Below are 115,343 nucleotides of genomic sequence, written 5' to 3'. Positions count from 1 at the left end.
TTCGACATGAGCCGGGCGACAACGGAATACGAGCTAACCGAGGGCGAGACCCTTGCCGGCTGGCTCGAGGCCTACGACCGCAACGCGGCAGCGCTCGACCGCGTCATCGCCGACGCGGAAAGCCTGGACGAACTCATCCCCCAGCCCACCGCGCCGTGGGCACCGGAGCGCGAGTGGTCCACGATCCGCACCATGCTGCTGCACCTGCTCCGGGAGACCTCCCACCACTGCGGGCACGCCGACATCATCCGCGAGGCGCTCGACGGCCAGACCACCATGGGAGCCATCTCCGAGGGCCAGGACTGGGCCGCGGAGTGGACCCAGTAACTCACTCGATGGTCACCACGCGACTGTGCCAACCGGTGGCACCCTCCGGAATGGGCGGCACCCGCTCTTCCGGTTGGATCGCGCCGGTGGCGTCGGTCGCACGGCAGTACAGCGTGTGTCGGCCGGGCGTGGCGTCCCATGTCCAGGACCACTGCCGCCAGGTGTCGGTCGAGTATTCGGTGGCGAGTTCGGCGCGGTTCCACGGTCCGTCGTCGACGCGGACCTCCACGGACTCGATACCCCGATGCTGCGCCCACGCGGTGCCCGCGACGACCACCGGTCCCGCGGGCGTCGCCGACAGCGGTGCCGGCCGATCGATTCGCGACGCGGTCTTGATCGGTCCCCGCACGCCCCAGCCCCGCTGGGTCCAGTAGGCCTCGGCGCGATCGAAGCGGGTGATCTCCCAGTCGACGACCCACTTGCACGCCGACACATACCCGTAGAGGCCGGGGATCACCTGCCGCACCGGGTATCCGTGCTCGATGGGTAGCGGTTCGCCGTTCATGCCGACGGCGAGGAGAGCATCGCGGCCGTCCCGGATCGCCTCGAGCGGGCTTCCCGAGGTCCAACCGTCGACGCTGGTGGCCAGCAACATGTCCGCGTCCGCGTGAACCCCGACCTCGGCGAGGATGTCGCGCATGGAGTACCCCAGCCAGCGTGCGGTCCCGGCGAGGTCGCCACCCACCTCGTTGGACACGCACGAGAGCGTGATGATCCGCTCGATCGCGGGCATCGACTGGAGGTCGTCCCACCGCAGCGTCATCTCGCGGTCCACCATCCCGTGTATCCGCAACCGCCAGTCTGCAGTGGTCAGCTGCGGGACCTGGAGCGCGGTGTCGATGCGGTAGAAGTCGCGGTTTCCGGTGATGAACGGAGTCGCATCGTCGATACCCAGATCGGTACCCGACGGAACCGGCGCGCTCGCAGAAGTCGTGCGCGGCAATCGAAGCCGCATGCGTTCGGCGATGGCCCCACCGGTGTCCGCGGCGCGTCGGGCCACGCCGGCGCACACCGCCCCCGTCACCACGACGATCCCGACCGCACCGACGAACCGGCGGCGCGACCATCCCCCTGCGCGGGGCGCGTCCTCTTCGGACACGTCTCCGACGGCACTCCCGCGCCCCAGCACCACCAACACACCGACGGCAACCAGACCGGCGGCAACCGGCGGAACGACGTAGGACGCCTCCATCGTGGGGCGGGTCAACGCGGCAACCACACCGACAGCCGCGAAGGCCACGACGACCAGCACCCCGAGGGGCGGCCGCTTGACCTGCAACACCCCGGCAGTCACTGCGATCAACAGAATCGCCAGCGCCATACCGGCCAGCAGCGCCGGCTTGTCCGCGGTTCCGAATCGGTCTATCGCGAACTCGCGTGCAAACGCAGGCGCATGGTCGACGAGGAAGGCCGCGACCGCGCGATACGGGGACGCGAACTGCGAGATACCGACTGCGACGAGTTCGCCGACTGCCAGACCTCCTGCCACGGCGACGACCCCCGACACCGCCGCCCGCACAGTGGACTCTCTGAACACTCGCACCGTTGAACTCCGTTTCTGTTGAGGGGAGTTCGCTCGTCGACAGCGCCCGGATTGGATTGATCCGACACCGGACCCATCCGCGACCACTCGAGCCGCGAATGACGTTCTGAGTTCGGCCGGATGGTCGGACCACGACCTTCAGATTGGATGGGCCATGGCCATCAAACGAATTCAGCGACTCATGGTCGCAGCGTCCGGGCTGGCGCTGGCCGTCGGCGTCGTCGCCGGTTGTTCCAGCGACGAATCCGACTCGGGCAGCAGCACTTCCACCGGCGCTGCGATGTCGTCGATGAACAACGAGTCCGCCGACACCGCCAGCGGCCCGGTCGGTCCCGGTTGCGGGGACTACGCTGCGGCCAACCCCTCCGGCGCCGGCTCGGTTTCCGGGATGGCAATGGATCCGGTTGCCACCGCGGCGTCGAACAACCCCGAGCTGAAGACACTGACGCAGGCGCTGTCCGGCCAGTTGAATCCGGATGTGAACCTGGTCGATACGCTCAACAGCGGTGAGTACACCGTCTTCGCCCCCACCGACGCGGCCTTCGCCAAGCTGCCGGCCGAAACCGTCGAGCAGCTCAAGACCGACTCGGATCTGTTGACCAAGATCCTTACCTACCACGTGGTTTCGGGTCAGGCGACGCCGGACAAGATCGTCGGTGAGCACAAGACCCTGGAGGGTCAGACCGTGACCGTGACCGGATCGCCGGACATGCTCAAGGTCAACGAGGCGAGCGTTGCCTGTGGTGGCGTCTCCACCGCCAACGCGCAGGTCTATATGATCGACGCGGTCCTGACGCCGCCTGCCGCCGAGTGATTCTTGATCACAACGGCTCGCGGACAACGGGTTACGCATCGCTGAACCCGTAACTCACGAGCGAGAAACATGCCGGTTCCCTGGATGAGGACACCCCTCGTCCAGAGAATCGGCATGAGCGCGTTCAGTACTCGGCCATCCCGCGCCAGCCGGGTCTCCCTGGCGCCGGAACAAACGGGCACATCTGACCCATCCGAATGTCACACGGTGTCGAATGCGCTTGTGAGGCTGCTGTTCGCAGCAGCCGAAACGTTGTCAGAGAGATTGGATCAACGATGATCAAGCGTGTTCCCCGTATCGCAGGAGCGGTGACCGGACTGGTCCTCGCCGTCGGTGTGATCGCCGGCTGTTCGAGCGACGATTCCGATTCGTCCAACGAAACCACCAGCGCAGCAACCGGTATGAGCTCGATGAGTGCGAGCGCCGCCGCCGATCCGGCCGCGAACCTCGTCGGCCCCGGCTGTGCCGCTTACGCCGAGGCCAACCCCTCGGGCCCCGCGTCCATCGCCGGCATGGCAACTGTCCCGGTCGCCACCGCCGCGTCGAACAACCCCGAACTCACCACGCTCACCGCCGCGCTGTCCGGCCAGCTGAACCCCGACGTCAACCTCGTCGAGACGCTGAACGACGGTGAGTACACCGTCTTCGCGCCGACCGACGACGCCTTCGCGAAGCTTCCGCCGGAGACCGTCGAGCGGCTGAAGACCGACAAGGACCTGCTGACCAGCATCCTGACCTACCACGTCGTCGAGGGTCAGGCGACCCCCGACAAGGCTGTGGGTGAACACACCACCCTCGAGGGCAAGAAGCTCACCGTGAGTGGCGAGGGCGACAACCTCAAGGTCAACGACGCCGGCATCGTCTGCGGTGGCGTCACCACCTCGAACGCCCAGGTGTACCTGATCGACGCCGTGCTGACCCCGCCGGCCTCCTAGGAACATTCACGCAGATGTCGCGTAACGTGCTGTGCTCCACCACGTTGCGCGACATCTGCGTTTCGGTGCGTAAGCCTCCGGCCCGGTGGCCGACCCCAGTCGCGTGATTCCGTTCACAGGCGCTGCCAAGTGTTGCATGATGACACCACCCAGGCATCCCACGGAGGAGGTCCATGTGACCGAGATCGACGCCACCGACGCCGTCCGTTCAGCCACTGATCCCGAGCCCAGCTCGTCGTCGACAACCGAGTCCCCGCTACGGGACGTCATCATCATCGGAGCCGGCCTGTCCGGTATCGACTGCGCCTATCGCCTGCGCGAGCAGAACCCGGACGCCGACTATCTCATCCTCGAACGCCGCCCCCGGATGGGCGGCACCTGGGATCTGTTCCGGTATCCCGGTGTCCGCTCGGACAGCGACATCTTCTCGCTGAGTTATCCGTTCGAGCCGTGGCGCAAGCCGGGTGCACTGGCCGAGGGCGAAGACATCCGGAAGTACATCGAGTACACCGCGCACAAGTACGGCATCGCCGATCAGATCCGCTTCGAGCGGCACGTCCTGACCGCGGACTGGGATTCCTCGACCGACACCTGGACGCTGGGCGTCGAGGTCGGCGACGGTGCGGAAAAGCGCACCGAGACCTACCGCTGCCGGTTCCTGCTCTTCGCGACCGGTTACTACGACTACGACCAGCCCTACACGCCGCGGTTCGCCGGCGCCGACGACTTCACCGGGCAGATCATCCACCCCCAGCACTGGCCGGAGGACCTCGACTACCGCGGCAAGCGCGTCGTCGTCATCGGCAGCGGCGCGACCGCCGTGAGCCTCATCCCCAACATCGCCGACGACGCCGCGCATGTGACGATGCTGCAGCGCTCGCCGTCGTACATCTTCTCGTCGAAGCAGAAGGCCTACCTGGCACCGGCCCTCAAGAAGTTGCTGCCGCCGGCCGCCGCCCATCGGGCGATCCGCCTCCGCTATGCGACGCAGACCGCGGCGATCGTGCATCTCACCCATCGCTTCCCGAAGCTGGGGCGCAAGCTGATCCGCGCCAACGTAGCCGCGAACCTGCCCGACGACTATCCCGTCGACGTCCACTTCAACCCGACGTACAACCCGTGGGATCAGCGCATGTGCATGGTCCCCGACGCCGACCTGTTCCTCGGCATCACCGAGGGATCGATCGAGATGGTCACCGACCACATCGACCGTTTCGACGAGACCGGGGTGCGCCTGACGTCGGGTCGGCATCTGGACGCCGACATCATCGTCACCGCGACCGGGCTGCAGCTGCTCGGGTTCGGCGGGACACGCCTGCGCGTCGACGGCGACGAAGTGAAGCCGCACGACCGGTTCGTCTTCAAGAGCCACCTGCTCGAGGACGTGCCCAACCTCGCGTGGTCGGTGGGTTACACGAATGCGTCGTGGACGCTGCGCGCCGACATGACCGCACGATCCGTCGCGACGCTGGTGAAGTACATGCGCGAGAACGGTTACACGCATGCCTACCCGCACCTCGGGTCCGAACCGATGACCGCGCAACCGCTGTGGGATCTCAAGGCCGGATACGTCGAACGGTCTCCCGATGCGCTGCCCAAGTCGGGCACCCACGGGCACTGGAAGGTGCGCCACAACTACTACCGTGACGCGCTCGATCACCGGATCAGCAAGATCGACGACTCGATGGTGTTCGGGCGGATCTGAGGACGCCTCCCCGGCCCGAACCGGTTTGTCGGGACCGTCGGCGGTCGCGTTACGCCGTGTGGTCCAAACGGTCGAGATTTGGCGGCAGATGTCCGATCTGTGCTGGTCAGGCCTTGCCGGGCGTCTGATGGGGCGCTGATACTCGAACTCGGCGAGCGCCTCCGCCCGCCACGACCGCGCCGGTGTGGCCGGTGCGGTCGGCGCACGAGGAGTTCGCCCCGATGACCTACCCGCCCGGTCCCCCGACCCATCCCTCGACGCCCTTCGGTGCGATCCCTCCTCGGCCCCGCAACCGGCAGGCACTCACCCTCGTCCTCGGCGCGATCGTCGTCGTCCTGGCCCTCGTGCTCGCGGCGGGGATCGTCTTCGTGGTGAAGGCCCGCAAAGGGGACATCTACGTACCCGGTCTCACGCTCACCGCGGTCAACGATCCCGGCATCGACCCGTTCACCGATCCGGTCCTCGTCGCCGGGGCGGGGAACCTGCCCGCGAACGTCGCCCTCACGGCGAGTGCCGGGGCACCGGACATGGGCGGCCGGGCGGTCAACGGGACCGAGGCCGGCCTGTACGCGACCGGCGACACCATGGCCTGCGACACCGCGGCACTGAGCAACCGCCTGATGGCCGATCCGGCGACGGCCGCCGCTTGGGCGAGCGTCTTCGGGATCAGCACGGCCGCCATCCCGCACTATCTCAACACCCTCACCCCCGTGGTCCTCACCGCAGACACCTGGGTCACGAACCACACGTTCACGACGGGCCGGGCGGAGCCGTTCCAGTCGGTGCTGCAGCGCGGCACCTCGGTCTACGTCGACGCCGCCGGAGTCCCGCGCGCGATGTGCTCCTGCGGGAACCCGCTGGCGCCGCCTGCCGCGGCACCGCTCGGCGGTTATCGGCTCGAAGGGCAGCCGTGGCCCGGCTACCAGACCCGAGAGGTGACCCGCATCGCCTACAACAACCAGAACGTCACCGCGGTGAACCGCACGACGACGATCGTCCCGGGCACACCTACGCCCGTCGCGAACGCCAACGGCGGGTCGGTCCTGCAGCTGCTGAACTTCCTCACCGGCGAGATCATCCCGCAGACGCTGGGGGGAATCCTCGACCTGTCGGGTCTGCCACCACTCTCCGAACCGCTGCCCACACCGGCATCACTGAACACCCCCTTCACGGCGGCCACCGACGACGACGCCGAACGCAACGGTCTGCTCGAGGCCGGCAACCCGGTCGCCGCCCCGGCCGTCGAGGAACGTGCCGCCGAGGACCACGGGCTGCCGGTGGGCGCACCCGCCTCCGACTCTCCTGCCGACTCGCCCTCGGAAGAGCCGGGCTCGGGCCTTCCGGGTTCCGCGGAGGTACCGGCCCCCGGTTCGGCCGAGAACCCCGCGTCCGAGAACCCCGCCGCACAGAGCCCACCGGAGGCAGCATCCGTCCCGACCTCCTTCAGCGGTGCCGGTGACCTGATCGGCAGCTTCGTCTTCGACGACGCGGGCCTGGCCGTCAGCTGCTCGGTCCCGGCTGGCGCGGCCTCTGGCACCATTGCCCTGACCTGCAGCGACGGCGTGCCGCGATCGGTGAGTGCCGCAGCGCTGCAGCGGGCCGCTGTCCTCGGTGCGACCGACGCGACGGGCGTCTGGACGCTGGCGCTGTCGTCCCGGGCCGTCGTGGTCCGGTCCGCCTCCTGGACCGTCGCGCAGCCGGAGATCCCCCGGTCGGCACCACCGGCGGAGACGTCGACCGAGACGTACGAGGCGCCGCCGCCGGAGGAGACCCACACCGAGACACCCACCACCACAGAGCCGACCACCGAGTACGTCCCGCCACCCGAGGAGCCCTCCCAGGCGCCCGAGTCGCCGGCGGAGGTGCCCTACTCGTCACCGGCCGCATGACAAGGTTCCGCCTCTGACCTGGTACTATGCTTCCGGTCCTGGGAAATCCGTCTGCGTGATCAGCCGGGTGTCCCAGAGCGGGGTACGGTTCGAGCAATCGTTCAGCAATAGGTCTGATCAACCGACCAACAATGTCGCCCCGGTCACCTAACCTGAACCCCGAGACGGGTTCGCGGTCGTTCATGTCTGAGCCGGCTCATCCGGGCTGTCCGTTGACGAACCGACACCGCAGCCACCCGAAAGCACGCTTCACACCCTTGCACTGGGCACTCTCGATCTCAGCGCACGAGAAAGGAAGTCGACATGACGCCCGACTTCACCGTGGACTCGAACATCGATGACGCCTGGCGCACATTCCAGTTGCACGTCGGCGACCGTCTGGCCAACCTCACCCCCGGCTCGACGCTCACCATCCAGCAGGACCCCCTGATCCCCGAAGGCCCGCACGGCAAACTGCGATTCACCCTCACCGGGTCGAACCGTCTGCGCTGCACCATCGACGACACCGATCTGCATCCCACCGAGGAGTACTTCCTCGAGCATCTCGAGATGCTCGCCGACCTCGGCTGGCGTCGGCTGCGCAACAACACCCACATCTACGAGGTGGGCCGACGACGCGTCGACGAACTCGCCCACACCACGGTGGCCACGCTGCGTCGGGTCTGGGAGGTCGTGCACCCGGCCTTCCTCGACCACACCCCGGCCGCGCGCGCCGAACCGCAGATCGAGGTCGCGGTCCAGCCCTTCGACGACGACCACCTCCGGGCGCTGCTCGTCGGCTCGCTCGAGGACCTGACCGGTTGCCGGATCCAGACCGACGCCGACGGCGACATCGCCTTGCCGACCAAACCCGTGTCGTCATGGCTGAGCCCGCGGTCCGACGCCCCCCGGCTCGAGTTCTTCGCCCGCCTGGCCGGCGACATCCCCGATCGCAGGCGCGCCGCCGACATCGTGGCGGCCCAGCCGACGATGGGTTCGGCGGTGCGTGTCCATCTCCTGCAGGACGAGGTCTTCGCAACCCTGACCCTCGAGTGCGCGGTCTTCCACCCCCACAACCTGAGCTCCGCGCTCGCCGAGTGGTTCAGCTTCCTCGCCGACTGCGCACCGAACGTCATCGAGCAGATCACGCAGACTGCGGCGCCGACCCGGCCGGAGACCGACGAGCGCCTTCCGGATGCGCTGCAGACCCTGCTGGAACTCGACCCCGACGGTCGGTCGCTGTCCGCCCACGAGGTCGCCAAGATCTGCCGCTACAACCAGGCCGACATCCTCTCGTTCATCCACACCTGCGAGGAGCAGTACCTCACCTGGCGGCGTTCGGCGGCCGACGCGGTCGCGTCCGCGGACTCGACCGAGGCCGACGCATGCCGGCACGAGGCCGACGCCTGGCGGGCCACGACCCACAATCTGCGCGCCGCGCTCCGGGTCGTCGTACTCTCCGACGACGACGTGCCCGACCGTCGTCCGACGGCCAAGTAGCCGCGAACCGGACACGACTCGTCCACCTGGTGTTCTTCCGGTAGTCCACCCGGAGGATTACGGTCCCGTACACGAGCGCCGTGGTGGTCCGTGCGCTATATCGGTAGTGGGTCTCCTGCGGGCGGCCCCGCCCGGCCTCCCATCGGAGCACTGCATGACCCTCACCACCGACCGCAGCACGCTGACGTTCGCCTTCCCCGAACTGGGACCCGACGCCCGCCTGCATGTCGTCTTCCCGAGGACCCTGCGCGCCATCGATCTTCGCGACCGCACCGGGCTGACCGCCGACACCACGTTGCGGCTCGCGCACGGCTCACCGACCGGAGACGCCGACGCCGTGATCCCGATGTGGCAATCGGAAGCGACCTGGATCGACTTCTCCTCTCCGCATCAGCACCCGTTCCTGGTGATGGTCGGCGTGGACGGGATCAACGCGATCAGCGGGGAGCCGTTCACCGGGACGCCCGACTTCGCCGCCGACGACTACCTCGAGGTGCCGACGCAGCAGACCCTGGCCTCGTACCGAACGCTCTCGGGTGATCACCGGCAGTTCGTCGCCCCGTCGATTCACACCGGTGCGAGACCGGACCCGGGCGGGATTCTGGTGCAGCTGACGGTCATACCGATGCGGGCCGAGGCCTGGGCACGACGCCGCCGCCACACCTCTGCGAGCACCTGCGTCCTCTGCGACATCTCGCGGGCCGAACAGGCACGCGCACAGCCGCGGACCGCGGCGCCTCGGGTCATCGGCCCGCTGGAGTCCGCCGACACCTGGCATCCGACCCGCATGGGTTCGGCGGCCGTCCGGATCGTCAACTCGGTGATGTGGGAGTCGCTGACCGGCGGCTCACCATCCCACTCCCCGCTGACGTGTGCGGACTACATCGACCACCGACTTCCCTGGCACACGAGCTTCGGTGAGACCACCCGGCATTCGACTCCGCTCTAGATCTCACCCGGGTGTCAGGAAGGCGTCGTAATATTCGTGTTCCGCAGGTTCGCCGGCGGCCGCCAGCACGAGGACCCCAGCCCTAAGGAGTGCGAATGTCCCCCGATTTCGATGCCGTCGTCGAGGCGGCATGGCGGGACTTCACCGACACCCTCGCGGGCCGCGTGCCGCAGCTCGTTCCCGGACAGTCGCTGGCGATCGTGGAGGCCGCGGCCGGTGGCTGGCGCAGGCGGATGACGTTCGCCGTCGCCGACGAGGACCGGTTGCGCTGCACCATCTCCGCGGGAGACCTGACGTGGACCGACAAAGACCGGTGGATGCGGCAGGCCACCTACATCGTCGACCGCGGCTGGTGCCGCCTGGAGGGCCGCAGCGCCTTCTGTTACGAGGTGGCCGACGACCGTTTCGGTGACCTCGCCCGCGCCGCCGTGCGAGCGCTGCGCGAGGTGTGGGGAGTCATCCACCCGTCGTTCGTCAGCATCGGCGACCCGTCGTACGCACGGCACCATCTGGCCTCGGGGTCAGCCGACGTGGAGAACACCGACGACGCACCCGGGACCGACGGACACGGCCGCGAGTTCGGGACCCACGCGCTCGACCCCGAGACAACCAACGCCGACACCATCCGCTTCGCCTCGCTGGCACATCCGCTCGACGCCCCGGCCGAGAGCGGCGTCGTGCCGCAGTCCAAAGATCATCTCGTCGAACTGGTCCGCGCGGCGATGGCCGCGGCCGGCCGGCCGGTGGTGATCAGTCCACGCAAGGCCATCTTCCTGCGATCGTCGGGTACGTCATTGCTGCGGCCCACGCGCGATGCCCGCGCGCTGGAGATCGTGACGATCCTCAGTTCCGCGGTGCCGCCACCATCGGTCCTGGGGATGCTGATCTCCGAGTTCTCCCCGCGCTGGCCGGAGATCGCGGTGGTGGTCCGCAACGGTCTCGTCTATGCCCAGCGCCGACTCGACGTGGCGGTGTTCAGTCCCGCCAACCTCGACGCCGCGCTGCGTCGCTGGGACCAGTTCGCCGCCACCGCCCGCGCCGAGATGATCGCCCGGCTCGACGGTGGCAAGAAGTCCACGCACCGGTGCCGTGGCGAACGACTCCCCGGGGTTCTGCTGGCACTGCTGCGCCTCAGCCAGAAGCCGGACAGCACGCTGTCGCCGACCACCGTTCTGATCGCCTGCCGCCGCGATCCCGAGCGCGTGCATGAGTTCTTCGACATCTGCGCCGCCGAGATGCGCGAGTGGATGGACAATCTCGCCTCGGCTCGCAAGGCCGAACTGGGCGAGGAGGAGATCGCCTTCTGCGAAGCGGAGCACCGCGCCTACGCCGAGGTGGCGCAGTTGCTCCTCAGCGCGATGGAGCTGGCCTGACGCTCAGGCGGTCGACGCGTACGACAGGTGCACCACGCCGTTGTCGAAGGACTCCGTCCCCACCAGGGTGAGCGGCAGGTCGGCGAGACCGTCGAAGAGGCGCGCGCCGCTACCGAGAACCACCGGATAGACGAGTAGGTGCAACTCGTCCACCAGCCTGTCGCGCAACAGGGCTCGGACCAGCGTGCCACTGCCGCTGACGTACAGGTCGTGGGAGCTCTTGAGTTCGCGGATCTTATCGGGGTCGTAGCCACCGACGACCTCGGAGTTCTGCCAGCCGGTCGCTTCGTCGAGCGTCGAGGAGACGACGTATTTGGTGGTGTCGTTGAAGAACGGAGCGCCCGGGTCGTCGTCGACGCTCCGTTCCGACCACGCCGGACCGAACATCTCGAACGTGTTGCGACCCAGCAGGATGCCGTCACATGAGCCGGTGATACCGCCCAGCACCTCGCCCATCCGGTCGGTGAACCCGTACGGCATCGTGAAGGCGGGGTTCTCGAAACTACCGTCGAGGGTGATGAATTCGTGGACGTGGATCTTTCCCATCGGGATGCTCCTGTGCTCGCGGTCTGCGTTGTTGTCACGATGTCAGACCCGAGGTCCCACCGGAACTCATCGGCCGCCGGCGGCGGCCGGCGAAACCACCCCGCGCCGGAGGAGGGTCGATTAGGGTTCGGCGCAGCGGGTCCGCGACGAGGCGGGCCCCGGAGGAGGTTCGCGTGGCCACCGTCCACACTGCAGCAGGTCCGATCGATTCCGCCGATCTCGGCAAAGTGCTTGTGCACGAACACGTCTTCATCGTCGGCGAAGAGTTCCGGCAGAACTACCAGGACGACTGGGACGAGGACGCGAAGGTCGCCGAAGCCGTCCGCGATCTGTCCGAGCTGAAGGACCTCGGGATCGACACCATTCTCGATCCCACGGTACTGGGGCTCGGCCGGTACATCCCCCGCATCCAGCGGATCGCCGAGCAGATCGACCTCAACATCGTCGTCGCGACGGGCCTCTACACCTACAACGACATCCCGTTCCAGTTCCACTACGCCGGACCCGGCCTGCTGTTCGACGTCCCCGAACCGCTGGTGGAGATGTTCACCAAGGACCTCACGGAGGGCATCGCCGACACCGGCGTCCGCGCCGCATTCCTCAAGTGCGCCATCGAGGCCGAGGGACTGACACCGGGCGTCGAGCGGGTGATGCGTGCCGTCGGACAAACCAGTGCGCAGACCGGTGCACCCATCACCGTGCACACCAATCCGCACACCCAGTCGGGTCTGGTGGCGCAGAAGGTGCTGGCCGAGGAGGGCGCCGACCTCACCAAGGTGGTCATCGGTCACTCCGGCGACAGCGTCGACCTCGACTATCTGATGCAGATCGCCGACGCCGGCTCGATCCTGGGCATGGACCGCTTCGGTCTCGATCTGCTGTTGCCGTTCGAGGAGCGGGTGAACACGGTCGCCGAACTGTGCAAGCGCGGCTACGCCGACCGCATGGCACTGGCCCACGACGCGTCGTGCTTCATCGACTGGTTCGACCAGGAGGCGAAGAAGCAGGCGGTGCCCAAGTGGAACTATCGCCACATCAGCGAGGACGTGCTGCCTGCGCTGCGTGAACGCGGGGTCGGCGACGCGGACATCACGACGATGCTCGTCGACGTCCCGCGTCGGTACTTCGAGTAGTCGCTGCTAGCGCCGTAGCGAGCGCTGGTAGCGGCGCATCCCGCGCAGCCAGCGGTCGTAGTCGGCGCCCTTCTGCCGGTACATGTCCAGCACCTCGGCGTGCGGGAGGATCAGGAACCGTTCGTCGGCAACGGCTTCCAGCACGATCGCGGCCACCGCACCCGGGGTCAGGACCTCACCGGCGGTCTCGACGGCCTTCTGCATCAGCTTCTGGTCCGTGGTCGCCGAATCGTCTTCGGGTCGCAGCAGCTTGGTGTCGACACCCATCGGGCACAGGCAGCTGACGCGCACACCGTCGTCGCCGTGGGTGATGTTGAGCCACTCGGAGAAGCCGACCGCCGCGTGCTTGGTGACCGAGTACGGTGCGTTGCCGATCTGGGTGAGCAGGCCCGCGGCCGACGCCGTGCTGACGAAGTAACCGCTGCCCCGCTCGACCCACTCGGGCACGAGTCGACGCGCCGCCCGGATGTGGCTGCGCAGGTTGACGTCGAACGCCAGATCCCACATCGCCTCGTCGGTGTCGAGGCCGCCGCCGCGGCCGATGCCCGCGTTCGCGAAGTACATGTCCACGGGCCCGAAGGTGGACTCGGCCAGGCGGACCGCCGCATCGATGTGCTCGTCGCTCGAGGCGTCGCCGGCGAGTGCGACCGCGGACTCGCCGAGGTCGTCGGCAACGCTGTTCGCCGACGCAGCGTCGAGGTCGGTGACCACGACCTTCGCACCCGCCTCCACCAGAGCGTGCGCGAGCGCACCACCGATCCCGCCTCCGCCGCCGGTGACGATTGCAACCTTGCCTGCGACGTCCATGGGATCTCCTTCGATCGGTGAGTCTGGTTAAAGACCTACCAGACCCGCGCGGAAGGCAGGACTCCGCGCTCACCATTTCCGCTACCGCTCACCAGTTGTCGGTGAGCGGGAACGGAACGAGTGAGCGAAACGTGCGGGCCTAGCCGGTCACCTCATCGACGTCGTCCAGGTCTGCCGACGAGGCGCCGGTGATGATGTCGAGGACCCTGGGGTACTCGGGCGCGGTCGAGGTCACCACCGAGCCGTGGTTGCCGCCCGGGAGCAGCACCGCGGTGGCCTCGCCCCCCTGCTTGACGACGGCGTCGACGTATCGGCTCGAGTTTGCCGACGAGACCATGCGGTCGCCGGTGTTGTGCACGGCGACCACCGGCGTCGTGGGATCGATGTTCTGGATGGGGTCGACCATCGCGTACCGCTCCGGGACCTGACGCGGGGTGCCACCCAGGGCGGTGACGATCCGGTCGTCGCCATGCGTTGCGGCATAGACCATGTCGAGAGGCCCGGCGAGCGACACCACGCGCGTGGGTCGGAACACGGGCCGCGCACCGACCTCGTCGTCATCGAGCTTGTGCCGGGTCCCGCCCCACACGGCGAGCTGGGCGCCGGCACTGTGCCCGACGACCAGTTCGTCGTCGGTGGTGATCTGCGGGAACTGCTTGTCCACCACTGCGACATGGTCGAGGGCGCTCGCGACGTCGCGGAACGTCGTCGGCCAGCCGCCGCCGGAGCCCACCCGTCGGTACTCGACGTTGTAGACCGCCATGCCGCGTTCGGCGAGATCACGCGCGAGCGGCTCGAAGATGTCCGCGCCCAACGCGCTCTGCCAGGCACCGCCGTGGATCAGGACGACGAGCGGGATCGAGTCGACCCGCTGCTCCCCCGCCGGGAGGTACAACTCAGCCCAGTTCTGTTCGCTGTCGGCATCGCCGGGCGTCGGGTACTCGAAACGATGGATGGTGACCTCGTCGAGGTATTCGGGCTCCTCGGTCGTGGCCGACGTCCGGGTGTCCACCGGCCCCGAGGCCAACGGGTCGTCGGCAGTACACGCCGACAATCCCAGGCCTGCGGCGAGGGCGATACCCAGAAAGCGAAGTGGGACAGGCGACCAGCGGGATCGCCCGCGCACTGCCGAGGTCAACGAAGGCAACAATTCTGTGCCTGCCTTTCTGGCCACGAGGCCACTACGCATTCTGCCGAATAGAGTAAAGCGACAGTAAAGGTGGGGTATTCAATTGGGGTTCCGACGCGGAAAGCGAACGGCCACGGTGCCGATCGTCATCTCCGTTCTTTCCGTTTTGATCGCCGGTTGCGCCACTTCGGCGAATTCGGCCGTCCCTCAGCCGATACCGAGCGTCAGCACCACGTTGTCGCCGGCTCCGCCCCCACCACCGACGCGCCTGGCGTCGAATGTCCCGATGAAGCGGCTCGCACCGGGCGAGAAGCCGCCGCAGTTCATCCTGTTCTCGTTCGACGGGGTCGGGGTGTCGGAGAACTGGGATCTGTTCTTGCGCACCGCAGCCGAATCCGACGCGAGATTCACCGCGATGATGACCGGGCTCTACTTCCTCACCGACGCCAGGAGACGTCACTACCGCGGTCCCGGTTACCAACCCGGCGAGGCGGCGATCGCGTTCGGTGGATCCAAGGAGGACGTGATCGAGGAGATCACCTATCTCAACCGGACCTGGTACAACGGCCATGAGATGGCCACCCATTTCGTCGGCCATTTCTGCGCGGGCACAAGGAATCCGGGGAAGTCGTGGACCAGTGCCGAATGGCGCCATGAACTGGCGCAGTTCTTCCGGCTCATGACCCAGTGGCGTCAACTCAACGGAATCCGCACCGGACCCGATCTCGCTTTCGGCCCGGAGGCGGTGAAAGGCACTCGGACACAGTGTCTCGAGGGGTCGATGAAGGCACTCTTCCCCGCGTTGCGCGCCTTCGACATGATATGGGACTCCTCGATGCCGGCGTCGCGGCCGGGCATCTACTGGCCGACGAAGATCAACGGCATCTGGGAGTTCCCGGTCCCCTACGTGTGGTCGCCGGCGCTCCAGCAACGGCAGACCGCGCTCGACTACAACTTCTGGTACAGCGTCAACAAGGCGACCGACCGCCCCGCGGACCGGAAGCGCATCGCCAAGGTCGTCACGAGCACTTACGACTACATGCTGCGCCGTGCCTACGAGGGCAACCGTGCGCCCCTGGTCATCGCCAATCACCTGAACACCTGGAACGCCAACGCCTTCAACCCGGCGACCGCCGCCTTCATGCGTCGCGCGTGCACCAGGCCGGACGTCATCTGCGCCACCCATCAGGACGTCATCGCCTGGATGGAGTTGCAGGACCCCGCCGTCTTGAAGAAGTGGCGGTCGATGGCCCCCGTCGCCGTCGACGCACATCGCTAGAACTCTTCCCCCGCCAGCTCACCCGACGATGGGATCACCTGATCGACAGCGGCACCGACGTCGTCGACCCGCCGGCGCGCACCGTGGCGGACAACGGGTTCCAGCCGGTCCAGATGCTGACCGGGATGTCGGCCTTCGCACCCGGACGCAGGGTGATCGGCATGCTGGTGACCGCGTTGCGGTCGATGAAGGTGTCGCTGCGCTCGACGGCGACCTGGAACTTCTGCGCACGCCCCTCGCTGTGCACGCTCACCCCGGTCGGCGTCGCACCGACGGAGACCGACGACCCCGGCCCGATCACGAGCTGGGAGGTGTCGGTGGACACCGACCGCAGCGAGTCCTCGGTCGCCACTTCGAACTCCGCGGACGTCGGAGCAGACGAGGTCACCCGTACCGCATGACGCGCCGGGTCGATGTCCAGGGCAGCGACAGCACCGGACGGCACCTCGAGATCACCGACCGCGACCGCGCCACCCGCGCTCAGGACGGTCGTGTTGATGTCGGCGGTCCGGCCTGCCTCGACACCGTCGACGACGATGCGGAACCGCTTGCCGGCCGGCACGGTGAATCGTGCGGTGTTGTCGTTGTTGAGCAGAAGTTGCTGGTCGACACCAGGAATCGGCTTGCCGGACAGATCGGTGACCCGGACGTCCCAGTCGACGTCGCCCACACCTCGCGCGGTGCCGTTGGTGTCGCTGACCAGGACAACGGTGTCATCGGAGCGCAGGTCCGGATCCTGGTGACGCGCCAGCGCCTCGGCCAGCGGGACGAGCACCATCTTGTTCGTCGGCGAGCCCTGGTACAGCATGGTCGGCTCCGACGGGTTGGTCGCCGTCGAGTAGTACCAGGTGTCCGCGGCGGGATCGACCACCACCATCTTCTCGACACCTGGGAAGTTGTTGTCATACACCACGATTCCATGTTTTCCGCCGCCGAGATCGCGTAGGGCGACGGGGGTGATCGCATGCCCGGCCGTCGGCTCCTCGCTGTCGAAGATGGCGAGGATGTAGTTGTCGTCGCGCGCCCACGCGGTGCGCAGCTTCGACAAGGCCTGCGGCGCTGTGACCGCGGAGGCCGCGAGGTCCGTGGGCGGGAAGCCCTGGGTGATGAACAACCGGGCGATCAGTTCGTCGAGCGGCCCCGACGCCGGCATGCTGTAGACGCTCTGTCCTGGCAGCGCCAGCGGGAACTGGCTCAGCCGCTTCGTGTTGTACAGGCCGGCCAGCGCCGCCATGCCGTAGCAATGACCGCCCCTCATCGACGCGTTGAATTCCGCCATCACGAGTTCGGCGACGGTGGTCGGCGAACAGATGCCGAGCACGATCCGGGCGCACACCTCGTCGCCGAAGACCGCGCGCATGCCCTCGGTGGTGAGGCCGCGCCGATGCAGCGCGTCGTTCGGTCCCCAGTTCTCGAACGAGAAACCGTCCCGCTTGACGTCGAAGCCGGAGTGCGCGACGACCTTGCCGGCCTTCGGGTTCACGACGGGTGCGGCACCGGCGGTGTCCGCTCCCGCAGTGAGGAATGCTGCAGCTGCTGCGGCGGCGAGACCCGCAGCCGAAAAACGGACTGACCAGCGAGAACGGGACCCGGTGTTGCGCATTGCAAAACAGTAGCGGACAAATCGGGCCCTACGATCTCTTCCGCCCGATATCGCCTGACCAGACGATCAAGATGTCACGGATTTGCCCAGCCGTACCCGAGTTCCGTCAGCAGGCCCGGCGGGCGAGCGTTCGACGAGCGACCCGCGCGACCGCTTCGTCGATCAGACGCCCGGCGCTGTCCGTGGCTGCGGCACCTCCAGCAGCATCGAACGCCGCGAGTACGTCGTGAGCCGAGCTGATCTCGGCGTCGGTCGGTGCCACCCCCGCGCGAGCGGGTTCGATCTGACGCGGGTGGATACATGCGCGACCCAGGAACCCGAGTCCGGTCAGTTGTCGGGTCTCCATTCGAAACGATTCGGGTTCGTCGATCACCGGCGACGCGGCCCCGAGCGGAGGCCGGAGACGTGCCGCGGCCGAGGCGGCGACCACTTGCGACCGCGCCCAGAGAAGTTCGTTCCCGACAACCGATGTCACTCCGAGATCCGCGGCGAGGTCGACCTCGCCGATCTGAAGGAACTCGACCCGTGGTCCGGCAGCGATCGCCGCCGCGTTGCACAGCCCGGCGCCGCTTTCGATCAACGGCGATACGGGGGTCCGTGGGCGGTCCGACTGTTCTTCGAGGTCGGCCAACAATTGATCGACGCGTTCGAGAGTCGCGACGTCCTCGCATTTGGGCAACCAGATCCCGTCCGCACCGGCCTGGACCGCCATGGCGAGGTCATCGATCAACTCGGACCCGGGATTGACCCGGACCCACACCGGCACCGCGGGGTCGCGGTCTGCGAGCCAGGACCCCACCGCGATGCGTGCGGCGTCCTTCTCCGCGACGGGAACCGCGTCCTCGAGATCCAACACGACGGCGTCGGCTCCCGAGGCGGTTGCCTTGTCGAATCGCTCCGGCCGGTCACCGGGAACGTAGAGATAGATCAGCTCGCTGCTCGCCGAACCCGCGGTCATCCGACGGTGACGCTGCCGTTGACGAGGGCCTTGGCGATGACCGTCCTCATGATGTCGTTCGTCCCTTCACCGATCGACATCAGCGGGGCATCCCGGTAATAGCGTTCGACGTTGAACTCGGTCGAGTAGCCGTATCCACCGTGGATGCGCATCGCCTCGAGACTCGCGGTGATCGCCGTCTCCGACGCGAAGTACTTGGCCATGCCGGCTTCACCGTCGACGCGTGCACCCGAATCCGCCTTGGCGGCGGCCCAATACGTCATCAGCCGGGCGGCCTGCAACTGGGTGGCGATGTCGGCGAGCTTGAGCTGGATCGCCTGGAAGTCGGAGATCGGCTTGCCGAAGGCGGTGCGCTGGCGTGAGTAGTCGAGGGCCGCGTCGTACGACGCCTGCGCGATGCCGACGCTGCGGCCGGCGATGTTGAGCCGCCCGATCTCCAACCCGGACAACGCCTGCTGCATGCCGCGTCCCTCCACCCCGCCGAGCAACGTCGATGCGGGCACCCGCACCTCGTCGAGGAAGATCTCGCAGGACTCGGTGCCCTTGTAACCGAGCTTGCCCAGATCGCGCTGGACCTCGAATCCGGGGGTGGTGGTGTCGACGAGCAGGATGCTCATGCCCTTGTGCGCGGGCGATGTCGACGGGTCGGTCTTGACCAGCACCGGCAGCACATTTGCGTGGCGCGCGTTGGTGATCCAGGTCTTGGTGCCGCGGATGACATAGTCGTCGCCATCGCGCGTGGCGGTCGTCTTGATGCCCTGCAGATCGGTGCCTGCACCTGGCTCGGTCAGGCCGATGCCGGTACGGCATTCACCGCTCGCCAAGCGGGGCAGCCACTGCTGCTTCTGTTCCTCGGTGCCGTGCCGGGCGATCATCCAGCATGCCAGGTTGTGGCTGCCGAGGATGCCGGCGATCCCCATCCAACCGCGCGCGAGCTCCTCGTAGACGAGGGTGAACGAGACCATGTCGAGCGCGAGCCCGCCGTACTCCTCGGGGGTGGTGATCCCGAACAAGCCCATGTCCCGGAGCCGAGCGACGATCTCGGTGGGATAGCGGCCCGTGCGTTCCCATTCGTTGGCGACCGGGATGATCTCCTTGTCGACCAACTGCCGGAGCGCCGCCCGGAAGTCGCGCTGTTCTTCGGTGAAGCTGAAATCCATTGGCTGATCCTTGTCTTGGCTGGGTCCGATCGCCAGGGCACTCTTCGGACCGGTGATCGGTGATGACGATGTGTACGTCGACGGTCAGCCGACGACGGTCACAGCGAGCGAGGTGATCGACTTGACGGACGGGGCGCCGGCCAGGCCGAGGACGGCCTCGACCAGGGCGTCCACCGCGTCGCCGGCACCGGTGTTGCCCCGGAACTTCTCCGCCACCGCCGCATCGTCCATCGGTTGGCCCGAAGTCCCTCGGCTGCAGGGAACCTCGCCGACGAGTCGGGTGGAGTCGGCGAGGGTGATGACCGCCCGACCGGCAGCGTCGGCGGCCGGACGGTCATCGGGCACGGGGACGATCTCGACGAGTGCGGCGGTGGTCGCCACCTCGGGACGGGCGATCGACTCTGCTCCGTAGGTGTCGACGGTGACCGCACCGTCGTGGACGAGAGCGGCGACGCTCCACGGCAGGTCGAACTTCGCGTCGTAGATGCTTCGGGGACTGCGGGTGCCGGTTCCCGGCCCGCACACGATGTCCACGCTGTCGGGGTGGACATCGACGGCGATGGAGGTGATCTGCGACGACACCTCGACACCATGTCGCTCAGCATCGGCCAGCGCACGGGCCACCGCGTCGAGCGAGGCATGCATGAGTTGGCAGCTCGGGTACGGCTTGATCCCGATGTTCGAGCTCTCCCAACGGGTTCCGAGGTCCGCGACGATCGATTCGGGATCGACGTCGCGGTCGGCCAGCGCGCGATACAGCCCGCGCCGACCCTCCAGCACCGATTCGGGTCCGCTCGCACCTTCGCGCGCGAGACGCGCGGCGAGAACCCCGCTGAACCCCGCGTTGCCCGGGTGCAGGATCTTGGTGTTCGCGCCGGTGTCGAGGAACTCCAGCAGTCCGCCCGACGACGATGCGGCGATGCCGATCGCATCGGTGAGGCGGTCCGCCCCTTCGCCGTAGAGCAATCCCGCAGCGACCGCCCCCGCGAGCGGGCCGACGACCGCGGTCGCGTGGAGGCCGCGGGCATGGAATCCGTGGGGTGCGGCGGCACCGAGACGACAGGCGACCTCGAGCCCGGCGACCAGAGCGGTGACGGCCTCGGCACCCGAGGCTCCGACCTCCTCGGCGACCGCGAGAACAGCCGGGGCGACGACGGTCGTGGGGTGCACGAGAGCACCGGCGTGGGTGTCGTCGAAGTCGAGCGCATGCATCAGGACGCCGTTGGCAAAGGCCGCGGCGGGAGCCGAGATGGCCTCGGAGTCACCGAGCGGGTGTGCCTGTGCCGGACCGCCGAGTCCGCGGGCCACGGCCAGCCCGGGGCCGCCCTGACCGCGGCGCCGGGCACCGATCGCATTCCCGACGCCGTCGAGCAGATGACGGAGCGCCGCCCGACGCGTCTCCTCGGGGATCGCTTCGATTGTCAGGCCGGCGGCCCACTCCGCGAGTCGGCGGGCGGTCATGGCGTCGCCTGCCCGATCGCCCCGAACGCACCGTCGTCGACCAGGCCCTTGATGTCCTCAGTGCTGTAACCGAGCAATCCCATCACCTCGTCGAAATTCTCGTTGCGGCGCGGTGCCCGACGATACTCGGCCGGTTCGTCACCGAATCGGACCGGCGAGGTGACCTGGCGTACCTCGCCCCACACCTCGTGCTCGGTGCTGGCGATCAGGCCGCGCGCCAGGGTGTGCTCTTCGGTCAGCGCCTGCTCGACGTCGTTGATCGGGCCGGTGGGAACCCCGGCCTCGGTCAGGAGCGAGACCCAGTGCTCGACCGTCGCCTCGGCGAACCGCTTCTCCAGCACGGGCAGCAGTTCGTCCTTGTTCTCTCCACGGGCGGTGAAGTCGGTGAACCGCGGGTCCTCGAGCAGCTCGGGCAACCCGATGGTCTCGGCCAATCGCACCCAGAACTTCTCCTTGGCGCAGCCGACGACGAACCAACCGTCGGAGGCTTCGAAGGCCTGGAAGGGCACCAGAGACGGGTGCGCCGAGTTCTTGGTGCGTGCCGGCCGGTATCCGGCGTTGAGGTGCCAGGCAGCCGGGTAGGTGAGCATCGAGATCGCGGTGTCGTAGAGCGACACGTCGCAGTCGCCGCCGATACCGTCACGTCGCGCGGCGTGCAGGCCGGACATCAGACTGAGTGCCGCGACGTACCCGCCGCAGAAATCGACAAGGGACAGACCGGATTTGGTGGGTGGTCCGTCGGGGTCACCGGTCAGGTCCATCCATCCGGCCAGGCCCTGCAGGATGTAGTCGTACCCGGGTTGTTTCGCACGCGGACCGGTCATGCCGAATCCGGTGAGGCTGCAGCACACGATGGCGGGATTGAGGTGTTTGAGGTCGTCGTAGGTGATCTTGATCTTCGCCGGCACGTCGCCACGCAGGTTCGAGTACACCGCGTCGCTGGTTCGCACGAGATCTTCGAAAACCCTGCGGCCGCCTGGTGTACCGAGATCGAGCGACAGGCTGCGCTTGTTGCGGTTGAAGGTCTCGAAGAACAGCGAGTCCTCACCCTTGTTGTACGGCGGGACATATCGTCCGACGTCGCCGCCGGACTTCGGTTCCTCGATCTTGATCACGTCGGCGCCCAGATCGGCGAGGTGCACGCTGCCGAACGGCCCCGCGCCGTATTGCTCGACCGCGATGATGCGGACGTCTGCGAGCGGCCTCACCGCGTGGCCTCGATCGAATCGGACTCGGCCGCTTCGAGTTCGGCGAGGGAAGGCCCCTTGACCTCCGGGAAGTAGTTCTGCCCGATTCCGCTCTCGCGGGTGGCGACCATGACCGAACGCTTCCAGGACACGACGACATCGCCGTCCTGGTTCACCCCACGGGTGGTCATCGACACGATGCCGGCGTACGGCCGCGACTTCGACTGCCGCAGACCGGTACAGATGCTCTCGGCGTAGATGGTGTCGCCGACATAGACGGGATGCTGGAGCCTGACGTCGGTGAACTGCAGGTTCGCGACCGCGTTCTGGCTCATGTCGATGACCGAGAGTCCGAGCACCAACGCAATGGTCAGACCCGAGTTCACGATCACCTTGCCGTCGGTGATCGGATTCGTCCGGGCGAGGTGTTCGTTGAAGTGGTTCTGGTTGGTGTTCATCGTCAGGCACGTGATCCACGCGTTGTCGGTGTCGGTGATCGTGCGGCCCATCGGGTGCTGGTAGACGTCGCCCACGACGTAGTCCTCGAAGAAACGTCCGAGCGTGGCGGGATGGGTGGTCAATGGTCCTCCTGAGGGGGTGCGGCGTCCCGAAGATGTAGCGCCGTGACGCGGACCACCATAAACATCTGATCTTTTGACCGTCAAGGCCGCGCCGCTCCTGGATGTTTGACGAATTTCGTCTCTAGGGTTGCCGAAACAATCGGAGGTATTGCAAGATGCACTCGAGCGGACTTATGGCTCAGATCACTTCTGTCACCGGCTGATCGCATCGATCCGGCGGCGGCGTGACGGCTTTGGAATAGGAAGCGAGTTTCGATGAAACGAATCGGCGTGGATGTGGGCGGCACGTTCACCGACCTGGTCCTGTGGGACGACGACGGGACGGTGACGGTGCACAAGACGCCGTCGACGAACCACGATCCCTCGATCGGCACAATGGACGGGATCGAGGTGCTCGCCCAGCGCGCAGGCATCGACGTCGCCGACATCGAGATGTTCTTCCACGGGACCACCGTGGCGACCAACATCGTCCTCGAGCACAACGGCAGCGACGTCGGCATGATCACCACCGACGGGTTCCGCGATCTCCTGCACATCGCGCGCAAGAAGCGTCCGCTGAACTACTCCAACTACCAGGATCTGCCGTGGCAGAAGTGGCAGCTGGTGCCGCGCCGCAATCGGCGCACGGTGCCGGAACGCATGGACGCCGCAGGCAACGTGCTGACCCCGCTCGACGAGGACGCGGTCCGGCGTGAGGTCGCTCTTCTCCGCGAGCGCGGGGTCGAGGCGATCGCCGTCGCGTTCCTGCACGCCTACCGGAATCCCACCCATGAGCAGCGGGTCCGGGAGATCATCGCCGAGGAGTACCCCGGCGTGTTCATCTCCCTCTCGAGCGACGTCGCCTCGCAGTACCGCGAGTACGAACGCTTCTCCACCACCGCCCTCAACGCCTTCGTCGGCCCCAAGACCTCCCGCTACATCGAGAACCTGGCCGGGAAGGCCAAGGCCGCACAGGTCGGCGAGGACGTCCACCTGATGACCTCGGCCGGAGGTCTCGTCACGTCGCGGAGCGCGAGCGAGGTCCCGGTATCGCTGCTGACCAGCGGTGTCGTCGCCGGACTTCTCGGCGGCTGCTTCATCGGCAAGGCCTCGGGCTACCCGAGCGTCATCACCCTCGACGTGGGCGGCACCTCGGCCGACATCGGCGTCGCACCGGACGGCAAGCTCCGGATGAAGCACCTGCTCGACACGCGGATCGGTGACTATCACGCGATGGTCCCGATGGCCGAGGTCGACACGATCGGTGCCGGCGGCGGATCGATTGCCAGCATCGACGAGGGCGGCATGTTCCGCGTCGGGCCGCGCAGCGCCGGCGCCATGCCGGGACCCGCCTGCTACAACCGCGGCGGCACCGAACCCACCTCCACCGACGCCATGGTGGTCATGGGATGGCTCGGAGCCGACAGCTTCCTGTCCGGAACCATGGAGGTCAAGCCGGAGCTGGCGACCGAGGCGGTCAAGACCCACATCGCCGACAAACTCGGTGCCGATCTCGAGCATGCCGCCATGGGCATCTTCCAGATCCTCGCCCACTCGATGACCGAGGCCATCTCCCTGCACTCCGTGCGCAAGGGCTATGACCCGCGCGAGTTCTCACTGGTCGCCGAGGGTGGCGCCGGGCCGCTGTACGCATGGCAGATCGCCGAGCATCTCGGCATTCCGCGCGTCATCGTCCCCGGCCATCCCGGTATCACCTCGGCGGTCGGCCTGCTGACCACCGACGTGCGGTACGAGGTCCCCACGACGGTCTGGACCTCCTCGGCCGAGCCCGATCTCGAACTGCTCCGACGCGAGATGGATCGACTCGCCGACCAGGCCGTCGCCCAGCTACGTGCCGACGGCATCGCCGAGGAGGACATCACCCTCGAGCGCAGCGTCGACTGCCGTTATGTCGGACAGGGTTACGAGCTGCGCGTGCCTGCCCCCGCCGGCGAGATCACCGCCGAATGGGTCGAGCAGACCGCGGCCACCTTCCACGAGGTGCACGGCCGCACCTACTCTCAGCGCTTCGACGACAAGCCGGTGCAGCTCGTCAACATCCGGGTGACCGGTGTGGGCGCGGTCGAGCACATCCGCATCTCGGAGATCGAGAAGGGCGACGCCGACGCGTCGGGTGCGATCAAGACCACCACCCAGGCGCTGTTCTGGAAGAACGACTCCGCCGATCCCGAGTGGGTCGACACCCCGATCTACGACCGCGCATTGTTCAAGGCGGGCAACACGTTCGAAGGGCCGGCGATCGTTCAGCAGTTCGATTCGACGACGATCGTCGGCATCGGACAGAAGGCCACGGTCGACGCCGTCGGTCACATCATCATCGAGAGGAGCGCCTGACATGGCGAAGACCCTGATGCCCACGGACGGCGTCTCCCTTGCGGCCGAGGCGAACAGGACCTGGGACACCGTCGAGGTGGACCCGATCACCCTGCGCGTCATCGGCGGCGCCCTCAACTCGATGGCCAAGGAGATGGCGCAGGTCCTCTACCGCATGGCCTACTCGAGCCTGATCCGCGAATCCGAGGACCTCGGCGCCGGAATCTTCGACGTCAACGGTCGCGAACTCTGCGAATCGGATTCGACCCCGATGCACTGCGGTTCCATCCCCGCCTACATCCGCGGCGTGAACCGGCGTCTCGCCGGCACCTACAAGCCGGGTGACGTGATCCTCCACAACCACCCGTACCACGGTGCGGCCCACTCCCCCGATTACGGCGTGATCATCCCGATCTTCTGGGAAGGCGAGCACATCGGGTTCGCCGGCTGCACCGGTCACGTCTCCGACATCGGCGGCAACTTCCCCGGCTTGTGCATGGACGTCGTCGACGTCTGGGCCGAGGGCAAGCTGATGGATTCGATGAAGATCTACGACGGCGGCGTCCGCAACGACATGCTGATCCAGCACATCCTGGACAACGTGCGCACCCCGGAACAGAACCGCGGCGATCTCGAGGCCCTCATCGCCTGCTCGCGCATCGGCGAGAAGCGCTTCATCGAGCTGCTCGAGAAGTACGGCCTCAACGTCGTCATGAGCGCCGCCGACCGGTGGATGGACTACTCGGAGGAGATGCTGCGCAGCCGCATCCGGGCGATCCCCAACGGAAGCTACGAGGCACCCATCGGCTATCTCGACGACGACGGCAAGAACCGCGGAGTGCCGTTGAAGGTCGCGGTGCGTGTGCAGGTCGAGGACGAGGACGTGCTCATCGACCTCACCGGTTCCAACGACCAGGTGCCCACTGCGTTCAACGTGCCCTTCGAGGGTTCGGTGCTCCCGGTCGCCGTCAGCGCCATCCGCACCATCCTCCTCGACGAGCACCTCACCGAGGAGTTCGTACCGCAGAACGACGGGTGTTTCCGTCCGGTGCGGGCGTACGCACCCGAGGGCACGATCTTCAACCCGGATTTCCCGGCGTCGTGCTTCGCGCGGTTCTCCCAGGTCAACCGCATCTTCGACTCGATCAACCTGGCCCTTGCACCGGTCCTGCCCGAACGGGCGATCGCCGGGTCGTCGGCCGCGCTGTGCGCTATCGCCTACTCCGGTCTCGCCGAGGACGGCGAATCGTACTGGGTGTACATCGAGATCAACGAGGGTTCCTATGGCGCACGTAACGGCAAGGACGGCATGGACGCCGTCGACGCCCTGATGGCCAACACCCGCAACAACCCGATCGAGGAACTCGAACTCAACCACGCCATGCGCGCGGAACGCTACGAGCTCCGCGACGAGTCCCCGGCCCCCGGGCAGTGGCGAGGCGGCATCGGAAGCGTGCGCACCTGGTACATGGAGACCGACACCTTCCTGGGCTCGGAGGCCGACAACCGCACCGATCCGCCGGCCGGCGCACTCGGTGGCGGCGACGGCGCGTCGGGATCGTTCATCCGGAACCCCGGTACGCCGGAGGAAGAGGTGCTGTTCTCCAAGGTCACCCAGGAGGTCATCCACGCCGGTGACCGGCTGGAGATCCGCATGCCCTCGGGTGGCGGTTTCGGCGACCCGTTCCTGCGTGATCCGTTCGCTGTGCTGTCCGACGTGTGGGACGAGTACCTCACCGCCGAGGAAGCACGCCAGGACTACGGTGTCGTCGTGAACACCGACACCTGGACCGTCGACGCAGAGGCAACCGAGCAGCTGCGCGGATCCCGGGTGGCATCCTGACCAGTCCGTTCGAAGGGGCCGGCCAGACCGCCGGCCCCTTCGGCACGTCTCGGACACCCTCTGACGACGTGGTTGCCGTCGCCGACCGCCTGAACACGGTCATCTCGTGGGTCCCCGTCGGGCTCGGTGTCGATCCGAGTGGTGCGCAGGGCCCACTGAACGGTGTCCGGATCGGGGTCAAGGACAACATCGAGGTCGCGGGCGTGCGGTCGACCTGCGGGTCGGCATATTTCGCCGATCGGGTGGCCGATCGGGATGCCACCTGCGTCGCGGCACTCAAGCGCGCCGGGGCAACCATCACCTCCACGCTGAACCTCGCCGAATTCGCCGTGGGTGTCACGAGCCAGAACTCGGCGTCGGGCGGTCCGGTGAACCCCTGGGACGCCGACCGGGTACCCGGCGGTTCCAGTGGTGGTTCCGGCGTCGCGGTGGCAGCCGGTGTCGTCGACGTGGCACTCGGCACCGACACCGGCGGTTCCATCAGACTCCCCGCGGCCTGCTGCGGGGTCACCGGTCTCCGACCGTCGACCGGAATCCTGGACATGTCCGGAATCTTTCCGGTCAGTGCGGATTTCGACACCGTTGGGCCGCTCGCGCGGACGGCCCGACAGGTACGTGAGACGTTCGCGGTGCTCACCGGCTCGGACATGGCAGGTGTGGGTGCCGACTCCCTGAGGGTCGCTGTCCCACGGCCGTTCGTGACCGCCGACGTCGACCCGGCCATCGTCGACGCCGTCGACAGTACCGTCGAGCTGCTCCGACGGTTGGGGCACCGGGTCGTGGAACACCCTGTGCCGCACAGCGAGTCAGCACAGGATGTGGTCTACACCCTGATCTATTCGGATCTGGCGCGGACGCACGCCGAACGACTGCGCGATGAACCGACCCGGTTCCAGCAGGCCACCCGCGAACGAATCGCCCTGGGATTGACCATCTCCGACGAGCAGCGAGCCGCTGCACTGCGGCAGCGAGACCTGTTCCGGGCGGCGATGACCGACCTGTTCGGAGAGATCGACGTCGTGCTCACCCCGGCGATGCCGGTGGATGTGCCGCGGCTCGGTGTCGGTGAAGCCGTGGTGACCCAGGCGCGCCGGATGGGGCAGCTGACCTATCCGTGGTCGCTGCACGACGGCCCGACCCTCGCTCTCCCGGTCGGGGTGCATCCATCCGGTATGCCGATCGGTGCACAACTGACCGCTGCGCGCCTACACGAGGGAGCTCTCCTCGCGTTGGCCGAACAGATCCAGGCGCACAGTGAGTGGCACCTGCGGGTCCCGCCCGTCCGCGTCAGCTCTGACGTCTGAGCAGGTCCATCTGCTTGTAGACGTCGCCGAGATGGTCGAGGTGCCGGCGCATGAGGGTCATCGCCGTCATCGAATCCCGGCGCTCCACCGCGTCGAGGAGCGCGCGGTGGTCTTCGTCCACGCATCGCCAGAACCCTTCCGGCGCAACATCGCGACTGAATCGGCTGCCGATGACGCGGAACACCGGGACAGTGATGAGGTCGAGCAGAGGGTTGTCCGCCGCGCGCAGCAGGATGCGGTGGAATTCCTGATTGCTCGCGTAGACCTCGGGACCGATTCCGGCGTCGGGATCGAAGATGGTGGCGCGCAACTCTTCCAGGTGCGCCTCGGTGTGACGGTAGGCGGCAACGCCGGCGGCGGGCACCTCGGTGAGCTGCCGGACCTCCATGAGCTGGTCGACGGTCACCCCTTCGGCCGCCGCGAGGAGCGTCACTCCCGCCTCGAGGTGCGCGCTCAGTTGACCGATGTCGGGTTTGGCGACGAACGTACCCCCGGTCACCCCGCGGGTGGTGTGGACCAGGTTCTCGCTGGCGAGGGTCCGGATGGCCTCTCGGACCGTGCTCTGTCCGACGCCGAACTCGGCGCGGAGCTCGATGTCCGGGGGCAGACGAGTACCAGGGGTCAGCTCACCGGCGAGGATGCGTACCCGAAGCGCGTCGGCCACGATCTCGTACGCCGGGCGTCGTCCGGACTTGTTCGATCCGGGCTGATTCGCTTCTGTCACAACATGATCCGATCTACATGGGTTCGCTCTAAACTACCAGATCAAGGCGAAGACCACGGCAGAGCGAGGTGATCGCGGACACTGGTCACCTGTCCTCTACCAACCCCCTGGCATGTCTGCGGTAAGAAGTATCGGTGCTCCGAATGCGTCCCCGTCCACGAAGCGGTTCCGGCTGTGCCCGCGCCGTCGGCGCCGGTGTCGGCTGATGCGCGTCATCGTGATCGGCGCGGGCGCCGCCGGGTCTCTGGTCGTGTTCCATCTGGCTCGTCTGGTGGCCGCGGATGAACAGGCAAGAGCGCTCGAGGTCGTCGTCGTGGATCCGATCGACCAGGTCGCGGGTCCCGCGTTCGGCACCAGGGATCCCGCCCATCTGCTGAACGTCCCGGCATCCGGGATGTCGGTGGACCCGGATGAGCGGTTCGACTTCGTGGACTGGTGCCGTGCCGGGGGGCTCGTTTCCGGCGACGAGGCGCACTACTTCTTCGCACCGCGCGCGCAGTGGGCGCGCTACCTGCGGACGCGACTGGCCGAGGCATGCGAACGGGCCGGCGACCGGTTGAGTGTCCGGTTCGTGCGTGACGGCGCGGTCGGCGTCGCCGCCGTCGGCGAGCGAGTTCGGGTGACAACGGCGGACGGAAGCGTCCTCGACGGCGACCGGCTGGTGCTCGCGACCGGACTCCCCGGTGTCGGGAACGGCTGGGCGCCCTGCGACCTGAGCGATCAACCCCGCTACGTCGCCAACCCGTGGCTGCCCGATGCCCTCGAACCGGTACTGGCCGACAGCGGGGACGTCCTCGTGATCGGCACCGGTCTCACGATGGTCGACGTGGCCATCAGCCTGCTCAAGTCGGGCGGCAACCGTCGCGTCGAGGCCATCTCACGCGGCGGCCGACTCCCCCGGCGGCATGCCGACACCTACCTCGGTGAAGTCGTCCCCGACATCTCGACCTGGGGTGACAGCCTCGACGAGATCCGCGCCGCTGTGACCACTCATGTCGCGAGAATCGAACGCCTACTGGGGAATTGGCGCCCCGGCGTCGACGGTGTGCGCTACCGCGTTGCCGAACTGTGGGCCCGGCTCGACGAGGCGGACCGCGGCACCTTCGTCCGCGAACTGGCCGGCGACTGGCTCGTGCGTCGGCACCGGATGCCCCCGTCGAGCGGCAAACTCGTCGACGAGGCCCGGCGATCGGGACGCCTCGTCGTGCGCTCTGGACGAATCAACCGCGTCGACGCGGTCCCCGGTGGTCTCACCGTCGCGACCGGCGACGACGAACGCACCTATGCATGGATCGTGAACTGCACCGGTCCGCAGCCGGACCTGCGTAAACTCGGCAATCCCGTCCTGGATTCGGTACTGGACGCCCGGCTCGCGACCACCGATGACCTTGGCCTGGGCCTGATCACCGACCATGGGCGCGTCCTCGACGCCGACGGTCGTCGGGGACCGATCTGGACCCTCGGATCGTTGCGTCGCGGCGAACTCTGGGAGACCACCGCCGTACCCGAGATCCGCACGCAAGCCGAGCAGTTGGCCGCATCGCTCATCGGTGACGTCGACGACCACCGATGAGCGACGCCGGCCGGGTTTGCTCGGTCAGGTCGCGCTGACCAGGACCGCGGCGCCGAGCCAGATCAGCGCGGCCACCTTGATCACCTCGAAGGCGACGTAGACGAGATGCGCTGAGCTACGCGGACCATCGTGCCCGGCCAGCACGGCGTCGGACCTCTTGGTGAGGGCCGGCCGCACTGCCACGACCTGGATCGCCAGCGCCGCGATCGCAACTCCCGCGGCGATCGGTGTGGCCACCCCGGGCCACGAACCGAGCACGACGGCGACCAGGATCGCTGTCGCCCACACAACCTCCGCGGCGTTGAGCGCACGGAAGACCAGCCGCCCGATCCCGAGACCGATCGGCAGGGTGACGCCGGGGGCGCGGAACTTCAACGGCGCCTCGAGGAACGAGATCGCGAAGACCATGCCCAGCCACACGAAGGTGAGCGCGGTGACGACCGCCGCGGAGGTGCTCATCGCGCGCTCGACCGCAGGAGTTCCGGACCGAAGGTCTCATAGTGGATCCGGCTCTCCGCGATGTCGCGACCGAGGAACTCCTCGCGCATCGAGGACAGGAATCCGGTGGGGCCGCAGAGCATGACATTGGATTCGGGGTGCACCTCGACATTGTCCAACGACATGTGGCCGACTCGGACCGAATCGGAGACGATGTGCGGCGAGGTGTTCTCGTACCATTGGATCAGATTGCCCGCCGGCAGCGAGTCCACCAGCGCCGCAAGCATTCCGCGGTGCGGCTGGCGGTCGCGGGAACGGTCGGCGTGCAGGACCGTCACCGGACGGGCATCGCCCTTCTCTGCCAGCGCGGTCAGCAGGCCGATCACCGGCGTGCACCCGATCCCGGCGGATGCCAGCAGCAGCGGGGCATCGTCGTCGGGCAGGACGAGGTCGCCGAACGGAGTGCTGACCTTCAGGGTGTCGCCTTCGAAGACGTGCTCGTGCAGGTGTGCCGAGACCTCGCCGGCGAGCTTCACACTGAAGCGCCACTCGGCGTCGTCGGGCGAGCCGGTCAGACTGTACTGACGGATCTGCTGGGCACCGTCGCTCAGCGGAACCTGCACCGAGATGTACTGTCCCGGACGGAACTTCGGGAGGGCGCCGTCGACCGCCGCGAGGGTGAGGGCGATCGTGTCGGGCGAGACCTGCACGCGATCGCTCACCGTGACCTCACGCCACACCTGACCGGGCTCGACACCCGTGGCGGCGTACAGGTCGGATTCCGATGCGATCAGAAGATCGGCCATGTCCCAGTACAGCTGATCCCAGGCATCGGCGACCTCCGGCGTGACGGCATCGCCGAGAACCTCGACGATCGCCGCGAACAGATGTTGGTGAACGACCTTGTACTGATCGGCGGTGACACCCAGCGACGCATGCTTGTGCGCGATCCGGTCCAGGATGAACCGCTGACGCCGGACGTCGGGTTCGAGCTGGAGGCGCGCGAAGGCGGCGACCGACCCGGCGAGGGCCTGCGGCTGTTCACCGGACTTCTGGTGTGTCCGGTTGAACATGTTGTCCAGCAGGGTCGGATGCGCGTCGAAGAGTCCACGGTAGAACCGCGGGGTGATCTCCGGGAGCGCTCCCTCGACTGCGGGCAGGGTCGCCGCGAGGGTGGCGCGTTGGGTGTCGGACAGCATGAGAACTCCTTTGTTCACTTGCTCATCGGGATAGAAGTTCCGGCGGGTGGCCGGAAGTCTTTGCGGCGGTGATCATTCGTTTGTCACCAGGCCTTCGTGGCTCGTCGCGAGCGCTCCCCGCACCTCGGGCGGCGAGAAGGTCAACCGGCCTGCTCACCTGGTGGGCGCGGCGACAGCGAGAGCAGCACCGCCGTGGTCGGTTCCGCGGCGAGGTCGGCGACGGTCTCGGAGTCGAGGCTGTCGTAGAAGGCGGCGGCCGCACGGGCGAGCGCTCCCCGCAGACGGCATCCGCGTCGGAGCGGGCACGGCTGCGGGCCTTCGCAATCGACGACCTCCCCGTCACCCTCGAGGGATCGCGCGAGCCAGCCCACGCGCGCTTCGCGACCGAGGTCGGTGATCGTCAGACCGCCGGTACGGCCACGGCGCGCGTGGACGACGCCCATCTCCGACAGTCTGCCGACGACTTTGGCGACATGCGTGTACGGGACGGCGAGCTCTTCCGCGAGATCCCTCGTGGTGAGAGGTGTTGCAGCCCCCTGCTGTTCACCGGCGACGGCGAGCCGCATCACGACCCGGAGGCCGATGTCGGTGAAGCGTGTCAGCTGCATGCCGAAAGTAAAACATAAATTGGCATACCGGATACCAATTAAAGGGACGTGTTCTCGCTCACTCGACGGACGCCGCGTCGAACGTCGCCACCGGCATCCCCAGGGCCCGGGCTCTGCGAATCATGGTGCGCGCGTTGTCGATCGCGGCGCACCCCGGATCGTTGTTGAAGTACACGTAGACGTCGCACTCGTCGTCGAACATGTCCCACAAACGACGCAGCCAGCTGTCGATGGCCTGTACGCCGTAACTCATCGGCCGCTTGGCGGTGCCGTCGTGCAGACGTAGGTACCCGAAGTCGGCCGTCCGCCACAGCGGGGTGAGAGATCGACTCTTGCGGTCGGCCCAGCACAAGGCGGCGTGGTGCCGTTCGAGAACGTCTCGCACCTCGTCGGTCCACCAGGATTCGTGGCGCGGCTCGACGACGACCTGGACGGTGTCCGGGAAGAGCTCGAGGGTTGCGGCCAGGGCATCGGGCTGTGCCTGCAGATTGGGCGGGAGCTGCAGGAGGACAGGCCCGAGCTTGGTGCCCAGGCCGGCGGCGCGATCGAGAAAACGCTCGACGGGCTCGGCCGGCTCCTTCAGCCGCTTCACGTGCGTCAGGTAGCGGCTCATCTTCGCCGCCATCCGGAAGTCCGCGGGTACGGTCTCGGCCCAGTTCTCGAACACCGTCTTGTCCGGCAGCCGGTAGAAGGTGTTGTTGACCTCGGCCGTCGTGAACCGCTCCGAGTAGTAGTCCAGCCACTCCCGCTGCGGGACCTGTTCCGGGTAGAACGCGCCGCGCCAGTCCTTGTACTGCCAACCCGAGGTGCCGATGTGCAGCATCGCTCCACCTATCCGCCGGTCGACGGGTGACGAATCCCGTCGACGGCTTCGCGCGGCGCGTGTGGGTGTCGCATCACCGAACACGGGTACCCGCCTACGGAAAGTCGCAACCACCGAGACAGGAGTGACATGACGAAACTGGCGATCATCTACTACTCGGCCACCGGACACGGCACGGCGATGGCTGACGAAATCAAGACCGCCGCCGAGGCGGCCGGTGCCGAGGTGCGGGTCCGCCACATCGAGGAGACCCGGGACCCGGAGACCTTCGCGGAGAACCCTGCCTGGTCGGCGAACTACGAGGCGACCAAAGATCTGCCGAGCGCGACCGGCGACGACATCGTCTGGGCCGACGGCGTCATCTTCGGCTCCCCGACCCGATTCGGCAGCACGGCGTCGCAGTTCCAGACCTTCATCGACTCCCTCGGCGGACTCTGGGCCGAGGGAAAGCTCGCCGACAAGGCCTACGCCGCCTACACCTCGAGCCAGACGGCGCATGGCGGACAGGAGACGACCCTTACCGGGCTGTACACCTCGCTGATGCACTTCGGCGGCATCCTCGTACCGCCCGGCTACACCGAGGGGCTGAAGTTCGCCGACGGTAACCCGTACGGCGTTTCGCACGTGACCGGCCCGGAGAACAAGAACGGTCTCGACGACGCGACCAAGGCCGCCCTCGCCCACCTGGCGCAGCGAGTTGTGAAGGTCGCCGGTCTGCTGGCCGGCTGACGACGCCGGTACTGCTCCCCTGGACCGCTGGCATTAATGCGTTGACAGAGCGGCGCCACGGCGCGAGCATCGGGATCATGTATTCCGTGTCGTCGCCCGCTGGGCGTGAGGGGGTCGTCGGCGTCCTGCACGCCGGCGCTTGAGTGACCTGCCCCGACCGGCGCGAGTACCGCATCCGCGGACCGCGCCGGTCGACGCGCGCCCTCACTCACCCTTCCCGACACCCGAGGTGTTTCTCACTCATGCATGCCCTGACCGAATCCGAGATCCGTCGATCCTTCGTCAATGCGACCGTCCGCGAACGAAAGTCGATCGTCCTGCCGCCCGACTTCAAGGAACTGAACTGGGAGCGCAAGGATTTCGTCGGCTGGCGGGATCCCAAGCAGCCGATGGTCGGTTACGTCGTCATCCCGACCGACGACGAGCCCGTCGGCATCATGCTCCGCCTGGGCGGACGCCAGCCGCGCAAACGGCCACTGTGTTCGTTCTGCGAGGACGTCCTGCTGCCCAACGACGTCGCCTTCTTCAGCGCGAAGCTCGCCGGTGCCGCCGGCCGCAAGGGCGACACCGTCGGCACCCTGATCTGCTCGAACTTCGAGTGTTCGAAGAACGTGCGCATGAAGCCGCCGCCGGTCTTCGGCGGTCATGATCCGGAAGCCGTGCGGCAGCAGCGGATCCAGTCGCTGCAGCTGCGACTGGACGGATTCGCGACGCGCGTCGTCGGTCGCGAGAAGTAGCCCCCGACAGATCCACCCTTTTTCGCCGGATCCACCACCCCACCGGGTGCTGGGTTTGCCGAAAAAGGGTGGGTTTGCGCATAAGAAAAGAGGCCGGACCGCGTTTCCGCGATCCGGCCTCTTTCACCGTGTGGGCGAAGGGGGACTTGAACCCCCACGTCCCGAAGGACACTGGCACCTGAAGCCAGCGCGTCTGCCATTCCGCCACTCGCCCGTGGCCGCCGGAAATCCGGCGGGCATGTCGTCGGACTGGTTACGTCCGGCGACTGGACGACGATAACAGCACGGCGCCCCTACTACAAAACTCGGGTGTTCGCGGGCATTCGGAGGGCTGGTGACCTGCGGCACCAGTGGCTGGCCAGACCCATGAGGCAGGTGTTACACACGATGCACCAGTTGTCGCGGTGGCACAGTTGTCCGTTCTTGTCGCTATCATCAAACAAGGCCATATGCACGGCGACACGCTCGAATGCCGCGAAAGGAGGTCTCGGTGGGGATCCTGCAACGAATTGAACGCAAGCTCGAAGGCGCTGTTGACGACGGTTTTGCGCGAGTTTTCGGTGGTCAGGTGGCTCCACAGGAGATCGAGAACGGCCTTCAGCGCGAAGCCGAGGAGTCGCTGGAAGACCTCGGCGACGGTACCGTCCTCGCGGCCAACAGCTACACATTGCTGTTGAGTCCGAGCGATCACGACCACATCGCTGCGGAATACGAACTGAACCGCAAGACTTTCTCGAAGCATTTGGAACACTTCATCAAGGACAACGGTTGGCAGACCTACGGCAAGGTCGTCGTAGAGTTCGAACAATCGCCATCCCTGCACACCGGGATCTTCCGTGCGCGCGGCACGGTGAACCCTGACGCGAGGCCCCGCCCGGTGCCGTCGCGTTCGGGACAACCACACGGCGCACCACCGAAGGCCCCCCGCCCACCGGCCGGTCCCCCGGCCCCGAATCCTCGCCCGGCCGCACAAGCTCTTCCCGCCGACGCACCCGACCAAGGAGCCCCCAAGATGACTCAGAACCCCGGATACGACCAGCGCAGGGGCGCCGATCCCGAGTACGACCAGCAGGCTTACGAGCAGCAGGGCTACGGCCAGCAGGCGTATGGACAGCCCGGTTACGACCAGTACGGCCAGCAGGCCGGTTACGAGCAGGGATACGACCAGCAGGCCTACGGACAGCAGCCCGCCGGCTACGAGCAGCAGGGTTACGGTCAGCAGCCCGGCTACGGCCAGGGTTACGCGCAGCCCGGCTACGACCAGCAAGGCTATGGCCAGCAGGGCTACGGACAGCCCGGTTACGAACAGCAGGGCTACAGCCAGCAGCCCGGAGGCTACGACCAGGGATACGCGCAGCCCGGCTACGACCAGCAAGGCTACGGCCAGCAGGGCTACGCACAGCCCGGCTACGAACAGCAGGGCTACAGCCAGCAGCCCGGAGGCTACGACCAGGGATACGCGCAGCAGGGCTACGGCCAGCAGCCGGCGGCCTACGACTACCAGGGTGGCTACGACCAGGGTTACGGCGCGGGACGCCCCGCCGCCGGTTACGCCCCGTCGTCGATCACCCTGCTCCTCGAGGACGGCAGCAACCGCACCTTCCAGCTGCACGAGGGTTCCAACGTGATCGGCCGCGGCCAGGACGCACAGTTCCGTCTGCCCGACACCGGTGTCTCGCGTCGCCACGTCGAGATCCGCTGGGACGGCACCACCGCGATGCTCACCGACCTCAACTCCACCAACGGCACCACGGTCAACGACCTGCAGGTCAACACCTGGGAACTCGCCGACGGAGACCGCATCCGCGTGGGTCACTCGGACATCACCGTCCGGTTCCAGTAGTCCCGGCAACCGCCGTCCTGCGCCCGTCGAACGCGGGCGACGGTGGCCGCTGATCGACGTGGTCCGGGCGACTCCGCGAGGGCGGTTGATACTGAACTGTCATATGTGAATGAACGGGTTCGGCTCAACTGCCCATAAGATGCACACGGGGTCCGCCGGTTGCCATCGGCAGTCGGGATCGACACCCGCCCGGTACGGCTTACCGAGTACGACTGGTCCGAGATGTGACGGCGCTGGAGGTGAACACACGAGATGCAGGGCTTGGTGCTGCAACTGACCCGTATCGGGTTCCTGCTGTTGTTGTGGTTGTTCGTCTTCGCCGTGATCCGGACCCTTCGGGCCGACATCGCCTCGGCCGGCGGCATGCGCATCCCGCGTTACTCGGGAGGCACGGAGAAGCGTCGACGCGGTGGCGGGGTCCGCGGCGCGGCGCGCTATCTCGTCGTCACGCACGGAGCACTGGCCAACACCCGGATCAGTTTGGGCCAGCAGCCGGTGCTGCTCGGTCGCGCCGACGACTCGACCCTCGTCCTCACCGACGACTACGCCTCGGAACGCCACGCACGCCTCTCCAGACGCGGTGACGACTGGTACGTCGAGGACCTCGGCTCCACCAACGGCACCTATCTCGACCGGTCCAAGGTGACGACCGCCGTCAAGGTCCCGCTGAACACGCCGATCCGCATCGGCAAGACCGTGATCGAGTTGCGCCCGTGACACTTGTGTTGCGCTACATCGCGCGCAGCGACCGCGGTCTCGTCCGGTCCAACAACGAGGACTCCTTCTACGCCGGCCCGCGCCTGCTCGCGCTCGCCGACGGCATGGGCGGACACGCGGCCGGCGAGGTCGCCAGCCAGCTCGTCATCCGTGCCCTGTCCGAGCTCGACGAGGACGAGCCCGGCGGCGATCTGCTGAGCCAGCTCGACCGCGCCACCCGCGCCGGCAACGAGGCCATCGCCGCACAGGTCCAGGAGTCCCCCGAACTCGACGGCATGGGCACCACGCTCACCGCCATCCTCTTCGCGGGCAGCCGAATCGGGCTGTGCCACATCGGTGATTCACGCGGCTACATGTTCCGCGACGGCGTTCTCACCCAGATCACCCGCGACGACACATTCGTGCAGACCCTCGTCGACGAGGGCCGGATCACGGCCGAACAGGCGCACACCCATCCCCAGCGGTCGCTGATCATGCGTGCCCTGACCGGCTCCGAGGTCGAGCCGACACTCACGATGCGCGAAGCACGTGCCGGTGACCGGTACATGCTCTGCAGCGACGGACTGTCCGACGTCGTGAGCGAGGAGACCCTCGCCGAGACCCTCGGATCCATCGCCGATCCGAAGCAGTGCGCCGACCGCCTCATCGAACTCGCACTGCGCGGCGGCGGCCCGGACAACGTGACCGTCGTCCTCGCCGACGTCGTCGACACCGAGTACGGCGACTCCCGGCCGATCGTCGGCGGTGCCGCCGGCGGCAACGAGGAGTCCTACACCCCCGACCCGGCCACCGCCGCCGGACGCGCCGCTGCGCTGCGTCCGCCGCCCGCCGAGCCACAGCGCCCGACGGTGCTGACCGAGGCGGAGGAGCCGGCGAAGCACAAGAGCACCTGGCGCCGGTGGCTCGCCGTCGGTGTCGTCCTCGCCGTCGTCGTCGCGCTGGTCGCCGGGTTCTTCGTGACCCGTTCGATCGTGCGGAGCAACTACTACGTGGCCGCGGATTCCGCGGGCGACGTCGTGATCCACCAGGGCTCCCCGGCCGACGTCCTCTTCGTGTCCATGAGCAAGCCCGTCACTCGCGTCTGCGTCGAGGATCTCGACCAGGAGAAGCCGACCTACACCTTCATCCCGTACGACGACACCTGCGAGGTGCCGCTCAACGTCGACGATCTGGTGTCCGGGCCGGCGCAGTCGGTGAAGAACGTGATGATCCGTGACCGCAGCGCCGAGGAGATCGAGGGCGTGGTGACCAAGGAGCTCACCTTCCGCTGCGACAACGCTCCCTCGTCGACTCCCCCGCCGCCGTCCTCGGCGACCCCGCCGCCTCCCGCGTCGAGCGCACCGCCCGCTCCCCGTGCCACCGCGGCACCGTCCGGCATCCCGCAGCGCGGCGCCACCGAGTCCGTGGCACCGCCCGCACCGTCCGACAAGCCCGCACCTCCAGAGGACGCGGGCACCAGCTGCCGGCAGCAGGTGAGATGACTCAAGCCGCGCCCGCCCCGCACGCCCCGCCTCGCGAACCCGCGACGAGCACCGGCCGGAACGCCGAGCTGCTCCTGCTGGTGTTCGCGATCGGCCTGGTGACGGTCGCCCTGCTCATCGTCCAGGCCGCGCAGGGTCAGAGCCTGACCTGGGACATCGTCAAGTACGTCGCCGCGTACACGGCGCTGTTCGGGGTCGCCCACGTCGTCGTCCGACGCTATGCGCCGCACGCCGACCCGATCCTGCTGCCCGTCGTCGCCGTGCTCAACGGGCTGGGTCTGGTGCTGATCCACCGCCTCGACCTCGGGTCGGGCAACACCGGTGAGTCGATGAACCCCACCCAGGCGACGAACAACGCCGACCAACAGCTGCTGTGGGCCGGTCTGGGCATCATCGCGTTCGCGGCGGTGCTGATCCTCATCCGCGATCATCGAACGCTGTCGCGGTATGCCTACACGCTCGGCCTCGGCGGACTGATCTTCCTGATCATCCCGGCGATCCTGCCGAGCGCGTTCTCGGAGATCAACGGCTCCAAGAACTGGATCATCACGCCGTTCTTCTCGATCCAGCCCAGCGAGTTCTCCAAGATCCTCATCATCATCTTCGCCGCGGCGGTCCTGGTGTCGAAGCGCGACCTGTTCATCACCGCGGGCCCGCACGTCCTCGGCGTCGACCTGCCCCGCGCCCGCGACCTCGGTCCGCTGCTCGCCGCCTGGGCGATCGCGATCGCGGTGATGGTCGTCCAGAAGGACCTCGGTACGTCGCTGCTGATCTTCGCGACGATCCTGACGATGCTCTACGTTGCGACCTCGCGCGTGGAATGGCTCGTCCTCGGCATCGGCCTGTTCGCGATCGGTGCGGTGATCGCGTGGTCGATCTTCTCCCACCTGCAGACCCGCGTCTCGGTGTGGCTCAACCCCTTCGAGGACTTCGACGGCTCCGGTTACCAGATCGGTCAGAGCCTTTTCGGCCTGGCCACGGGCGGCCTGTTCGGCACCGGCCTCGGATCCGGGCGGCCCAACATCGTGCCGTTCGCCAACACCGACTTCATCATCTCGACCATCGGTGAGGAGCTCGGGCTCGCCGGCCTCTTCGCGATCCTGCTGCTCTACATGGTGTTCATCCACCGCGGCCTGCGCACCGGCATCGCCGTGCGCGACAGCTTCGGCAAGCTCCTCGCGACCGGTCTGGCGTTCACCATCGCCATGCAGATCTTCGTCGTCGTCGGCGGCGTCACGAAGCTGATCCCGCTGACCGGTCTGACGACCCCGTTCCTGTCGTACGGCGGTTCGTCGCTGCTGGCCAACTACATCCTCGTCGCGCTGCTGATCCGGATCTCGAACGCCGCCCGCGAACTCGATCCGGTCAAGAAGCGTCCGACGGCCAAGCCGGTCGACGCGCTGCCCACCCAGGTGGTGAAGCGCAAGTGAACAAACCGATCCGCAACGTCTCGATCGCCGTGATCGTGATGATCGTCGCGCTGCTCGCCAACGCCACCTACGTCCAGGTGTTCAAGGCCGACGCCCTGAAGACCGACCCGCGCAACAACCGGGTCCTGCTCGACGAGTACTCGCGCCAGCGCGGCCTGATCACGACCGCCGACGGCACCGTGATCGCGCTGTCGGTGCCCATCGGCAGTCGGCTGAAGTTCCTGCGTCAGTACCCGCGGGAGGGTGCCGAGGCGTTCGCGGCGGTCACCGGTTACTACTCGTTCCAGTACCTCGCGAGCCAGATCGAGCACTACGAGAACTCGATCCTCAACGGCTCCGACGACCGGTTGTTCGGCCAGCGGTTCATGGACATGTTCTCCGGCCGCGACCCGCGGGGCGGCAACGTCGTCACCACGATCAACCCGAAGGTGCAGCAGGCCGCCTACCGCGCCATGCTCAACGGACCGTGCGACGGACCGTGCCGCGGCGCAGTGGTGGCGCTGCAGCCCAACACCGGCAAGATCCTGGCGATGGTCTCGACCCCGAGCTACGACCCGAACAAGCTGGCCAGCCACGACCAGGAGGTCCGCGAGAGCAGCTGGGAGGCGTGGAACCGGCCGGGCGACACCGCGCAGCCGATGCTCAACCGCGCGATCAGCCAGCTGTACCCGCCGGGATCGACCTTCAAGGTCGTGACGTCGGCGGCCGCCCTGCGCGACAACATCACCCCGGGCATCCGTCTCACCGCCGCCCCGAGCTTCCCGCTACCGGGCACCAACGTGTCGCTGCCGAACTACGGCGGCGAGACCTGCCCCGGTTCGTCGGGCGGGACCGTGTCGCTGGAGACGGCGTTCAAGTACTCGTGCAACACCGCGTTCGCCGAGCTGGTGACGGAGAAGATGTCGGACGCGATCCCCAAGTTCACCGAGACCGCGAGCCTGTTCGGTCTCGATCAGCCCGGCCCGGACATCCCGATGCCGGTCGTCGACTCGACCGTGGGCCCGATCCCGTCGCTCGATGTCCTTGCACAGGCATCCATCGGACAGCGGGACGTGCGGCTGACGCCGCTGCAGAACGCCATGATCGCGGCGACCGTCGCCAACGGAGGGGTCCGTATGCAGCCGTACCTGGTCGATAAGCTCCAATCGGCGGATCTGCGTACTTTGCAGACCACACCGCCGAGCACCGCGAACAAGCCGATCACGCCCGAACAGGCGGCCGAGCTGACGTCGATGATGATCGAGTCCGAGCGCTCCACCGCGGGTGCCGGCGGACCGGTCTCGATCGCGTCGAAGACCGGCACCGCCGAGAGCGGTTCGAGCACCGACACCCCGTACTCCTGGTACATCGCGTTCGGACCGTCGTCGAACGCGCAGATCGCGGTGGCCGTCGTGGTGGAGAATGGACAATTCGGTGCGGATTCGGTCGGAGGGACCGTGGCTGCACCGATCGGACGAGAAGTGATCAACTCACTGGTGGGAGGTGGCAGTCGATGACCCTGCAGAACGGCACCACCATCGGTGATCGTTACCGGCTCATCCGCCTGATCGCGACGGGCGGCATGGGCCAGGTGTGGGAAGCCCTCGACACGCGCCTGAACCGTCGTGTGGCGGTGAAGGTCCTCAAGGCCGAGTACACGAGCGACCCGGAGTTCATCGCCCGGTTCCGCGCGGAGGCGCAGACGACGGCGAAGCTCAACAACCCGGGCATCGCCAACGTCTTCGACTACGGCGAGACTCCGGACTACAACGGCGGCGACCCGCTCGCCTACCTGGTGATGGAACTGGTCGACGGCGAGCCGCTGAACTCGGTGATCTCCCGGCTCGGCCGGTTGTCGCTGACCAACACCCTCGACATGCTGGAGCAGACCGGTCGGGCGTTGCAGGCCGCACACAGCCAGGGGCTGGTGCACCGCGACGTGAAGCCGGGCAACATCCTGATCACCCCGGCCGGCCAGGTGAAGATCACCGACTTCGGCATCGCCAAGGCCGTCGACTCCGCCCCGGTCACCAAGACCGGCATGGTGATGGGCACTGCCCAGTACATCTCTCCCGAGCAGGCCACCGGCGACGAGGCGACCGCCGCGTCCGACGTGTACTCGCTCGGCGTCGTCGGTTACGAGGCCCTCACCGGCCGGCGTCCGTTCCTCGGCGACGGTGCGATCACCGTCGCGATGAAACACATCCGTGAATCTCCGCCGCCGCTGCCGCCCAACCTGCCGTCGGGTGTCCGCGAGCTCATCGAGATCACGATGGCCAAGGACCCGCGTCAGCGTTATGCGAACGGCGGCGAGTTCGCCGACGCGGTGGCCGCCGTCCGTGCAGGTCGTCGCCCCCCGCGCCCGGGAGCGATCGCCGGCGCCGCAGCAGGTGCTGCCGGTGCCGCGGCGCTGGGCAACACCGTCGCGACCCGCGCCACGACGGCACCGGGTACCGCCTCTCGTCCCGTGACACCGCGACCGACGTCACGGACCCCGGTCGCACCGCCGCCCGACAACAGCTGGACCACCGGGCAGAAGGTGCTGGCCGGTGTCGCCGCCGCGCTACTCGTCGGCGCGATCGGTCTGATCGGGTTCTACCTGGTCAGCAGTGGTGGCGACGACACCGCCCCGTCGGCGCCGTCCACCTCGTCGATCGTCACCGAGACCACCACCGTGGTCCCGACCGAGGAACCCGACGAGACCACGACCACGCAGCGACCGACCCGCACGACGACCAGCGAGGAGACGACGACCAGCGAGGAGACGACGACGGAGACCACCGCGCCCGGTCCGCCGACGACCACCGACGACACCACGGACACCGGGGCCGCCACCGGCACCCCGTGCTTCCCCGGCGTGCCGTTCCCGCTGTGTTAGGTCACCGCGCCATGCTGATACCACCCCCGACGACCCGCTGAGCTGAGATCCCAGGCTGACCCCGAGGCAGATGACGACACCACACCACCTCTCCGACCGCTACGAACTCGGCGAAACGCTGGGTTTCGGTGGCATGTCCGAGGTGCACTATGCCCGCGACCTGGTGCTGCACCGGGACGTGGCGATCAAGGTGTTGCGCGCCGACCTCGCGCGCGATCCGTCGTTCTATCTGCGTTTCCGGCGGGAGGCCCAGAACGCGGCGAAGCTGAACCACCCGACGATCGTCCAGGTCTTCGACACCGGCGAGGCCGAGACCGAGGACGGTCCGCTGCCGTTCATCGTCATGGAGTACATCGACGGGGACACCCTGCGAGACGTGTTGCGGGCCAACGGTCCGATCGCCCCGCGTCAGGCGATGACGTGGATGGCCGACGTCGCCGCCGCCATGGACTTCTCGCACCGCAACGGCATCGTGCACCGCGACATGAAGCCGGCGAACGTGATGATCGACAAGTCCGGCGCGGTGAAGGTGATGGACTTCGGCATCGCCCGCGCCATGAGCGATTCCACGTCTACCATGACGCAGACCTCCGCCGTAATGGGCACTGCCCAGTACCTGTCGCCCGAGCAGGCCCGCGGCATCAAGGTCGACCCGCGCAGCGACATCTACTCGATGGGCTGCGTGCTCTTCGAGCTGCTCACCGGGGAGCCGCCGTTCACCGGTGACTCGCCGGTCGCGGTCGCCCACCAGCACGTGCACGAGGATCCGCCGTGGCCGTCGCATGTGCGTCCGGAGATCCCGCGTGAGCTCGACTCGGTCGTGCTCAAGGCGATGAGCAAGAACAAGGACAACCGGTACCAGTCGGCCGCCGATCTGCGCGCCGACCTGATCCGGGTGCTCGCGGGCGGCAAGCCGTCGGCGCCGATGCTGCTCACCGACGAGGAGCGCACCGAGTTCATCGACACCGGCCCCCGACGCCCGGTCCGGTCGGAGACGACCACACCGCGCCGCGCGATCCCCACCCGTGCCGGTGGCAGCCACCGACGCGTCGCCGACTACCGGTCCGACTCCGACGACGACCCACCGCGTCGTCGACCTCGCTGGCTGATGGCCGGCGCGATCGCCGCGGTCGTGCTGCTCGTCGCAACACTCTTCCTGTGGTCTCCGTGGAGTTCGGGGTCCGATCCCGATGTCACCGTGCCCGCGGTCGCCGGACTCAGTTCCGACGACGCGCAGTCCTCGCTCGAACGAGCCGGGTTCGAGGTGCGTGTCCTCGAGGAACCCAGCCTCGACGTCGGGCCCGGTTTCGCGACCCGCTCGACACCCGGTGAGGGTGTCATGGCGACCGAGGGATCCGAGGTCGCGCTCTACATCTCCACCGGTCCACAACGTCACCGGATACCGTCCGACCTGGTCGGCAAGACGCCTGCCGAAGCCCTCGACGCCCTCAAGGTGCTCGGGTTCACCAACGTCAAGACCGAGCGCGTCGATTCGACCGCCGACATGAAGGACAAGGTCGTCTCGACCGCGCCGAAGATCGGCACCGAGGTGCCGGTCAACGGGCCGGTGGTCCTCAACGTGGGCAACGGCCCCAAGGAGATCACGGTCCGCGACGTCGTCGGCATGCCGGCAGATCGTGCCCGCGCGGTCCTCGAGGAGCTCGGCATGTCGGTCGACGAGGTCGCGGTCGACTCGGACCAGCCCGCGGGCGAGGTCATCTCCACCTCTCCCGGTCCCGGTTCGACGGCAGAGCAGGGCAGCACGGTGCAGTTGTCGGTGTCCCGGGGCAACCTGTTCACCGTCCCGAGCCTGCGCGGCAAGACACCCGCCGAGGCTCAGGCATCCCTCGAACAGGCCGGCTGGGAACGGTCGACGCTGACACGCCAGACCCGGAACGTGCCGCTGAACAGTCCGGACAACGGACGGGTCGTCGGGCAGGAACCGTCGGCGGGTTCGAAGGCGCGCAAGGGCGGCCCGATCACGATCATCATCGGCCAGGCGAGCCTGCTGCCGAACTAGCGCATTCGACGACGTCTCACCAGGCCTTCGTGGCTCGTCGCTTGCGCTCCTCACACCTCAGGCAGCGAGGGTTGCGTCGCACTCTTTGCACCTCAGGCAGCGAGGGTTGCGTCGCACTCTTTGCACCTCAGACAGCGAGGGTTGCGTCGCACTCTTTGCACCTCAGACAGCGAGGGTTGCGTCGCACTCTTTGCACCTCAGACAGCGAGGGTTGCGTCGCACTCTTTGCACCTCAAGCAGCGAGGGTTGCGTCGCACTCTTTGCACCTCAAGCAGCGAAGGTCGCGTCAGCCGACCGCGCTGGCCATCTCCGCCTCGAGCGCCGCGACGCGCGTCTCGTCGATCTCGATGCCGCAGGTCTTGAGCCAGTTGGCGAGCATCCTGTGCCCGCCCTGGGTCAGGACGCTCTCCGGGTGGAACTGGACGCCGTGGATCGGCAGCTCGCGGTGGGCCATCGCCATGACGATGCCCGACTCGGTGCGTCCGGTGACGACGAGTTCGTCGGGGATGGTCTCGGGCAGCACCGTGAGCGAGTGGTAGCGGGTCGCGGTGAACGGATCCGGCAGGCCCGCGAGAACGCCCTTGTCGTCGTGGAAGACCAGGGAGGTCTTGCCGTGCAGGAGTTCCGGTGCGCGGTCGACGGTTCCGCCGAACGCGGCGCCGATCGCCTGATGACCCAGGCAGACACCCAGCAGCGGGAGCTCCTCGGCGGCGGCCACCTCGACCATCGGCATCGTCGCGCCGGCGCGCTGCGGGGTGCCGGGCCCGGGGCTGAGCAGCACCCCGTCGAATCCGGAGACCGCCTCACGCAGATGTTCGGTGTCCCACGGGGTCAGCCGCGGGTCGTCGTTGCGCCACACGACGGCCTCGACACCGAGCTGGCCCAGGTACTGGACCAGGTTGTAGACGAAGCTGTCGTAGTTGTCGATGACCAGAATGCGACTCACGCAGGAAAGGCTACCGCCGAAAGCGGGTACCTCGGTCGGCGACCTGGTGAGATACCGTAGAAGTCGAGTGTTTCCGACCCCGGACCGATCGGTCTCCACGACGTTCGGGAGTCCCGGGCACGCGTACGACCGCTGCTGCGGTACAGCACAACAGAGGATGTCATGCCGAAGTCAAAAGTCCGGAAGAAGACCGACTACACGATCAACACCGCGAGCAGGACTCCGGTCAAGGTCAAGGCCGGAGCTTCCAGCACCATCTACGTGAGCGTGATGCTCGGCCTGATGCTCCTCGGGCTCGCCTGGCTCGTCGTCTACTACCTCGCCGCCACCCCCACCGCTTACGGCGCGGAGGGCCAGGTCCTGCACTGGATGGCCGAGCTCAACTCCTGGAACTTCCTCATCGGGTTCTCCCTCATGGTGGCCGGCCTGTTGATGACCATGCGGTGGCGCTGATCCGATCCACGATCCTTCCCTGCGTGTCACGCTCTGACCTGCGAAAACACATGTGTGTAAGTTATCCACACTGTGGAAATAACATGTGTGTAAGTAGTCCCCACTGTGAGTAACTCCTGTGGATAACTCTGCTGACTCATCCACACACGCGTGGTCGACGCCGGTCGGAGCGGGTGTCGCGGGCTGCATCGGCGGCGTGATCCTGCTCGCCGGCGCGATCGTGGTGTCGAACGATCCCGCGGGCTCGGTCCTCATGGGGATCGCCGGCGTGCTGCTGTTCGCGTTGGGCGTTTACACGTTGTTGGTGCGGCCACGGCTCGAACTCTCGGTCGGGCACCCGGCGACGCTGACCGTGCGCGGTCTGACCGGACGACGCAGCTACACGCCCGACCGCGTCGAACGCATCCGGTTGCTGTCGATGCGGCGCGTCGGCCGCCGGGTGGGACAGCTCGAGATCGACGTCCTCGACGACGACGCCGAAACCGGTCGTCCGGACGGATCCGACGGACCTCGCGACGACACCCGACTACTCGTCTTCAGTCGTTGGGATCTCGGTACCGACCTGTTGTCGGTGGTCGACGCACTCCGCGCAGCGGGATTCCACGTCGACGACGACCGTTGACCGACCCGGCTCCCGAGGCCCGGGCCCGTCAGCGGATGTAGGTGAGTCCGTCGTAGGTGAGCCCGCCGGCGATCCCCAGGCCGAGCGCGACGACGAACAGCACGCCCAGCGCGATCCAGCCGACCCGGCCGGCCGCCTCCGGGGTTCGACGCCCCTCCGGCAGGACCAGTCCCGGTAGATAGACGATGGCGGCGGTGGCCGCAGCGCCGAAGGCGAGACCACCGAGATGCCCGAGGACGGAGATCCCGGGCAGCGAGAACGACAACACCACGTTGAAGCCGATGATCAGCAGGACGGGCACCGGTGAGACGCGGGCCTTGAGGATGATCACCAGCATCGCGCCCATCAGGCCGTAGATGGCGCCCGAGGCGCCTGCGGTGAGGGCGCGGTCGTTCTCGAAGAGCATGACGGCGGCACTGCCGCCCAACAGAGCGATCAGATAGACCGCGAGGTAGCGGGACATTCCCAGCGCGAGCTCGAGGTCGCGGCCCAGGATGTAGAGCGAGAGCATGTTGACGGCCACGTGCATCACGCTGAAATGCAGGAAGCCGGACGTCAGCAGGCGCCAGTACTCACCGGCGGCGACGTCGCTCTTGAGGAGATCCCCAGAGCTGAAGACGGTGGCCGCCCCGGGGTCGCCGAAGCTGCCGGCCTGGACGGCACACAGCAGGAAGATCAGGATGTTGATCCCGATCAGGGTGTAGGTGACGTACGGCTTGCCCGCGGACAGGCGGGTGGTCGCCATGCGCCGCACCCCGCGGTCACCGAAAGCCGGCGTCCGTTGGACCCCATCACCTCGAAGACAGTCGAGACAATGCTGGCCGACCGACGCCGGTCGAAGGCAGTCCGGACACGCCGGCCGCCCGCACCGGCTGCAGGACAGGCCGGTGGGGCGGTCGGGATGCCGGTAACACACCGCCCGTTGCGGGGCGGTGTGTTCCGGAGAGGTCAGTTGACCTCGATCTTCTCGATGACGACGGCGTCGAGCGGGCGATCCTGACGATCGGTCGACGTGGTCGCGATGGCGTCGACGACCTGCTGCGACTCGGGGTCGGTGACCTCACCGAAGATGCTGTGACGACGGTTGAGGTGCGGGGTCGGGCCGACGGTGATGAAGAACTGCGAGCCGTTGGTGCCCGGGCCGGCGTTCGCCATGGCGAGCAGGTACGGACGGTCGAACTGCAGCTCGGGGTGGAACTCGTCGCCGAACTGGTAGCCGGGGCCGCCCATGCCGGTGCCGGTCGGGTCGCCGCCCTGGATCATGAAGCCGGCGATCACACGGTGGAAGACCGAGCCGTCGTAGAACGGGCCGGAGTTGCCGCCGGATGCGTTCGGCTTGCTGTATTCCTTGCTCCCGTCGGCCAGGCCGACGAAGTTCTCGACGGTCTTGGGCGCGTGGTTCGGGAACAGGTCGACCTTGATGGCGCCGCGGTTGGTGTGGATGACTGCGGAGGTTTTCTGAGTGGTCACCCCTCCATCCAACCACTTGTGCGGTTTTCGGTGGTCGAGACGTGGCTCTCGACCCCGCCTGCGCGCGCAGTGTCACATCGCCGGAGGTGGCATGGGCGGGGGCCGGGCTGGCACTCTGGTCGGCATGCCGAAGAACTACCTCGTCGCCGCGCTGACCGTGCTCGCAGCGGTGCTCACCGCCGGTGTCGGCGTCGTCGTCCTGCGTCGTACGCGTCAGGATCCGCCGCCGGTCTCGCCGACCGTTCCCCGCGTCGAAGAGGTCCGTGAGGCCCTCGCGAAGAGCACGGAATCACAGGCCTCGTGACGACACCGCCGACGGTCGATCCGGGCGTCGGCGGCATCCACAGGTAATTTGAACACGTGACCTCAGACGACGAGCGCCCTCCGAACACGCCCACCTCCCCCGGTGGCGCGTCCGAGCGGGCACGCGAGCTGTGGTCGATGTCCGACGACGCGAAGCCCCGCGACACCGAGACCACCCGGCCCGGCCCGACCGGCCCCGGGTCGTCGAGCACGGCTCCCACCGGCGGATCCCACGGCACCGCGCCCTGGGAGCGGGTGCCGAGCGCGCCGATCAGCGCACCTTCGCCGCCCCGCGGACGCGACCTGCCCGATTCGGGACGTCCCGGCCCTCGCGGGCCCCTGCCGCCCGCGCCCGGTGGTCCGGCGGGTCCCGGCGGTCCGGGATCGTCTCAGCGGCCCGGTCCCCCGCCCGGCGGTCCCCGTCCTCCCGGTCCCGGCGGCCCCGGTCAGCCCGGCGGCCCCCGTCCGCAACCTCCGCGCCCGAACGGTCCCGGCCCCACCGGCGACCCGGGTGCTCCCCCGCGTCCGGCCGGCGCCTACACGACCGGCCCGCGTCCGCGACCGGTTCCCGGCACTCCCCCGGGCAACCCCGGACCGCTGAACCCCGCCGGGCGTCCCCCGGCCGGACACCGCCCGCCTCCCGGCACGAACCCCGGTGCGCCACAAGGGAATCCGCCGCAGAGCAGTCCGACGCAACGGACCGGCGCAGCGCGGCCGGACGCCCTCGGCGCCCGTCCGGGACCGGCCCCCTCCCGTCCGGAACCTCCCCGGTCGCGTCCCGACGCGCTCGACGACGAGACCCGGCGCTCCGACGCGGCCGACGCCACCATGTTCGTCAAGCCGCCGGCCGCTCCGGCAGCCCCTGCCCAGCAGAACGCCGACGACACGCCCGGCGTCGACGACCGCACGGCGGTCACACCGGTGTCCCAGGCCTACTCTGCAAACACCAACCCAGCATTCGAGGACGATCCGGAGGACAACGTGGCTCCCCAGTCCGGCCCACGCCTCAATCGCTTGGCCGTGTGGGCCCTGATCCTCTCCGGGCTCGGCATCACGTTCCCGATCGGTCTCGTGCTCGGCTACCGCGCACGTGCACAGATTCGACGCACCCGGGGGGAGTCCGGACTGCCGTTCGCCAACGTCGCGATCTGGCTGGGCTGGGCCTACCTGGGCGTCCTGGTGTTCGGCCTGGTGATCTACAGCTGGATCCTCTTCGCCGCCTGATGGCCATCCGGAACGGTGCCGCCGTCCGTTATGACCCAGGTCACAGCCCTTTCGGCACGAATTCAGCGTGCGGAGATCGCCGATCGGTACCGAATCGCGATTTCTTTCGGTAGGAAGATCTGATAGCCGAAAAGGGTCTCCACCCAGCGCGTTCCCGGTCCAGGTGAGCTGCCGGGTCGCGACGACCCGATGCCGACGCGCGTGAACGTACTCGCGCGTAATGGCTTCGGTCCGCAACTATCGATCTGATGAACCACCTCGCGTGTGCCGAAAACACCCTCGGCACGACGAACCGAAGGAGTCGGTGATGTTCTCCCGAATCGCCATCGTCAACCGTGGCGAGGCCGCAATGCGCCTCATCCATGCCGTCCGTGGCCTGTCCGCCGAAACGGGGCAGGCGATCGAGGTCATCGCGCTGCACACCGATGTCGATGCCTCCGCCACGTTCGTGCGTGAGGCCGACATCGCCTACGACCTCGGTCCCGCAGCGTCGCGCCCGTACCTCAACATGAAGGTGCTCGAGCGCGCCCTCCTCGAGACCGGCGCCGACGCGGCGTGGGTCGGCTGGGGCTTCGTCGCCGAGGACCCGGTCTTCGCCGAACTCTGTGAGCGGATCGGTATCACCTTCGTCGGCCCGTCGCCGGACGCGATGCGCAAGCTCGGCGACAAGATCGGCGCCAAGCTGATCGCCGAGGAGGTCGGCGTGCCGGTCGCGCCGTGGAGCCGCGGCGCCGTCGACACCATCGACGACGCGCTCACCGCGGCCGCCGACATCAGCTACCCGCTGATGCTGAAGGCCACCGCAGGCGGTGGCGGACGCGGTATCCGCGTGGTCAACAACGACGAGGAACTGCGCGAGGCCTACGAGCGCACCCGCGACGAGGCCGCCCGTGCGTTCGGCAGCGGCGTCGTCTTCCTGGAGCGCCTGGTCACCGGTGCGCGCCACGTCGAGGTGCAGGTCATCGCCGACGGTCAGGGCACCGCATGGGCGCTCGGCGTCCGTGACTGCTCCGTGCAGCGTCGTAACCAGAAGGTCGTCGAGGAGTCGGCGTCGCCGGTCCTCGCCGAGGAGCAGGTCGCCGAGCTGAAGGCCTCCGCCGAGCGCCTCGCCGTCGCCGTCGGTTACCGCGGTGCCGCCACGGTCGAGTTCCTGTACCACCCGGGCGAGAAGCTGTTCGCGTTCCTCGAGGTCAACACCCGCCTCCAGGTCGAGCATCCGATCACCGAGATCACCAACGGCTTCGACCTCGTGCGCGCCCAGCTGCACGTCGCGGCGGGCGGCAAGCTCGAGGGCGAGCCGCCGACCGAACGCGGCCATGCCATCGAGGCCCGCCTGAACGCCGAGGATCCCGACCGCGACTTCGCTCCGGCGCCGGGACGCATCAACCTCCTCGAACTGCCGGCCGGCCCGGGAATCCGCGTCGACACCGGCGTCAGCGAGGGCGACACCATCCCCGCCGACTTCGACTCGATGATCGCCAAGATCATCGCCTACGGTCGCGATCGCGACGAGGCGCTCGGCCGCCTGCGCCGCGCGGTACGCGAGACGCGGGTGATCATCGCCGGCGGCTCGACCAACAAGTCCTTCGTGCTCGAGCTGCTCGACCAGCCGGAGGTCATCGACGGCAGCGCCGACACCGGCTGGATCGACCGGGTCCGCGCCGAGGGCGGCCTGGTCGCCAATCAGCATTCGGCGATCGCGCTCACCGCGGCGGCGATCGACGCCTACGAGGAAGAGGAGAAGGTCGAGCAGCAGCGCCTGATGTCGACCGCCTCGGGCGGCCGTCCGCAGGTCCAGCACGAGAGCGGCCGTCCCCTCGATCTCAAGCTGCGCGGCGCCAACTACCGCGTCCGCGTGGCCCGCATCGGCGCACACCGTTTCCGCGTGAGCATCGAAGCCGGTGTCGAGACCCACACCGCCGACGTCGAACTCGAACGCTTCGACGACCACGCCGCCCAGCTCGTGGTCAACCGTGAGCGGTTCCGTCTCGTCACCGACACCCACGGACCCGTCCACCTCGTCGACGTCGACGGCATCACCCACCGCGTCAGCCGGGACGAGGGCGGCGTCGTCCGCTCCCCGGCACCCGCACTCGTCGTCGCCACCCCGCTGCAGGTCGGCGACGAGGTCGAGGCGGGCGCACCCGTGCTGGTCCTCGAGTCGATGAAGATGGAGACCGTGCTGCGTGCACCGGTCCGCTCGCGGCTCAAGGAGAGCCTGGTGTCGGTCGGCACGCAGGTTGAGACCGGCGCGACACTGCTGCGTCTCGAGCCGCTGGCGGACGACGACGGCGACGAGGCCCCGGAGGAGGTCGCCGGCGTCGATCTCGACCTGCCCGCCGAGCCCGAGGTCGAGGCGCACGAGCGCACCACCCGCACGCAGGAGGACCTGCGCGCCCAGCTCCTCGGCTTCGACGTGGACGCCGACGAGGCCACCCGTCTGCTCGACGACTACCTCGCCGTGCGCCGCGCGGTCATGGCCAGCGGTCGCCGGCCCCTCGCCGACGAGCTCGAACTCATCACCGTGTTCGCCGACCTCGCCGAGCTGAGCCAGAACCGACCGTCGAGCGACGAGGTCGGTGTCGAGCACGTTCACAGTGCCCGCGAGAACTTCCACACCTACCTGCAGAGCCTCGACGTGGAGCGCGACGGTCTGCCCGCCGCCTTCCACGACCAGCTCGGCCGGGCGCTGCGGCACTACGGCGTCACCGAACTCGACCGGACCCCGGAACTCGAGGCCGCGGTCTTCCGCATCTTCCTGGCCCTGCAGAACCCGGCCGGCTCGGTCACCGTCATCACCACCCTGCTGCGTGAGTGGCTGCAGGAACCGACGCCGCGTGACGAGCTGCGCGACGACGTCGGCCCTGCCCTCGACCGCCTGATCGCCGCGACCCAGAGGCGCTACCCGGCCATCGCCGACCTCGCCCGCGGCGTCGTCTACGCCTGGTACGGCCAGCCGCTGCTGCTCCGCGACCGTGCCCGCGTCTACAGCAACGTGCGCAAGCAGCTGCGGTACCTCGACGAGAACCCGAACGCCGCGGACCGCGACGAGCGCGTCGACAACATGGTGCGCAGCACCGAGCCGCTCGTCCGTCTCCTCGGCCAGCGCATCGAGCGCGGCACCACCGACAACCAGGTGATGCTCGAGGTCCTGACCCGCCGCTACTACGGCAACAAGGGTCTCTCGGACATCCGCAACCACGAGGCCGGCGGCACGACCTTCGTCGTCGCCGATCGTGACAGCGGCAGCCTGATGTCCGCGGCTGTCGGTTTCACGGGCCTGCCCGCCGCGCTCAACGGTCTCGGCGAACTCGCCCGCGGTGCCGCCGCGGTCGACGCCGACATCTACCTCAGTTGGGAGCAGCAGCCCAGCGGCTTCGACGCCCTCGCCGAGACCCTGCACGAGATCGTCTCCAACGCCGCACTCCCACCGCAGGTCCACCGAGTCACCATCACGGTGGCCGGCCGCGGCGACGCGCGGATGCATCATCACGTCACGTTCCGTCAGTCCGCGACCGGCATGGCGGAGGAACGCCTCATCCGCGGGCTGCACCCGCACATCGCACAGCGGATGCGGATGGAGCGGCTGCGGAAGTTCGACCTCACCCGTCTGCCCTCCGCCGACGACGAAGAGGTGTACCTCTTCCGTTGTGTCGCAAGGGAGAACCCCTCCGACGAGCGACTCATCGCCTTCGCCCAGGTCCGCGACCTCACCGCGGTCCGCGAGCCGGGTGGCCGTCTGCTGACCCTGCCCACCGCGGAGGCGACGCTCGCCTCGTGTGCCGACTCGATCCGCCGCGCCCAGCGCGGGGCGGCCCGGCCGTCGAGCACCAACCGGATCGTCCTCTACGTCTGGCCGCCGATCGACGACGACGCGTCGATCCTCGACATGATCTCGGGTCACATCCGCGGTGTCACACGGGGAATCGGCCTCGAAGAGGTCCAGGTCATCGCGCGTCGGCGCAACCCCGAGACCGGGGAACTCTCCAAGGTCTCGGTTCGCTTCTCGCTCAACGCGACCGGCGATTTCGACGTCAAGGTCGGCGAGCCGTCCGACGCGCCGATCGAGCCCGTCGACGAGTACCGCCAGAAGGTCAAGCGCGCCGCGGCCCGCAACACCGTCTACCCGTACGAGCTGGCCGAGATCCTCGGTGATTTCACCGAATACGACCTCGACGCCGAGCATCGCCTGGTCCCGGTCGACCGGCCCAAGGGTCGTAACACCGCGGCGATGGTCGCCGGTGTCGTGACCACCCCGACCGAGAAGTTCCCCGAGGGCGTCACCCGCGTGGTCCTGCTCGGCGATCCGACCAAATCGCTTGGCGCACTGTCGGAACCGGAGTGCAGCCGCGTCATCGCCGCACTCGACCTCGCCGAGCAGATGCAGGTGCCCCTCGAGTGGTACGCACTGTCCTCGGGTGCCCGGATCTCGATGGACTCCGGTACCGAGAACATGGACTGGGTCGCGCGTGCACTGAAGCGCGTCGTCGAGTACACCCAGGACGGCGGCGAGATCAACATCGTCGTGGCGGGTATCAACGTCGGTGCGCAGCCGTACTGGAACGCCGAGGCGACGATGCTCATGCACACCAAGGGCATCCTGGTGATGACCCCGGATTCGGCGATGGTCCTCACCGGCAAGCAGTCGCTGGACTTCTCCGGCGGCGTCTCGGCCGAGGACAACTTCGGCATCGGCGGTTTCGACCGCGTGATGGGCCCGAACGGCCAGGCCCAGTACTGGGCACCGAATCTCGGTGCGGCTCGCGACGTCCTGATGTCCCACTACGAGCACACCTACGTGCTCCCGGGCGAGGGCACTCCGCGCCGCGCGGAGACGGTCGATCCGTCCGACCGCGACGTCTCGGACTACCCGCACGTCCTCGCGGGCAGTGACTTCACCACGGTGGGCCAGATCTTCTCGCGCGAGCACAACCCGGATCGCAAGAAGCCCTTCGACATCCGCACCGTCATGCGCGCCGTCGCCGACCAGGACCACGTCGTCCTGGAACGCTGGGCGGGCATGGCCGACGCGGAGACGGCCGTCGTGTGCGACGTCCATCTGGGCGGAATCCCGGTGTGCATGCTGGGCATCGAGTCGCGTGAGGTCGCGCGTCGTGGCTACAAGCCCACCGACGGCCCCGACACCTACACCGCGGGCACCCTGTTCCCGCAGTCGTCGAAGAAGGCCGCCCGGGCGATCAACGTGGCCAGCGGCAACCGTCCGCTCGTCGTGCTCGCGAACCTGTCGGGCTTTGACGGTTCGCCGGAGTCGATGCGCAAGCTCCAGCTCGAGTACGGCGCCGAGATCGGCCGCGCGATCGTCAACTTCCGCGGCCCGATCGTGTTCTGCGTGATCTCGCGCTACCACGGCGGTGCGTTCGTGGTGTTCTCGAAGGCGCTGAACCCGAACATGACCGTGCTGGCCATCGACGGTTCGTTCGCCTCCGTGCTCGGTGGCGCGCCTGCCGCCGCGGTGGTGTTCGCCGGCGAGGTCGCCAAGCGGGTCGCGGCCGATCCTCGGGTCCGCGAGCTGGAGACGAGCATCGCCGAGTCCTCCGGTACCGACCGCTCGAGCCTCAACGCCGAGCTCGCCGACATCCGGCAGTCCGTCCGTGCGGAGAAGATCAGCGAGATCGCCGCCGAGTTCGACAAGGTGCACAGCATCCAGCGCGCCGTCGAGGTCGGTTCGGTCGACGCGGTCATTCGCGCCGAGGAGCTGCGCCCGCGGATCATCGGCGCGATCGAGAACTCCCCGGCCTGGGGCAAGAAGGACTCCCACGCCGTGAGTTCCTGACGATCAACACAATTCGCCGCCCCCGGTTCGAGTCCGAACCGGGGGCGGCGTTGTGTTGTGGGCACCTCAGCGGGAGTTGTAGGGCAGTAAGGCCATCTCCCGGGCGTTGCGGATCGCGGTGGCAACTTGACGCTGTTGCTGTGGTGTCAGGCCGGTGAGCCGTCGACTCCGAATCCGTCCCTTGTCACTGAGGAACTGCCGGAGAAGTTGAACGTCTTTGTAATCCACCGGGTTCCGGCCGTCAGTTCGTACACCGAGCGCGAGCAACTGGTTCTTCTTACGGGCCGGACGGTCGTCGTCGCGGGGTTTTCTGCGTTTCATCACGGTCTCCTGCTCACCAACTCGACTTGTGGATGCCCGGTAGTTCACCCCGGTGGGCGAGTTCGCGGAACCGCACCCGTGACAACCCGGCCTTGCCGATGTAGCCGCGGGGCCGGCCGTCGACGGCGTCCCGGTTGCGCAGGCGCGTCGGACTGGCGTCTCGTGGCAGGGCGTGCAGGCGACGCTGGGCCTCTGCCCGCTCGGCGCCGGTGGAACCGGGGGCGACGATGGTCCGCTTGAGTTCCGCGCGGAGGTCGGCGTACCGGGCCACCACGTCTCGACGCTGTTCATTGCGGACGATCTTGGACTTCTTCGCCATCAGCGATCCTCCTTGAAGTCGACGTGGGCCCGGGCGATGGGATCGTATTTTCGGAGCACCATGCGGTCAGGATCGTTGCGGCGGTTCTTCCGGGTGACATAGGTGTAGCCGGTGCCGGCTGTGGATCGGAGCTTGACGATGGGGCGGATCTCGTTGCGCGCCATCAGATCTTCTCCCCTCGCGCCCGCATCGTGCGTAGCACCGATTCGATCCCGTGGCGGTCGATGGTCGAGATTCCCTTGGCGCTGACCCGCAGGGTGATGTACCGCCCCTCGCTGGGTACGAAGTAGCGCTTCCGTTGGATGTTCGGGTCCCAGCGACGAGATGTGCGCCGATGGGAATGCGAAACCTGCTTGCCGAAGGCCGGTTCGCGCCCGGTGACCTGGCACCGACGTGACATGACGTCCTCCTTATTGACAATGATTGGCATTAGAGTCGCCGCCACGGTACCGTCGATCCAGCCTAAATGGAAATGATTCTCAATAGTCTGGAGTGTGGACGTGGACGACCTGAGCCCCGCAGAAGGGCAGATGCGATTCCTCCCTGCCGACAACCGAACGCCGGTCATCCTGGTGACCGGCCTGGACCGACCCACATCTCGCCGGATCGGCGACGCGCTGACGTCCGATCCCGGAACGGTGCAGGTCCACCACGATCTGAGCGGCGTGGGCGACGGGCGCGTGGTCCGGACCCTGACCTGGCGGGAATCCGACGGCCGACACCGCGAAGGGGTCACGGTGATCGAGCTCGCCCACGGTTGTGTCTCGTGCACACTGAGGGAGGATCTGCTGCCCCTACTCCGACGCCTTCACCGGCGGTCGTCGGTGCGACGCGTCGTGCTCACCCTCGATCCGATCCTGGAACCGGAACGCATCGCGTGGTCGATCGAGCATGTCGTCGTGGACGAACTACCGGGCATCCCCGCGGCACCGGCCGCACTGGATGTACGGGTGGAGTCGACGATTACCGCTGTCGCAGAGCATGTCTGGCTGCATCACGCGACGAGCGACCTCGGTTTGTGCGAGGTCCTGCCCGTGCCGCCCGACGACGAGCGAACCCTCGCACAGGTCGCAGTCGGTCAGGTGACCTTCGCCGACGCGCTCGTCGTCGTCGGCAGCGATCCCGCCGCCCGGGACAGTTGGGAGTCCGCCCGCCTCATGGCCGTCCTCGAACGGTTGGCGCCGAGGGCGCCGATGATGTTCGAACTGCCGGAACGTCCGATCACTCCCCTGCTCATCCAGCAACTCGTCTCGGCGATCCCGCGCACATCGCGGCGGGGACGCATCGACGGGCCGCACGACCCGCTGTTCCTCGACCAGCCCTCCCTCGAACCCGACTGCGGTGTCACCTGGATGGAGTTCTCCACGGATCGCCCTCTGCACCCGGGTCGCCTCCACGACGCGATCGATTCGCTTCTGGAAGGCGTGGTCTGTGCTCGTGGACGCTTGTGGCTCGCCACCCAACCCGACGAGGCCCTGTGGCTGGAGTCCGCCGGTGGCGGTCTGCGCGTCGCGCCGGGTGGCCGGTGGCTGGCCGCGATGGACGACGACCAGCTCGCCCGGGTCACACCCGAACGGCAAGCACTCGGGGCATTGCGGTGGGACGACACGTTCGGGGATCGCCACTCCTCGCTGGTTGTCCTCGTCCACCGCGGCGACCCCGACGAGATCGACGAGGCGCTGCGAGCCGCCTGCGTGAACGATGTGGAACTCGCTGCCGGACAGGAGTTTTGGAACACTTTCGATGATCCTTTCGGCCGGACCCACGCGGACCCGTGTGACGACGTCGACGTAGAGGTCCCGATGGTCGACGCCCCGTCCGCCGACCGCCGACCCGACATCGGGCCTACCGAGGACCGCCCCGACGACCGGTGACGTATCGCCGATCCTCAGGCATGGTGGAGAGATGGCCGACAACGAGCAGCCCGACTGGACGACCACCGAAGACGAGCTGAAGACCGACCCCGACATGCCCGAGCAGCCCGCCGAGCGCGGTGGCCCGGACTCGGTGCTCCCCACGTCGGGCGACACCCCCATCGGTGAGACCAAGCGCATCGAGGAGGAGAAGGCCGCCTACGACGCAGCCCCGCCCGACACCGAGGCCCCGAAGGATCACGCCGTCGGCGGATCGGAGGGCACCGCAGATGGCCAGTGAGAAACGCACCATCGTCCTCACCGGTGCCAGTGACGGCATCGGAGCCATCGCCGCCCGCGCGCTGGCCGGGCCGTCGACGAACCTGATACTCGTCGGCCGGAACCCACAGAAGCTGGCGCCCGTCGCGGCCGAGACCGGCGCGCCGGCGTTCACGGCCGACTTCGCCGACCTCGCCCAGGTACGCGATCTGGCCGCGCAGATCTCCGGCAGCGTCGAGTCCATCGATGTCCTGATGAACAACGCGGGCGGCACCTTCGATCACCGGGACCGCACCGCGGACGGCCACGAGCCCAACTTCCAGATCAATCACCTCGCCCCGTTCCTCCTGACCCACCTGCTGCGCGACCGGCTGGCCGCGGCGGGTTCGTCGCTGGTCCTCAACACGGCGAGCGTCGGCAATCTGGCCGGCAACGTCGACTTCGACGATCTCGACTTCGAGAAGCGCCGAGCACTGGCGCTGCGCCCCTACGGCACGGCGAAGCTGATGAACATCCTGTTCACGCGCGGTATCTCACAGCGGTGGACCGACGACAAGATCTATTCGGCCGCAGTACATCCCGGCCCGGCCGCGACGAGCTTCGGACGGGACTCCCGGTTCGTCGGACTCGCCTATCGCTCTCCGATCACCCGCCTGGTGACCATCACGCCCGAGCAGGGCGCCGCACCGCTGATCGCCCTCGCCGAACGCGGCGCGGATCCGTCCGTCAACGGCGTGTACTTCAGCCGGCACAAGCCGAACGGGCTCGAGAACCGACAGGCACACGACCAGAAGATCATCGACGGCTTGTGGGAGAAATCGGCGGAACTCACCGGGCTCAACTGACCCGCCACAGGTCACCCCGCAATCGAAGGAGCGCAAGATGACGCACAACATTCTCTTCGTCATGACCGGCGCCGACGCCTGGACGCTGAACGACGGATCGAGTCACAAGACCGGCTTCTGGGCCGAAGAGGCCGTGGCGCCGCTCGAGGTGTTCCTGGAGGCCGGATTCGCGGTGACCGTCGCGACGCCGGGCGGCGTGCGTCCCCCGGTCGACGAGGGCAGCCTCAGCCCGGACGCCGCCGGATCCGTCGAGCGCGCCGACGAACTCCGGAACGTGATCGACTCCGCCCCCGAAATCCAGAATCCGATCCCCCTGTCCGACGTGGACGTCGCCAACTACGACGCGGTGTTCGTACCCGGCGGCCACGGGCCGATGGAGGACCTCGCGGTGGACACCGACGCCGGAGCGCTTCTCATCGCGGCCGACCGGGCCAAGAAGACCATCGGCATCGTGTGTCACGGACCCGCGATCCTGTTGGCCGCCAAGGGCGAGGACGGGGTCAATGCCTTCTCCGGTCGTACGGTGACCTGCTTCGGCAATGCCGAGGAGCAGCAAGCCGGACTCGCCGACAAGGCGCCCTGGCTCCTCGAGAACCGGCTCACGCAAGAGGGTTTCAAGGTCACGCTCGGCCTGCCGTGGACGGTCCACACCCAGGCCGACGGCAACCTGCTGACCGGACAGAACCCGGCGTCGTCGGAGAAGCTGGCCCGCGAGGTCCTGCATCGCGTGAAGAAGGCCGCGGAAGAATCCGCGTAGCGGCCGCTAGGCCGGAAGCAACCCGTCGACCAGCGCGTCGACGATGTCGGCGAGCGACTCGTCGGGCATCAGTGGCCCGGTGAGCCGGTCGAGGACCAGCCCGTCGACGGCGTAGTGGAAGAGCGCGATCTCGTGCGCGGACCCGGGCAGGCCCGCCTGCTCGTTGAACGCCACGTCGCCGGCGAAGCCTGTCCGACGCCACTCCCCGATGATCTCGGCCACCTCGGGGCGGCGGATGCCCTCGAGTCGTAACTCGATGAGGGCGATCGTCACCTCCCGGTTGGCGAGGAGCCGTTCGACGATGTTGCGCAGATACTGTGCGAACAGCGCCCGACTGGGTGGCTGGCCGGCCCGTGCGGCGATGAACTCGTCGCTGGGCGCCAGTCGCTCCCCGATGCGCTCGACGAGCCCCTGGAGCAACGCTGCGCGGTTGCGGAAGTAGTTCGTCGTCGTCCCCTGGGGAACGCCCGCCTCCCGATCCACTGCGCGGTGGGTGAGTCCGCGTGCACCCGCTGTCGCGAGCACCGTCAGTCCCGCATCGGCGAGGGCTCGGCGTCGTTCGTCGTTTCGGGCCATGGACAAGACCATAGCGGGAACCACTACATCTGTTGTACATTCCTATCCACTACACCTGAAGTGGATAGGAGTGAGCATGCGAGAACTCGTGTACTACGTGGCCGTGAGCCTCGACGGGTACATCGCGGGACCGGACGGTGAGTTCGACGCTTTCCTCGTCGAGGGCGATCACATGGCCGACATCACCGAGCGGTTCGCCGACACGATCCCGACGGACTACGCGGTGGCCCTCGGGATCGATCAGAGCGGCGGCGGCTTCGACACCGTCCTCATGGGCGCCAACACCTACGGCGTCGGGCTGCCGGAGGCACCGAGTCCCTACCGGCATCTCGACCAGTACGTGTTCACCCACCGACCGCCGGAACCGGTCGACGGCGTGACGTTCACCGACCGCGATCCCGTCGAACTCGTGCAGGAGCTGAAGTCCGTGGACGGCAAGGACATCTGGCTCTGCGGCGGCGGGTCCCTGGCGACACAGTTGATCGGCGAGATCGATCGCCTGGTCCTCAAGAGGCAGCCGCTGCTCTTCGGCGACGGCATCCCGCTGTTCTCGCCCGGGACGTACAAACCGGAACGGTTCCAACTCGTCGACAGCCGGAACTACGAGACCGGGGTGTCGTTCATGGAGTATGTCCGCGCCTGATCGCTCACCTTGTGCGTTCGCGCTCACCCGATCTTGGTGAGCGCGAACGGAAAGAGTGCGCGAAAAAGCGAAACGCACCACCGGGGTCCGGTGGTGCGTTGCGGTTCGTGCAGTGGTGGAGCCTAGGAGATTCGAACTCCTGACATCTGCCTTGCAAAGGCAGCGCTCTACCAACTGAGCTAAGGCCCCGTGCCGACCGGAATCGGTCGACGGGATGCGATTTCGGGAGTTCGAAAACTTCCGTCGCAGTGGGCCTAGGAGGACTTGAACCTCCGACCTCTTCGTTATCAGCGAAGCGCTCTAACCGCCTGAGCTATAGGCCCTTGAACCGAGAAGTGAGGTTACCCGACGGATCCCCCACCATCCAAAACGGCTGGTCAGCGGCTCGATTCAGTCGAGATCCGCAAGCGTCACCTCGGCACCGCCGACAAGGTCGGCACAGATGTTGTAGATGTAACTGCCGACCGTCGCGAGCGCTGTCAGCAGGATGGCGTTGACGGCACCCAGAAGCGCCGCCACACCGAAAACGGTGCCCGCCCCGATGACGTCCCCGGCCGAGCTCGATTCGTCGGCCACGAGCGTTCCGAAGCTGTTGTTCACCTGATCCCAGATGCCCATGCCGTCGAAGATCAGGTACAGCACGGCGACCGCGATCATCCAGATGAAGAACCCGACGAACGACAGCACCGCGGCGATCTTGAACGTCGCCCACGGATCGATCCGACGCAGTTGCACCGCGGCACGCAGAGCCGAACCTGCCCCGACCTGACGCGGCGCCGACCGCGGCGGAACCTTCGACGGTGCCGCGGCAGGCGGCGCCTCGGAAGGACGCTTCTTGAGGTCGGCCGTGTGGTGGATCTGATCCAGATCGGGCAGATCCTGACCGGGCAGGTTGTCGCGGTCGATGGTGCTCGTCGGCGACTCGACGAAACCGGGCTCCTCGGTCGCGACGGCCGACCCCGACCGACGCGGACTGTCGAGCTTGGTGACGGGAGCCTGCTGACCGCTCATGCTGGCCGCAGCCGTACCGCTGTTGGTCACGACGCCGCGCGGCGGCGGGCCGCCCCTCGACTCGGGCGGCGGACCGCCGGGGTTGCCCTGTGCGTTCGGGCGGGAGTCGTCCTCACGCCCGAACGCCTCGGTCGGCGTGGAACCGGACGATTCCTCGACCGGTCCGCGCTGCCACGGCGGCACCAGCCCACCGGTCGGTGTGCCCGTACCGGGACCGGACGGGTTCCCGGACGGGCGCCCGTTCTGCTCCTGGTTCGGCTCGTTCGGTGTGCTCACAGGCAATCCCTCACTCTGGCGTCACTGCCGATGGACATCGACGCGTCGGGTCACTTTCTACCGCCACCGACTCCTCGGCTGCACGTGATCTCAACCCTAACGCCTACTCCGAGGCGTCGGTCTCCTCCGGCTCGTCGGCGTTGCGGGCGATCGCGATGACGGTGGTGCCCTCGTCGAGGTTCATCAGACGCACACCCTTGGTCTGACGCCCTGCCTTGCGGACCTGCTTGGCCGCGGTGCGGATGACACCGCCGCCCGAGGTGATCGCGTACAGCTCCGAGTCGTCGTCGACGATGAGCGCGCCGATGAGTTCACCGCGCCGACGATCGTGGGCGATGGTGAGCACGCCCTTGCCGCCGCGACCCTGGACCGGGTAGTCGTCCATGCCGGTGCGCTTGGCGTAGCCACCCGATGTCGCGACGAGCAGGTAGGTGTCATCGCGGACCACGTTGAGCGACAACAGGGTGTCGTCGGTGTTGAATCGCATGCCCTGCACACCCGAGGTCTGCCGGCCCATCGGCCGCAGGGTCTCGTCGTCGGCGTGGAATCGGATGGACTGGCCCTTCTGCGAGACGAGCAGCAGATCATCGTCGGAGGAGCACAGCTGCGCGCCGACCAGTTCGTCCTCGCCGCGCAGGTTGATCGCGGCGATACCGCCGGAGCGGTTGGAGTCGAAGTCGACGAGCTTGGACTTCTTCACCAGGCCGTTGCGGGTGGCGAGCACCAGGTACGGCGCGTCCTCGTAGGTCTTGAGCTGGATGACCTGCGCGATGCGCTCCTCCGGCTGGAAGGCCAGGAGGTTGGCGACGTGCTGGCCGCGCGCGGTGCGGTTGGCCTCGGGCAGTTCGTAGGCCTTCGCCCGGTAGACCCGACCCTTGGTGGTGAAGAACAGGATCCAGTCGTGGGTCGAGCAGACGAAGAAGTGCTTGACGATGTCGTCCTGCTTGAGACCCGCACCCTGAACACCCTTGCCGCCGCGACGCTGGCTGCGGTAGAGGTCGGTCTTGGTCCGCTTGGCGTAGCCGGTCTCGGTGATCGTGACGACGACGTCCTCGCGGGCGATCAGATCCTCGTCGCTGACGTCGCCGTCGGCCGCGATGATCTTGGTACGACGCTCGTCGCCGTACTTCTCGACGACCTCCTTGAGCTCGTCACGCACGATGGCGCGCTGACGCTCCGGCTTGTCCAGGATGTCCTTGTAATCGGCGATCTCGAGCTCGATCTCGGCGAGTTCGTCGACGATCTTCTGGCGTTCCAACGCCGACAGGCGACGCAGCTGCATCGCCAGGATGGCGTCGGCCTGGATCTCGTCGATGTCGAGCAGCTCGATGAGGCCCGTGCGCGCGGTGTCGGTGTTGGCCGACCGGCGGATCAACGCGATCACTTCGTCAAGTGCGTCAAGGGCTTTCACCAGACCGCGCAGGATGTGCGCGCGTTCCTCGGCCTTGCGCAACCGGTACCGGGTGCGGCGCACGATGACGTCGATCTGATGCGCCACGTAGTAGCGGATCATCTGGTCGAGACGCAGGGTGCGGGGCACGCCGTCGACGATGGACAGCATGTTGGCGCCGAAGCTGGTCTGCAGCTGGCTGTGCTTGTACAGGTTGTTCAGCACGACCTTCGCCACCGCGTCACGACGCAGCGTGACGACGATGCGCATGCCGACGCGGTCCGAGGACTGGTCCTCGATCCGGCTGATGCCCTTGAGCTTTCCTTCGTTGACCTGCTCGGCGATCGACTGGATCAGGTTGTCCGGATTGACCTGGTAGGGCAACTCGGTGACCACCAGCGTGGTGGTCCCCTTGTTCTCCTCGATGTCGACGACGCTGCGCATACGGATGCTGCCGCGGCCGGTGGTGTAGGCGTCCCTGATCCCCTGGCTGCCGACGATCAGTCCGGCCGTGGGGAAGTCGGGTCCCTTGATGCACTCCATGCAGGCGGCGAGAGTGGTCTCGTCGTCGGCATCGTGGTGCTCGAGAGCCCAGAACACCGCGTCGGCAACCTCGTTGAGGTTGTGCGGCGGCATGTTGGTGGCCATACCGACGGCGATACCGCCGGATCCATTGATCAGCAGGTTCGGGATCCGCGCGGGCAAAACCGTCGGCTCCTGGGTCTTGCCGTCGTAGTTCGGCGTGAAATCGACTGTCTCCTCGCCGATGTCACGCAGCATCTCCATGGCGAGCGGTGTCAGGCGGGCCTCGGTGTAACGCATGGCGGCCGCGCCGTCGTTGCCGCGGGAACCGAAGTTGCCCTGGCCGTCGATGAGCGGGTACCGCATCGACCACGGCTGCGCCAGACGCACCAGGGCGTCGTAGATCGCGGTGTCACCGTGCGGATGGTAGTTACCCATCGTCTCCGCAACGGGTTTCGCCGACTTGACGTAGCTGCGGTCGGGGCGGAACCCGGCGTCGAAGGATGCGTACAGGAGCCGGCGGTGCACCGGCTTGAGGCCGTCGCGCACCTCGGGGAGCGCACGGCCCACGATCACGCTCATCGCGTAATCGATGTAGCTCTTCTGCATCTCCTGGCCGAGATCGACAGGTTCGATGCGGTCGCCTTCACCGCCGGCGGGCGGCAGGGTGGTGTCAGTCATTGTGGATTCTTTCTCCGATCACTGCGAAATACTTCGATCCGTGATCAGACATCAAGGAAGCGAACGTCTTTCGCGTTACGGGCGATGAAGCTTCGACGAGCGGCGACGTCCTCACCCATGAGGATGGAGAACAGTTCGTCGGCCGCCGCGGCGTCGTCGAGCGTCACCTGGCGCAGGACACGCACCGCCGGATCCATGGTGGTCTCCCACAGCTCCTTGGCGTTCATCTCACCGAGACCCTTGTAGCGCTGGATGCCGTCGTCGGTGTTGATCTTCTTGCCAGCCGCGCGACCCGCCTCGAGCAGACCGTCGCGCTCGCGGTCGGAGTAGGCGAACTCCGGAGCGGACTTCTGCCACTTCAGCTTGTACAGCGGCGGCTGCGCCAGGAACACGTGACCGTGCTCGATGAGCGGGCGCATGAAGCGGAACAACAGCGTGAGCAGCAGCGTCGAGATGTGCTGACCGTCGACATCGGCGTCGGCCATCAGCACGATCTTGTGATACCGCAGCTTGGCGATGTCGAACTCGTCGTGGATGCCGGTGCCGAAGGCGGTGATGATCGACTGGACCTCGGCGTTCTTGAGGACCCGGTCGATGCGGGCCTTCTCGACGTTGATGATCTTGCCGCGCAACGGAAGGATCGCCTGGTACATCGAGTCGCGACCGGACTTGGCGCTGCCGCCGGCCGAGTCGCCCTCCACGATGTAGACCTCACACTTGGTGGGGTCGTTGCTTCGGCAGTCGGCGAGCTTCCCAGGCAGACCACCGATGTCGGTTGCGGTCTTGCGGCGCACCATCTCTCGCGCACGACGCGCGGCCATGCGCGCCTGTGCGGAGTCCGCGGCCTTCTTGACGATGATCTTGGCCTCGGCGGGATTCGCCTCGAACCAGTGACCGAGATGCTCGTTGCAGGTGCGCTGGACGAAGCCCTTGATCTCGGTGTTGCCGAGCTTGGTCTTCGTCTGACCCTCGAACTGCGGATCGGAGACCTTGGCCGAGATCACCGCGGCGAGACCCTCACGGATGTCGTCGCCGGTGAGCTTGCCGTCCTTCTCCTTGATGAGCTTCTTCTCGAGCGCGTACTTGTTGACCGTGCTGGTCAGCGCCGCACGGAAACCCTCTTCGTGCGTTCCGCCCTCGTGGGTGTTGATCGTGTTGGCAAAGGTGTGCACCGACTCCGAGTAGCCCGCGTTCCACTGCATCGCGATCTCGACCTCGTGGCCCTCGCCCTTGGCGCTGAACCCGATGACGGTGTTGTGGATCGACTGCTTGGTGCGGTTGAGGTGCTTGATGTAGTCGACGAGCCCGTCCGGGTAGTGGTACGTCCGGGTCTTCGGCTTCGTCGCGGCCGCAGCCTTCTCGGTCTCCGTCTGGACGGCCTCGGCGACCTCGGTCACGGACGCCTCGTCGTCACCGTTGGCATCGCCCGGCGCCTCGACGGCCTGGGGACGCTGATCGGTCAGCGTGATGGTCAGACCCTTGTTGAGGAAGGCCATCTCCTGCAGACGACGCGCCACGGTCTCGGCATTGAACCGGGTGGTCTCGGTGAAGATCTCCGGGTCCGGCCAGAACCGCACCGTCGTACCGGTCTTACGCGTAGCGTCACCCTTCTCCAGGGGACCGGGCTTGGCGTAGGAGTAGGTCTGCTCCCAGTGGAAACCGTCGTTCTCGATCTCGAGCTCGACCTTGGTCGACAGCGCGTTGACGACCGAGATACCGACGCCGTGCAGACCGCCCGACACCGCGTAGGCGTCGGAGTCGAACTTGCCGCCGGCGTGCAGCTGGGTCATGACGACCTCGACGGTGGGGACGCCGGTCCGGTGCATACCGGTCGGGATGCCACGACCGTCATCGACGACCTGGACACCGCCATCCTCGAGGAGGGTCACGTCGACGCGGCTCGCGAAGCCGGCCATCGCCTCGTCGACCGAGTTGTCGACGACCTCCCAGATCAGGTGATGCAGGCCGCGTTCACCGGTGGAACCGATGTACATGCCGGGCCGTTTGCGGACGGCTTCCAGACCTTCGAGGATGTTGATCGAGTCGGCGCCGTACTCCGACGGCTTCTTCTTGCTCTTCTTGGGTCCGGTGTCGTTGGTGTCGGCCACGAGGTGCGTCCGCTCCTGTTCTGCTCATCGGCGGATCCCAGGAACCCGGGATCCGTCGTCGATCTACTCGACCAGGGGGCGGGCAGGTCGATGCGCACACAGGTATGCCCGGGACTTCCCGGGTTGCCTGAAGGCCGCGTTCGATCTGCCGTTCGGTGGTCCCCTGTCGGGACAACACCTCACAGTGTACTGCCTGACTTGCCCAGGAACGTGCATCCGGGGCCGCTAACAGGCCCTCAGATCGATTTTTTTGGGATCAGCCCGGTTCGATCGTGGATTGGGGAGGAAAATCCGCTCACAAGGCGCATCGACTAGTAATGTGCGGACGAGTCTGCTAAGCCCGGCCTAGCCGTACGTGTCCCGCGGGCCCCTCCCCCGCACATGACGTTCGCCCTTACGCCACGACGGCCCCTTGGGTCCGCTGATGCGCAGGGACTTCACCACGCCGTCACCGACGGCCGCCGCGATCTTCGCCAGGATCTGCGACTGCACGTACCGCAACTGCGTCGCCCACGCCGTGGACTCGGCCTGGATGTGAAGTACGTTGTCCCGCAACTCGATCGGCTTGGCATGCGCGGCGATGTCGGCACCGACGATGTTGTCCCACATCCCGAACAGGGTGCCTTCGCCGATCTTCTCCTGCCAGCCGCGGTCCTTCGCGAGACCGCCGACGAGACGCCCGAAGGGCTGCGGATCCCGGGCATCGGGACCCGATCCCGACCATCGCTTCCGCGTCTGCGCACCCCGCGGTGTGCGACGCACCGGTGACGCGCGACCGCGTCCCACCGACTTCCCCGCCGCCCGCGCCGCGGCGCGCGCCTCCTCGAGAGCCTTCCGGGCGCGTTCGTATCCGCCGAGTTCGCCCGGTTCGATCGGCCGGTTCGACGGTTCTCCCACCGCGTCGGGGCGCGACGGGTGTGCTTCGTCACTCATCGGAGACCCCGCTCACCGGTTCCTCGACCGATCCGGGCGGGACGTCCGATTCGTCTCCGACGACCATGGACCGACGACCGTCCGCGTCCTCGACGACGTCGACGAAGATCCGCCGGCCGCCGATCTCGCCCGGGATGTCGTCGGCGACGGCCGCGGTGATCAGCAACTGTTCGGCGCCGGCGGTGAACTCCACCAGTTTCTCCCGACGCTTGGCGTCGAGTTCGGCGAAGACGTCGTCGAGCATGATGACCGGTTCGATCCCCTCGGCGCGCGTAAGCTCGACGGATCCGAGCCGCAACGCCAACGCCAGCGACCATGATTCGCCATGCGATGCAAAGCCTTTCGCGACGTCGGAGCCGAGGACGATGTCGATGTCGTCGCGGTGCGGACCGACCAGGCACATACCGCGCTCGATCTCCTTGTCGCGCAGCTCGCGCAGGCGAGCGGCCAGGATCTCGCTGATCGACTCGGCCGTCGCCGTGTCGAATTCGACGCCGCCGGCGGGCCGGTATCGCAGGGTCGCGGGCCGGGAGTGCGGCGCGATCGACGCGTAGGACCGGGTGAAATGTGGTTCCAGTTCGGCGAGTACCTGCAGCCGCGCCGCGGTGACCTGACCGCCCAGGTCCGCGAGCTGACCGTCCCACACATCGAGCGTGCTGATCACCGACTCGGCCTGGTCGCCGCCACGTCGCAAAGCGGCGGCCGCCGTCTTGAGCAACGCCGACCGCTGACGCAGTACCCGGTCGTAGTCGGCGCGGGCCGCCACCCATCGGGGACCGCGCTGGGCGACGAGTTCGTCGATGAACCGTCGGCGATCACTGGGATCCCCACGGACGAGCGAGAGATCCTCGGGAGCGAAGAGCACGGTCCGCAGGATCCCGAGCAGGTCACGGGATCGCCGGGCGGGGCTGCGGTTGATCGACGCCTTGTTGGCACCTTCGGCGTTGATCCGCAGTTCCGCGGTCAGCTCCCGGCCCTCGTTTTCGACGGTGGCGGTGACCAGTGCCGACGCGGATCCGGAATGTACCAGCGGCGCATCGGAACTCACCCGGTGCGACCGCAGGGTCGCCAGGTAGAACAGCGCCTCGAGCAGGTTGGTCTTGCCGAAGCCGTTCCGGCCGGTGAAGACCGTCGGGCCGGGCCGCAGATCGAGGTCGACGGCCTGCCACGAGCGGAAATCCCTCAGGTGCAGCTCACGAACGAACACGGTCGGTTGCGGTGATCGGCTGGGTGCGCGGCGCGGGTCAGCCCGGCAGGCGGACCGGCATCAGCAGGTAGCTGAACGCGCTCTCGGGGGCGACGAAGGCGCCGGACTCGTCGGCGACCGGATCCTCGCCGCTGGCCGGACGCAGGACCGCCGGACGGCTCGGGGTGGTGAACCCGAAGTCGACGCTGTCGGCGTTGATCGCCGAGAGGCCGTCCTGCAGGTAGCCGGGGTTGAAGGCGATGGTCAGCGGCTCGCCGTGGAACGACACGGGCAGCTCTTCCTCGGCCTTGCCGGCCTCGTCGCCACCGGCGGTGAGGAGCACGGATCCCTCGGAGAACTCCATCCGGACCTGCGCACCGCGTTCGGCGACCAGCGCGACACGACGGATCGCCTCGATCAGCGGGGCGCTGTCGATGGTGGCGACTGCGGTGTGGCTGGCCGGCAGCAGCTGGCGGAACTTCGGGAACTCCGCGTCGAGCAGGCGGGTGGTGGTCTTCTTGGTCTCGCCGAGGATGCCCAGGATGCCGTCGGATCCGATGGCGGCACCGCTGCCGAAGGCCAGCGAGACGACGCCGGTGCCTTCCGAGCCCGCGGTCTTGGCGCTCTCGGAAAGCGTCTTGGCCGGGACCAGGACCGCCCCCTTGGTGTCGGGGTCCGAAGGCTCCCACTGCAATTCGCGCACGGCGAGGCGGAAACGGTCGGTGGCCGCGAGGACCACGGAGTTGCCCTCGATCTCCACGCGCACGCCGGTCAGCATCGGCAGGGTGTCGTCCTTGCCGGCCGCGACGGCAACCTGCGAGATCGCCTCGGCGAACAGCTGCGACGGGATCGTGCCGGTGATGGCCGGGACGTCGGGCAGCTGCGGGTAGTCCTCGACCGGCATCGTCGGCAGGGAGAACTTGGCGCTCCCGCAGGTGATCGCGACGCGGGCGCCGTCGAGGGTCACGTCGACGGGCTTGTTGGGCAGGGCCTTGGTGATGTCGGCCAGGAGTCGACCGGAGACCAGCACCTGGCCGGGCTCGGCGACCTCGGCACCCAGGTTCTCCTGGGCCGATACCTCGTAGTCGAATCCCGAGACGGTCAGACCGGTCTCGCCGACATTGAGCACCACACAGCCCAGAACCGGTACCGGCGGACGAGAGGGCAGGCTTCGAGCGACCCAGGCGACGGAATCGGCGAACTCGTCACGTGCGACACGGAACTTCATGCTGGGAGATTGCCCTTCTCTCTCGTGCGGATCGTCGGCATGCCGTAGCCGAAACGACGGCATGGTCGATCACGTCCCACATCCGGGAATCCCACTGTAGAACGCCACCGCCCATGCCGGGATGGTTGGGGCCAAGTCAGTCCATCCGGGAGGCCGGGCCCGCAGGGCCCGCGGATGGGTGTTTGTGCACAGTCCTTCTTACAAAAGATTTCTCTTTAGAGAGGGATCCATCTCAGTAATAGGAACTGTGGAATCTGTGGACAACTGTCACATCGGGCCAGTCGGACGGGGTGCGCGGGTGTGCATGATCGGTGGAGCGTCGTTGAGCGGAATCCCAAGAATTTGTGGACAAAACTTGTTGTTCGCGCGGCGTCCACCGTCGGTGCACAGGTCTTGCCCTGTTATCCCACGCCGATCCACAGCCTCCGGAGCCGAAAATTGTCATTCCAGAGAGCCGATCCGAGTGTGCGAGAACACAGAAGATCGACGCGTCAGTCTCGACCCGGGGAACAGAGTTGTGGTTCGGGCGGGTCGGATCCGAAGGGATACGAAGCCGGCCTCGTTCTCCGTTGCGAGCGGCGCGACACCCCTCGCTCTCCTACTCGGGCGGCGTGACGCCTTCCACTGTTGCCTGTTTCGGGCGGCGTGACGCCTTCCACTGTTGCCTGAGGTGCGAGGAGCGCAAGCGACGAGCCTCGAAGGCCTGGTGAGACGACGCCGCTGACGCTCGCCCCTCCAGGAGCACCCAGACCGGCCCCTGACACACGAAACGCGCCTCCCGTGCGGAGGCACGAGAGGCGCGTGGAGAGCAGAGGAGAAGGACTGTCAGCCCACCGCACGCTGCTTGATGCGGGCGGTCAGCTCCTGGACGTGGTCGTACACCTTGCGGCGTTCGGCCATCTCCTTGCGGATCTTGCGTTCGGCGTACATGACCGTGGTGTGGTCACGGTCGAATGTCTCACCGATCTTGGGCAGCGACAGGTCGGTCAGCTCACGGCACAGGTACATCGAGATCTGACGGGCCTGGGCGATGGATCGGGTCTTGCCGGGCCCGCGCAGCTCCTCGACCGAGATGTCGAAGTATTCGGCGGTGATCGCCAGGATGCTGGCGGCGCTGACCTCGAGGGTGCCCGAGTTGGGTAGCAGTGCCTGCAGCACGACGTCGGCGAGCGACTTGTCGAGCGCTGCGTCGTTGAGCGAGGCGAACGCCGTCACACGGATCAGCGCACCCTCTAGTTCGCGGATGTTGCGTTCGATCTTCGACGCGATCAGCTCGAGGACGTCGTCGGGCACCGCGATGTTGTCCATCTGCGCCTTCTTGCGCAGGATGGCGATGCGGGTTTCCAGATCGGGCGGCTGGACGTCGGTGATCAGACCCCACTCGAATCGTGTGCGGAGCCGATCTTCAAGGGTTGCAAGCTGTTTCGGCGGACGGTCGGACGAGATGACGATCTGCTTGCTCGCGTTGTGGAGGGTGTTGAAGGTGTGGAAGAACTCCTCCTGGATACCTTCTTTACCCACCAGGAACTGGATGTCGTCGACCAGCAGCACGTCGACGTCGCGGTAGCGGCGCTTGAACGCCACCCGCCGGTCGTCACGCAGCGAGTTGATGAAGTCGTTGGTGAATTCCTCGGTCGAGACGTACTTGACGCGCATCCCCGGGAACAGGCGCTGGGCGTAGTGGCCGGCCGCATGGAGCAAGTGGGTCTTGCCCAGTCCGGACTCTCCCCAGATGAAGAGCGGGTTGTATGCCCGTGCCGGAGCCTCGGACACCGCGACCGCGGAGGCATGCGCGAAACGGTTCGACGCGCCGATGACGAAAGTGTCAAAGGTGTACTTGGGGTTCAGGTTTGCGCCCGACGGCGACGGCGTACTCGTCGGTCGCTCGGCGAAGTAGGAGGCCCAGTCGCCCGACGGTCGTCCGGTGTCGCCACCCGGCACGGCTCCGGCACCCGGGGTCGCGGGGAATCCGGCACCGATCGCCGCACCCGGGACCGCGGAGTAGTCGACCGGTGCCGCGCCGTTGACCAGGCGTGGTTCGGGCGCGGCCGGCTCCGGCACCGGTTCGTCGTTGCGGGGTGTCTGGATACGAACGCCGAGATCCACCGGCTCGTTGAGGTGACGGCTCAGGACCGAGCGGATCGTCTCGCGCAGATTGCGCTCGATCTGTTCCTGGACCAGAGCGGTCGGCACGGTGAGGAGGGCGAATCCCTCGGTGAGGGTGAGGGGTCGAACCAGTGACAGCCACGCCTTCTGCTGGCGGGTCAGTGGTTCGTGGTCGCGTGCGGCTTCGTCGTCGTTGAGTTCGGCGACGACCTGTTGCCACACCTCACCGAATGTGTCGCGGTCTGAAGTCACGGGGCTGGCCTCCTGACCCGGAAAACTACCAGCGTTGACGCGGGCCGGGGCACCCCACGTCATCGACCGCATCTCTCCACAGAGTTATCCACACCTGTGTACAACGGTGATGACGAACTTGGGACTTTGGTCGGTAACCTCGGATCCCGGCGACACTTCGTTGGTGTCCGGCAGGGGTTCGCGGCCGACGCTCTGACAGAACCTAACAGAGGTGTCGGCGGGCGACAAAGCGATCGGGACAATTGACTCGTTCGAACTGATTGTCGTCGTCCGCGTGCTTCAGAACACACCTGGTGAGAGACTGTTCTGCTGCCTCGACGACCGCGTTTGATTTGAGCGCGCGCTGTCAGTAGTCTCGACTGGTCATCCAGGTAGCGGATTTGCGCGGCGTTTTGTCATGTTCGCCGAGTTCATCACCGACAAGAGTTCGGCACCGTCCTGGATCAACGACCAACGACAACATGTGGGTCACGTGCGGGTAACCGGCGTGCTCACAGGGAGCACAAGGAGTCACCGTGGCCAAGGGCAAGCGTACTTTCCAGCCGAACAACCGTCGTCGTTCGCGCGTGCACGGCTTCCGTCTGCGTATGCGGACCCGCGCCGGCCGTGCGATCGTCAGCAGCCGTCGTACCAAGGGCCGCGCGAAGCTCACCGCCTGATCGTCGGCTACCCACCGGATCCTCCGGGTCCGGTCAGCTGATCGATGACTGCGTCTTCTCATCGGATCTCTCGTGGATCCGACTTCTCACGCACCCTGAAGTCCGGTGCGCGGGTGAATGCTCGTGACTTCGTCGTACACCTGGCACCGGTCGGCCCACAGTGGCCGGATCCGTCCGGGTTGCGACGCGACGTCGCCATGACAGGTGGACCCTGGCTCGGCCTCGTCGTCAGCAAGTCCGTGGGCAACGCCGTGGTCCGCCATGCCGTCGCACGACGGCTGCGGGCCGCGTTCGCGGCGACCCGGCATCTCTGTCCGGCCGTCGAGACATACGTGGTGATCCGCGCTCGGCGCGGTGCCGCGGACAGGACCAGTGAAGAACTGGCGGATCAACTGCGGGCGGCCTTCTCCAGCCGGCGGGTCGTCGAAATGGCGTCCACCGCAGGCACACCGATCGGGGCGGGTGTCGGTCGATGATCGACTCCGAGCTGGATGACCGTGGATCGGCCCCCTCCCCCACCCCGTCATCGTCGACTCCGGACACTCGGACCGACTCGCCCGCCGACGCGGACGATCAGCTCACCGTCATCGCCCGGATGCGCCGCGGAGCCCACCTGCTCCCCCGCCGCACGGTCATCTTCCTCATCGAGCTCTACCGCACCTGGGTATCGCCGCTGCGGCTGCCGACGTGCCGGTTCGAACCGACCTGCTCGGGTTATGCAGTTGAGGCCCTCTCTCGTCACGGCTTTCTGTACGGCTCCCTGCTGGCGACGGTCCGGCTCCTCAAATGCGGTCCGTGGCACAAACCCGGATACGACCCGGTCCCCGACAAAGGTCCCCGCGAACTGTGGAGCGATCTCTGCGTCCGGGTCCGTGAACTCTCCGGTGGGCCGCAGGCCCACGATGACCGGACCCATCAGCCACCATCCCGGCGGAACGATTCCACCTAGAGAACAACAAGTAAGGGGTACCTGACCCGTGCTCGACTTCATCTACTACCCGGTCTCCGGGATCATGTGGGTGTGGCATTGGCTCTTCAGCTACGTCACGCCCAGCAGTCCCGGTGGCGACGGCATCGCCTGGGCACTGTCCGTGGTGTTCCTCGTCTTCACCCTGCGCGCGATTCTCTACAAGCCCTTCGTGAAGCAGATCCGCACCACGAAGAAGATGCAGGAGATCAACCCGCAGCTTCAGGCGATCCGGAAGAAGTACGCCAAGGACCGGGTCAAGATGACCGAGGAAATGCAGAAGCTGCAGAAGGAGCACGGGTTCAACCCGATGCTCGGCTGCCTGCCGATGCTGCTGCAGATCCCGGTGTTCATCGGTCTGTTCCACGTGCTGCGTTCGTTCAACCGCATGGGTACCGGCATGGGACAGCTCGGCATGAGCGCCGCCGAGACCCGGGCGCAGGGCAACTACGTCTTCAGCGCCGATCAAGTGCAGAACTTCCTCGACGCCCGTCTGTTCGGTGTGCCCCTGTCGTCCTACCTCGTCGAGCCGGTCACCGAGTTCCAGGCATTCGTCGAGCCCGGCGCCCCCATCGATTTCACCCGTGTGCAGATCGGCTACGTCATCGTCCCGATGATGATCATCGCCTCGATCGCGACGCACATGAACTCGCGCGCATCGGTGCAGCGTCAGCCCGAGGCCGCTCTCGAGAACCCGCAGACCCGGATGATGAACAACCTCGCGCTGTACATCTTCCCGATCGGCATCCTGATCACCGGTCCGTTCTTCCCCGTCGCGATCCTCCTCTACTGGATGAGCAACAACATCTGGACCTACGGCCAGCAGCACCTGGTCTTCGGCAAGATCGCGAAGGAAGAGGAAGAGGCCAAGCGCCTCAAGCAGGAGAAGCTGAAGGCGAACGCCCCCAAGCCGGGTGCGCGTCCGGACCGCCAGAAGAAGCGCAATGCAGCTGCTGATGCCTCCGGGGACGCGGAGACGACGGCTGTGTCGATGACCAAGGCGGGTGCGGCTGACGACGCCGATACGACGTCCGACTCCTCCCCCAGCGAGACCACCGACTCCGCGCCGAGTGCGAAGCCGAAGCCGGGACAGAAGCCGACGCGCTCAGGCGCCGGCGCCGGTCCGGGTTCCAAGAAGCAACCCCCCAACCGGGGCGGAAAGTCCACCGCCAAGAGCGGTAAGAAACGCGGCAAGCGATGACCGCACAGACTTGTTCGAAGCACACAGTTAGGTGAATGAGATGACAGCAGAGACTGCAACTCAAACCGGAACCGAGACCGAGGCGCCGGACGACGCCAAGGCCACGACCGAAGCCCAGACCGACACCACCGAGTCCACCGGAGCGGACGCCGCTGCCGACACCGACGTCACCGATGAGTCCGCCGAGGACTTCGACGACGATCAGGACGATGACGAGGACGATGAGGATCGCCTCGTCGAAGAGGGGGAGATCGCGGGCGACTACCTCGAGCAGCTGCTCGATGTTCTCGACTTCGACGGCGACATCGATCTGGATGTCGACGGTGACCGTGCCGTCGTCAGCATCGACGGCGGTGACGACCTGACGAAGCTCGTCGGCCGCAAGGGTGAGGTTCTCGACGCCCTGCAGGAGCTGACCCGCCTCGCGGTCCAGCAGGCGACCGGCGAGCGTAGCCGGCTGATGCTCGACATCGCCCGGTGGCGTGCCGACCGTCGTGACCGCCTGGCCCGTCTCGGTCGCGAGGTCGCCGAGCGTGTGCTCAAGTCGGGCGAGCGTGAAGCGCTCGATCCGATGACCCCGTTCGAGCGCAAGATCGTTCACGATGCGGTCGCCGCCGTCGACGGTGTTGTCAGCGAGAGCGAGGGTGCCGAGCCCAAGCGTCGCGTGGTGGTCCTCCCCGAGTAGGACTCACCAGAACGAGAAGTTCCACTCAGGCCCCGACCGATGGTCGGGGCCTGAGTCGTTTCGGACTCCCCTATCCCATCGGCGCCCAGGTCCCTCGGCGCCGCCGGACGAAATCACAACGGTGTTGTTTCACGTGAAACCGGACGGGCTTGGATCCTCCATCCACTCGGAACGACTGTGTCGTCGATGCATGAGGAGCGCTCGCGACGGGGACGGTTTGAGGGATGCGGTCGACTGGCGCGCGTGGCAGTCAAGTGGTCGAACTGACCGTTTCGGGCCATTAAGGACCGCGAATTTCCACGACCTCGGGCATCGGTGCTGAATCGTCACGTGTCGATTCATCTCGACCCGGGTCCCTTGATGCCGGAGAGTGCTCAACGAGCCGGGCCGGATTTCGCGCGCAGTGCACGATGCCCGCACTGATGCCGTGGGAGCGTTACGCCGATGGCGGCGTCACCGGTTTCGAACCTCACTGGGCTCGTGGCGCCCGTTGCACGTCGCGAATGCCGAACCCCGCTCCCGTCCGTCGTGACCGCGGTCGGTTGTCCGATTGTTGTTCGCGGTTGACCGCAACCTCGTCAATCGCTGCGTCCCGCTGGGCACCGGTCTGAAGCGTCACGCTCGTCGGCAAGCTGGCACTCACGCGACCAGCTGGCAACGGGTTTGGCAGACGTCGCCCATCGTGTCGGACATCGACACTCTCCGCGACATCTGCACATGGCACCGGCGGGGTTCCACGTGAAACCGCGCCGGCGATGTTGTCCGTAGGCCTCGCGGCGATAGTCCGGTCGCCACTGTTCGGTTCTTCGGGCCACCGGGACGGACTTCGATCGAGGCAGGGTCTGCCGGGACCGTTGCGTCGCTTGCGACACGTCGGCTGTACTTGCCGATCTTCCGGAGTGCGTTCGCGTCTCGGCTCTCGGTGAGGTTTCCGGTGTGGCCCGGCTTCGAACCACTCGATGGGTGGCGCATCGTTCCGCCTCGACGGGTTGATCTGCGACGCTGTCCGTTCGTCGCAGGCGAAGCGGAACGGAACGCGCACGAAAGCACGGTGGGCGGCAACCACCCCCTCCCCCACCGGGTGATCCGAGGACGCCCAGAGGTGAACGGACCGGACCACGTGAGCAGTCGAGCTGGACCATGGCTGGGGCGAGTCGATGCGTCGCTGCGGTCCATCGAAATAGGGCAGGGTGGATGTCGGTAAGGCAGTCGGACCGACCGGTCAGGGGCACCCACCCCGATCGAGGGCGGCTTCTGCAATCACCCTGGGGAATGACATCAGTGTCGTTTCACGTGAAACATCCGCCATCGGGTGTCAGCATATGGTCGGTCAGGAATACTCGGTTCCACGTGAAATCTCACGCATTCGGCGAAGCGCCCGACGATCCGGTCTGAGGTCGAACCAGGTTTGCCGGACCGTGTCGAGCTCACGATAGGACGAGGGTTCTCTCCGCAATGTCGACGTGGAGACCAGGTTGCTCGCTCCGCAATGATCATCGGTCTGAGCCGAGCTTGCCCAGCGCTTTCGACTCGAGCAATGCTCGACGCTCCCGTCGTTGGATCAGGTCATAATTGCCGAGCGGACGGCGACCGTCGCCGACAGGGTGTGCGCTCGCGGGCCTCATCGCGCTTGGCCGCGATGCTGAGTCACAGACTGTGAACGGAAACCGGGCGGATCCGGTCCCGGTCCAGGTTGCGCGTGTCCAGGTAGTCGCGTGAGTGCCAGCTCCGACGACTGTGTCGCATCAGATCTGCGCCCAGCGCGACGGAGCGATGGACGAGGTTGTCCGTAACGACCTCTGGGTGGCATCCCTGTGTAGCGGTAGAGGCTGATTGTCCAGAGCCGAGGCAGTCGCTGAAGTCGGTGGGGTGTCGCTGCTCCGCGCCGCTCCACGTCGTTGGGGTGCTCACGGATCAAACCGTGGGGTCAGCCGGGATGCGTGACTGTACGAAGACTGACAACTCCGCTCCCCTCTCTGATCGCTACCCCGGGACACGCGTGGGTGCGATGGCGGCGAGGTATGGCCGTCGTCCGACTATCGACCGGCGCGCTACCCGCCCCGCGGGTGTCCCTATGTCTCTACAGTCGGTCCTTCCTGCGGACGGTCTGTTAGTCCGCGGCCCAACCAAGGACCAGCGCTCTCAGTAGCCCGCAGGGGCGCGTCCGCACAAGAATGACAAGGCTGTGGTTTCACGTGAAACGTGCCCTTGACTGTGATGTGCACCGACCGTCGGCCGCGCCAGGTTCCACGTGAAACACTGTCATAGGACCAACTAGAAACGGAGGCCAAGTGTCGTCAGACGCTCAACCCGATGACCATCCCGACCTTGACGCATTGCAGACCCCGCCGGCTTCGGCTGACGCGGTGTTCGGCGAGCGCAAGGAGTTGGCGAAGGGGTACTGGCGAATACTTGCTACCGATGGGATCGACCACGGTCTGATGGGACCCCGAGAGGTACCTCGTTTGTGGGATCGCCACATCCTCAATTGCGCGGTGATCGGGGAACTGATCCGGGAGGACGAGACGGTGTTCGACGTCGGTAGCGGTGCGGGTCTTCCAGGCCTGCCTCTCGCGATCGCGCGCCCGGATGTGTCGATCACTCTGATCGAACCGCTCCTCCGTCGCAGCACCTTTCTGGAGCGAGCGGTGGAGACTCTCGGTCTCGAGAACGTGCGGGTCGTTCGCGGCCGTGCGGAGGAGAAAGTGGTCCGGGCCGATGTCGGCCTCGCGGACGTGGTCACCTCGCGGGCCGTTGCACCGCTCGAGCGACTTTCCAAATGGTCCGCTCCCCTGGTTCGCGGGGGCGGTCGCATGATCGCTATCAAGGGATCCTCGGCAGCCGAAGAGATCGAGCGGGATCGCGCAGTGGTCGGACGGACCGGGATCAGCGACCTCCGCGTCGCCACCTGCGGGGCGGTTCTCGACACCCCGACGACGGTCGTCGTAGGGACGAAGGCGGAGCGCGCCGCCAAGAAGCAGCGACGGCGATGAGCACCGACTCGATCATTCGGGCCGATGCGGCGGATCCCGCCGATGGTGTCACACAGAGGGAGTTCTGAATTGGTATGGAGTCCGCGTAAGGCGCAGAATAGAAAGCGTTCTGGCAGCGCGTCTCAGCGTGCTGCCGTCGACGATTCTGCATCTGTTGGAGCCGGGGCGACGTCCGCCGGAGCCGACAACTCGAACGCCTACCAGGTAGGTCAAAGGAGTGCCCGCGTGGTCGATCAAGACCCGAACGTTTCACGTGAAACGCCAACCGCTGGAGCCCCGCCCGCCGCGGGCGAACCATACGCCGACACCCCGATCGCCATGGCCGCGGAGCGCGCGAGCCAGGTCCTGACCCCGGGCGGTGCCGGCCAACTCCCCCGCCCACAGCACACCCGGATCATGACGGTCGCGAACCAGAAGGGTGGCGTCGGTAAGACCACCACAGCGGTGAACCTTGCAGCCGGTCTCGCTGTCCGTGGACTGCGTGTGCTCGTCGTGGATCTCGACCCCCAGGGCAACGCGAGCACCGCCCTGGGCATCGATCATCGCGCCGAGGACATTGCTTCTGTCTACGAACTTCTCCTCGGCGAGGTGACCCTCAAGGAGGCCATCCAGGAGTCACCGAGCCAGCAAGGTCTCTTCTGCGTGCCGGCGACACTCGATCTGGCCGGTGCCGAGATCGAACTCGTCTCTCTGGTGGCGCGCGAGAACAGGCTTCGCAACGCGCTTTCCGACGAGGTGCTGGCCGAGTACCAGATCGACTACGTGTTCATCGACTGCCCACCGTCGCTCGGCCTGCTGACCGTCAACGCGATGGTCGCCGCCCGCGAAGTCCTCATTCCGATCCAGTGCGAGTACTACGCACTCGAGGGTGTTGGGCAGCTCCTGCGGAACATTGAGCTCGTCCAAGCGCACCTCAACCGTGGGCTGCACGTGTCGACGATCGTCCTCACGATGTACGACGGTCGGACCAAGCTGGCCGATCAGGTGGCCGAGGAAGTCCGTCGCCACTTCGGCGACAAGGTGCTCGGCACGATCATCCCCCGCAGCGTGAAGGTGTCCGAGGCACCCGGGTACGGAATGACGATCATCGAATACGATCCGGGTTCACGTGGAGCGATGAGTTACCTTGACGCGGCGCGCGAGCTCGCTCTCCGCGGTGCATCGGAAAACCCTCAGGCATGACGACACAGATCCGGTTCCGAGTGGAGGTAGAGGCATGAGTCAACGGGACACTGCGCAGCGTCGCGGCGGGCTGGGTCGTGGACTGGCCGCCCTAATCCCGACCGGTCCCACCGAGGATCAGTCGAATGCTCCGCGACTGGGCAACGCCGCTGCCGACGTCGTCATCGGCAAGGGCCCGTCGCCGGTGGTCGACGGCCAGCCCTCCTCCCCTGTCGATGCTTCGACGGTCGACGTACTGAGCCGCGAGGAGGCCGGCGCCGTCTATCGGGAGATCCCGCCCAAGCAGATCCAGCCGAACCCGAACCAGCCGCGAACGGTCTTCGACGACGAGCAGATGTCCGAGCTCGTCCACTCGATCCGCGAGTTCGGATTGATGCAACCGATCGTCGTTCGACGGCTGAAAGAGCCGACGGCTGACGGTGTGGCCTACCAGATCGTCATGGGTGAGCGACGCTGGCGAGCGAGCCAGGAGGTCGGCCTCGAGGCCATTCCGGCCATCGTCCGTGAGACCGCCGACGGCGACATGTTGCGCGACGCGCTGCTCGAGAACATCCACCGCGCACAACTGAATCCGTTGGAAGAGGCGGCCGCCTACCAACAGCTTCTCGAAGAGTTCGGTGTGACCCACGAGCAACTGGCTGCCAAGCTCGGCCGCTCACGTCCGCTCATCAGCAACATGATCCGGTTGCTGAAGCTACCGATTCCGGTGCAGCGTCGGGTCGCGGCGGGTGTCCTGTCGGCCGGTCATGCCCGTGCCCTCCTCTCCCTGGAGACAGGCAGCGACGCACAGGAGGCTCTCGCCGCGCGAATCGTCGCCGAGGGACTGTCTGTTCGTGCGACCGAGGAAGCTGTCACTCTCGCCAACCGCGGCGACGGACCCGAGGCGAAGCCAGCGGCTCCGAAGCGCAAGCCAATGCAGATGCCAGGACTCCAGGACCTTGCCGAGAGACTGTCCGACAGCCTGGACACCAGGGTTACAGTCAGTCTAGGAAAGCGGAAAGGGAAGATCGTCGTGGAATTCGGATCGGTTGACGACCTGGAACGCATCGTTCAGTTCATCGACCCGAACAAGTGAATTTCACCGCGGATTTCTCGGTACCAGCGGATGCGGAAGTAATGTCACTGTGACGATTGACGGATCAGGTAACGGCCTGGACTTCGGGATGGGTTGTAGCCCAACACTTTTCGTCGGATCCCGCCTGTGGCTCGGAGTTCGGTGACATGAGCGTGTCGATCGTGCGGCTGGAACTCGGATCTTTCGAGTCCCTCCCCCATCACACCCGCCGATGTGTCTTCTGGGAAGTCGAGCCGACCACCAACGGCCAGGCCTACGAGAGCGAGTTCGACAAGGAGGCCTGGATCTCCGGGCTGCTCCTCGAGTGGGGTGCGTGCGGACAGGTCGCCATCGACTCGACGACCAGTTCCGTCATCGGTACGGCGTTCTACGCACCGCCGAACAGGGTGCCCCGTTCGCAGCACTTCCCCACTTCCCCGGTCAGTCACGACGCCGTCCTACTCACCAGCATCCGCACCGAGCCGGGACATGAGGAAGTTGCGACGATCTTGCTCGACGCGGTCCTCGGTGATCTGATCCGGCGCGGTGTCCGGGCAGTGGAGGCCTTCGGACTCGTTCGAAACGGTGCCGGCGGTGCCGAGTTCGGCGGAACGATCGGTGGAACACCGGCCAGGTCCGCGGAGACGGGTGAGGCCGTCACGGGTGTAGGTCTCCCCGACCTCGACTTCTGGACGGATGAGGCGATCATCGAAGTCGCCCGGGAAATTCTCGAGGACTCACAGGCGGATCTGTGCACCTCGTGCATGATCGACGCGTCGTTCCTCAAGAACTCCGGATTCGACGTCGTCTCGTCGCATCAACGGTTCCCGCGTTTCCGTCTGGAGCTCGACGAAGGACTCGGCTGGAAGTTCGAAGTCGAGAGCGCACTGGAAAAGCTCGTGGTGATGGCCGAGATGGATCTCACCGGACGGCAGCGGACAGCTGTTCCGGTGGGATCGGGAGCGGGTTGCGTCAGTGCGAAGCGTTCTCTGCGGCCAGAAGGTCCGCGAAAGTGTAAGTGCCCGTAGGACGATCGTCCTGGTCGAGCAGGTACAGCCGCTTCACCGCGACCAGGATGGCGTCGGCGATGACGTTGCGCCAATCGGAACTGCCCAGCACCGCAGCATCATCCGGATTCGTGATGTAACCGACGTCGATGAGGGCAACCGGCATCCTGGTGAGCCGCAAGACATCCCAGGTGCGCTCGTGGGTTCGACAATCGGCAAGCGGTGTGCGAGCGGCGATCTCGCGCTGGATGAACCCGGCGAGATTGCGGCCGATCGTCGAGAAGGAGTTCTGGTTGTTGCCGAAGTAGAACGAGGCGACACCGTTTGCCTGTGCATTGCGGTAATGACCGCAACGCAGCGAGATCATCAGGTCGGCATCCATGAGGTTCGCGACCCGGGCACGTTCATTGTCCCCCGGTCGGCCGCGACCGTCGTGGGACAGGAAGGTCTGCATCCCGGCAGCGGCCATGCGGCCCTCGAGACGTGCACCCAGATCCCAGAGCAGATCGGATTCGCGCTCGGCGAGCTCGCCGGTGGACAGCGGATGCAACCCGCCCGAACCCGGATCGATGAGGATCCGCTTGCCCGACAGCTGCGGACCGGAGCGTCGAACCTGCTCCTCCTGGCGGATGGCATAGGGCGAACCACCGGTCACACGGGTGCCGAGACGCTCGAGAGAGCGGAGAGTAGCCGGGCCGCAGATGCCGTCAGAAGCCAGACCGTATTCACTCTGGTACAGACAGACCGCGTTGTGGGTGTTGAGCCCGAAGATGCCGTCGACGAGCGAGGTGTAGTAGCCGAGATTCTGGAGGCGGTGCTGCAGAGTCGCCACGTCATCGCCGACCATGGGCGCCGACAGCTGGTACGAGAGCACTCGGGCGCCGAGACGGTACGAGGCCTCTCGGAGAACCCGGTAGGTCGCGGGGCCGACGATGCCGTCGACGATCAGACCACGCTGCTGCTGGAACGCCCGAATTGCCCGGTCACAGGCCTCGTCGAAAACAGGATTCCCACCGTCGGGTAACAGACCCAGCCCGACCAGGATGGCGCGGATCTCGGCCACCGCCGAGCCGTGATCCCCAAGTCGGAACAATGGCATGTCGTCACCCCTCGATATCTGGCGGACCGCGTGACTGCGGTACCGGTCAGCATCAGCCTGCATTCTCTCAGCTGAAGTTCACTACACCAAACTGGAACAGCTCCAGTGGCGTGGTTGCCGGCTCGTGTCCCTCATGGTCGGGGACCCGGGCCGACACTACCAACGACGAGAGCCCGCGGGCCGACGACAACGTCGTTCACCCGTCGGACTCTCGTCGCGGATCAGAAGAAACAGCAGCTCAGGCCGACTGACCGATCACCGAATCGAGTTCACGGAGCAGAGCCGCCTTGCCCTTGGCCCCAACGATCGTCTTCACCGGCTGACCCTTGTCGAACAGGATCATCGTCGGGATCGACATGATCTGGAAGTCACGCGCGGTGGCCGGGCTCTCATCGACGTCGAGCTTGGCGACGGTGAGCTTGTCACCGTTGTCGCGGGCGATCTCCTCGAGAACCGGGGCGACCATGCGGCACGGGCCACACCAGGTGGCCCAGAAGTCGACCAGGACCGGCTTGTCGGCGCCGAGAACGGTGTCCTTGAAGGTGGTGTCGTTGACGACGACCGTGTTTGCACCCATGGTGATGTCCTCCTCAGATGGACTCAAAAGAATGAGATTGGGATTGGAAAGCTCAGGTCAGGCGGGCGCCTGAACAGCTTCGACCTCTGCGACCGACTCGGCGTCGACGGTGTGTGTGGGCGCCTCACCCTGTTCGGCGAGCCAGCGCTCCGCATCGATGGCCGCCGAGCAGCCGCTGCCGGCTGCGGTGATGGCCTGCCGGTAGGTGTGGTCGACCAGGTCGCCGCAGGCGAAGACGCCGGGCAGCGAGGTGTAGGTGGTGCGACCCTGAACGAGGACGTAACCCTCGTCGTCGAGGTCGACCTGCCCGCGGACCAGTTCGCTGCGCGGGTCGTGCCCGATCGCCACGAACATGCCGGTGACATCGAGGTTGCTGACCTCACCGTTGCGGGTGTCCTCGATCTCGAGGCCGCTCACCGACCCGTCGCCGGTGACGGAACGGACGGCGGCGTTGGTGACGAAGCGGATCTTGTCGTTGTTCCGGGCGCGCTCGAGCATGATCTTCGAGGCGCGGAACTCGTCGCGGCGGTGAACCAGCGTGACCGTGCGGGCGAACTTCGTGAGGAAGGTCGCTTCCTCCATCGCCGAGTCGCCACCGCCGATGACGGCGATGTCCTGGTCCTTGAAGAAGAATCCGTCGCAGGTCGCGCATGCGGAAACGCCGCGACCGAGGAGCTCCTGCTCTCCCTGGACGCCGAGGTATCGTGCTGCGGCGCCCATCGCAAGGATGACAGCGCGTGCGCGGAACACCTCACCGCCGACCTCGACCTCCTTGATGTCGCCCTCGAGGCGGACCGTGTCGACGTCCTCCATGCGCAGGTCGGCGCCGAATCGGATCGCCTGCTCGCGCATCTCGTCCATCAGGGCCGGGCCCTGGATGCCGGTTTGGAAGCCGGGGAAGTTCTCGACCTCGGTGGTCGTCATCAGCGCGCCACCGAACTGGGTGCCTTCGAAGACGATCGGCGCTAGCTCGGCGCGCGCGGCGTAGATCGCCGCGGTGTACCCGGCAGGACCAGATCCGATGATGATCACGTCGTGGATCTGCTGGGTCTCTGGCTGGCTCATCCGTCCTCCGTGCTGTGGGGTATGCGGAATCCCGGAGTTCTCGTCGGGATCACGGCTGCTTCAACACAAGGGTAAGCGCAGATGTTCCCGGTCAAGTCCATGCGTCCGGCGTGGTGACGCAGGTCTCGGCCCTGGTAGAGGTGATCAGGCGCCAATCGTCCCCCTGGCCAGGAACGCGGGATTGCCGGTGTCGCAGTCGAGACCGACGATCAGGGCGTCGAAGCGGCCGGCGATGCCGGTCGACAGCAGGATCGCGGCGGCGGGATCACCGTGGAAGATGATCCGCCCGGATCCGACGATGACGACAGTCGCAGGGATGAGATGAGCCGCGGTGCAGCGTCGGAGTGCGGCGACCGATTCGAACGGTGCGCCGTCGGTACGACCGAGGACCGCGAGGGCTGACGCGGACCCCGCCGGGTCCAGGGTCTGGGTCGATCCGGGTTGGGCCTGTATCGGTGATGGGGTGTCGTCGGACGAGGAGGACATCAGCCCGAGCACACCGATCGAGCCGAGGGCGACCAGCGCGATCGCCGCCGCGGCGAGCACCACCGGCAGGATCCTCGATCGGGGGGATCGATCGCGACGTGCGCCGAGATCCGCCGGGGCGTCCTCGGTGAGACCGGGTCGTACGGGGCCGGCAGGTGCAGCCGCGCCGGGCGCGGACGATCCCGCCAGCGCGGCCAGTGTGGCCTGGACGTCGGCGCGGACATGATCCGGAACCGTATGCGGGGCGGGGGCCGAAGTGCGAAGCTGACTCGTCGTCCGGTCCAGAGCTGTCAGGATCTCCTGCGCGGCAGCGTCATCGGCGATCTGCGCACGAATGTGGGCGGCAGCGCGCTCGGACAGCACTCCGGCGTGGAGATCGGCCAGCGTGTCCGCCGAGTACGGCGGATCGGGCAGATCGCCGGACTCGGTGTCATCAGGTCCCCGCGGGGTCATGGTGTCAGTCTTCCATTCCGAAGGTCGGGCGTCGGTGTCTCGGTGGTGGCATCTCGCTGGTCGTTGTCCGTTGTCGTCGAATACTTGGACGCACGACGCGCGGTTCCGGTTCCGCTCGTGCCGGATTGATCGGAAAGAGGTTGGCAGGCATAAGATTACGCGTCATCGGCAGTCCGAAGGTGGCCTAGGACCTGAGCAAGTTTGAGACGTCCGCGTGCGCAGCGACTCTTGATGGTCCCCTCGGCGACGCCGAGCAGGGCGGCGGCCTCGGCGATCGAGTAACCCTCGAGGTCGACGGCGACGATGGCCTGCCGCTGGCCCTCGGGAAGAGCATGCAGAGCCCGGCCGATGGAGACGGACAGATCCACCGCGGCGATGTCGTCGGTGGTGTCGGCGATCGACATCACGTCCCATTCGGGCAGCGGAACGGTCTTGCGGGAATTGTTGCGTCGGATCCGGTCGAGGCAGGCGTTGACGACGATCCGATGCAGCCAGCTGGTCACCTTCGCGTCGGAACGGAAATCCCCGGCGGTCCGGTGGGCGGCGAGTAGAGCGTCCTGTAGCCCGTCGGCGGCATCCTCCGGGCTCTGGCTCGTTCGGATGGCGACCGACCACAGATAGTCGAGGTGCCGGTTGACCAGATCGGTGAACGCGCCCGGATCGCCGGCGACGTGAGCGCGTAACAACTGCTCATCGGTGCGCAGGTCAACTGCGTCGTTCCCCCCGGCCATGCGCTGAGAGTAATGGAGAAGCCTCGAACCGACCCGGTGACGACGCGGTTGTCTACAGGAGTGATCGTGCTGTGGACAGCCGGTTTGGTGGGTGTACTCACGCCTCCAGACGGGCTCGGACCGCGGCCATTCGCTGCGCGAGCTGGCGTTCGTCGATCACCCCGCGATCGAGCAGAGTGTGGGCCAGGGCGACGAGCTGATTCTCCGGATAGGGGAGATCGGCGTAGGTGGTCGCCGCCAACCGGTCCTCCTCGTCCCGGCGCTCCACGACCCCGGGTGCCGCGCAACCGCTGTCGGCGGCCCGGTCGAGCGCGTCGCAGAGGCCGTCGAGGCTGGTCTTCCACGGTGGGACGAGGTTGGCGACCCCGTACTTGGCAGCCATCCGCGGCCACACCTGGTCACGCTCGACGACCTCGGCGAGCGGCGGGTAGACATCTCCGGTCTCGGGTTGCATCGACATCGTCACTCTCCTGCCGGGTGGACGGCCGGTCGAACGGTCGTGACCGCGTTGGTGGTCACCCCGGGCTTGGGAAGAGCCACACCGATCAGGCAGTCGCGGGTCAGGATCTCGGCCAGCTGCTCTTGTGTCCAGTCCTCTGTCCCGGCCGGGCGTTGCGGCATCACCATGAACCGGTGTTTCTGATTGGAGTCCTGGACACGGACCGACACACCGTCCGGAAGCTGGAGGCCGAACTCCGACAACACCTGTCGCGGCCAGCGCACCATGCGGCGCCGATAGTTCGGCGTGCGATACCACTCGGGCGAATTACCGAGGATCGGGCGCGGATAACACGAACACAACGCGCACACGATCACGTGATGAACCGACGGGGTGTCCTCGAGGATCGAGAAAGCGGTGAAATCACTGGGCGTTCCGAAGCCGGTGGGCTCGAGCCAGTCGACCCCGACCTCCTTGCTCGCGGTCATCGGTTCGGCGAGGGCGAGCTCTCTGAAGTCCGGTTCCAGCCAGGCGCGCGCGACCAGGGTCGCGGCCGGCGTCGGACCGATCTGTTCGGCGAACTCGGTGAATCTACGATGCTCCTCCGCGGTGAAAAGCCCTTTCTCTATGCATAATTCACGCAGGGCGATCTCGAGCACCTCGAAATCGGTGACCTCCTCGACCATCGGCGCGACCGTCCGCGCATGGTCGTGATCGTGATCGTGGCCGTGCGCACCGGTGGCGTCGCCCATGGTCTAGTTCTCCTCTCGACCGGCCGGCGCCAGCCACCTCTCCGGGATCTCGGTTCGCAAGGTGTCGTCGGCGGTGCCGGTGTATCCGTGCCACAGGTCGCTCATCTGGAACTCGACGACGTAGAACCACTCGGCCTGGGCGTCGGACAGGCCCCAGGTCTCGTCTTCGGGTACGGGACTCTCGTAGGCGACGGCAGAGATCGAGCCGGTTGCACCGCGCACGTATTCCGGTGTCCGCGTGTAGAAGACGACGGGAAGCTCTCGCACGACGACGGGATCGCCGACGGCGAACCGGGCCTCACCGGCCTTCCCCGCGTAGACCTGCGGATCCCCCACCCCGACCGCGTGCCGGTGGTGGGTGTTGCGGGCGACGTCGGAACCGTCACCGACGCTGCGGGGTTGCGCTTCGAGCTTCTTGCCGGCCAGTCCCCCGGCGTACCGCTGCTGAACTTCGAGCATGCGCTCGGAGAGCTCACCGAGACCGATGTGGTGTTTCTCGACCAGAACTCGCGCGACCGCGAGTAACCATCGCCCGTAGTACGGCAGTCCGAGGTACTCCGCGCGGCCGACATCGACATTGCCGATCCGCCGGCGTTCCTCGGAGAGCCAGATCCCGCGCCAGGCCAGCACTTCACACATGACGTATGTCATGTGTTCCCACAGCTCGTACGCCTTTCCCTCGTAGAAGATCGGGGCGTCGGGTTCACCGCCGACGTCGTGCACCGGTTTCAGGTAGGCGGTGATCCGCGCGTGATCGAGGAGATCGGGAGTGGGCGCGTCCGGAAGCTCCGGGTACGAAGATTTCAGGCGCGCAACAAGATCCAGCTGTCTGGCACGTTCTTCTGCTGTACTCATCCGTCGCCTCCCGGGAGTAGCGGCCCCGCGGCTCTGAAGCAGAATGTTCCGAAATCTACTCGCGTAGCACCACTTATGGTGGTGTTTTGACGGAGTCGACGGCCGTGAGGCGTCAGTTCAGCAGTCGACCGTGCGCGGCGACGAACAGTTCCACGCACACGTCGAGGACGTCTTCGAGAGGTTCGCGGGGAATGTCGGAGTCGGCTTCCCCGGCGACATACCAGTCGACCATCAACTGGGTGACGGCTCCGACGAGACCGACCGAGGCGAGCCGCTGACGGGTCGTGGGCGGACGGCTTCCCCGTGCCAGCATCAGGATGAGGTCGGCCCATCCGTGTATCGCGCGCATCCGGACGCGCTCGATCTCCGGTGAGACACCGACGACCTCGACCAGCATGACCCGCGCCCGACGTGCGTCGTCGGCCAGTGCCGACATGAAGGCCTGCAGTATTGCGCGCGCCGCGTCGGAAATGGCCTCTGCGGGAATGCCTTCCGACGCATCGATGACCCCGGTCTCGTCGATCGCGGCGTCGAGGAAGCTGCTCGCGGCGGCGATCGTCGAGGTGCGGGCGAAGTCGACGCAGTCGTCGTAGACCGCGACGAGGAGGTCGGCGCGGTCGCTGAAGGATTCGTAGAAGTAGCGCTGGGTGAGCCCGGCCTGGTCGCAGACGCTCTTCACCGAGGCCTTCGCGTAACCGTCGGTACCGAAGACGTCGAGTCCGGCGCTGATCAGGGCGCTACGGCGCCGAGCCTGACGTTCGGTCGGGTCCGCTCCCCCATAGCGCCGACCGCCGGCTCGGGTGGCGGGGTCTCCCGCGGTGGCGGACGTGGGCACGGAACCCCGCTCCTCTCGTCACGACCCGATTTCGACCGACCGGGTCTTTACAGCGCTGCTTCTGACACGATACCTTGTCAGAATTGAACTGACATGCTGACGTGTCAGATGGTGTCCTAGGGAGTACACGGTGTTGGAGTTCTTGCCGGAACCTATGCGCGAGCCGACGGTCCTCGCGATCCCGTTCTTCTTGTCGATGCTGGCCATCGAGTGGTTCGCCGCGGCCAAGCTCGAACACGATCACGACGACGAGGGCGGTCCGGCCCCCGGTGCCTATGAGACCCGGGATGCCCGCGCGAGCGTGATGATGGGGGTCGTCTCCATCGGCACCAGCGCCTTCTGGAAACTTCTCGGCCTGCTCGCCTACACCGCCCTGTTCACCTATGTCGCACCGTGGCATCTGCCGATGAACCAGTGGTACTCCTGGGTCATCGCTTTCGTGGCGGTGGACTTCATCTACTACTGGGTGCATCGGGTGTCGCATCGCGTGCGCATCGTCTGGGCGACCCATCAGGCACATCACTCCAGCGAGTACTTCAACTTCGCGACCGCGCTGCGCCAGAAGTGGAACATCAGCGCAGCGATCGTGATGTGGCTGCCGCTCCCCCTGCTCGGTGTCCCGCCGGCCCTGGTGTTCTTTGCGTACTCGCTGAACCTCATCTACCAGTTCTGGATTCACACCGAGCACATCAACAAGATGTGGGCGCCGTTCGAGTACGTGTTCAACACCCCGTCGCATCACCGTGTGCACCACGGACGCGATCCCGAGTACCTCGACCGCAACTACGGCGGGGTCTTCATCATCTGGGATCGGATGTTCGGATCCTTCACGCCGGAGGTTCGTCGCCCGCGCTACGGCCTGACCAAACCGGTGGACACCTACAACATCTGGCGACTCGAGACGCACGAGTACGTGGCGATCGCCCGCGATGTGAAGTCGACGTCGAGCTGGCGTGCACGCCTGGGCTACATCTTCGGCCCGCCCGGGTGGACGCCGAAGACGACCGATCCGGCGCCCGAACCGATGGCATCGACCATGGAGAGCGAGCCGGTCAGTCCGGTGAACGAGTCGGTCAGCCCGCCATCGTGACGCGGCCGACCTCGGCCTGGAAGCCGCCGGCCGCGGGTGGCAGCGTGGTGATCCACACCATCACGTAGCGGCTGGGCTGCGGAGACGCGATCTGGATCGTCGTGGTGTTCTGATCGACACGACCCGCGGCCACCGGGGTGGTCCGGGCGAAAGCGGGCCTCGCGGCCGGCGAGGTGCGGATCTCGACGTCGAAACCGGGGGTCGGCGTCTCGATGGTCACCGACTTCACCGCGCGCTCGTCACCGAGGTCGAACATGAGACCGAGCCCCTGCTTGAGACCGCCGAACTCGGGACGACCCCGGTAGTTGTCGGTCTGCCACGGCGGCGCCGCACCGGTGATCACGTTGCCGACGTTGGCCGAGTTGTCCGGCGGCTGCGACGAGAAGTCGGCCACGGTCACACCCCGGAGGGCGATGTTCTGTGCGGGTGGGGCCTCGGCGGGTGCCTTGGCCTCGGGGGTCGGCTCGCCCGGCGGGGCCGGCTCGGTGGTGGTCAGGATCGAGTCGATGTCACTCGAGCCGTCATTGCTGCCGAAGACGTTGGTTGCTCCGACGATCAGCGCGATGACCACGAAGAGTGCGAGCAGACCGGCGCCGATGAGCAATGCGAGGTTCTTACGTCCCGGCTTGTGCTCGGCGCTGCCGACCCGCGGTGCCACCGTGACCGGCGGCGGCGCGTCGGCGTCGGTGATGGCGGGGAGCATGTCGGTGTTGAGGTCGACCACCGTCGCCTGGTCGAGGACGTGCTGGACCGTCGCCGCGGTCCGGATGCCCCGGGTTCCGTCGAGCGCACGCGCCGCGACGGCCGAGATCTCGAACGGGATGTCGGGCTTCGCCGCCCGCGGTTCCAGGGGCTGACCGTTCTCCCCCGGTGCCGCCACCGGGATGCCACCGATCGGATCGGTGACGTCGTCTGTGGTGACGAGCCGCGACCCGTTCTCGGGATCGAGGGTCCACCGGTTCAGCAGCAGTGCGTAGAGCACCGCACCGAGTCCACGCACGTCGGAGGCCTTGTCGTCCCCGGCGAGGGTGCCCGGGAAGGCGAGGACCGCGTTGCCGTCGTGGCTGATGCGGATGCGGTCGGGATGGTCGATCGACAGTGCGCCACCGGACCGGTGGGCGATCTCGGCGGCCGCGGCCAGCGAGCGCACGGCTCGGGCGGCGCCGATCGGGGACGGCTCGGACCGGGCGACGTCGGCCAGCGACGAACCGGGCACCCATTCGGCGACGACGATGCCGCCGGAGGAGCCACGCACCACGTCGAGCACGCGGGCCACGCCGTCGGAGGTGATCTGGCCGAGGCGCAGGGTGCGCGAGAGGACGGCCTGGGGTCCCTGGTCGGTCGCCTTGATGGCCTGTCCGCGCTCGAGTGGCGGCGCGAGCTGGTCCGCGTCGACGAAGGTCAGTGCGACCTCACGATCGAGGTTGATGTCCTGGGCGCGCCAGAACTGCAGACCGCGGGTGCCGCCGTGCTGCTCGAGGAGCCGGTATCGACCACCGGCGACCGCGGCGCCCGGGATCAGGCGCGGGCCGCGTCGACGGACGGCCTCCGGGGTGGGGGCAGCGGCCGGCGCGTCGGGAGTCTGGCCGTGAGTGGACGTGGAGGGAGTCTGCGGTTCGGCGGAATGGGATTCGCCGGGGCCGGATTCGACGGGCGACCCGGTGGGTGCACTCGTGTCGATCTCGCTGTCACTCACGCGACGGACTCCTTTCCTCCGGTATCTGATGTCGCGCGGAACCGGTGCGCGCTCTGGGATGGGACGTGCTCCCCGGCCGGCGCCGATCGCGCCGCCGGTGTGCACGGAGTAGGACTGCCACGTCGCGGTGCCCCTGTCGAAGCGGCGCAGCACTTGTACCTGACCAGAGTACGGGAGCGATTCGTCCGCAGAGACGCGCGGAAACTGAACTGTGATCGCCGGGGACTGTTCGCGTTCGGGCTCCGCGGGCGGCGCGAGAGCCGGGATGAACCGGCCGAGGAGGCGACGCACCGAGTTGCCGATCGCGACCACGTCCGGTACCCGTGCGGCGGCCAGACCCGCATAGGTCACCGCCAGCACGACGACCGCCGTCAGGATCAGGTACAACAGCGATCCGACCTTGCCGAGCCACCCGATCATGTGGTCGAGGTCGGACATCTTGGCCACGGCCCAGACGACCGCCGAGACGCTCAGGGAGACTGCGAACGTGACCAGCGTGGTGCGGGCGACGTTCGTCAGTCGTGCGCCGCGCAGGCGGCTGCGGAGCAGGTAGTGGCCGACGATGGCGCCGACCAGGTAGCCGAGCCCGTTGGACAGGGCGAGCCACCGCACGACATTCGACGGGTCGTCGAACAGAACAGGACCCATATACGACGACGTCACCTTGACCACGGTGATGCCGAGCGCGATGAAGGTCGGGGTCCAGGCGTCCTCCCGGGCGTAGAAGACGCGCAACTGGACTAGGGTCATCGAATACGGGATGAGCGTGAACGCACCCCAGGCGAGCACCGAGCCCAACTGGGAGGCGTCGGCGGCGTCGAACCGGCCGAAGTTGAACACCGCGATGGCGATCGCCGGCCCGAAGAAGGTCATGAACGACACGACCGGAACCAGTGCGACCATGGTCAGGCGCGTGGCCAGCGACAGGTCGTCGACCACGGCCTTCGTGTCGTCGGCGGCTGCGTTACGCGACAATCGCGGCATGATCGCGGTCAGGATGGTCACGCCGAGCACGCCGTAGGGCAGCTGCAGCAACTGCCAGTGGGTGAAGTAGATGCTGACGCCGGACTCCTCGGCGGAGGCGGCGATCCGGTAGGTCGCGATGAGACCGACCTGCAGCAGGGCGACGTAGGCGACGATCGCCAGCGCCATGTTGCCGAACTGACGCAACCGGGCGTCGATGCCCCATTCCAGCTTGAGATGCACCCCCGCCTTGCGCAGGAACGGCACCAGGACCATCGCCTGCAGCACCACGCCGAGGGTGCAGCCGATACCCAGGACGAGCAGCTGCGGATCGCTCATGCGGACCGGGTTGAGCGTGATCTCGCCGGGCACGAGTGCGTACAGCACGAGCGTCGTGATCTGGACGACGTTGTTCAGGACCGGTGCCCAGGCACCCGGTTTGAACAGACCGCGCAGGTTGAGTACCGCGATGAACAGTGCGGAGAGCCCGTAGAACAGGATCTCGGGCAGCAGCAGATAGGCGAGGTGGGTGGACAGGTCCCGGTTGACCTGCCCGTCACCGAGATTCAGGTAGGTCAGCAGTGGCGCGGCGATGACGGCCAGAACCGTCGCCGAGCCGAGCACCACCACGGTGATCGTGAAGATTCGGTTGAGAAAGCCCTGACCACCGTCTTCGTCCTCGGCCTCGGCCCGGGCGAGCAGCGGGATGACGATGGCCGTCAGCACGGCGCCCAACACGACCTCGGCGATCATGTTCGGCAGCACGTCGGCGGCCTGGAACGCCGAGGCGATGCCCGAACCGAGCATCGCCAGGATCAGAACGGTGCGCATGAAGCCGGTGATGCGACTGAAGAGGGTCGCGATCGCGATCGAGCCGCTGGTTCGCAGGATGCTCGAGTCGGAGTCGCGTGCCAGACCGGTCGACGACGAGTCGTCGGCGGTCACCTTCTTCGACGACCCGGTGTTGACGGCGTCCGTCTCGCCGCTGTGTCGTTCGTGGTACCCGGCCGCGTCGAGGCGTCCGGGTCGGGCCGGCGGGGCGTCGACGCGCACACCACCGCGTACGGGGCCCTGGGCATGACGGGCGCCGTGGGCGGGCGGCGGCGGGACCGGCCGGCCGGGACGTGGTGGCGGCGGGACGGGGCCGGAGCCGGGCGGGATCCGGCGGGGCGCGGCGCGATCCGGACGCTGGGGAGGCACCGCACCGGGTGTTCCCGGCCGCGGTTCGCGCGGCACGTCGTTCCAGTTCACGTGTTGTTTCGCCGTCCTCGTTCAGTGCTCGATCAGGGGTCGTGCGGGTGGTCTTCCGGCTCCTCGCCGGGTGGCCGACCCTCGCCTTGCAGGGTACGGCGTCGCTCCTGATAGCCGCTTCCCGCCAGCATCCGCTCGAGTTCGTCGGGTTCGGGCCGGTCGGCGTCGGCGGGGTCGGGCTGACCGCGGAATCGGTGCCACAGCCTGCGTGCGGTCAGCAGCACGAGCGCCACGCCGGCGACGATGGTGATGTAGAACAGCGGCTTCCCGTAGGCGTTGGTGTGCACCTGCAAGGTGATCGGCTGGCCGAGGGGCACGCCGGTGACCGTGGCCAGCCGGATGTCGATGGTGATGGCCTCGGAGGTCTCGCCGCGTGTGGGGAGCTGGATCTGCCGGGTTCCGCGGGCGGGGATCTCGATCACCCCGAGATCCCCGATCTCGACGCCCTCGGGCGCGGACGTGGTCAGGCGGGCCCGGACCGGCAGGGCGAGGTCGTTGCGCACCGCGAGCAGTACCGGGCTGCGTTCGGAGGCCAGGGTGTACCGGCCGCCGGGGTCGAGGATCGTGACGGACTGCCCGAGGCGGTGCAGGGTCGACGCCACGGCGTCGATGCGCTCCTCCTGCAGCCGTCGCAGGTGCGTATAGACGGCGGATCCCTCGACGTCAGGGGACCTGATGGCGCGCAGCTGGTCCTCGCGCAGCGGCGACATGTACCGCTCCGGGGTGGCCGCGACATCGGCCGAGCGGACCAGCGCGCCCTCGAACTGCCAGCTGTCCTCGACGTTGCGACGGATGGCGGCGGTCGCCTGCGAGGTGAGCACGGATCCGATGCGGCCGACCGGCCCCACCCCCGGCGGGTTGGTCAGGCGGCCGGTGGCGCGGGTGGTGTTCAGTTCCTGCACGAGGGACGGCAGGGGTGTCGGGGTCGCGGCGCCGGACTCGAGCAGCAGGCGCGCGGTCGCGAAGAGCGCGTCGGAATCCGCGACCGACGGGGACCAGTAGGTCGGGGGGACGAGGAACGCCGACCGCCCGACCACCGGATTCCGGGGGCCGGCGTCGTCGGCCGAGCCGGGTTGCGGCGCGGCGATCGCCGGGTAGGCCAGCGCGGCGATCGCACTCTGGCGACGGCTGCCGGTCGACTCGTCGGTGAGGTCGACCTGCTGGGAGTCCGGGGTGAGGGCCGGGGTGCTCGGTGCGATGCCGATCGCGGCGAGCGACGCCGTGATGGGTGCGTCGAAGGTCTGGGCGGTGAGACGGCCGACCCGGTACCGACCGGTGTCGTCGCGACGGCCGGTGGGGGCGACCGAGTTCGACGCGAGCGCAACCGAGGTGACAGCGGCTTCGGCCAGGGCGTCCGCACCGGCGTCGTCGATGGCGCCGAGCGCGGGCACCGACAGGCCGCGCACGCTGCGCACGCCCAGGATCGCGTCGATGATGTCGGCGGGCTTGCGGAGGGCGGCCTCGGTGAGTCCGGTGTTGCCGATCCGCGCGAGGGACGTCAGGTCGGCCTGCGCGAACGGCAACGCCACGACGCACATTCGGCCGGCAGTCCACCGCAGGTCATCGAGCCAGCGTCCGGCGATCTCGGATCCGTTGCCCGGCCGAGCGGCCGAGGTCGGGTCGGCCGGGTTCGTCGACACCTCGTAGCCGAGGGACATCGCGCGCACGGTCACGACCAGGTCGGGGTCGATGGCCAGGCACATGCTCTCGGCGAGCTTCTCGGAGCCGGGCATCGCGGCCGGCGCCGGTTCGGCGGGACTCTCCGCCGGGGGTTCGGAGGACGGCGGTCCCGACTCCTCGCGCGGTGGCGTGCCCACCACCTTCTGCAGTGACTTCAACAGTTCGTTCAGCCGCCCGCCGGTGTCGAGCGACCGCGCCATGTCCTCGTTGATGAGCCGGACGGGTTCGGTGTTGCCGCCGAGGACACCGGGCGCGAGCTGCGGCGGCGCGGCCATCGGCCACAGCATGGTCATCCGCGCCGGGCTGGCCAGATCCGCCGAGACCGAACCGTCGGGACCGAGCCCGGGTACCGACGGCGAATCGGTCACGTCGGAACTCGGATCGACGTAGCCGCGGGCACGGTTCTCGTCGGGCGGCAGCGACAGCACCGGCAGCAGCATGCGCGAGCCGGCGACCTGGGCCGGGTTGCCGTAGTCGGGGGTGCCGTTGACGTTGACCTGCATCGGGTAGACGCCTGTCTCGGAGATGCCGAGCCCCTGGCCGTCGGGCCCGGAACCGGCGGACAGCGCCATCGACATCCGGAAGCCGACGCTCTCCCCCGGCTCGAGGGACTCGCTGAGCGACTCGAACGGACCGGCGACGGCCACCGCGGGATCGTCGTCGGCGAGTTGGGTGCGCAACCCGGAGGCCGACGAAACGGGATCACCGCGCTCGAGGCGGATGGACAGGTTGCTGATCGAGCGGTCGCCGATGTTGTCGACGCGACCGCTCACCGTCACCAGCGGCCTGCTGGTGGTGGTCACGATCGACGGGGTCATCGAGTCGATGACGATGCGTGCGAAACGCGGCGACGACTGCTGAGCGGGGTCCGCCCCGGTGGCACTCGTCTCGGGCACGGCGGACGCCGGTGCGGCGACCCCCGGCAGCAACAGCAGTGCGGCGACCCCCAGCACCGCCGCCAACGCGGTCACGACCTGCACCCGCCGCGGATCGATGATCCCGTCGCGACGATCATGGCGTCGCTCGGATCGGCGGAGAGAAGGACGAGAGAACGGACCGGACCGGTCGGGCAACAGGCGCGCCTCAGCCATCGCCGGCCGCGGGCCGTCGGGGACGGCGTCGTCGCCGGCGCGGACGAGCCGGGGGCGGGGGCTCGTTGCGGCGCTGATTGCGCGCTGCGGCGGCTTTCTCATAGGCGTTGGGTTCGGTGCGGATGCTGTCGGCCTCGGACTGGGCGAGTCGGGTCGGGTCGGCGGCGAGATCGGCGATCACGCCACGGGCCATCCGGGCGAGTCGTCGCTCGTCAGAGTACGTGAGGCGACGCGGCAACTCGTGCAACGGCACCCAGGCCACCTCGCTGACTTCGTAGTCCGCGTCGGACAATTCACCGCCTACACAACGCAGAAGGTAGTGGTGCACGGTCTTGTGGATCCGACGACCCTCGCTCACGAACCAGTAGTCGATCTTGCCCAGCGGTGCCACGACCGTGCCCAGGATGCCGGTCTCCTCCTCGACCTCGCGGATCGCGGTCTGCTCGGCGGTCTCACCGGTCTCGATGTGACCCTTGGGCAGCGACCACATCATCCGGCCGCGGCGATCCACCCGACCGATCAGTGCGGCGGACAGCTCGTCGATCGGCAGACCGAGGTCGGAGATGACGAGTCCACCGGCCGAGGTCTCGCGCACGGTCCGGAGCTTGTCGGTGGGAGTGCGGTCGTTGGACCGGTCGGCGGTGCGATCCGCCCGTGCGGAGCGGCGTCGACCCTTGCCGGCTTTGCCCGTCGCCTGGGTCAGGCCCTTGGTGGTGATGGTCGCCGTGACCGTGGCCATGTCGGAGGGCTTCGGCGGTGTGACCTTCGGCCGGGCTCGGTCGGGGTCGACGGGGAGCTTCTCCACCGGTTCGGCCTCGACGGGGTCGGGACAGGCGGGATCGGCGGTGCGGGCGCGGACGAGATCGTTCGGCGTGGGCCGCCCGGTCGACGGCGCCGGTGAGGTGGCCGGGTTGTGCTGCTTGTGGGTACCCGGTTTGTGGCCGTTCTGTTTCGGCCCGTTCTGCTTGGAACCGGACTGCTTGTGGCCGGCGGCGGCGTGACCGCCGCTGTTGTGCGATGTGGTTCCGCGACCGTCGCCCTTGCGTCGACCTCGCCGCCGGCGACCGCGCCGGGTGCGACGCCCCTGACCGGCGGGGTTCTGACCTGCTTGTCCGCCGCCGTCCCCATGCGAACCCGACGAGACGTCGCTGACGTCTGAAGGGTTGGTCGAGGAATCGGTGGACACTCCACGATGCTAGCGGCTGGTCACCTGCAGTTTGCCCGGACGCCTCGTAGTGCGCAGAGGATGTCGACACCGGCGACGGAACGCGCGGACACGGTGTACGACGGATATCGACAGGTGGCCACGACTCGGCCCGTGGTCCGGGCTCCTCCACGGCGTCGAAGCCGCGGGCGACGACGGTAGGGTGGCAAGCCGTGAATGACTCTTCTCCGTCGGATGTACGGCCGACGGTGTCGGATCCGGACCGCAAGACGCGGCTGCTCGCTGCAGCGGCGATAGCGCTCCGGGAGCTCGACGACGTCCTGGCTCCCCTCGGGGAGCTGTTCGCGTCGGCCGGTCACGAGTTGTACCTGGTCGGCGGCTCGGTCCGCGATGCGGTTCTGGGCCGGCTGGGCAACGACCTGGACTTCACCACGGATGCCCGTCCCGAAGAGGTGTCCCGCCTGCTCAAGGGATGGGCCGACGCCTTCTGGGATGTCGGTATCGAGTTCGGCACGGTCGGCATCCGCAAGGGTGAGCACCAGATCGAGATCACCACCTTCCGTGCCGACAGCTACGACCAGGTCAGCCGGAATCCCGAGGTCACCTTCGGGGAGACCCTCGACGACGACCTGATCCGCCGGGACTTCACGGTCAACGCGATGGCCGTACGTATCGGTGCGAAGGGCGCCGAGGACTTCTGCGATCCGCTCGACGGCATGTCCGCGTTGCTGGCCGGGGTCATCGACACCCCGGCGACACCGGAACAGTCCTTCGGCGACGACCCGCTGCGCATGCTGCGTGCCGTCCGCTTCATCTCCCAGCTCGGATTCCGGCTCGCGCCCCGTGTGTGGCAGGCGATCACCGAGATGAACGGCGAGATCGACCGCATCACTGCCGAACGTGTCCGCGCCGAGCTGGACAAGCTCATCTGCGGGGAGTTCCCCCTGGACGCGATCGACGCGATGGTCGAGACCGGTCTGGCCGAACGGGTGATGCCCGAGATCCCCGGGATGAAGCTCACCATCGACGAGCACCACCAGCACAAGGACGTCTACCAGCACTCATTGACCGTGCTGAAGCAGGCGATCGACCTCGAGGACGGCGATCCGGACCTCGTCCTGCGTTGGGCGGCCCTCCTGCACGACATCGGCAAGCCCGCTACCCGACGCCACGAACCCGGCGGAGGGGTGAGCTTCCACCACCACGAGGTGGTCGGCGCCAAGATGGTCCGCAAGCGGATGCGGGCACTGAAGTACCCGAAAGCCGTGGTGTCCGACGTCGCGGACCTGGTGTTCCTGCATCTGCGGTTCCACGGGTACGGCGACGGCGCCTGGACCGACTCGGCCGTGCGGCGCTACGTCAACGACGCCGGTCCCCTGCTCGACCGGCTCAACAAGCTGGTGCGAGCCGACTGCACGACGCGCAACAAGCGGCGCGCCCGCCGGCTGCAGCAGAACTACGACAACCTCGAACAGCGGATCGCGGCCCTCAAGGAAGCGGAGGATCTGGAGAAGGTCCGGCCCGACCTCGACGGCAACGCGATCATGGAGATGCTCGGCGTGCCACCCGGCCCGATTGTCGGCCAGGCCTGGCGGTACCTGAAGGAACTGCGGCTGGACCGCGGACCGCTCAGCCACGAGGAGGCCGAACAGGCGCTTCGCGAGTGGTGGGCAGCACGCGGCGACAAGTAGGCGCAAAGAGAAGTAGGCGGGGCGAGAAGTCAGGTCCCCGTCAGCTCGGCGTCGGAGGCGCGAAGACCTCGATGGCGTGCGGTACGGCTTCGAAGACCGCGGGCAGTTCACCGACGAGATCACCGTCGACGGACACCAGTGCCAGCGGATCGCAGTAGAGCTCGACCTCGGCGCCGCGCATCGTCTGCACCAGCGGATGGTCGACGTGCGTTCCGGTGAACACCTTCGGGAAGACGCGGGCGAGCGTCGGCCGGGCGAACCGCGGCGGATTCTTCGCGAGCGTGACATCGAGAAGCCCGTCGGACACCGATGCGTTCGGGGTGATCTTCATGCCGCCGCCGTAGGACGTGGTGTTCCCGATCGCGGCGAAGACGAGGTCGGCCTCGGCGGTCTCGTCGTCGACGCGCACCTGGTAGTGCCGCGACCGCAGGGCGATGAGCTCGAACAATGCGGCGATCGTGTAGCGCGACTGTCCCCGCGGCCAGCGCATGTCGATGGCGCGCGCGGTCACCGCGGCGTCGAAGCCGGTGGCGGCGACCGTGCCGAACAGGGCGTGCCGGCCGTCGGGGAAGCTGACGCGGCCCAGGTCGACGGGCCGGCGGTGGCCGTCGAGGATCACCTGGACGGCGTCGGCGGTCTCGAGCGGGATGTGCAGGTTGCGGGCGAAGTCGTTGCCGCTGCCGGCGGGGATGACGGCGAGGGGCTTGCCCGAACCGATGCTGGCCTCGACCGCGAGCCGGATGGTGCCGTCGCCGCCCGCGACGGCCAACACGTCGGTGTCGCCGCGGGCTGCCTTTCCGGCGAGATCGGCGGCATCGGCCATGTCCTCGCCGATGATGATCTCGACCTCGACGTTCTGTGCTTTCAGGAGGTCGGCGGCGTCGTGCGCCACGTGCAGTCCGGCTCCGTGGCGTGCGTACGGACTGGCGACGATGGTGACGTGTCGGATGGTCATCTGGTCGGCCCCCCGCCGATGGTGTGATCCGTTACAGTGTTACACATCATGTCAATCCGTAACGAGGAGATCGGGGATCTCGTTCTGGACGCGGCCAGGGTCTGCCTGCTGCGCAGCGACGGCCGCAAGGTGACCGTCTCCGAGGTCGCCCGACAGGCCGGGGTGAGTCGTCCCACCGTTTATCGACGTTGGCCCGACATCTCCGAGATCATCCGCGACCTGCTCACCCGCGAGGTTCTCACCATCGTCGATAACGTGCTCGGTGAGCGCGGCGAGCCGCAGGACCTCGACGCATTGGCCGATCAGGTGGTGACGGTGGTCGGGGCACTGCGCGACAGCGATCTCATCTCGTTGCTGTGGCGCGAGCAGCGGGACTTCATGGCGCCCTACGTCTTCGAACGACTCGGTACCAGTCAGCAGGGTGTGCTCGCGCTGCTGGCGGACATGCTGGCCCAGGGACAGGGGTGCAAGCAGGTGCGGACCGGTGACGCCAAACGGATGGCGTCGATGGTGCTGCTGATCGCGCAGGGCTTCCTGCAGTCGGGGGCGCTGGTGTCGGACATCCTCGCCGAGGGCTGGAGAGCCGAACTCCACGACGTCATCGTCGGCTACCTGCGGCCGACGCCATGAGGGAGTCCATCTGATGGCCACTCTGTCCGTGCGTACCCGACGTCGTGCTCTCGATTCGATGGCCTCGTGTACCGAGCCCCTCGATCTGCTGGTCGTCGGTGGCGGGATCACCGGCGTCGGAGTTGCCCTCGATGCCGCCACCCGCGGCCTGCGCGTCGCTCTCGTCGAGCAGGGCGACCTGGCCACCGGTACCTCCCGGTGGAGCAGCAAGCTCGTCCACGGTGGCCTCCGGTACCTCGCCAAGGGCGACCTCCGGATCGCCCGGGAGAGCGCCGTCGAACGCCATCACCTGATGACATCCATTGCACCGCACCTGATATCACCCCTCCGGCAGATCCTCCCCGACCGCGGCGAACGGCAGAGCTCGGTGCTGCGCGTCGGGATGCGTGCGGCGGATCTGTTGCGCCGCAACGCCGGAACGCCGAGCGCGTTGTTGCCTCCGCCGTCGCGGTTGTCGGTCATGGAGACCCTGGGCCGCTGCCCGACGCTGTCCCCGGTCGGACTCCGCGGCGGGATCTCGACCACCGACGGGCAGCTGGTCGACGACGCGCGGCTCGTCGTCGCCGTGGCGCGCACCGCCGCCGCCTACGGCGCGTTGATCTGTACCTACACCCGTGCCGACCGGGTCGACGGTCGCGGCGCCACGCTCACCGATGTGTTCACGGGTGAGAGCTTCGACGTCGGCGCGCGGATGGTCGTGAACGCCACCGGTGTCTGGTCCGGCTCGGTCGACGACTCGATCGCCGTCCAGCCCAGCCGCGGAACACACCTCGTCGTCGACGCGGCCACCCTGGGCAACCCGACCGCCGCGTTGACCGTTCCGGTCGGAAAGTCGTTGTCCCGGTTCGTCTTCGCGTTGCCCGCACAGTTGGGTCGGGTCTACATCGGGATCACCGACGTCGCGGCGCCGGGCACGATCCCCGACGTCCCGACCCCCGACGACTCCGAGATCGACTTCCTGCTCGACGCGATCAACCCCGCCCTGACCCGACCCCTCGACCGCTCCGACATCATCGGCGTCTACGCCGGACTGCGGCCGCTCGTCGACGAGCGCGGGACCGCCGGTGCCGAGTCCGACGGCCTCGCCGATGTCTCGCGCCGGCACCACATCCGGGTCCGCGGCGATGGACTGGTGACCGTACTCGGCGGCAAGCTCACGACCTACCGTCGGATGGCGGAGGACGCGGTCGACGCCGCGCTGGCCACCACCGATCTGACCGCGGGTGAATGTGTCACCACCACGACCGCGCTGGTCGGAGCCTTGCGCGACCAACGCGAACAGGGTCTCCCGGCGTCACTGGTGGCGCGCTTCGGCGGCGAGGCGCCGACGGTTGTCGAGACGGCCACGGTGGACCGGCCACTGGATCCGATCGCCCCCGGCATCGACGTCACCCGCGCCGAGATCGAGTTCGCGGTCACCCACGAAGGCGCGGTCGACGTCGACGACGTCCTACATCGGCGGACACGCATCGGCCTGGTCCAGCGGGACGCCGACCTGGCCCGACCGGAGATCGAGAAGATCGTGACGCAGGTGCTCCCCACCGCCGGTTGAGTACCGCCGACGGAACCCCTTACCGCCGGTTGAGTAGGCGCAGAGGTTACCGCCGGTTGAGTAGGCGAGGAGCGCAGCGACGGAGTCCCTTACCGCCGGTTGAGTAGGCGAGGAGCGCAGCGACGAGCCGTATCGAAACCCATTACCGCCGGTTGAGTAGGCGAGGAGCGCAGCGACGAGCCGTATCGAAACCCTCAGTAACCCATGGTGCGCAACGCATCTGCGAGACGGTCGAGGTCTTCGCGCTGCACGTCGAGATGCGGGCTGAGGCGTAGGACCGGGGTCTCGGTGGCCAGGGGTGCGCGCCAGGTGTCGGCCGCGGTGACCAGGAGGCCGAGGGAGAGCAGCTTCTCCCGCGCGGCGGCGACGTCCTCGAACTGCCACCCGGGCGGCGGCGCGAGGGTGACGATCGCCGACGGCTCGTCGAGCGGTTCGACGACCTCCCAGCTCGCGATGCCGTGCAGACGCTCGCGGGTGACCCTGCCGATCGTCGCCAGTTCGCGGAAGACCCGCTGCTGCCCGATGTCGAGCAGCTCGCGAACTGCGATGCCGAGGCCGAGTCGGCCGGCGATGAACGCGTCGGATCCGTCGATCTCGACCGGTCGCAGGGAGTCTCGGCGTACCGCGACGAACCCCACACCGCGCGGGCCGGTCAGCCATTTGCGGCTGGTGCCGTAGACGACGTCGGCGCCGGTCACGGTGGGTACATGTCCGACCGACTGGGCCATGTCGACGACCACCGGTACGCCGACGCGGTGGGCGAGTTCGACGATCCGCGCGACCGGCTGTACCGCACCCGACATCGACCCGATGTGGCAGATGTGGATGAAGTCGGGCTGCTCGAACTGCAGCATGTTCTCGAGTGCATCGGTGTCGACGTGGCCGTAGACGTCGGCGTCGGGCATCGTGCGGACGGCGTAACCGCGACGTTCGAACTCCTCGAGGTTGGGGCCGAACTCGTTCTTCGCCACCCACACCGTCGAGGTGACGGGGAGACTCCAGTTGGTGAGCAGGGCACGCAGGGCCGCGCGGGCGCTCTCGCGGAAGATGATCTCGTCCGGGGTGTGCCCGATCAGGGCGGCCAGATTGCGTGTGTCGCGGGCGATTTCCTCGGCACGGTCGTCGGCGGCCACATAGGAGCCGCGTTCGGTCTCACGCCACAGATGGGCGGTCATCGCACCGATCACGCCGTACGACGACCGTCCGGCGGATGCGGAGTCGAGATGCGCGAGGGCGGGTTTCAGCCGCGCTGCATGCCATTGCTCGCCGAGGTCGCTGACGTACATAGGGCCTCAACCTACCGGGTACGGACGGGCCCGGTCACACGCCGGGGGCGATGTGGCATGGGATCGATGGAACCGCCCGGGGTGGTCCATGCGTCCAAGAACGCATGGACCCGGTGATCGAGTATTTCTTCGGGCCCGGCGACGGTTCGACGACCCGCTGGTCCTCCCCTGCCGACGCCGTTCTCGGCGATTCCGGGCCCGACGCGGTCAGCCTCGACTTCGACGGTGACGGCCGTCGGGACGACGCGATGTGGGACACCGACGCCGATGGCATCGCCGACGTGGCGGCGCTCGACACCGACGACGACGGCGATCCGGATGCCTTCTACCGCGACTCGGGTGCCGGGTTGTGGGATCGGGCCGCCGATCCCGCCGCCACGGGTGGTGAACCCGACGCCCGTTCCCCCGCGCCCGGCGACGGGTCGGGCGAGAGAGCCCTGAACCTCGATCTCGACAGGGACGGGGTCACCGACATCGAGCTGGTGGGCGCGGAGAAGGGAGGTCGGCTCACGGCCGAGCGTCTGTATGTCGACGCCGACGGGGACGGAGTGTCGGACACGGTGCTCGTGGACCTGAACGGGGACGGGGTGGCCGACGCGGCCTACGAGAAGCGCGATCCGCGGTTCACGCGGCGGGGTCGGTGACCGCCTGCTGTCCGGCGGCGGGTTCGCCGGTCACCTCGGCGCGGTTGTACAAGGCGCGGACCGCCACCATGCCGACCAGGTAGATGACCACACCGAGGACGACGAGCACGGTGGCATGACCGCCGACGGGGATGGCCAGCGCCGCCACGGTGACCGCGCCGACGTAGGCCATGTTGAAGACCGCGTCCTGCACGGAGAAGACCTGACCGCGTACCGCGTCGCCGACGTCGACCTGCATTGCGACGTCGCCGCACAGCTTGGCGACCTGACCGATCAGGCCGAGCACAAAGGCCGACCCGCAGATCACCGCGAAGTGGAACCCCAGGACGGTCACCTCGGCGACGGCTCCGACGCCCAGCGCGCACATCAGGGTCACGTACCGCCCGACGCGTCCCACCGCGATCGGGGTGATCACCGCGGCCAGGAGGGCGCCGGCCCCGGTGAAGCCGATGACGAGGCTGACGCGATCGAGCCCGTCGCCCGGTCCCATCTGCCGGGTCAGCACGAGGATCATGAGGGTGTTCATGCCGAACACCAGGCGGTGGGCGCCGATGGCCGACAGTGCGGCCGCCACCGTCTTATGAGACGCCACGGCCCGGGCGCCGTGCCACAGGCCGACCGAGACCGCGTGGAACGCCGACCTGCCCGGATCGTCGGGTTCGTCGGGACCCAGTTGTAACGGCCGGAATCCGTGTGCGAGACCGCCGGATACGACGGCCAGCACGATGCCGGCCAGCATGGTGAGCGCACTGCCCGAGTTGTCGTCGCCGAAGATGGCTCGCAGGCCCAGCGTGATACCGAGGCCGACGCTGAGCATCGCGCCGCCGAGCGTCGTGAACAACGCGTTGATGGCCACGATCACCTCGCGTTTGGCCACGTGCGGGAGCCCGGCGGACAGACCTGCGGCCACGAACCGACTCGCGCCCGTGGCGGCGAGCGCCGAGATCAGCACCACGAGGTCGGGTGCACCGGATGCGACCGCGATCGCGACGAGTCCGATGATGGCGCCGCGCAACAGGTTCGCGTAGAGCAGCACATTGCGTCGGTCCCAGTGATCGAGCAACGCCCCGGCGAACGGGCCGATGAGCGAATAGGGCAGCAGCAGCACCGCGAGACCGCCCGCGACGGCCAGTGGATCCGCGTGGCGTTCGGGGTTGAAGAGGATGCTCCCGACGAGTGCCGCCTGGAAGATCCCGTCCGTGACCTGACTCGAGAGACGGACGAACAGCAACCGTCCCAGACCCGGTGAGTGACGGAGCGAATCGAGGAACACCGACCACCCGCGGCGGTGGCTCACCTCGGTGCTGTTCACCCGTTCAAGCGTACTCACCGACGGGGTGAGCTCCCTCGGCTGTGCCGACCCCGGGACTCGACGGACGTGCGATGATGGCTGAGTGGCCGGCGGTGACGACGCAGACGATCCCACACCGGAATTCCGCCCCGGGGATCCCTCGGCGGGCAGCGGTGACAGTGGCCGCATGCCCGGTGTCCCGTGGGATGCCGATCCCACCCACCGTGTCCGTCCCGGCACCGCGTTGATCGCGTCGACCGATCTCATCGAACCGACCTTCGCGCGCACGGTCATCTACGTCATCGAACACAACGAGGCCGGCAGTCTCGGCGTCATCCTCAACCGCATGAGCCAGACCGCGGTGCACAACCTGCTGCCGCAATGGACCGACATCGCGGCCTCACCCCGCGCGCTCTACGTCGGCGGACCGGTCAAGCAGGATGCCGCCCTGTGCCTCGGCGTGATGAAGCACGGCTTCGACGTCGACGACCATCCCGCCCTCCGACCCGTCGACGGTCGGGTCGTCCTCGTCGACCTCGACGCCGACCCCGAGTCGCTGTCCGAGGTGCTCGAGGGAGTGCGCATCTTCGCCGGGTACAGCGGATGGGGAATCGGTCAGCTCGACGACGAACTCGACCAGGACAGCTGGATGCTCGCCTCGGCCCTCCCCCGCGACCTGCTCGCCCCGCCCGGCGTCGACGTCTGGTTCGACATCCTCCGCCGCCAGCCGTGGCCGATGCCGCTTCTCGCGACGCACCCGATCGATCTCAGCCTCAACTGAGCTGTACCCCTGCTCCCTGAGGTGCGAGGAGCGCACGGCGGTCTCCACCTGCTGCCTGAGGTGCGAGGAGCGCACGGCGGTCCCCATCTGCTGCCTGAGGTGCGAGGAGCGCCAGCGACGAGCCACGAAGCCCCCGCGACAAGATCTCCCAACCCCGCCCGTGGCAATCGAGCACAACCAGCGGTGACCTACCTCACCCTCGATGCTAAGTTGTGATCGCTTGATCAGGTATCGCCGCGACGACGCTCAGCCGTCGGCGGGGCGAATCACACGCGGGGGTGTGTATGGGCGGGTCGTCGAAGAGTGTTCGTCTGCTGGCGGGGGTGATCGCACTCGTCGCAGTGTTGGTCGCGCCGACCGTCGTCGCGGGCGCCGCACCGAGCGGACCGACGGGCGGGGCGGCGGCAGCGCGTTGGGCCGCGAGCCACGACGGACCGCAACCCTATGCCGGCGTGAATGTCAGCTGGGACGTGCCGATCCGGATGAGCGACGGCACCGTGCTGCGGGCGAACGTCTACCGGCCTGCAGACGCCCGCGAACGTCCGACGTCGACCAAGACGCCGGTCATCGTCAACATGACCCCGTACACCAAGCTGGTCAGCTCGATCGGTTCGGCGGTCACCCAGCATCCGGTGCTCGAACCGTTTCTCCTGCAACTCGCCCGGTCGATCAACCTGTCGGGCACCCCGATCGACGGCATCAACGACATCGCCCACACCATCCGTGACGGCGGCGCCAAGACCTTCCTCGTCGACTTCGACCTCGTCCGCAGCGGTTACACGCAGGTCGTCGTCGACGTGCGCGGCACCGGCTTCTCCCAGGGCAAGTGGGATGTCTTCCAGGACCGCGAGCAGCGTGACACCGTCGAGGTCATCGACTGGGCGTCGAAGCAGCGGTGGTCCAACGGCAAGGTCGGCATGTCGGGTGTCTCCTACTCGGCGATCAACCAGATCCAGGCCGCCAACAAGAACCCGAAGGCGCTCAAGGCGATCTTCCCGGTCGAACCCGGTGGCGATCTCATCCGCGACATCGTCGCGCCCGGTGGCGCACTCGGCGTCGGCTTCCTCCCGCTATGGCTGACGCTGGTCAACACCACCAAGATGGTCCCGAACGTGGCGTCGATGCTGAACGGCACCTTCGACTGGAAGTGGCTGGCCGACCGGATCGCCGATCCGCTCACCTTCTACCCGCAGCTTCTCGCCGGCCTCTTCACCCCCGACATCGCGTCGGTGCCGCCGGAGCTCGAGGAGTTGCTGGAGACCGATTCCGGGCCGCGCACGGCCTGGCTCGACCGCGCCGAGAAGATCACCACGCCGACGTTCATCTACGGCGGTTGGTTCGACCTGTTCACCAACTCCGAAGTTCGCATGTACAACAAGATCCCGCTCCCCCCGGGCAAGAAGCAGCTCATCATGGGCGATGGCTACCACCTCACCATCGGTGGCGGTCAGCAGGGACGGGCCGGCACACCGCCGCGGCTCGACGTCCTGCAGAAGGCGTGGTTCGACAAGTGGCTCAAGGGGATCGACAACGGCATCGACTCCTACGGTCCGGTGAATCTCAAGCAGGTCGGCGACTCCTGGATCACCGCGCAACAGTTCCCGCGCGCCGGAATGGAACGCCAGCGCCTCTACCTGAGCGACCGTCGTAGCGGCACTGCCCCGTACGCGGTCCGCGACGGCAGCCTGACCCCCAAGGCGCCACAGTCGCGCGCCCGTATGACCATCGCCCCCGGCCTCGCACCCATGTGTTCCCGCGACGCCGCGCAGCAGATGGCCGGCGCGCTGGCCATCTTCCCGGGCTGCTCCGACGACGCCCGGATCTCCGAACGGGCCGCACTGTCGTTCACCACTCCCCCGCTGACGACGACGCGCAGCGTGTCCGGTTACTCGAATGTCCGGCTGAACACCGTGCTCGACGCCACGGATGGGTACTGGACGGCAACCCTCAACGACGTCGCCCCGGACGGCACGTCGAAGGTCATCACCTCCGGGCAGGTGGTGTCATCGCTGCGCGGGTACGACCGCGCGGCTTCGCAGTTCGCCCCGAACGGCGACGTGATCGACCCGTTCTACAACCTCACCCTGTCGACGCGGCAACGGGTGGCGCCGGGGCGGCCGGTCAGCATCGACATCGGTCTGCTGCCCACCGAGGCGATCGTGAAGCCGGGCCACCGCCTGCGGGTCGACGTGTTCGCGATGAACTTCCCGCGCGGCCTCCCGTTGCGGCCGTTGCTCAACGAGTCCGGTCTGAAGCCGCAACACATCCAGCTCGACCCGAACCGCCCGAGCTTCGTGAACCTGCCGCTGTCGACGCCGATCCCGACCGCCGGTTGAGCCTGTCGAAACCCCGGTCAGCTGGTGGCCTCGACCGCTTCCGCCTCACGTCCGTACCGCGTGGCCAGCCACGAGCAGATGATGAGCTGGATCTGATGGAAGATCATCAGCGGTAGGACGATGAGGCCGACGGTCGAGCCGGCAAAGAGGACGGTCGCCATCGGCAGTCCGGTGGCGAGGCTCTTCTTGGTGCCGCAGAACTGGATGGCGATGGTGTCGGCGCGGTCGAAGCCGAGTTTCTTCGGCACCCAGCCGGTGACCACGAGCATGACCAGCACGAGCAGTAGCGAAATCACCGCCACGGCGATCACCTGTGCGGCGTCGACGGATGACCAGATGCCGTTGACGACGCCCTCGCTGAACGCGACGTAGACCACCAGCACGATGGTGCTGCGGTCGGCGAGCTTGGTGATTTTGGCGTGCCGGGCGAAGAACGGGCCGACCCAGGGTCGAGCGAGCTGACCGATCACGAACGGCACCAGGATCTGCGCCACGATCTTGAGGATCGACGTCGCGTCTATGCTCCCGTCGCCGGTGTTGTGCATCAGTGCGACCACGAGCAGCGGGGTGAGGAACACGCCCAGGATGTTCGACGCGGAGGCGCTGACGATCGCGCCGGCGATGTTGCCCTTCGCGATGGACGTGAACGCGATCGACGACTGCACCGTCGACGGCACGAGGCACAGGAACAACAGTCCGGCGTAGAGGTCGGAACCGATCAGAGGCTCGACGACCGGCTTCAGGGCCAGACCGATGATCGGGAACGCCACGAACGTGAACGCCAGGATCGTCACGTGGAGTCGCCAGTGCTTCAGACCTTCGAGGGCCTCACGCGGGTGGAGCCGCGTCCCGTAGAGGAAGAACAGGGCGCCGATAGCGATGATGACGACCCACTCGAACACGTCCCCGGCAGCACCGCGGACGGGGAGGAAGGCGGCGACGACGACCGCGGCCACGATCGCGAGGATGAATCCGTCGATCGGTGAGCGGTCGAGAAGTTTCTTGAGCGTGCGCATACGTCAGAGCTGCCGGCCGCAGGCCAGGTCAGGCCTGGGCGGTGTCGCTCGAGCAGACGCCGCGCAGCGAGCACGCACCGCAGCTGCTGGTGCCGCAGTCGGCGGCGGGCTCGGAGGTGCCCTGCTCCCCGGCGGGCTCGGCGTGGCTGTGACCCTCGTCGTGACCCGAGCAGCACGAGCAACCCGCGTCCTCGGCCGGCACGGTGGCAGCGGCGCGAACTCCGATGGCGCTCACCAGGCCGATGACGACGAGTGCGGCCACCAGGGCGACGACGCCGAAGAGGATGGACCAGCCGCCGTCGACGGCAAGGGTGGCCACGGCGCCGAGGACGAGGATCACACTCGCCCCGATGGTGCCCGGTGCGGCGACGCGGTTGGCGACGCGGAAGGCCTCGTCGGAGCGCATGGTCTCGTCGGTGCGGACACCGAAGCGGCGATTGCGAGGAAGTGAGCCGCGGAGCCCGCGGACCCCGACCGTGGCCCAGAGCCCGGCCAGCGCGAAGAGCAGCACGGCAACGGCGACGGACAGGGCATTCACGACCCACAGCATACGACCGCGTCCACCGTGCAACCGAATCGAGCATCGTCGGTGAGCTGCACCTCATAGAGGTGTTCTCCGGTCGCGGGTGACGGGCTGACCGGATTTCAGGCTGGTCGGGCCCAGGATTTACCCTGGTCGGGTGACTTCAGTCGACACCACCAGCACCAACGGCTCCGCCGGCGCCACCGCTCATCGCTACACCGCGGAGGTTGCGGGCGAGCTCGAGCAGCGCTGGCAGCAGACCTGGTCCGACGAGCGTGCCTACGAGGCGCCCAACCCCGTCGGACCGCTGGCCGGTGACCTGAGCGCGTTCGGCGGCGGCAGCGCCGACGCACCCGACAAGCTGTTCGTCCAGGACATGTTCCCCTACCCCTCGGGCGCGGGTCTGCACGTCGGCCACCCGCTGGGCTTCATCGCCAGCGACGTCTTCGCGCGCTACCAGCGGATGACCGGCAAGAACGTCCTGCACACGATGGGCTTCGACTCATTCGGTCTGCCGGCCGAACAGTACGCGGTCCAGACCGGTACCCACCCGCGAACGACGACCGAGCAGAACATCGAGCGCTACCTCGGCCAGATCCGGCGCCTCGGACTCGGCCACGACGAGCGTCGTCGCGTCGCCACCACCGACGTCGACTTCTACCGCTGGACGCAGTGGATCTTCCTGCAGATCTACAACGCCTGGTTTGACGCCGATCAGGGTAAGGCCCGACGCATCTCCGAGCTGGTCGACGAGTTCGCCGCCGGCACCCGCGAACTGACCGGTGAGCACGCCGGGAAGTCCTGGTCGGATCTGACTGCGGCCGAGCGCACCTCGGTGATCGACGACCACCGCCTCGTCTACCTGAGTGACTCGCTGGTCAACTGGTGCCCCGGTCTGGGCACCGTGCTGGCCAACGAGGAGGTCACCGCCGACGGTCGCAGCGACCGCGGCAACTTCCCGGTCTTCCGGAAGCACCTGCGGCAGTGGATGATGCGGATCACCGCATACTCCGACCGCCTGCTCGACGACCTGGACCTGCTGGACTGGCCGGAGAAGGTCAAGACCATGCAGCGCAACTGGATCGGCCGCTCGCGCGGTGCCCAGGTCCGGTTCAGCGCGCCCGGCGTCGGCGACATCGAGGTCTTCACCACCCGCCCCGACACCCTGTTCGGCGCCACCTACATGGTGCTGGCCCCCGAGCACCCGCTCGTCGACTCGCTCATCGCCGATGCCTGGCCGGAAGGCACCGACGACCGGTGGACAGGTGGCGCAAGCGATCCCGCAGCTGCCATCGCCGGCTACCGCGCGTCGATCGCGGCGAAGTCGGATCTCGAACGCCAGGAGAACAAGGAGAAGACCGGCGTCTTCACCGGCTCCTTCGCGGTCAATCCGGTGAACGGACAACAGGTTCCGGTCTTCATCGCCGACTACGTCCTCATGGGTTACGGCACCGGCGCCATCATGGCGGTCCCGGCGCACGACGCCCGCGACCACGAGTTCGCCACCGTGTTCGGCCTGCCGATCATCGAGGTCATCGGTTCCGACACCGACGTGCAGGCCGAGGCCTACGTCGGCGACGGCCCGCTGGTCAACTCCGACTTCCTGAACGGCAAGAACGTCGAGGACGCCAAAGCGGCGATCGTCGAACGCCTCGAGGCCGACGGCGTCGGCACCGGCAAGATCCAGTACAAGCTGCGCGACTGGCTGTTCGCGCGTCAGCGGTACTGGGGCGAGCCGTTCCCCATCGTCTACGACGCCGACGGCCAGCCGCACGCGCTGCCGGAATCGATGCTGCCGGTGGAACTCCCGGAGGTCGAGGACTACGCGCCGGTCTCGTTCGACCCCGACGACGCCGACAGCGAGCCGTCGCCGCCGTTGGCCAAGGCCTCGGACTGGATGACCGTCGAACTCGACCTCGGTGACGGTCCGAAGACCTACACCCGCGACGCGAACGTGATGCCGCAGTGGGCGGGTAGCTCGTGGTACCAGCTGCGCTACATCGACCCCACCAATCAGGACACCCTGTGCGACAAGGACAACGAGGCCTACTGGATGGGTCCGCGTCCGGAACTGCACGGCCCGAAAGACCCGGGTGGCCTCGATCTGTACATCGGCGGTGTCGAGCACGCAGTGCTGCACCTGCTGTACTCGCGGTTCTGGCACAAGGTCCTGTTCGACCTCGGCTACGTCACCAGCAGTGAGCCGTACCGAAAGCTGTTCAACCAGGGCATGATCCAGGCGTACGCCTACACCGACTCGCGCGGCATCTACGTGCCGGCCGAGGAGGTCACCGAGGAGAACGGCAAGTTCTTCTACAACGGTGAAGAGGTCAACCAGGAATACGGCAAGATGGGCAAGTCGCTGAAGAACTCGGTGACCCCCGACGACATCTGCCGCGACTACGGTGCCGACACCCTGCGCGTCTACGAGATGTTCATGGGCCCGCTCGACCAGTCCCGCCCCTGGGCGACCAAGGACGTCGTCGGCTCGCAGCGCTTCCTGCAGCGCATCTGGCGTCTCGTCGTCGACGAGGAGTCCGGTGCATCGCGTGTCGCCGACGCCGAGTCCGACGACGACACGAAGCGCCTGTTGCACAAGACGATCGCCGGTGTCCGCGAGGACTACGAGGCCCTGCGCAACAACACCGCCGTCGCCAAGCTGACCGTGCTCACCAACCACCTCACCAAGAACTTCGAGAAGACCGGCGCCCCACGGGAAGCCGTCGAGGCCCTGGTGATCATGCTCGCGCCGTTGGCGCCGCACATCGCCGAGGAGCTGTGGCACCGCCTGGGCCACGACACCCTCGTCGTCCGTGCGCCGTTCCCGGTGGCCGACGAGGCCTGGCTGGTCGAGGACACCATCGAGATCCCGGTTCAGGTCAAGGGCAAGGTCCGCAGCCGCATCACCGTCGCCGCCGACGCCGATGAGGACACCCTGCGCACCACCGCCCTCGCCGACGAGAAGATCGCCGCGCTCCTCGACGGTGCCGAACCGCGCAAGGTGATCGTGGTGCCCGGCCGCATGGTGAACATCGTTCCCTGATCTCACAGTTGCGGGGGGGTGATC

The 115,343-nt window shown here is 67.4% G+C and carries 97 protein-coding genes and 3 tRNA genes (1 of these 100 running past the window's edge); 50 read left to right on the top strand and 50 right to left on the bottom strand.

Annotated features, from left to right (window positions below):
• On the top strand, positions 1-327 hold the 3' portion of the coding sequence (locus tag LQD00_RS17890) for a DinB family protein (protein WP_232718464.1). The gene continues 270 nt to the left of window position 1, outside the view; 327 of the gene's 597 nt are visible here — the last part of the coding sequence; the start codon falls outside the window, past its left edge; its stop codon occupies positions 325-327.
• A gap of 1 nt (position 328) precedes the next feature.
• Here LQD00_RS17890 and LQD00_RS17885 read toward each other — a convergent pair whose 3' ends face one another.
• A complete protein-coding gene (locus tag LQD00_RS17885) occupies positions 329-1,870 on the bottom strand; it encodes a molybdopterin-dependent oxidoreductase (protein WP_232718463.1) in 1,542 nt (513 codons plus the stop codon).
• Positions 1,871-2,024: 154 nt separating this feature from the next.
• Between LQD00_RS17885 and LQD00_RS17880 the strand changes: the two genes are divergently transcribed.
• The 7 genes from LQD00_RS17880 (at position 2,025) to LQD00_RS17850 (ending at position 11,014) form a co-directional block, all read left to right on the top strand.
• On the top strand, positions 2,025-2,684 hold the full coding sequence (locus tag LQD00_RS17880; protein ID WP_232718462.1) for a fasciclin domain-containing protein: 660 nt from the start codon (positions 2,025-2,027) through the stop codon (positions 2,682-2,684).
• Between the two features lie 275 nt (positions 2,685-2,959).
• On the top strand, positions 2,960-3,619 hold the full coding sequence (locus LQD00_RS17875; protein ID WP_232718461.1) for a fasciclin domain-containing protein: 660 nt from the start codon (positions 2,960-2,962) through the stop codon (positions 3,617-3,619).
• A 175-nt stretch (positions 3,620-3,794) separates the two neighbouring features.
• Positions 3,795-5,324 carry a flavin-containing monooxygenase gene (locus LQD00_RS17870; RefSeq protein ID WP_232718460.1) on the top strand — a complete coding sequence of 510 codons (1,530 nt, stop codon included), beginning with the start codon at positions 3,795-3,797 and terminating at the stop codon, positions 5,322-5,324.
• A 221-nt stretch (positions 5,325-5,545) separates the two neighbouring features.
• Positions 5,546-7,213 (top strand): DUF6777 domain-containing protein, encoded by a 1,668-nt coding sequence (locus LQD00_RS17865; protein WP_232718459.1) that lies wholly within the window; start codon positions 5,546-5,548, stop codon positions 7,211-7,213.
• Between the two features lie 303 nt (positions 7,214-7,516).
• Positions 7,517-8,692 (top strand): TY-Chap domain-containing protein, encoded by a 1,176-nt coding sequence (locus tag LQD00_RS17860; protein ID WP_232718458.1) that lies wholly within the window; start codon positions 7,517-7,519, stop codon positions 8,690-8,692.
• 154 nt (positions 8,693-8,846) lie between these two features.
• Complete coding sequence (locus tag LQD00_RS17855) at positions 8,847-9,641, top strand: hypothetical protein (protein WP_232718457.1); 795 nt, start codon at positions 8,847-8,849, stop codon at positions 9,639-9,641.
• A 95-nt stretch (positions 9,642-9,736) separates the two neighbouring features.
• Positions 9,737-11,014, top strand: coding sequence for a TY-Chap domain-containing protein (locus LQD00_RS17850; protein ID WP_232718456.1), 1,278 nt, complete (start codon positions 9,737-9,739; stop codon positions 11,012-11,014).
• A gap of 3 nt (positions 11,015-11,017) precedes the next feature.
• Here LQD00_RS17850 and LQD00_RS17845 read toward each other — a convergent pair whose 3' ends face one another.
• A complete protein-coding gene (locus LQD00_RS17845; RefSeq protein ID WP_127962004.1) occupies positions 11,018-11,560 on the bottom strand; it encodes a dihydrofolate reductase family protein in 543 nt (180 codons plus the stop codon).
• Positions 11,561-11,733: 173 nt separating this feature from the next.
• Here LQD00_RS17845 and LQD00_RS17840 point away from each other — a divergent pair, with 173 nt between their 5' ends.
• A complete protein-coding gene (locus LQD00_RS17840) occupies positions 11,734-12,693 on the top strand; it encodes a phosphotriesterase family protein (protein WP_232718455.1) in 960 nt (319 codons plus the stop codon).
• 6 nt (positions 12,694-12,699) lie between these two features.
• On the opposite strand, the gene LQD00_RS17835 is transcribed toward LQD00_RS17840, so the two are convergent.
• Positions 12,700-13,500 carry an SDR family oxidoreductase gene (locus tag LQD00_RS17835; protein ID WP_232718454.1) on the bottom strand — a complete coding sequence of 267 codons (801 nt, stop codon included), beginning with the start codon at positions 13,498-13,500 and terminating at the stop codon, positions 12,700-12,702.
• Between the two features lie 139 nt (positions 13,501-13,639).
• A complete protein-coding gene (locus LQD00_RS17830) occupies positions 13,640-14,512 on the bottom strand; it encodes an alpha/beta hydrolase family protein (RefSeq protein ID WP_232718453.1) in 873 nt (290 codons plus the stop codon).
• A gap of 220 nt (positions 14,513-14,732) precedes the next feature.
• Here LQD00_RS17830 and LQD00_RS17825 point away from each other — a divergent pair, with 220 nt between their 5' ends.
• Positions 14,733-15,908 carry a polysaccharide deacetylase family protein gene (locus LQD00_RS17825; protein WP_232718452.1) on the top strand — a complete coding sequence of 392 codons (1,176 nt, stop codon included), beginning with the start codon at positions 14,733-14,735 and terminating at the stop codon, positions 15,906-15,908.
• Positions 15,909-15,942: 34 nt separating this feature from the next.
• On the opposite strand, the gene LQD00_RS17820 is transcribed toward LQD00_RS17825, so the two are convergent.
• From LQD00_RS17820 to LQD00_RS17795, 6 genes are all read right to left on the bottom strand, one after another.
• Positions 15,943-17,511 carry a hypothetical protein gene (locus LQD00_RS17820; RefSeq protein WP_232718451.1) on the bottom strand — a complete coding sequence of 523 codons (1,569 nt, stop codon included), beginning with the start codon at positions 17,509-17,511 and terminating at the stop codon, positions 15,943-15,945.
• Positions 17,512-17,617: 106 nt separating this feature from the next.
• Positions 17,618-18,469 (bottom strand): HpcH/HpaI aldolase/citrate lyase family protein, encoded by an 852-nt coding sequence (locus tag LQD00_RS17815; RefSeq protein ID WP_232718450.1) that lies wholly within the window; start codon positions 18,467-18,469, stop codon positions 17,618-17,620.
• Complete coding sequence (locus LQD00_RS17810) at positions 18,466-19,629, bottom strand: acyl-CoA dehydrogenase family protein (RefSeq protein ID WP_232718449.1); 1,164 nt, start codon at positions 19,627-19,629, stop codon at positions 18,466-18,468. Before LQD00_RS17810 ends, LQD00_RS17815 begins: the two co-directional genes overlap by 4 nt.
• An 84-nt stretch (positions 19,630-19,713) precedes the next feature.
• Positions 19,714-21,090, bottom strand: coding sequence for an MmgE/PrpD family protein (locus LQD00_RS17805; RefSeq protein WP_232718448.1), 1,377 nt, complete (start codon positions 21,088-21,090; stop codon positions 19,714-19,716).
• Positions 21,087-22,298, bottom strand: a complete 1,212-nt coding sequence (locus LQD00_RS17800) for a CaiB/BaiF CoA transferase family protein (RefSeq protein WP_232718447.1) — start codon at positions 22,296-22,298, stop codon at positions 21,087-21,089. Before LQD00_RS17800 ends, LQD00_RS17805 begins: the two co-directional genes overlap by 4 nt.
• Positions 22,295-22,858 carry a MaoC family dehydratase gene (locus tag LQD00_RS17795; RefSeq protein ID WP_006868423.1) on the bottom strand — a complete coding sequence of 188 codons (564 nt, stop codon included), beginning with the start codon at positions 22,856-22,858 and terminating at the stop codon, positions 22,295-22,297. Before LQD00_RS17795 ends, LQD00_RS17800 begins: the two co-directional genes overlap by 4 nt.
• Positions 22,859-23,113: 255 nt before the next feature.
• Here LQD00_RS17795 and LQD00_RS17790 point away from each other — a divergent pair, with 255 nt between their 5' ends.
• The 3 genes from LQD00_RS17790 to LQD00_RS17780 all read left to right on the top strand — a co-directional run bounded on the left by LQD00_RS17790 (position 23,114) and on the right by LQD00_RS17780 (position 28,318).
• A complete protein-coding gene (locus LQD00_RS17790; protein ID WP_232718446.1) occupies positions 23,114-25,192 on the top strand; it encodes a hydantoinase/oxoprolinase family protein in 2,079 nt (692 codons plus the stop codon).
• A gap of 1 nt (position 25,193) precedes the next feature.
• The gene (locus LQD00_RS17785) at positions 25,194-27,014 is read left to right on the top strand and encodes a hydantoinase B/oxoprolinase family protein (RefSeq protein WP_232718445.1); all 1,821 of its coding nucleotides are present in this window, start codon (positions 25,194-25,196) and stop codon (positions 27,012-27,014) included.
• An 89-nt stretch (positions 27,015-27,103) separates the two neighbouring features.
• Positions 27,104-28,318, top strand: coding sequence for an amidase (locus LQD00_RS17780; protein WP_269785169.1), 1,215 nt, complete (start codon positions 27,104-27,106; stop codon positions 28,316-28,318).
• On the opposite strand, the gene LQD00_RS17775 is transcribed toward LQD00_RS17780, so the two are convergent.
• Entirely contained in the window at positions 28,302-29,042 is a 741-nt protein-coding gene (locus tag LQD00_RS17775; protein WP_232718443.1) for a FadR/GntR family transcriptional regulator, read from the bottom strand. The two genes, LQD00_RS17780 and LQD00_RS17775, sit on opposite strands and share 17 nt — an antisense overlap.
• A 205-nt stretch (positions 29,043-29,247) precedes the next feature.
• Between LQD00_RS17775 and LQD00_RS17770 the strand changes: the two genes are divergently transcribed.
• On the top strand, positions 29,248-30,615 hold the full coding sequence (locus LQD00_RS17770) for an FAD/NAD(P)-binding protein (protein ID WP_232718442.1): 1,368 nt from the start codon (positions 29,248-29,250) through the stop codon (positions 30,613-30,615).
• A gap of 24 nt (positions 30,616-30,639) precedes the next feature.
• Here LQD00_RS17770 and LQD00_RS17765 read toward each other — a convergent pair whose 3' ends face one another.
• The 4 genes from LQD00_RS17765 to LQD00_RS17750 all read right to left on the bottom strand — a co-directional run bounded on the left by LQD00_RS17765 (position 30,640) and on the right by LQD00_RS17750 (position 33,683).
• A complete protein-coding gene (locus LQD00_RS17765; RefSeq protein ID WP_232718441.1) occupies positions 30,640-31,074 on the bottom strand; it encodes a hypothetical protein in 435 nt (144 codons plus the stop codon).
• A complete protein-coding gene (locus LQD00_RS17760) occupies positions 31,071-32,252 on the bottom strand; it encodes an FAD-binding oxidoreductase (protein WP_232718440.1) in 1,182 nt (393 codons plus the stop codon). Before LQD00_RS17760 ends, LQD00_RS17765 begins: the two co-directional genes overlap by 4 nt.
• A 140-nt stretch (positions 32,253-32,392) precedes the next feature.
• Positions 32,393-32,860: an RrF2 family transcriptional regulator gene (locus tag LQD00_RS17755; protein ID WP_232718439.1), complete on the bottom strand. Its 468-nt coding sequence runs from the start codon at positions 32,858-32,860 to the stop codon at positions 32,393-32,395.
• Positions 32,861-32,918: 58 nt separating this feature from the next.
• Positions 32,919-33,683, bottom strand: coding sequence for a DUF72 domain-containing protein (locus tag LQD00_RS17750; RefSeq protein ID WP_232718438.1), 765 nt, complete (start codon positions 33,681-33,683; stop codon positions 32,919-32,921).
• 129 nt (positions 33,684-33,812) lie between these two features.
• Between LQD00_RS17750 and wrbA the strand changes: the two genes are divergently transcribed.
• Complete coding sequence (gene wrbA, locus LQD00_RS17745) at positions 33,813-34,412, top strand: NAD(P)H:quinone oxidoreductase (protein WP_232718437.1); 600 nt, start codon at positions 33,813-33,815, stop codon at positions 34,410-34,412.
• 242 nt (positions 34,413-34,654) lie between these two features.
• Positions 34,655-35,149, top strand: coding sequence for an FBP domain-containing protein (locus tag LQD00_RS17740; protein WP_232718436.1), 495 nt, complete (start codon positions 34,655-34,657; stop codon positions 35,147-35,149).
• 131 nt (positions 35,150-35,280) lie between these two features.
• On the opposite strand, the gene LQD00_RS17735 is transcribed toward LQD00_RS17740, so the two are convergent.
• Positions 35,281-35,363: transfer RNA gene (locus tag LQD00_RS17735), tRNA-Leu, on the bottom strand.
• Between the two features lie 276 nt (positions 35,364-35,639).
• On the opposite strand from LQD00_RS17735, the gene LQD00_RS17730 reads away from it, so the two are divergent.
• From LQD00_RS17730 to pknB, 7 genes are all read left to right on the top strand, one after another.
• Positions 35,640-36,992, top strand: a complete 1,353-nt coding sequence (locus LQD00_RS17730; protein WP_232718435.1) for a DUF3662 and FHA domain-containing protein — start codon at positions 35,640-35,642, stop codon at positions 36,990-36,992.
• Positions 36,993-37,244: 252 nt separating this feature from the next.
• Positions 37,245-37,709, top strand: coding sequence for an FHA domain-containing protein FhaB/FipA (locus LQD00_RS17725; protein WP_232718434.1), 465 nt, complete (start codon positions 37,245-37,247; stop codon positions 37,707-37,709).
• A complete protein-coding gene (locus LQD00_RS17720; protein ID WP_232718433.1) occupies positions 37,706-39,190 on the top strand; it encodes a PP2C family protein-serine/threonine phosphatase in 1,485 nt (494 codons plus the stop codon). Before LQD00_RS17725 ends, LQD00_RS17720 begins: the two co-directional genes overlap by 4 nt.
• A complete protein-coding gene (locus LQD00_RS17715; RefSeq protein WP_232718432.1) occupies positions 39,187-40,620 on the top strand; it encodes an FtsW/RodA/SpoVE family cell cycle protein in 1,434 nt (477 codons plus the stop codon). The genes LQD00_RS17720 and LQD00_RS17715 overlap by 4 nt, the downstream gene beginning before the upstream one ends.
• Positions 40,617-42,116, top strand: a complete 1,500-nt coding sequence (locus tag LQD00_RS17710; RefSeq protein WP_232718431.1) for a peptidoglycan D,D-transpeptidase FtsI family protein — start codon at positions 40,617-40,619, stop codon at positions 42,114-42,116. Before LQD00_RS17715 ends, LQD00_RS17710 begins: the two co-directional genes overlap by 4 nt.
• Positions 42,113-43,477, top strand: a complete 1,365-nt coding sequence (locus tag LQD00_RS17705) for a protein kinase domain-containing protein (RefSeq protein WP_232718430.1) — start codon at positions 42,113-42,115, stop codon at positions 43,475-43,477. Before LQD00_RS17710 ends, LQD00_RS17705 begins: the two co-directional genes overlap by 4 nt.
• A gap of 70 nt (positions 43,478-43,547) precedes the next feature.
• Positions 43,548-45,497: a Stk1 family PASTA domain-containing Ser/Thr kinase gene (gene pknB / locus LQD00_RS17700; RefSeq protein WP_232718429.1), complete on the top strand. Its 1,950-nt coding sequence runs from the start codon at positions 43,548-43,550 to the stop codon at positions 45,495-45,497.
• 286 nt (positions 45,498-45,783) lie between these two features.
• Here pknB and LQD00_RS17695 read toward each other — a convergent pair whose 3' ends face one another.
• On the bottom strand, positions 45,784-46,443 hold the full coding sequence (locus LQD00_RS17695) for an aminodeoxychorismate/anthranilate synthase component II (RefSeq protein WP_040536988.1): 660 nt from the start codon (positions 46,441-46,443) through the stop codon (positions 45,784-45,786).
• Between the two features lie 162 nt (positions 46,444-46,605).
• Between LQD00_RS17695 and crgA the strand changes: the two genes are divergently transcribed.
• Both crgA and LQD00_RS17685 read left to right on the top strand, forming a co-directional pair.
• Positions 46,606-46,896 (top strand): cell division protein CrgA, encoded by a 291-nt coding sequence (crgA, locus tag LQD00_RS17690; RefSeq protein WP_005200426.1) that lies wholly within the window; start codon positions 46,606-46,608, stop codon positions 46,894-46,896.
• Between the two features lie 118 nt (positions 46,897-47,014).
• Positions 47,015-47,518: a PH domain-containing protein gene (locus tag LQD00_RS17685; RefSeq protein WP_232718428.1), complete on the top strand. Its 504-nt coding sequence runs from the start codon at positions 47,015-47,017 to the stop codon at positions 47,516-47,518.
• Positions 47,519-47,546: 28 nt separating this feature from the next.
• Here the strand turns inward: LQD00_RS17685 and LQD00_RS17680 are convergent, their stop codons facing one another.
• Both LQD00_RS17680 and LQD00_RS17675 read right to left on the bottom strand, forming a co-directional pair.
• Entirely contained in the window at positions 47,547-48,263 is a 717-nt protein-coding gene (locus tag LQD00_RS17680; RefSeq protein ID WP_308196000.1) for a rhomboid family intramembrane serine protease, read from the bottom strand.
• 203 nt (positions 48,264-48,466) lie between these two features.
• Entirely contained in the window at positions 48,467-48,988 is a 522-nt protein-coding gene (locus tag LQD00_RS17675) for a peptidylprolyl isomerase (protein ID WP_006868452.1), read from the bottom strand.
• A 124-nt stretch (positions 48,989-49,112) separates the two neighbouring features.
• On the opposite strand from LQD00_RS17675, the gene LQD00_RS17670 reads away from it, so the two are divergent.
• The 3 genes from LQD00_RS17670 to LQD00_RS17660 all read left to right on the top strand — a co-directional run bounded on the left by LQD00_RS17670 (position 49,113) and on the right by LQD00_RS17660 (position 56,309).
• A complete protein-coding gene (locus tag LQD00_RS17670; RefSeq protein WP_232718426.1) occupies positions 49,113-49,292 on the top strand; it encodes a hypothetical protein in 180 nt (59 codons plus the stop codon).
• A gap of 56 nt (positions 49,293-49,348) precedes the next feature.
• The gene (locus LQD00_RS22850; protein WP_232718425.1) at positions 49,349-50,515 is read left to right on the top strand and encodes a DUF4190 domain-containing protein; all 1,167 of its coding nucleotides are present in this window, start codon (positions 49,349-49,351) and stop codon (positions 50,513-50,515) included.
• A gap of 307 nt (positions 50,516-50,822) precedes the next feature.
• Positions 50,823-56,309 carry an ATP-binding protein gene (locus LQD00_RS17660; protein WP_232718424.1) on the top strand — a complete coding sequence of 1,829 codons (5,487 nt, stop codon included), beginning with the start codon at positions 50,823-50,825 and terminating at the stop codon, positions 56,307-56,309.
• A 66-nt stretch (positions 56,310-56,375) separates the two neighbouring features.
• Here the strand turns inward: LQD00_RS17660 and rpsR are convergent, their stop codons facing one another.
• The 4 genes from rpsR to rpmB are packed head-to-tail and all read right to left on the bottom strand — an operon-like array spanning position 56,376 to position 57,349.
• Positions 56,376-56,630 carry a 30S ribosomal protein S18 gene (rpsR, locus tag LQD00_RS17655; protein ID WP_232718423.1) on the bottom strand — a complete coding sequence of 85 codons (255 nt, stop codon included), beginning with the start codon at positions 56,628-56,630 and terminating at the stop codon, positions 56,376-56,378.
• Positions 56,631-56,643: 13 nt separating this feature from the next.
• A complete protein-coding gene (rpsN, locus tag LQD00_RS17650) occupies positions 56,644-56,949 on the bottom strand; it encodes a 30S ribosomal protein S14 (protein ID WP_154883717.1) in 306 nt (101 codons plus the stop codon).
• Positions 56,949-57,113: a 50S ribosomal protein L33 gene (rpmG, locus tag LQD00_RS17645; protein WP_004020951.1), complete on the bottom strand. Its 165-nt coding sequence runs from the start codon at positions 57,111-57,113 to the stop codon at positions 56,949-56,951. The genes rpsN and rpmG overlap by 1 nt, the downstream gene beginning before the upstream one ends.
• Positions 57,113-57,349 carry a 50S ribosomal protein L28 gene (gene rpmB / locus LQD00_RS17640; RefSeq protein WP_232718422.1) on the bottom strand — a complete coding sequence of 79 codons (237 nt, stop codon included), beginning with the start codon at positions 57,347-57,349 and terminating at the stop codon, positions 57,113-57,115. Before rpmB ends, rpmG begins: the two co-directional genes overlap by 1 nt.
• 130 nt (positions 57,350-57,479) lie before the next feature.
• On the opposite strand from rpmB, the gene mrf reads away from it, so the two are divergent.
• The 4 genes from mrf to LQD00_RS17620 are packed head-to-tail and all read left to right on the top strand — an operon-like array spanning position 57,480 to position 60,683.
• Positions 57,480-58,823, top strand: a complete 1,344-nt coding sequence (mrf, locus tag LQD00_RS17635) for a ribosome hibernation factor-recruiting GTPase MRF (protein WP_269785163.1) — start codon at positions 57,480-57,482, stop codon at positions 58,821-58,823.
• A gap of 31 nt (positions 58,824-58,854) precedes the next feature.
• Positions 58,855-59,103, top strand: a complete 249-nt coding sequence (locus LQD00_RS17630) for a hypothetical protein (protein WP_232718420.1) — start codon at positions 58,855-58,857, stop codon at positions 59,101-59,103.
• Complete coding sequence (locus tag LQD00_RS17625; RefSeq protein WP_232718419.1) at positions 59,093-59,926, top strand: SDR family NAD(P)-dependent oxidoreductase; 834 nt, start codon at positions 59,093-59,095, stop codon at positions 59,924-59,926. The genes LQD00_RS17630 and LQD00_RS17625 overlap by 11 nt, the downstream gene beginning before the upstream one ends.
• A 37-nt stretch (positions 59,927-59,963) precedes the next feature.
• A complete protein-coding gene (locus tag LQD00_RS17620) occupies positions 59,964-60,683 on the top strand; it encodes a type 1 glutamine amidotransferase domain-containing protein (protein ID WP_232718418.1) in 720 nt (239 codons plus the stop codon).
• 6 nt (positions 60,684-60,689) lie between these two features.
• Here the strand turns inward: LQD00_RS17620 and LQD00_RS17615 are convergent, their stop codons facing one another.
• Positions 60,690-61,259, bottom strand: a complete 570-nt coding sequence (locus LQD00_RS17615; protein WP_232718417.1) for a TetR/AcrR family transcriptional regulator — start codon at positions 61,257-61,259, stop codon at positions 60,690-60,692.
• 76 nt (positions 61,260-61,335) lie between these two features.
• On the opposite strand from LQD00_RS17615, the gene LQD00_RS17610 reads away from it, so the two are divergent.
• Positions 61,336-61,902, top strand: coding sequence for a dihydrofolate reductase family protein (locus LQD00_RS17610; protein WP_232718416.1), 567 nt, complete (start codon positions 61,336-61,338; stop codon positions 61,900-61,902).
• A 113-nt stretch (positions 61,903-62,015) separates the two neighbouring features.
• Here LQD00_RS17610 and LQD00_RS17605 read toward each other — a convergent pair.
• From LQD00_RS17605 to dnaA, 9 genes are all read right to left on the bottom strand, one after another.
• Positions 62,016-62,091 (bottom strand) — tRNA-Ala (locus LQD00_RS17605).
• A 60-nt stretch (positions 62,092-62,151) separates the two neighbouring features.
• Positions 62,152-62,225, bottom strand: a tRNA-Ile gene (locus LQD00_RS17600).
• A 67-nt stretch (positions 62,226-62,292) separates the two neighbouring features.
• Positions 62,293-63,189, bottom strand: coding sequence for a DUF3566 domain-containing protein (locus LQD00_RS17595; protein WP_232718415.1), 897 nt, complete (start codon positions 63,187-63,189; stop codon positions 62,293-62,295).
• A 103-nt stretch (positions 63,190-63,292) separates the two neighbouring features.
• A complete protein-coding gene (gene gyrA, locus LQD00_RS17590) occupies positions 63,293-65,782 on the bottom strand; it encodes a DNA gyrase subunit A (RefSeq protein WP_232718414.1) in 2,490 nt (829 codons plus the stop codon).
• A 44-nt stretch (positions 65,783-65,826) separates the two neighbouring features.
• A complete protein-coding gene (gyrB, locus tag LQD00_RS17585; protein ID WP_232718413.1) occupies positions 65,827-67,890 on the bottom strand; it encodes a DNA topoisomerase (ATP-hydrolyzing) subunit B in 2,064 nt (687 codons plus the stop codon).
• A 345-nt stretch (positions 67,891-68,235) separates the two neighbouring features.
• Positions 68,236-68,823 carry a DUF721 family protein gene (locus LQD00_RS17580; RefSeq protein WP_232718412.1) on the bottom strand — a complete coding sequence of 196 codons (588 nt, stop codon included), beginning with the start codon at positions 68,821-68,823 and terminating at the stop codon, positions 68,236-68,238.
• On the bottom strand, positions 68,816-70,030 hold the full coding sequence (gene recF / locus LQD00_RS17575; protein WP_232718411.1) for a DNA replication/repair protein RecF: 1,215 nt from the start codon (positions 70,028-70,030) through the stop codon (positions 68,816-68,818). Before recF ends, LQD00_RS17580 begins: the two co-directional genes overlap by 8 nt.
• 37 nt (positions 70,031-70,067) lie before the next feature.
• Entirely contained in the window at positions 70,068-71,237 is a 1,170-nt protein-coding gene (gene dnaN / locus LQD00_RS17570) for a DNA polymerase III subunit beta (protein WP_232718410.1), read from the bottom strand.
• An 825-nt stretch (positions 71,238-72,062) separates the two neighbouring features.
• Positions 72,063-73,595, bottom strand: a complete 1,533-nt coding sequence (gene dnaA / locus LQD00_RS17565) for a chromosomal replication initiator protein DnaA (protein WP_232718409.1) — start codon at positions 73,593-73,595, stop codon at positions 72,063-72,065.
• A gap of 515 nt (positions 73,596-74,110) precedes the next feature.
• Between dnaA and rpmH the strand changes: the two genes are divergently transcribed.
• From rpmH to LQD00_RS17520, 9 genes are all read left to right on the top strand, one after another.
• On the top strand, positions 74,111-74,254 hold the full coding sequence (gene rpmH / locus LQD00_RS17560) for a 50S ribosomal protein L34 (protein WP_006437507.1): 144 nt from the start codon (positions 74,111-74,113) through the stop codon (positions 74,252-74,254).
• Positions 74,255-74,298: 44 nt separating this feature from the next.
• Positions 74,299-74,730, top strand: a complete 432-nt coding sequence (gene rnpA, locus LQD00_RS17555) for a ribonuclease P protein component (RefSeq protein WP_232718408.1) — start codon at positions 74,299-74,301, stop codon at positions 74,728-74,730.
• Positions 74,727-75,203: a membrane protein insertion efficiency factor YidD gene (yidD, locus tag LQD00_RS17550; protein ID WP_232718407.1), complete on the top strand. Its 477-nt coding sequence runs from the start codon at positions 74,727-74,729 to the stop codon at positions 75,201-75,203. The genes rnpA and yidD overlap by 4 nt, the downstream gene beginning before the upstream one ends.
• Before the next feature lie 28 nt (positions 75,204-75,231).
• On the top strand, positions 75,232-76,422 hold the full coding sequence (gene yidC, locus LQD00_RS17545; protein WP_232718406.1) for a membrane protein insertase YidC: 1,191 nt from the start codon (positions 75,232-75,234) through the stop codon (positions 76,420-76,422).
• Between the two features lie 40 nt (positions 76,423-76,462).
• Complete coding sequence (locus LQD00_RS17540; protein WP_232718405.1) at positions 76,463-77,107, top strand: Jag family protein; 645 nt, start codon at positions 76,463-76,465, stop codon at positions 77,105-77,107.
• Between the two features lie 2,291 nt (positions 77,108-79,398).
• Positions 79,399-80,100 (top strand): 16S rRNA (guanine(527)-N(7))-methyltransferase RsmG, encoded by a 702-nt coding sequence (gene rsmG, locus LQD00_RS17535; RefSeq protein WP_232718404.1) that lies wholly within the window; start codon positions 79,399-79,401, stop codon positions 80,098-80,100.
• A 225-nt stretch (positions 80,101-80,325) separates the two neighbouring features.
• On the top strand, positions 80,326-81,282 hold the full coding sequence (locus LQD00_RS17530) for a ParA family protein (protein ID WP_308196004.1): 957 nt from the start codon (positions 80,326-80,328) through the stop codon (positions 81,280-81,282).
• A gap of 34 nt (positions 81,283-81,316) precedes the next feature.
• Positions 81,317-82,357, top strand: coding sequence for a ParB/RepB/Spo0J family partition protein (locus LQD00_RS17525; RefSeq protein WP_232718402.1), 1,041 nt, complete (start codon positions 81,317-81,319; stop codon positions 82,355-82,357).
• A gap of 146 nt (positions 82,358-82,503) precedes the next feature.
• Positions 82,504-83,364 (top strand): hypothetical protein, encoded by an 861-nt coding sequence (locus tag LQD00_RS17520; protein WP_232718401.1) that lies wholly within the window; start codon positions 82,504-82,506, stop codon positions 83,362-83,364.
• Here the strand turns inward: LQD00_RS17520 and LQD00_RS17515 are convergent.
• From LQD00_RS17515 to LQD00_RS17475, 9 genes are all read right to left on the bottom strand, one after another.
• Positions 83,309-84,442 carry an N-acetylmuramoyl-L-alanine amidase gene (locus LQD00_RS17515; protein ID WP_232718400.1) on the bottom strand — a complete coding sequence of 378 codons (1,134 nt, stop codon included), beginning with the start codon at positions 84,440-84,442 and terminating at the stop codon, positions 83,309-83,311. The two genes, LQD00_RS17520 and LQD00_RS17515, sit on opposite strands and share 56 nt — an antisense overlap.
• Positions 84,443-84,680: 238 nt before the next feature.
• Complete coding sequence (trxA, locus tag LQD00_RS17510) at positions 84,681-85,019, bottom strand: thioredoxin (RefSeq protein WP_232718399.1); 339 nt, start codon at positions 85,017-85,019, stop codon at positions 84,681-84,683.
• Between the two features lie 57 nt (positions 85,020-85,076).
• Positions 85,077-86,084, bottom strand: a complete 1,008-nt coding sequence (trxB, locus tag LQD00_RS17505; protein ID WP_232718398.1) for a thioredoxin-disulfide reductase — start codon at positions 86,082-86,084, stop codon at positions 85,077-85,079.
• A 144-nt stretch (positions 86,085-86,228) separates the two neighbouring features.
• The gene (locus tag LQD00_RS17500) at positions 86,229-87,023 is read right to left on the bottom strand and encodes a hypothetical protein (RefSeq protein ID WP_232718397.1); all 795 of its coding nucleotides are present in this window, start codon (positions 87,021-87,023) and stop codon (positions 86,229-86,231) included.
• 155 nt (positions 87,024-87,178) lie between these two features.
• Positions 87,179-87,754, bottom strand: coding sequence for an RNA polymerase sigma factor SigM (gene sigM, locus LQD00_RS17495; RefSeq protein WP_232718396.1), 576 nt, complete (start codon positions 87,752-87,754; stop codon positions 87,179-87,181).
• Positions 87,755-87,851: 97 nt separating this feature from the next.
• On the bottom strand, positions 87,852-88,214 hold the full coding sequence (locus LQD00_RS17490) for a thiocyanate hydrolase (protein ID WP_232718395.1): 363 nt from the start codon (positions 88,212-88,214) through the stop codon (positions 87,852-87,854).
• A gap of 2 nt (positions 88,215-88,216) precedes the next feature.
• Entirely contained in the window at positions 88,217-88,945 is a 729-nt protein-coding gene (gene scnC / locus LQD00_RS17485; RefSeq protein WP_232718394.1) for a thiocyanate hydrolase subunit gamma, read from the bottom strand.
• A gap of 3 nt (positions 88,946-88,948) precedes the next feature.
• Positions 88,949-89,800, bottom strand: a complete 852-nt coding sequence (locus LQD00_RS17480) for an SH3-like domain-containing protein (RefSeq protein WP_232718393.1) — start codon at positions 89,798-89,800, stop codon at positions 88,949-88,951.
• A gap of 112 nt (positions 89,801-89,912) precedes the next feature.
• Entirely contained in the window at positions 89,913-90,635 is a 723-nt protein-coding gene (locus LQD00_RS17475) for a TetR/AcrR family transcriptional regulator (protein WP_232718392.1), read from the bottom strand.
• A gap of 130 nt (positions 90,636-90,765) precedes the next feature.
• On the opposite strand from LQD00_RS17475, the gene LQD00_RS17470 reads away from it, so the two are divergent.
• Positions 90,766-91,725, top strand: a complete 960-nt coding sequence (locus LQD00_RS17470) for a sterol desaturase family protein (RefSeq protein ID WP_232718391.1) — start codon at positions 90,766-90,768, stop codon at positions 91,723-91,725.
• Here the strand turns inward: LQD00_RS17470 and LQD00_RS17465 are convergent.
• Genes LQD00_RS17465 through LQD00_RS17455 form a run of 3 tightly spaced genes read right to left on the bottom strand, consistent with a single transcriptional unit; the run spans position 91,709 to position 99,592 of the window.
• Positions 91,709-95,635, bottom strand: coding sequence for a lipid II flippase MurJ (locus LQD00_RS17465; RefSeq protein WP_406567053.1), 3,927 nt, complete (start codon positions 95,633-95,635; stop codon positions 91,709-91,711). The genes LQD00_RS17470 and LQD00_RS17465 overlap by 17 nt on opposite strands.
• Positions 95,636-95,667: 32 nt before the next feature.
• On the bottom strand, positions 95,668-98,508 hold the full coding sequence (locus LQD00_RS17460) for a DUF6049 family protein (RefSeq protein ID WP_269785154.1): 2,841 nt from the start codon (positions 98,506-98,508) through the stop codon (positions 95,668-95,670).
• Positions 98,399-99,592: an NUDIX hydrolase gene (locus tag LQD00_RS17455; protein ID WP_232718390.1), complete on the bottom strand. Its 1,194-nt coding sequence runs from the start codon at positions 99,590-99,592 to the stop codon at positions 98,399-98,401. The genes LQD00_RS17460 and LQD00_RS17455 overlap by 110 nt, the downstream gene beginning before the upstream one ends.
• 227 nt (positions 99,593-99,819) lie before the next feature.
• Between LQD00_RS17455 and LQD00_RS17450 the strand changes: the two genes are divergently transcribed.
• Positions 99,820-101,262 carry a CCA tRNA nucleotidyltransferase gene (locus LQD00_RS17450; RefSeq protein WP_308196003.1) on the top strand — a complete coding sequence of 481 codons (1,443 nt, stop codon included), beginning with the start codon at positions 99,820-99,822 and terminating at the stop codon, positions 101,260-101,262.
• A 40-nt stretch (positions 101,263-101,302) separates the two neighbouring features.
• On the opposite strand, the gene LQD00_RS17445 is transcribed toward LQD00_RS17450, so the two are convergent.
• Positions 101,303-102,217 (bottom strand): diacylglycerol/lipid kinase family protein, encoded by a 915-nt coding sequence (locus tag LQD00_RS17445; RefSeq protein WP_232718388.1) that lies wholly within the window; start codon positions 102,215-102,217, stop codon positions 101,303-101,305.
• Positions 102,218-102,265: 48 nt separating this feature from the next.
• On the opposite strand from LQD00_RS17445, the gene LQD00_RS17440 reads away from it, so the two are divergent.
• Together LQD00_RS17440 and LQD00_RS17435 are read left to right on the top strand one after the other, a co-directional pair.
• Entirely contained in the window at positions 102,266-102,847 is a 582-nt protein-coding gene (locus tag LQD00_RS17440) for a TetR/AcrR family transcriptional regulator (RefSeq protein ID WP_232718387.1), read from the top strand.
• A gap of 13 nt (positions 102,848-102,860) precedes the next feature.
• Positions 102,861-104,399, top strand: a complete 1,539-nt coding sequence (locus tag LQD00_RS17435; RefSeq protein WP_232718386.1) for a glycerol-3-phosphate dehydrogenase/oxidase — start codon at positions 102,861-102,863, stop codon at positions 104,397-104,399.
• A 194-nt stretch (positions 104,400-104,593) separates the two neighbouring features.
• On the opposite strand, the gene LQD00_RS17430 is transcribed toward LQD00_RS17435, so the two are convergent.
• Positions 104,594-105,685, bottom strand: coding sequence for an aminotransferase class V-fold PLP-dependent enzyme (locus LQD00_RS17430; RefSeq protein ID WP_232718385.1), 1,092 nt, complete (start codon positions 105,683-105,685; stop codon positions 104,594-104,596).
• 104 nt (positions 105,686-105,789) lie between these two features.
• Here LQD00_RS17430 and LQD00_RS17425 point away from each other — a divergent pair, with 104 nt between their 5' ends.
• On the top strand, positions 105,790-106,329 hold the full coding sequence (locus tag LQD00_RS17425) for a hypothetical protein (RefSeq protein WP_232718384.1): 540 nt from the start codon (positions 105,790-105,792) through the stop codon (positions 106,327-106,329).
• Here LQD00_RS17425 and LQD00_RS17420 read toward each other — a convergent pair.
• Positions 106,310-107,641: an MFS transporter gene (locus LQD00_RS17420; protein ID WP_232718383.1), complete on the bottom strand. Its 1,332-nt coding sequence runs from the start codon at positions 107,639-107,641 to the stop codon at positions 106,310-106,312. The genes LQD00_RS17425 and LQD00_RS17420 overlap by 20 nt on opposite strands.
• A 166-nt stretch (positions 107,642-107,807) precedes the next feature.
• Here LQD00_RS17420 and LQD00_RS17415 point away from each other — a divergent pair, with 166 nt between their 5' ends.
• Together LQD00_RS17415 and LQD00_RS17410 are read left to right on the top strand one after the other, a co-directional pair.
• The gene (locus tag LQD00_RS17415; protein WP_083876457.1) at positions 107,808-108,401 is read left to right on the top strand and encodes a YqgE/AlgH family protein; all 594 of its coding nucleotides are present in this window, start codon (positions 107,808-107,810) and stop codon (positions 108,399-108,401) included.
• Between the two features lie 284 nt (positions 108,402-108,685).
• Positions 108,686-110,737: a CocE/NonD family hydrolase gene (locus LQD00_RS17410; RefSeq protein ID WP_232718382.1), complete on the top strand. Its 2,052-nt coding sequence runs from the start codon at positions 108,686-108,688 to the stop codon at positions 110,735-110,737.
• 17 nt (positions 110,738-110,754) lie between these two features.
• Here LQD00_RS17410 and LQD00_RS17405 read toward each other — a convergent pair whose 3' ends face one another.
• Positions 110,755-111,753: a bile acid:sodium symporter family protein gene (locus LQD00_RS17405; RefSeq protein ID WP_232718381.1), complete on the bottom strand. Its 999-nt coding sequence runs from the start codon at positions 111,751-111,753 to the stop codon at positions 110,755-110,757.
• A gap of 28 nt (positions 111,754-111,781) precedes the next feature.
• Complete coding sequence (locus LQD00_RS17400; RefSeq protein ID WP_232718380.1) at positions 111,782-112,303, bottom strand: SdpI family protein; 522 nt, start codon at positions 112,301-112,303, stop codon at positions 111,782-111,784.
• A 130-nt stretch (positions 112,304-112,433) separates the two neighbouring features.
• Here LQD00_RS17400 and leuS point away from each other — a divergent pair, with 130 nt between their 5' ends.
• Positions 112,434-115,319 carry a leucine--tRNA ligase gene (gene leuS, locus LQD00_RS17395; RefSeq protein WP_232718379.1) on the top strand — a complete coding sequence of 962 codons (2,886 nt, stop codon included), beginning with the start codon at positions 112,434-112,436 and terminating at the stop codon, positions 115,317-115,319.
• Positions 115,320-115,343 lie beyond the last annotated feature (24 nt).

The sequence above is a fragment of the Gordonia metallireducens genome, from assembly GCF_021245825.1.
Lineage (GTDB): Bacteria > Actinomycetota > Actinomycetes > Mycobacteriales > Mycobacteriaceae > Gordonia > Gordonia namibiensis.
The sequence above is the reverse complement of the archived record's forward strand: the minus strand, read 5'-3'. Positions and strand labels throughout refer to the sequence as shown.

Bases quoted from the DNA above. Each gene is read 5' to 3' on its own strand.
- LQD00_RS17750 (WP_232718438.1), bottom strand. From the start codon at position 33,683: ATGCTGCACATCGGCACCTCGGGTTGGCAGTACAAGGACTGGCGCGGC.
- dnaN (WP_232718410.1), bottom strand. From the start codon at position 71,237: ATGAAGTTCCGTGTCGCACGTGACGAGTTCGCCGATTCCGTCGCCTGG.
- LQD00_RS17540 (WP_232718405.1), top strand. From the start codon at position 76,463: ATGACAGCAGAGACTGCAACTCAAACCGGAACCGAGACCGAGGCGCCG.
- LQD00_RS17850 (WP_232718456.1), top strand. From the start codon at position 9,737: ATGTCCCCCGATTTCGATGCCGTCGTCGAGGCGGCATGGCGGGACTTC.
- rpsR (WP_232718423.1), bottom strand. From the start codon at position 56,630: ATGAAACGCAGAAAACCCCGCGACGACGACCGTCCGGCCCGTAAGAAG.
- mrf (WP_269785163.1), top strand. From the start codon at position 57,480: ATGCGATTCCTCCCTGCCGACAACCGAACGCCGGTCATCCTGGTGACC.
- LQD00_RS17615 (WP_232718417.1), bottom strand. From the start codon at position 61,259: ATGGCCCGAAACGACGAACGACGCCGAGCCCTCGCCGATGCGGGACTG.
- LQD00_RS17760 (WP_232718440.1), bottom strand. From the start codon at position 32,252: ATGCTGTCCGACACCCAACGCGCCACCCTCGCGGCGACCCTGCCCGCA.
- trxB (WP_232718398.1), bottom strand. From the start codon at position 86,084: ATGAGCCAGCCAGAGACCCAGCAGATCCACGACGTGATCATCATCGGA.
- LQD00_RS17855 (WP_232718457.1), top strand. From the start codon at position 8,847: ATGACCCTCACCACCGACCGCAGCACGCTGACGTTCGCCTTCCCCGAA.
- LQD00_RS17835 (WP_232718454.1), bottom strand. From the start codon at position 13,500: ATGGACGTCGCAGGCAAGGTTGCAATCGTCACCGGCGGCGGAGGCGGG.
- rpsN (WP_154883717.1), bottom strand. From the start codon at position 56,949: ATGGCGAAGAAGTCCAAGATCGTCCGCAATGAACAGCGTCGAGACGTG.
- LQD00_RS17790 (WP_232718446.1), top strand. From the start codon at position 23,114: ATGAAACGAATCGGCGTGGATGTGGGCGGCACGTTCACCGACCTGGTC.
- LQD00_RS17435 (WP_232718386.1), top strand. From the start codon at position 102,861: ATGGCCACTCTGTCCGTGCGTACCCGACGTCGTGCTCTCGATTCGATG.
- LQD00_RS17610 (WP_232718416.1), top strand. From the start codon at position 61,336: ATGCGAGAACTCGTGTACTACGTGGCCGTGAGCCTCGACGGGTACATC.
- LQD00_RS17460 (WP_269785154.1), bottom strand. From the start codon at position 98,508: ATGAGAAAGCCGCCGCAGCGCGCAATCAGCGCCGCAACGAGCCCCCGC.
- LQD00_RS17805 (WP_232718448.1), bottom strand. From the start codon at position 21,090: ATGACCGCCCGCCGACTCGCGGAGTGGGCCGCCGGCCTGACAATCGAA.
- LQD00_RS17860 (WP_232718458.1), top strand. From the start codon at position 7,517: ATGACGCCCGACTTCACCGTGGACTCGAACATCGATGACGCCTGGCGC.
- LQD00_RS17405 (WP_232718381.1), bottom strand. From the start codon at position 111,753: ATGCGCACGCTCAAGAAACTTCTCGACCGCTCACCGATCGACGGATTC.
- LQD00_RS17770 (WP_232718442.1), top strand. From the start codon at position 29,248: ATGCGCGTCATCGTGATCGGCGCGGGCGCCGCCGGGTCTCTGGTCGTG.
- LQD00_RS17725 (WP_232718434.1), top strand. From the start codon at position 37,245: ATGCAGGGCTTGGTGCTGCAACTGACCCGTATCGGGTTCCTGCTGTTG.
- sigM (WP_232718396.1), bottom strand. From the start codon at position 87,754: ATGGCCGGGGGGAACGACGCAGTTGACCTGCGCACCGATGAGCAGTTG.
- LQD00_RS17785 (WP_232718445.1), top strand. From the start codon at position 25,194: ATGGCGAAGACCCTGATGCCCACGGACGGCGTCTCCCTTGCGGCCGAG.
- LQD00_RS17415 (WP_083876457.1), top strand. From the start codon at position 107,808: ATGCCCGGTGTCCCGTGGGATGCCGATCCCACCCACCGTGTCCGTCCC.
- LQD00_RS17425 (WP_232718384.1), top strand. From the start codon at position 105,790: ATGGACCCGGTGATCGAGTATTTCTTCGGGCCCGGCGACGGTTCGACG.
- yidD (WP_232718407.1), top strand. From the start codon at position 74,727: ATGATCGACTCCGAGCTGGATGACCGTGGATCGGCCCCCTCCCCCACC.
- LQD00_RS17660 (WP_232718424.1), top strand. From the start codon at position 50,823: ATGTTCTCCCGAATCGCCATCGTCAACCGTGGCGAGGCCGCAATGCGC.
- LQD00_RS17515 (WP_232718400.1), bottom strand. From the start codon at position 84,442: ATGCCATTGTTCCGACTTGGGGATCACGGCTCGGCGGTGGCCGAGATC.
- trxA (WP_232718399.1), bottom strand. From the start codon at position 85,019: ATGGGTGCAAACACGGTCGTCGTCAACGACACCACCTTCAAGGACACC.
- LQD00_RS17740 (WP_232718436.1), top strand. From the start codon at position 34,655: ATGCATGCCCTGACCGAATCCGAGATCCGTCGATCCTTCGTCAATGCG.
- LQD00_RS17620 (WP_232718418.1), top strand. From the start codon at position 59,964: ATGACGCACAACATTCTCTTCGTCATGACCGGCGCCGACGCCTGGACG.
- gyrA (WP_232718414.1), bottom strand. From the start codon at position 65,782: ATGACTGACACCACCCTGCCGCCCGCCGGCGGTGAAGGCGACCGCATC.
- LQD00_RS17520 (WP_232718401.1), top strand. From the start codon at position 82,504: ATGAGCGTGTCGATCGTGCGGCTGGAACTCGGATCTTTCGAGTCCCTC.
- LQD00_RS17490 (WP_232718395.1), bottom strand. From the start codon at position 88,214: ATGTCGATGCAACCCGAGACCGGAGATGTCTACCCGCCGCTCGCCGAG.
- rnpA (WP_232718408.1), top strand. From the start codon at position 74,299: ATGACTGCGTCTTCTCATCGGATCTCTCGTGGATCCGACTTCTCACGC.
- LQD00_RS17845 (WP_127962004.1), bottom strand. From the start codon at position 11,560: ATGGGAAAGATCCACGTCCACGAATTCATCACCCTCGACGGTAGTTTC.
- rpmG (WP_004020951.1), bottom strand. From the start codon at position 57,113: ATGGCGCGCAACGAGATCCGCCCCATCGTCAAGCTCCGATCCACAGCC.
- LQD00_RS17625 (WP_232718419.1), top strand. From the start codon at position 59,093: ATGGCCAGTGAGAAACGCACCATCGTCCTCACCGGTGCCAGTGACGGC.
- LQD00_RS17440 (WP_232718387.1), top strand. From the start codon at position 102,266: ATGTCAATCCGTAACGAGGAGATCGGGGATCTCGTTCTGGACGCGGCC.
- LQD00_RS17580 (WP_232718412.1), bottom strand. From the start codon at position 68,823: ATGAGTGACGAAGCACACCCGTCGCGCCCCGACGCGGTGGGAGAACCG.
- LQD00_RS17500 (WP_232718397.1), bottom strand. From the start codon at position 87,023: ATGACCCCGCGGGGACCTGATGACACCGAGTCCGGCGATCTGCCCGAT.
- LQD00_RS17680 (WP_308196000.1), bottom strand. From the start codon at position 48,263: ATGGCGACCACCCGCCTGTCCGCGGGCAAGCCGTACGTCACCTACACC.
- scnC (WP_232718394.1), bottom strand. From the start codon at position 88,945: ATGGGCGACGCCACCGGTGCGCACGGCCACGATCACGATCACGACCAT.
- LQD00_RS17765 (WP_232718441.1), bottom strand. From the start codon at position 31,074: ATGAGCACCTCCGCGGCGGTCGTCACCGCGCTCACCTTCGTGTGGCTG.
- LQD00_RS17400 (WP_232718380.1), bottom strand. From the start codon at position 112,303: ATGCTGTGGGTCGTGAATGCCCTGTCCGTCGCCGTTGCCGTGCTGCTC.
- LQD00_RS17525 (WP_232718402.1), top strand. From the start codon at position 81,317: ATGAGTCAACGGGACACTGCGCAGCGTCGCGGCGGGCTGGGTCGTGGA.
- LQD00_RS17480 (WP_232718393.1), bottom strand. From the start codon at position 89,800: ATGAGTACAGCAGAAGAACGTGCCAGACAGCTGGATCTTGTTGCGCGC.
- crgA (WP_005200426.1), top strand. From the start codon at position 46,606: ATGCCGAAGTCAAAAGTCCGGAAGAAGACCGACTACACGATCAACACC.
- rpmB (WP_232718422.1), bottom strand. From the start codon at position 57,349: ATGTCACGTCGGTGCCAGGTCACCGGGCGCGAACCGGCCTTCGGCAAG.
- LQD00_RS17445 (WP_232718388.1), bottom strand. From the start codon at position 102,217: ATGACCATCCGACACGTCACCATCGTCGCCAGTCCGTACGCACGCCAC.
- pknB (WP_232718429.1), top strand. From the start codon at position 43,548: ATGACGACACCACACCACCTCTCCGACCGCTACGAACTCGGCGAAACG.
- LQD00_RS17880 (WP_232718462.1), top strand. From the start codon at position 2,025: ATGGCCATCAAACGAATTCAGCGACTCATGGTCGCAGCGTCCGGGCTG.
- LQD00_RS17815 (WP_232718450.1), bottom strand. From the start codon at position 18,469: ATGACCGCGGGTTCGGCGAGCAGCGAGCTGATCTATCTCTACGTTCCC.
- wrbA (WP_232718437.1), top strand. From the start codon at position 33,813: ATGACGAAACTGGCGATCATCTACTACTCGGCCACCGGACACGGCACG.
- LQD00_RS17410 (WP_232718382.1), top strand. From the start codon at position 108,686: ATGGGCGGGTCGTCGAAGAGTGTTCGTCTGCTGGCGGGGGTGATCGCA.
- LQD00_RS17705 (WP_232718430.1), top strand. From the start codon at position 42,113: ATGACCCTGCAGAACGGCACCACCATCGGTGATCGTTACCGGCTCATC.
- LQD00_RS17820 (WP_232718451.1), bottom strand. From the start codon at position 17,511: ATGCGCAACACCGGGTCCCGTTCTCGCTGGTCAGTCCGTTTTTCGGCT.
- LQD00_RS17630 (WP_232718420.1), top strand. From the start codon at position 58,855: ATGGCCGACAACGAGCAGCCCGACTGGACGACCACCGAAGACGAGCTG.
- LQD00_RS17670 (WP_232718426.1), top strand. From the start codon at position 49,113: ATGCCGAAGAACTACCTCGTCGCCGCGCTGACCGTGCTCGCAGCGGTG.
- LQD00_RS17865 (WP_232718459.1), top strand. From the start codon at position 5,546: ATGACCTACCCGCCCGGTCCCCCGACCCATCCCTCGACGCCCTTCGGT.
- LQD00_RS17430 (WP_232718385.1), bottom strand. From the start codon at position 105,685: ATGTACGTCAGCGACCTCGGCGAGCAATGGCATGCAGCGCGGCTGAAA.
- LQD00_RS17715 (WP_232718432.1), top strand. From the start codon at position 39,187: ATGACTCAAGCCGCGCCCGCCCCGCACGCCCCGCCTCGCGAACCCGCG.
- LQD00_RS17755 (WP_232718439.1), bottom strand. From the start codon at position 32,860: ATGCAGCTGACACGCTTCACCGACATCGGCCTCCGGGTCGTGATGCGG.
- LQD00_RS17810 (WP_232718449.1), bottom strand. From the start codon at position 19,629: ATGGATTTCAGCTTCACCGAAGAACAGCGCGACTTCCGGGCGGCGCTC.
- LQD00_RS17875 (WP_232718461.1), top strand. From the start codon at position 2,960: ATGATCAAGCGTGTTCCCCGTATCGCAGGAGCGGTGACCGGACTGGTC.